This window comes from Solitalea agri, assembly GCF_023914155.1.
Taxonomy (GTDB): domain Bacteria; phylum Bacteroidota; class Bacteroidia; order Sphingobacteriales; family Sphingobacteriaceae; genus Solitalea; species Solitalea agri.
The window spans coordinates 1-115,343 of the sequence record NZ_JAMWYS010000036.1 but is presented as its reverse complement, the minus strand read 5'-3'; the positions used below and the strand labels follow the sequence as shown (position 1 = coordinate 115,343).

General features: G+C 38.0%; 96 protein-coding genes (1 of these 96 running past the window's edge). 36 read left to right on the top strand and 60 right to left on the bottom strand.

What is annotated here, in order from left to right; genetic code table 11:
- From NF867_RS11520 to uvrC, 4 genes are all read left to right on the top strand, one after another.
- Positions 1-448, top strand: partial view of a S1 family peptidase gene (locus tag NF867_RS11520; RefSeq protein ID WP_252588152.1) — the final stretch only. The gene continues 728 nt to the left of window position 1, outside the view; only the last 448 of its 1,176 coding nucleotides appear in the window; its start codon lies off the left edge, out of view; the stop codon is at positions 446-448.
- Between the two features lie 62 nt (positions 449-510).
- Positions 511-1,227, top strand: a complete 717-nt coding sequence (locus NF867_RS11515) for an SIMPL domain-containing protein (protein ID WP_252588151.1) — start codon at positions 511-513, stop codon at positions 1,225-1,227.
- Positions 1,228-1,339: 112 nt separating this feature from the next.
- Positions 1,340-2,392: a hypothetical protein gene (locus tag NF867_RS11510; RefSeq protein WP_252588150.1), complete on the top strand. Its 1,053-nt coding sequence runs from the start codon at positions 1,340-1,342 to the stop codon at positions 2,390-2,392.
- Between the two features lie 41 nt (positions 2,393-2,433).
- Positions 2,434-4,236, top strand: coding sequence for an excinuclease ABC subunit UvrC (gene uvrC, locus NF867_RS11505; protein ID WP_252588149.1), 1,803 nt, complete (start codon positions 2,434-2,436; stop codon positions 4,234-4,236).
- Positions 4,237-4,303: 67 nt separating this feature from the next.
- On the opposite strand, the gene porN is transcribed toward uvrC, so the two are convergent.
- The 6 genes from porN to NF867_RS11475 form a co-directional block, all read right to left on the bottom strand.
- Positions 4,304-5,362 carry a type IX secretion system ring subunit PorN/GldN gene (gene porN / locus NF867_RS11500; protein WP_252588148.1) on the bottom strand — a complete coding sequence of 353 codons (1,059 nt, stop codon included), beginning with the start codon at positions 5,360-5,362 and terminating at the stop codon, positions 4,304-4,306.
- 7 nt (positions 5,363-5,369) lie between these two features.
- A complete protein-coding gene (gene porM / locus NF867_RS11495; RefSeq protein ID WP_252588147.1) occupies positions 5,370-6,899 on the bottom strand; it encodes a type IX secretion system motor protein PorM/GldM in 1,530 nt (509 codons plus the stop codon).
- A gap of 61 nt (positions 6,900-6,960) precedes the next feature.
- Positions 6,961-7,752: a type IX secretion system motor protein PorL/GldL gene (gene porL / locus NF867_RS11490; protein ID WP_252588146.1), complete on the bottom strand. Its 792-nt coding sequence runs from the start codon at positions 7,750-7,752 to the stop codon at positions 6,961-6,963.
- A gap of 44 nt (positions 7,753-7,796) precedes the next feature.
- Positions 7,797-9,068: a T9SS ring complex lipoprotein PorK/GldK gene (porK, locus tag NF867_RS11485; RefSeq protein ID WP_252588145.1), complete on the bottom strand. Its 1,272-nt coding sequence runs from the start codon at positions 9,066-9,068 to the stop codon at positions 7,797-7,799.
- 230 nt (positions 9,069-9,298) lie between these two features.
- Positions 9,299-10,057: a uroporphyrinogen-III synthase gene (locus NF867_RS11480; protein ID WP_252588144.1), complete on the bottom strand. Its 759-nt coding sequence runs from the start codon at positions 10,055-10,057 to the stop codon at positions 9,299-9,301.
- A gap of 30 nt (positions 10,058-10,087) precedes the next feature.
- Entirely contained in the window at positions 10,088-11,038 is a 951-nt protein-coding gene (locus NF867_RS11475; protein WP_252588143.1) for a DUF4271 domain-containing protein, read from the bottom strand.
- 905 nt (positions 11,039-11,943) lie between these two features.
- On the opposite strand from NF867_RS11475, the gene hemW reads away from it, so the two are divergent.
- On the top strand, positions 11,944-13,071 hold the full coding sequence (hemW, locus tag NF867_RS11470) for a radical SAM family heme chaperone HemW (protein WP_252588142.1): 1,128 nt from the start codon (positions 11,944-11,946) through the stop codon (positions 13,069-13,071).
- A gap of 106 nt (positions 13,072-13,177) precedes the next feature.
- Positions 13,178-14,059 (top strand): cupin-like domain-containing protein, encoded by an 882-nt coding sequence (locus NF867_RS11465; protein WP_252588141.1) that lies wholly within the window; start codon positions 13,178-13,180, stop codon positions 14,057-14,059.
- Between the two features lie 45 nt (positions 14,060-14,104).
- Here the strand turns inward: NF867_RS11465 and NF867_RS11460 are convergent, their stop codons facing one another.
- The 3 genes from NF867_RS11460 to NF867_RS11450 all read right to left on the bottom strand — a co-directional run bounded on the left by NF867_RS11460 (position 14,105) and on the right by NF867_RS11450 (position 19,113).
- Positions 14,105-15,469, bottom strand: a complete 1,365-nt coding sequence (locus NF867_RS11460; RefSeq protein WP_252588140.1) for a RagB/SusD family nutrient uptake outer membrane protein — start codon at positions 15,467-15,469, stop codon at positions 14,105-14,107.
- Positions 15,470-15,486: 17 nt separating this feature from the next.
- Positions 15,487-18,519 carry a SusC/RagA family TonB-linked outer membrane protein gene (locus NF867_RS11455; RefSeq protein WP_252588139.1) on the bottom strand — a complete coding sequence of 1,011 codons (3,033 nt, stop codon included), beginning with the start codon at positions 18,517-18,519 and terminating at the stop codon, positions 15,487-15,489.
- 189 nt (positions 18,520-18,708) lie between these two features.
- Positions 18,709-19,113 (bottom strand): YybH family protein, encoded by a 405-nt coding sequence (locus NF867_RS11450; RefSeq protein ID WP_252588138.1) that lies wholly within the window; start codon positions 19,111-19,113, stop codon positions 18,709-18,711.
- A 180-nt stretch (positions 19,114-19,293) separates the two neighbouring features.
- Here NF867_RS11450 and NF867_RS11445 point away from each other — a divergent pair, with 180 nt between their 5' ends.
- Together NF867_RS11445 and NF867_RS11440 are read left to right on the top strand one after the other, a co-directional pair.
- Entirely contained in the window at positions 19,294-20,391 is a 1,098-nt protein-coding gene (locus tag NF867_RS11445) for a vWA domain-containing protein (RefSeq protein ID WP_252588137.1), read from the top strand.
- A gap of 275 nt (positions 20,392-20,666) precedes the next feature.
- Positions 20,667-22,178, top strand: a complete 1,512-nt coding sequence (locus NF867_RS11440) for a MoxR family ATPase (RefSeq protein WP_252588136.1) — start codon at positions 20,667-20,669, stop codon at positions 22,176-22,178.
- Between the two features lie 64 nt (positions 22,179-22,242).
- On the opposite strand, the gene NF867_RS11435 is transcribed toward NF867_RS11440, so the two are convergent.
- The gene (locus NF867_RS11435; protein WP_252588135.1) at positions 22,243-23,085 is read right to left on the bottom strand and encodes a GNAT family N-acetyltransferase; all 843 of its coding nucleotides are present in this window, start codon (positions 23,083-23,085) and stop codon (positions 22,243-22,245) included.
- 184 nt (positions 23,086-23,269) lie between these two features.
- Here NF867_RS11435 and NF867_RS11430 point away from each other — a divergent pair, with 184 nt between their 5' ends.
- Both NF867_RS11430 and NF867_RS11425 read left to right on the top strand, forming a co-directional pair.
- Positions 23,270-24,553: a metallophosphoesterase gene (locus tag NF867_RS11430; protein WP_252588134.1), complete on the top strand. Its 1,284-nt coding sequence runs from the start codon at positions 23,270-23,272 to the stop codon at positions 24,551-24,553.
- Positions 24,554-24,595: 42 nt separating this feature from the next.
- Positions 24,596-25,459, top strand: a complete 864-nt coding sequence (locus NF867_RS11425) for a UbiA family prenyltransferase (RefSeq protein WP_252588133.1) — start codon at positions 24,596-24,598, stop codon at positions 25,457-25,459.
- 58 nt (positions 25,460-25,517) lie between these two features.
- Here NF867_RS11425 and NF867_RS11420 read toward each other — a convergent pair whose 3' ends face one another.
- The 5 genes from NF867_RS11420 to NF867_RS11400 all read right to left on the bottom strand — a co-directional run bounded on the left by NF867_RS11420 (position 25,518) and on the right by NF867_RS11400 (position 33,968).
- Complete coding sequence (locus tag NF867_RS11420; RefSeq protein WP_252588132.1) at positions 25,518-27,449, bottom strand: DUF3857 domain-containing protein; 1,932 nt, start codon at positions 27,447-27,449, stop codon at positions 25,518-25,520.
- Positions 27,450-27,452: 3 nt separating this feature from the next.
- Entirely contained in the window at positions 27,453-29,492 is a 2,040-nt protein-coding gene (locus tag NF867_RS11415; protein WP_252588131.1) for a transglutaminase family protein, read from the bottom strand.
- Between the two features lie 165 nt (positions 29,493-29,657).
- The gene (locus NF867_RS11410; protein WP_252588130.1) at positions 29,658-30,353 is read right to left on the bottom strand and encodes a response regulator transcription factor; all 696 of its coding nucleotides are present in this window, start codon (positions 30,351-30,353) and stop codon (positions 29,658-29,660) included.
- A gap of 24 nt (positions 30,354-30,377) precedes the next feature.
- A complete protein-coding gene (locus tag NF867_RS11405; RefSeq protein ID WP_252588129.1) occupies positions 30,378-32,024 on the bottom strand; it encodes a sensor histidine kinase in 1,647 nt (548 codons plus the stop codon).
- 57 nt (positions 32,025-32,081) lie between these two features.
- Positions 32,082-33,968 (bottom strand): S9 family peptidase, encoded by a 1,887-nt coding sequence (locus NF867_RS11400; protein ID WP_252588128.1) that lies wholly within the window; start codon positions 33,966-33,968, stop codon positions 32,082-32,084.
- Positions 33,969-34,148: 180 nt separating this feature from the next.
- Here NF867_RS11400 and NF867_RS11395 point away from each other — a divergent pair, with 180 nt between their 5' ends.
- The gene (locus NF867_RS11395) at positions 34,149-35,048 is read left to right on the top strand and encodes a molybdopterin-binding domain-containing protein (RefSeq protein WP_252588127.1); all 900 of its coding nucleotides are present in this window, start codon (positions 34,149-34,151) and stop codon (positions 35,046-35,048) included.
- A gap of 52 nt (positions 35,049-35,100) precedes the next feature.
- On the top strand, positions 35,101-36,906 hold the full coding sequence (locus tag NF867_RS11390) for a tetratricopeptide repeat protein (protein ID WP_252588126.1): 1,806 nt from the start codon (positions 35,101-35,103) through the stop codon (positions 36,904-36,906).
- On the opposite strand, the gene NF867_RS11385 is transcribed toward NF867_RS11390, so the two are convergent.
- Positions 36,899-38,035, bottom strand: a complete 1,137-nt coding sequence (locus NF867_RS11385) for a polysaccharide deacetylase family protein (RefSeq protein WP_252588125.1) — start codon at positions 38,033-38,035, stop codon at positions 36,899-36,901. The two genes, NF867_RS11390 and NF867_RS11385, sit on opposite strands and share 8 nt — an antisense overlap.
- 170 nt (positions 38,036-38,205) lie before the next feature.
- On the opposite strand from NF867_RS11385, the gene NF867_RS11380 reads away from it, so the two are divergent.
- Together NF867_RS11380 and rfbC are read left to right on the top strand one after the other, a co-directional pair.
- Positions 38,206-38,523 carry a DUF4286 family protein gene (locus NF867_RS11380; RefSeq protein WP_252588124.1) on the top strand — a complete coding sequence of 106 codons (318 nt, stop codon included), beginning with the start codon at positions 38,206-38,208 and terminating at the stop codon, positions 38,521-38,523.
- A gap of 51 nt (positions 38,524-38,574) precedes the next feature.
- On the top strand, positions 38,575-39,117 hold the full coding sequence (rfbC, locus tag NF867_RS11375) for a dTDP-4-dehydrorhamnose 3,5-epimerase (RefSeq protein WP_252588123.1): 543 nt from the start codon (positions 38,575-38,577) through the stop codon (positions 39,115-39,117).
- Positions 39,118-39,124: 7 nt separating this feature from the next.
- Here rfbC and NF867_RS11370 read toward each other — a convergent pair whose 3' ends face one another.
- From NF867_RS11370 to NF867_RS11255, 24 genes are all read right to left on the bottom strand, one after another.
- The gene (locus NF867_RS11370; protein ID WP_252588122.1) at positions 39,125-39,628 is read right to left on the bottom strand and encodes a nuclear transport factor 2 family protein; all 504 of its coding nucleotides are present in this window, start codon (positions 39,626-39,628) and stop codon (positions 39,125-39,127) included.
- Between the two features lie 7 nt (positions 39,629-39,635).
- Positions 39,636-40,487: an OmpA/MotB family protein gene (locus tag NF867_RS11365; protein WP_252588121.1), complete on the bottom strand. Its 852-nt coding sequence runs from the start codon at positions 40,485-40,487 to the stop codon at positions 39,636-39,638.
- A 118-nt stretch (positions 40,488-40,605) separates the two neighbouring features.
- Positions 40,606-41,268 carry a DUF2461 domain-containing protein gene (locus NF867_RS11360; protein ID WP_252588120.1) on the bottom strand — a complete coding sequence of 221 codons (663 nt, stop codon included), beginning with the start codon at positions 41,266-41,268 and terminating at the stop codon, positions 40,606-40,608.
- A gap of 88 nt (positions 41,269-41,356) precedes the next feature.
- Entirely contained in the window at positions 41,357-41,743 is a 387-nt protein-coding gene (locus NF867_RS11355) for a DUF983 domain-containing protein (RefSeq protein ID WP_252588119.1), read from the bottom strand.
- 97 nt (positions 41,744-41,840) lie between these two features.
- The gene (locus tag NF867_RS11350) at positions 41,841-42,113 is read right to left on the bottom strand and encodes a hypothetical protein (RefSeq protein ID WP_252588118.1); all 273 of its coding nucleotides are present in this window, start codon (positions 42,111-42,113) and stop codon (positions 41,841-41,843) included.
- A gap of 56 nt (positions 42,114-42,169) precedes the next feature.
- Positions 42,170-42,745, bottom strand: coding sequence for a DUF420 domain-containing protein (locus tag NF867_RS11345; protein ID WP_252588117.1), 576 nt, complete (start codon positions 42,743-42,745; stop codon positions 42,170-42,172).
- Positions 42,746-42,800: 55 nt separating this feature from the next.
- Positions 42,801-43,448 (bottom strand): hypothetical protein, encoded by a 648-nt coding sequence (locus NF867_RS11340; protein ID WP_252588116.1) that lies wholly within the window; start codon positions 43,446-43,448, stop codon positions 42,801-42,803.
- Positions 43,449-43,450: 2 nt separating this feature from the next.
- Positions 43,451-43,798: a cytochrome C oxidase subunit IV family protein gene (locus NF867_RS11335; protein ID WP_252588115.1), complete on the bottom strand. Its 348-nt coding sequence runs from the start codon at positions 43,796-43,798 to the stop codon at positions 43,451-43,453.
- Between the two features lie 27 nt (positions 43,799-43,825).
- Positions 43,826-44,512, bottom strand: coding sequence for a cytochrome c oxidase subunit 3 (locus NF867_RS11330; RefSeq protein ID WP_252588114.1), 687 nt, complete (start codon positions 44,510-44,512; stop codon positions 43,826-43,828).
- A 10-nt stretch (positions 44,513-44,522) separates the two neighbouring features.
- Positions 44,523-45,098, bottom strand: a complete 576-nt coding sequence (locus NF867_RS11325) for a cytochrome c oxidase subunit 3 (protein ID WP_252588113.1) — start codon at positions 45,096-45,098, stop codon at positions 44,523-44,525.
- A gap of 2 nt (positions 45,099-45,100) precedes the next feature.
- Positions 45,101-46,006 carry a heme o synthase gene (gene cyoE, locus NF867_RS11320; RefSeq protein WP_252588112.1) on the bottom strand — a complete coding sequence of 302 codons (906 nt, stop codon included), beginning with the start codon at positions 46,004-46,006 and terminating at the stop codon, positions 45,101-45,103.
- A 5-nt stretch (positions 46,007-46,011) separates the two neighbouring features.
- A complete protein-coding gene (locus tag NF867_RS11315) occupies positions 46,012-47,091 on the bottom strand; it encodes a COX15/CtaA family protein (RefSeq protein ID WP_252588111.1) in 1,080 nt (359 codons plus the stop codon).
- 57 nt (positions 47,092-47,148) lie between these two features.
- Positions 47,149-49,065 (bottom strand): cytochrome c oxidase subunit I, encoded by a 1,917-nt coding sequence (locus NF867_RS11310; protein ID WP_252588110.1) that lies wholly within the window; start codon positions 49,063-49,065, stop codon positions 47,149-47,151.
- A 23-nt stretch (positions 49,066-49,088) separates the two neighbouring features.
- Positions 49,089-50,300: a cytochrome c oxidase subunit II gene (locus NF867_RS11305; protein ID WP_252588109.1), complete on the bottom strand. Its 1,212-nt coding sequence runs from the start codon at positions 50,298-50,300 to the stop codon at positions 49,089-49,091.
- Positions 50,301-50,316: 16 nt separating this feature from the next.
- The gene (locus NF867_RS11300; RefSeq protein ID WP_252588108.1) at positions 50,317-51,531 is read right to left on the bottom strand and encodes a quinol:cytochrome C oxidoreductase; all 1,215 of its coding nucleotides are present in this window, start codon (positions 51,529-51,531) and stop codon (positions 50,317-50,319) included.
- Positions 51,532-51,556: 25 nt separating this feature from the next.
- Positions 51,557-52,126 (bottom strand): c-type cytochrome, encoded by a 570-nt coding sequence (locus tag NF867_RS11295; RefSeq protein WP_341870046.1) that lies wholly within the window; start codon positions 52,124-52,126, stop codon positions 51,557-51,559.
- Between the two features lie 6 nt (positions 52,127-52,132).
- Positions 52,133-52,648 (bottom strand): DUF3341 domain-containing protein, encoded by a 516-nt coding sequence (locus tag NF867_RS11290; RefSeq protein ID WP_252588107.1) that lies wholly within the window; start codon positions 52,646-52,648, stop codon positions 52,133-52,135.
- Positions 52,638-54,095 (bottom strand): NrfD/PsrC family molybdoenzyme membrane anchor subunit, encoded by a 1,458-nt coding sequence (nrfD, locus tag NF867_RS11285; RefSeq protein WP_252588106.1) that lies wholly within the window; start codon positions 54,093-54,095, stop codon positions 52,638-52,640. Before nrfD ends, NF867_RS11290 begins: the two co-directional genes overlap by 11 nt.
- A 24-nt stretch (positions 54,096-54,119) precedes the next feature.
- Positions 54,120-57,263 carry a TAT-variant-translocated molybdopterin oxidoreductase gene (locus NF867_RS11280; RefSeq protein WP_252588105.1) on the bottom strand — a complete coding sequence of 1,048 codons (3,144 nt, stop codon included), beginning with the start codon at positions 57,261-57,263 and terminating at the stop codon, positions 54,120-54,122.
- Between the two features lie 25 nt (positions 57,264-57,288).
- Positions 57,289-58,650, bottom strand: a complete 1,362-nt coding sequence (locus tag NF867_RS11275) for a c-type cytochrome (RefSeq protein WP_252588104.1) — start codon at positions 58,648-58,650, stop codon at positions 57,289-57,291.
- Positions 58,651-58,898: 248 nt separating this feature from the next.
- Positions 58,899-59,879, bottom strand: a complete 981-nt coding sequence (locus NF867_RS11270; protein WP_252588103.1) for a deoxyhypusine synthase family protein — start codon at positions 59,877-59,879, stop codon at positions 58,899-58,901.
- Positions 59,880-60,043: 164 nt separating this feature from the next.
- Positions 60,044-60,949, bottom strand: a complete 906-nt coding sequence (locus NF867_RS11265) for a DUF1735 domain-containing protein (RefSeq protein WP_252588102.1) — start codon at positions 60,947-60,949, stop codon at positions 60,044-60,046.
- Positions 60,950-60,975: 26 nt separating this feature from the next.
- The gene (locus NF867_RS11260; RefSeq protein ID WP_252588101.1) at positions 60,976-62,454 is read right to left on the bottom strand and encodes a SusD/RagB family nutrient-binding outer membrane lipoprotein; all 1,479 of its coding nucleotides are present in this window, start codon (positions 62,452-62,454) and stop codon (positions 60,976-60,978) included.
- A 20-nt stretch (positions 62,455-62,474) separates the two neighbouring features.
- Positions 62,475-65,636, bottom strand: coding sequence for a SusC/RagA family TonB-linked outer membrane protein (locus NF867_RS11255; protein ID WP_252588100.1), 3,162 nt, complete (start codon positions 65,634-65,636; stop codon positions 62,475-62,477).
- A 408-nt stretch (positions 65,637-66,044) separates the two neighbouring features.
- Here NF867_RS11255 and NF867_RS11250 point away from each other — a divergent pair, with 408 nt between their 5' ends.
- On the top strand, positions 66,045-67,211 hold the full coding sequence (locus tag NF867_RS11250; RefSeq protein WP_252588099.1) for a BamA/TamA family outer membrane protein: 1,167 nt from the start codon (positions 66,045-66,047) through the stop codon (positions 67,209-67,211).
- Positions 67,212-67,275: 64 nt separating this feature from the next.
- Positions 67,276-68,595: a threonine/serine exporter family protein gene (locus tag NF867_RS11245; RefSeq protein ID WP_252588098.1), complete on the top strand. Its 1,320-nt coding sequence runs from the start codon at positions 67,276-67,278 to the stop codon at positions 68,593-68,595.
- Between the two features lie 7 nt (positions 68,596-68,602).
- Here the strand turns inward: NF867_RS11245 and NF867_RS11240 are convergent, their stop codons facing one another.
- A complete protein-coding gene (locus NF867_RS11240; protein WP_252588097.1) occupies positions 68,603-69,388 on the bottom strand; it encodes an O-methyltransferase in 786 nt (261 codons plus the stop codon).
- A gap of 104 nt (positions 69,389-69,492) precedes the next feature.
- On the opposite strand from NF867_RS11240, the gene NF867_RS11235 reads away from it, so the two are divergent.
- Positions 69,493-70,368 (top strand): transglutaminase-like domain-containing protein, encoded by an 876-nt coding sequence (locus NF867_RS11235; protein WP_252588096.1) that lies wholly within the window; start codon positions 69,493-69,495, stop codon positions 70,366-70,368.
- Between the two features lie 83 nt (positions 70,369-70,451).
- On the opposite strand, the gene prfB is transcribed toward NF867_RS11235, so the two are convergent.
- The 4 genes from prfB to NF867_RS11215 all read right to left on the bottom strand — a co-directional run bounded on the left by prfB (position 70,452) and on the right by NF867_RS11215 (position 75,031).
- Positions 70,452-71,529, bottom strand: a protein-coding gene (prfB, locus tag NF867_RS11230; RefSeq protein ID WP_252588095.1) for a peptide chain release factor 2 whose coding sequence is annotated in 2 segments (ribosomal slippage) — positions 70,452-71,468 and positions 71,470-71,529 — 1,077 coding nt in all. Because the reading frame shifts where the segments join, the coding sequence is not laid out codon by codon here.
- Positions 71,530-71,554: 25 nt separating this feature from the next.
- Positions 71,555-73,030: a tetratricopeptide repeat protein gene (locus NF867_RS11225; protein ID WP_252588094.1), complete on the bottom strand. Its 1,476-nt coding sequence runs from the start codon at positions 73,028-73,030 to the stop codon at positions 71,555-71,557.
- A gap of 137 nt (positions 73,031-73,167) precedes the next feature.
- Entirely contained in the window at positions 73,168-73,911 is a 744-nt protein-coding gene (locus tag NF867_RS11220; protein ID WP_252588093.1) for a zinc ribbon domain-containing protein, read from the bottom strand.
- Between the two features lie 25 nt (positions 73,912-73,936).
- Positions 73,937-75,031 carry a Nif3-like dinuclear metal center hexameric protein gene (locus NF867_RS11215; RefSeq protein WP_252588092.1) on the bottom strand — a complete coding sequence of 365 codons (1,095 nt, stop codon included), beginning with the start codon at positions 75,029-75,031 and terminating at the stop codon, positions 73,937-73,939.
- A 778-nt stretch (positions 75,032-75,809) separates the two neighbouring features.
- Here NF867_RS11215 and NF867_RS11210 point away from each other — a divergent pair.
- The 7 genes from NF867_RS11210 to NF867_RS11180 all read left to right on the top strand — a co-directional run bounded on the left by NF867_RS11210 (position 75,810) and on the right by NF867_RS11180 (position 85,799).
- Positions 75,810-76,157, top strand: a complete 348-nt coding sequence (locus NF867_RS11210) for a hypothetical protein (protein WP_252588091.1) — start codon at positions 75,810-75,812, stop codon at positions 76,155-76,157.
- 133 nt (positions 76,158-76,290) lie between these two features.
- The gene (locus NF867_RS11205) at positions 76,291-77,712 is read left to right on the top strand and encodes an L-serine ammonia-lyase (RefSeq protein WP_252588090.1); all 1,422 of its coding nucleotides are present in this window, start codon (positions 76,291-76,293) and stop codon (positions 77,710-77,712) included.
- Between the two features lie 582 nt (positions 77,713-78,294).
- Positions 78,295-79,050, top strand: coding sequence for a ParA family protein (locus NF867_RS11200; RefSeq protein WP_252588087.1), 756 nt, complete (start codon positions 78,295-78,297; stop codon positions 79,048-79,050).
- 326 nt (positions 79,051-79,376) lie between these two features.
- Entirely contained in the window at positions 79,377-82,757 is a 3,381-nt protein-coding gene (mfd, locus tag NF867_RS11195; RefSeq protein ID WP_252588085.1) for a transcription-repair coupling factor, read from the top strand.
- Positions 82,758-82,999: 242 nt separating this feature from the next.
- Entirely contained in the window at positions 83,000-84,619 is a 1,620-nt protein-coding gene (locus NF867_RS11190; RefSeq protein WP_252588084.1) for a S8 family peptidase, read from the top strand.
- Positions 84,620-84,743: 124 nt separating this feature from the next.
- The gene (locus NF867_RS11185) at positions 84,744-85,217 is read left to right on the top strand and encodes a hypothetical protein (protein ID WP_252588082.1); all 474 of its coding nucleotides are present in this window, start codon (positions 84,744-84,746) and stop codon (positions 85,215-85,217) included.
- Positions 85,218-85,358: 141 nt separating this feature from the next.
- On the top strand, positions 85,359-85,799 hold the full coding sequence (locus NF867_RS11180; RefSeq protein WP_252588080.1) for a hypothetical protein: 441 nt from the start codon (positions 85,359-85,361) through the stop codon (positions 85,797-85,799).
- Between the two features lie 71 nt (positions 85,800-85,870).
- Here NF867_RS11180 and hpt read toward each other — a convergent pair whose 3' ends face one another.
- On the bottom strand, positions 85,871-86,416 hold the full coding sequence (gene hpt, locus NF867_RS11175; protein WP_252588079.1) for a hypoxanthine phosphoribosyltransferase: 546 nt from the start codon (positions 86,414-86,416) through the stop codon (positions 85,871-85,873).
- A gap of 125 nt (positions 86,417-86,541) precedes the next feature.
- Here hpt and NF867_RS11170 point away from each other — a divergent pair, with 125 nt between their 5' ends.
- From NF867_RS11170 to NF867_RS11145, 5 genes are all read left to right on the top strand, one after another.
- Positions 86,542-87,774, top strand: coding sequence for a M16 family metallopeptidase (locus NF867_RS11170; RefSeq protein WP_252588073.1), 1,233 nt, complete (start codon positions 86,542-86,544; stop codon positions 87,772-87,774).
- A 93-nt stretch (positions 87,775-87,867) separates the two neighbouring features.
- Entirely contained in the window at positions 87,868-88,503 is a 636-nt protein-coding gene (locus NF867_RS11165; RefSeq protein ID WP_252588072.1) for an O-methyltransferase, read from the top strand.
- 159 nt (positions 88,504-88,662) lie between these two features.
- On the top strand, positions 88,663-89,385 hold the full coding sequence (locus NF867_RS18390) for a glucosaminidase domain-containing protein (RefSeq protein ID WP_279640075.1): 723 nt from the start codon (positions 88,663-88,665) through the stop codon (positions 89,383-89,385).
- Positions 89,386-90,252, top strand: coding sequence for a glucosaminidase domain-containing protein (locus NF867_RS11150; RefSeq protein ID WP_252588070.1), 867 nt, complete (start codon positions 89,386-89,388; stop codon positions 90,250-90,252).
- 42 nt (positions 90,253-90,294) lie between these two features.
- Positions 90,295-91,113, top strand: a complete 819-nt coding sequence (locus NF867_RS11145; RefSeq protein WP_252588069.1) for a DUF1835 domain-containing protein — start codon at positions 90,295-90,297, stop codon at positions 91,111-91,113.
- Positions 91,114-91,119: 6 nt separating this feature from the next.
- On the opposite strand, the gene nadD is transcribed toward NF867_RS11145, so the two are convergent.
- From nadD to NF867_RS11105, 8 genes are all read right to left on the bottom strand, one after another.
- Positions 91,120-91,710 carry a nicotinate (nicotinamide) nucleotide adenylyltransferase gene (nadD, locus tag NF867_RS11140; protein ID WP_252588067.1) on the bottom strand — a complete coding sequence of 197 codons (591 nt, stop codon included), beginning with the start codon at positions 91,708-91,710 and terminating at the stop codon, positions 91,120-91,122.
- Positions 91,711-91,751: 41 nt separating this feature from the next.
- Complete coding sequence (gene gmk / locus NF867_RS11135; RefSeq protein ID WP_252588066.1) at positions 91,752-92,348, bottom strand: guanylate kinase; 597 nt, start codon at positions 92,346-92,348, stop codon at positions 91,752-91,754.
- 86 nt (positions 92,349-92,434) lie between these two features.
- Positions 92,435-93,313 carry a YicC/YloC family endoribonuclease gene (locus tag NF867_RS11130; RefSeq protein ID WP_252588064.1) on the bottom strand — a complete coding sequence of 293 codons (879 nt, stop codon included), beginning with the start codon at positions 93,311-93,313 and terminating at the stop codon, positions 92,435-92,437.
- A 76-nt stretch (positions 93,314-93,389) separates the two neighbouring features.
- Positions 93,390-94,286, bottom strand: a complete 897-nt coding sequence (locus NF867_RS11125) for a DMT family transporter (RefSeq protein ID WP_252588062.1) — start codon at positions 94,284-94,286, stop codon at positions 93,390-93,392.
- Between the two features lie 70 nt (positions 94,287-94,356).
- A complete protein-coding gene (locus NF867_RS11120; protein WP_252588060.1) occupies positions 94,357-95,115 on the bottom strand; it encodes a lysophospholipid acyltransferase family protein in 759 nt (252 codons plus the stop codon).
- 102 nt (positions 95,116-95,217) lie between these two features.
- Positions 95,218-95,946, bottom strand: a complete 729-nt coding sequence (gene rnc / locus NF867_RS11115) for a ribonuclease III (protein WP_252588059.1) — start codon at positions 95,944-95,946, stop codon at positions 95,218-95,220.
- A gap of 97 nt (positions 95,947-96,043) precedes the next feature.
- The gene (gene fabF / locus NF867_RS11110; RefSeq protein ID WP_252588057.1) at positions 96,044-97,297 is read right to left on the bottom strand and encodes a beta-ketoacyl-ACP synthase II; all 1,254 of its coding nucleotides are present in this window, start codon (positions 97,295-97,297) and stop codon (positions 96,044-96,046) included.
- 24 nt (positions 97,298-97,321) lie between these two features.
- A complete protein-coding gene (locus tag NF867_RS11105) occupies positions 97,322-97,558 on the bottom strand; it encodes an acyl carrier protein (RefSeq protein WP_014681634.1) in 237 nt (78 codons plus the stop codon).
- 137 nt (positions 97,559-97,695) lie between these two features.
- On the opposite strand from NF867_RS11105, the gene NF867_RS11100 reads away from it, so the two are divergent.
- The 3 genes from NF867_RS11100 (at position 97,696) to NF867_RS11090 (ending at position 103,349) form a co-directional block, all read left to right on the top strand.
- Positions 97,696-98,112 (top strand): IPExxxVDY family protein, encoded by a 417-nt coding sequence (locus tag NF867_RS11100; RefSeq protein WP_252588055.1) that lies wholly within the window; start codon positions 97,696-97,698, stop codon positions 98,110-98,112.
- A gap of 108 nt (positions 98,113-98,220) precedes the next feature.
- On the top strand, positions 98,221-99,648 hold the full coding sequence (gene pyk, locus NF867_RS11095) for a pyruvate kinase (protein ID WP_252588053.1): 1,428 nt from the start codon (positions 98,221-98,223) through the stop codon (positions 99,646-99,648).
- 401 nt (positions 99,649-100,049) lie between these two features.
- Positions 100,050-103,349 carry a vitamin B12-dependent ribonucleotide reductase gene (locus tag NF867_RS11090; protein ID WP_252588052.1) on the top strand — a complete coding sequence of 1,100 codons (3,300 nt, stop codon included), beginning with the start codon at positions 100,050-100,052 and terminating at the stop codon, positions 103,347-103,349.
- Positions 103,350-103,459: 110 nt separating this feature from the next.
- Here the strand turns inward: NF867_RS11090 and NF867_RS11085 are convergent, their stop codons facing one another.
- Positions 103,460-104,056 (bottom strand): porin family protein, encoded by a 597-nt coding sequence (locus tag NF867_RS11085; RefSeq protein WP_252588050.1) that lies wholly within the window; start codon positions 104,054-104,056, stop codon positions 103,460-103,462.
- 238 nt (positions 104,057-104,294) lie between these two features.
- Here NF867_RS11085 and NF867_RS11080 point away from each other — a divergent pair, with 238 nt between their 5' ends.
- Complete coding sequence (locus tag NF867_RS11080; protein WP_252588048.1) at positions 104,295-104,918, top strand: hypothetical protein; 624 nt, start codon at positions 104,295-104,297, stop codon at positions 104,916-104,918.
- Positions 104,919-104,965: 47 nt separating this feature from the next.
- Here the strand turns inward: NF867_RS11080 and NF867_RS11075 are convergent, their stop codons facing one another.
- The gene (locus NF867_RS11075) at positions 104,966-105,571 is read right to left on the bottom strand and encodes a porin family protein (protein ID WP_252588047.1); all 606 of its coding nucleotides are present in this window, start codon (positions 105,569-105,571) and stop codon (positions 104,966-104,968) included.
- 268 nt (positions 105,572-105,839) lie between these two features.
- Here NF867_RS11075 and NF867_RS11070 point away from each other — a divergent pair, with 268 nt between their 5' ends.
- Both NF867_RS11070 and NF867_RS11065 read left to right on the top strand, forming a co-directional pair.
- Positions 105,840-107,570 carry a glycoside hydrolase family 3 protein gene (locus NF867_RS11070; RefSeq protein WP_252588045.1) on the top strand — a complete coding sequence of 577 codons (1,731 nt, stop codon included), beginning with the start codon at positions 105,840-105,842 and terminating at the stop codon, positions 107,568-107,570.
- 224 nt (positions 107,571-107,794) lie between these two features.
- Positions 107,795-109,006, top strand: coding sequence for a hypothetical protein (locus tag NF867_RS11065; protein ID WP_252588043.1), 1,212 nt, complete (start codon positions 107,795-107,797; stop codon positions 109,004-109,006).
- A gap of 102 nt (positions 109,007-109,108) precedes the next feature.
- On the opposite strand, the gene NF867_RS11060 is transcribed toward NF867_RS11065, so the two are convergent.
- From NF867_RS11060 to NF867_RS11045, 4 genes are all read right to left on the bottom strand, one after another.
- Positions 109,109-109,795 (bottom strand): hypothetical protein, encoded by a 687-nt coding sequence (locus NF867_RS11060; RefSeq protein WP_252588041.1) that lies wholly within the window; start codon positions 109,793-109,795, stop codon positions 109,109-109,111.
- Between the two features lie 118 nt (positions 109,796-109,913).
- The gene (locus NF867_RS11055) at positions 109,914-110,429 is read right to left on the bottom strand and encodes a hypothetical protein (RefSeq protein WP_252588039.1); all 516 of its coding nucleotides are present in this window, start codon (positions 110,427-110,429) and stop codon (positions 109,914-109,916) included.
- 75 nt (positions 110,430-110,504) lie between these two features.
- On the bottom strand, positions 110,505-111,005 hold the full coding sequence (locus NF867_RS11050; protein ID WP_252588038.1) for a thioredoxin family protein: 501 nt from the start codon (positions 111,003-111,005) through the stop codon (positions 110,505-110,507).
- A gap of 370 nt (positions 111,006-111,375) precedes the next feature.
- Positions 111,376-111,849 (bottom strand): hypothetical protein, encoded by a 474-nt coding sequence (locus tag NF867_RS11045; protein ID WP_252588036.1) that lies wholly within the window; start codon positions 111,847-111,849, stop codon positions 111,376-111,378.
- A gap of 193 nt (positions 111,850-112,042) precedes the next feature.
- Between NF867_RS11045 and NF867_RS11040 the strand changes: the two genes are divergently transcribed.
- Positions 112,043-115,204 (top strand): ATP-dependent DNA helicase, encoded by a 3,162-nt coding sequence (locus NF867_RS11040; RefSeq protein ID WP_252588034.1) that lies wholly within the window; start codon positions 112,043-112,045, stop codon positions 115,202-115,204.
- The last annotated feature ends 139 nt before the right edge of the window (positions 115,205-115,343 follow it).

Below are 115,343 nucleotides of genomic sequence, written 5' to 3'. Positions count from 1 at the left end.
CAAAGCAAAAAACGTAGAAGACTTTATCCCTTGTGAATTTATTTCCCAATCGGAAGATCCGAATGTAGATGTGGCCATTTTGCAGACTCTTAGTCATAATCTGCCCTCAAAAGTTAAAAACATAATTGACCTGTCATTGGCTGCTAACGACGACACTGAAATAAAACCTGGAGCAAAGGCTGTTATGATTGGTTATCCGATGGGCATGCAACTAGCTGGCACAATTAAGGGCATTAAGGTGCAGGTTTATGAAGGAGAGGTTAATAAAGAATCCGATGGTTTTGCCGTTCAGTATAACATTACTTCTACCCACGGAGCAAGCGGTTCGCCTGTATTTGATGACTGTGGAAGATTGATCGCGGTAAACTTTGCAGGATATGATCAGGCACAAGGGTTCAATTTTGGGGTGGTAGCAAAATATGCGCTCGCCTTATATGAAAATGAATAATTCTTTAAATTAATTTGTGGAATCAATAAACCCAATGCATCTAAATTAAAAAGTAAACGATTATGAAGAGATTAATTGCAAGTATCGCCCTCATTTTGGCTGGCTTTAGCGCCATGGCTCAAACAGCAGTTGTAAATCCAGTTAAAAAGATTGAAGTGACCGGCAACGCCGAAATGGAAATTGTTCCGGATATTATTTACCTCAATATTTCATTAAAAGAATATTACAAAGACAATAACAATAAGAACAAAGTATCAATTGAGACTGTTGAAAAACAGTTACAGCAAGCAGTAATTGATGCGGGTATTTCTAAAGAAAATTTTATGCTTGATAACGTTTATGGCTATAATTATGATTGGAATATCCGTGATAAAAAGCGTGACCCTAACTTTTTAGCTCGTAAACAATATCGCCTGAAGCTCACCAAACTTGATAAGGTAAATGATATTCTATCAGCTGTTGATCCAAAAGGAATTGAAAGTGTTAACGTTGCCGAATACGTACATAGCAAAATTGATGACTACAAAAAAGAGTTGAAAATTAAAGCGATGAAAGATGCCAAAGAGAAGGCTAGCTATCTTGTAGCGGCTATCGGTGAGCAGTTGGGCGGTGTACTGGAGATTTATGATAATGAATCACAACCGATTTACTACCCTCGCCCAACCATGGCCATGTACAAATCGGCCGATGCCATGGGAGCAGCTGAAGCAATGCCAGAGATTGATTTCAAGTCAATCAAACTGAAATCAGATGTTCGATTGATCTTCACCATTAAGTAATTTTTGCTTATCATTATATTAAGGATTTAGACCGAAGAATTATTTTTCGGTTTAGATCCTTTTCTGTTTATTAAAAACTCTTTTAAAGAGACTAAAGAGCTAAATTAGAGCTATGAGTTTTAAAAATGAATTCAGGCACAATGTCCCTTCTAAAAAGAAGCTATTCTACCCAATTCAGACCGGACTACGTGAGTATCTGATAAAACATGGCCGTGAGATCAAACTGCCAATCCAATATTCAGATATGCTCCGGTTTAATCTGGAGGTTCCGCTTATTGATAAAAGCGGAAAGGATACGCTTTGGAAAACTGTTTATTATGATGAAAGCAATATGCGGGAACTTTTTCCGGCCCTAACTTATATTTATGCTTTACTTACTACTGATGGTGATAAGACCTTAATGAATAACCTATCAGTTGCTCGTATTGATTTTTGTGCTTTTGGAAACTCCCAACCTTTCAGGGTACGAATCATTAACCGTTTAAATGATAACTACGACCACTTTTACGTTAAAAAAGCCGATGCCTCACGCGTTTACGGACTAGAGCTGGAACACATTCTTTCCCCCAACCGTATCACCTACGTAACAGACAAGGATACATTAATTGAGGAGCACATCATTGGCTTGCCTGGAGATGTTTTTATAGAAAAACATTTGGATGATGTTCCTTTTAATCAGATTCGTATATGTAAGGAATTTGTGAAGTTTAACGAGCGGTGTTTTGTGCGTCTTTTAGGCGATATGAGATCCTATAACTTTGTTATGGACATCACCCCTGATATTGAAGGATTACAGTACCGTATCCGCGCTATTGACTTCGATCAGCAATCATACGAGGGACGTAAGAGCTTCTATCTCCCCCATTATTTTAAAGAGAACAATAAGCTGGTATTTATGGGCATGAAGCACATGAATCATAAAACAATGAGCCAGTATCAGGAGGAAGAGCGTACCCTTATGTCGAACCGTATTAAATCCTCTCCCCGTAGGATAAATGAGCTTTTTTCGGTATTAGAAAACGACGAAATATCACCTGCTTCAAAAACCAAAATGTTAAAAAAAGAACTGGCTGAACATCATAATAAAGACATTTTTTTGCATTGCAATACCATGGGACAAGTGGTAATTGAACATATTACATGCTGCTTGACCAAAAAGCTTTAAACTTAACTTGCTTAGTGTAGTATAGCTAGTTAATTTCGTTTATGATTCAAGGTGAGTTTGATTATAGAAAACACTTGGTGAAAATACCTCATAAGCCGGGTGTTTATCAGTATTTCGATCAGGAAGAGAAACTAATTTATGTTGGTAAGGCCAAGGACCTTCGTAATCGGGTGTCTTCCTATTTTGTGAATGACAGAATGGTTAATGCCAAAACACGTGTTTTGGTAAGCAAGATCAGGGATATTAAATTCACCATTGTAGACACTGAAATTGAGGCTTTACTGCTCGAGAATAATCTCATTAAAGAGCATAAACCTCGTTACAATGTTTTGTTGAAAGATGACAAAACTTATCCTTCCATCGTTATTAAAAACGAGCCCTTTCCGCGAGTTTTCGGCACTCGTAAAATTATTAGAGATGGTTCGAAATATTATGGACCCTACGCTTCTATTGGAATGATGCGGACAATGCTCGAAATGATCAAAAGTCTCTACCCGCTTCGTAACTGCAACCTGGCTCTTACTGATTCAAATATAAAGGGAGGAAAATTCAGGGTTTGTCTGGAATACCAAATCGGCAATTGCAAAGGACCTTGCGAAGCATTGCAGAGTTCTACAGATTACAACCACAATATTGACGACATTAAAGATATTCTAAAAGGTAATATTTCAACTGTAGTAAAGCATTTAAACGAACAGATAGCCGATGCCGCTTCTAATCTGAATTTTGAGCTTGCTCAAAACCTAAAAGATAAGCTGGACACTTTGGAGAACTATCAAAGTAAGTCGACCGTTGTAAGCACTTTATTGCACGATATTGATGTGGTTTCAATCGCATCTGATAATAAATATGCCTTTGTCAACTACCTTAAAATATTAAATGGCAGTATTGTTCAAACGCAAACTATTGAGCTGAAAAAAAAGCTTGATGAAACCGATGCAGAACTTCTGGAACTTGCCATTGCAGAATTTAGAAACCGCTTTGAAAGCACTTCTAAGGAAATTGTTGTTCCTTTTGATATCAATATTGACGATCCTACTATAAAGTTTACGGTTCCGAAGTTAGGTGATAAAAAAAAGCTGCTTGAGTTATCGCAAAAAAACGTGCTTTTCTTCAAGAAATCAAAACTCGAACAATATGAGAAGCTGAACCCAGAATTAAGAACTGAAAGAGTGTTGACACAGATGATGAATGATTTACATCTGACAAGTCTTCCCCGTCATATTGAGTGTTTTGACAACTCTAACTTTCAGGGAAAATATCCAGTTTCAGCAATGGTTGTTTTCAAAGACGGCAAACCCTCTAAAAAAGATTACCGGCATTATAACGTTAGAACGGTGGAAGGCCCTAATGACTTTGCAACTATGAAAGAAGTAATTGGCCGAAGATATAGCAGGGTGATCGAAGAACAACAGCAATTACCTGATTTAATTATTGTGGATGGCGGGAAAGGACAGCTTTCGTCGGCAGTTGAGGTACTTAAAGAACTTAACCTCTATCATAAAGTTCCAATTATTGGTATTGCAAAACGGCTGGAAGAAATTTATTATCCTAATGACTCGATTCCTTTATACATCGATAAAAAATCAGAAAGCTTAAAGATTATACAACATCTAAGAGACGAAGCGCATCGTTTCGGAATTACCCATCACCGCAAACGAAGAGATAAGGGAACGCTAAATACAGAGTTGGAACTAATAGACGGAATTGGAAATAAAACAGCGGAGAACTTATTAAAACATTTTAAATCGGTAAAGAAAATACGGGAAGCCAATCAGGAAGAGTTATTAGAAGTACTGAATTTGAAGCAAGCTCAAGCATTGCTAAATTACTTCGGAAAATAAAAGAGATACACTTTTAGTTATAAACAGAAAAGGGACCATTTAGGTCCCAATCTGTTTATTAAGATTCTTAATATTCCCACAGATCTTGTTCGTAATCCATGAGCTTTTTCTTGATACGTTCTGATTCATATAAGCGATCGATACCGCTTGCATAATCCTGAATACGTAAATCATCCGCATTAGATTCTTTAATGATATAGCTAGTAAACAAACGCTTGATGAAGAAATCATCGAAGTTTAGGTTTGAAGCATCATTAAAGCGGTTGAACAATTCAGAGTTGGCCAAAATAGGGCGAGCTTCAGGGTAATAAACCCAGAATATTGGAGTAACACCAATAGTATCGCCTGAGGTTTTACTGATGTTCAGTTTACAAGGTGCAATTGCAATAATACGAGGCTCGAAAATTGAACGTTGTTTATCAAAAACCCAATCCTCTTTTACTCTGTATTTAACAATTTGATCAGGATTAAAATTCTCACGAACAACCGTATCGCGCATAATGCTCGGATCATTGATATCAGGAACCTGAATAGTATCTACACGGCCTCCGGCCAATTTAGTTACTTGTTCTACAGACATAATATCACGAAATGTACTATCGCTTCCATCATCAGGATTACGATAAGCCGTTAATTCACCAGCATTAATCGCTTTCATCATCACTGTGATCAAACGCGAATTAGGATGGTTCAACGGACGGTTCATTTTCTCACGAACATCGATCTCTCTCCAAATACGTTTAGCAAACATTACATCTGCCTGACGGATATACGGATAAGGAATCGCCTTCACATTTTGGTTGTTCTCCTTCTTGTAAACACCGTCTATTACGTCGCCAAACAGAGACCCTGTTGCTGATGGACGCCTTTTAGTGGTGTCAACCGGTTTAGGGGCTGGAGCAGGCGGCGGAACCGCAGCTAAAGTGGTCTTTGTTGCAGCAGTTTTAGTTTTTGCGTTGGCAACAGGTTTCTTTTTGCCCTTTGAAGCTGCTACAGTTTTTTTACTGCCTGTTGTTGTTGTTGTTTTAGCTTTAGGTTTTGCTCCGGTAGATTTTTTCTTTACCTGGCCTAAGGCTACAGAGCAACATACAAGCATTGCTAAGGCGACTAAATAAAATCTCTTCATCTTCTAATTATTGAACAGTGAGCGATACACCAGTAGATAATCTGCGAGTATTACCTTTAGGATCTTTAACAGTGATATCTTCAATCATGATCTTATCTCCTGTAGAAACAGTTGATAAGGCCGTACGTAAACGAGCTGATAAAGCCGGACCGTTAACCGATTCGAAAATTGGGTCAGTACGTTTTTTCATTACATACATCGTGTAACCACTTACAGTAAACTTCATATCAAAATCGAAGTTTTCAAGCATTGCAAAAACACCTGGCTGCGCTTTAACTGCTGATGAACTTACACGACCTGATGACAAGCCTGCAAATTTAGGAGTTGGAGGAGGCACTTGTTTTACACGATACACTTTAGAACCCATGTTAGTAACTTTACCGTTAATATCGGCAGTTACGTTAATAGTAACCTGACCAGCAGTAGTTACATCAGCAATGTAATTACCGTTCGAACCTCTTAATGAACCTGCACCAATTAAACTTGCACGTACTTTACTATTTGGAACACCAGCAGCAGAAACAGATACCGGGTTTTCAACACCAATGTACAGAACATTCATTTTATCAGCACTAACGTTTGCTGATGGAGCTGCCACTTCATACTTACCTGTTTTAGTGTAAGTTTCTGTAGAGCCATCTGGTTTTTTAACAGTAACTTTTGCTTCGAATGATTTCTCTCCAACACCAGATGCGGTAATGGTATATTTGGCTTTACCGGCTGCATCAACTGGTAATTTTGAACCGCCTACATATACATCAGGTACGATTGAGGTGCTTGAAGCCGTTACAAATACATCAGCGGTATACTGCTGACCAGCAAGAACATAGCTTGAAGGAGCAACGATTACTGCGTCTAATTTGTCAATTTTAAAGTCAGCAGCATAAATTTTACTTTGAAGATATTTCAAGATCTCTACTTCTGAGTTCTTTACATCACCTTCTAATTTCGATAAAATAGTTACTGCAGCTGTTACAGGTACACTTTGAAACTGAGCTTCTTCCCATTTTCTACCTTTAGGATCTTCTGCTTTAAGATTAATAGTTACTCTCTCTTTATCTGCAGGATCAACTAAGGCAAGCAATTTCTCACGAGCATCAGTAATTTTAGCTTTTAATTCAGGGCCTTTAGCTTCCGATGGTTTTTGTTCGTTCAACATAATATGGCTTGGAATATCCAAATCATCGTTACGTTTAATATCACCGGTTTCAGGATTAACACCTTCGGCCTCTGTTACCATTTGTTCTTTAACACCTTTGATATAGGTACCCAATTCATTGCTGATTTTCACAGCTTCCTGGGCTTTTTTAAACCATGGTTCTGTTTTAACAGGATCGCTGCTCATTCCATTTTGGAAAGCATCCATGGTTTTATTTATAGTAAGATCCAAGTTAGATGACGACTCGTCTAAACCATCTCTTACTGTCTTGAATGCGTTCAATACTTCCGCACTTACGTTCAACGCCAACATCGCAGTGAGCACCAGATACATCAGGTTAATCATCTGCTGACGTGCCGTTTGTTTACCACCGGCCATAGTCTAGTCTTAAGGTTTTGATTTAATAAATAAAACAGTTAATCAAAAAAGCACATTAAAATTATGCTCTTTGAACATTCATTGCTGATAGCATATTACCGTACACTGAGTTAAGTGATGTAAGGTTTTTAGCCAATTTAGCAACTTCTTCTTTATATACCTTAGAGTAGTTAAGCGTTTCGTTGAAACCTTGCATAGTTTCGTTAATGTTCGCGTAGTATTTACCCATAGATTTAAGGTGGTTGTTAGACTCCTGTAATTCCATTTCGTATACCGCGTTTAACGCTGCAAGATTTTTAACCATTAAATTGATTTGCTCATTGTAAGCTTTTGAATCCGTATTTGCTCCAGCCATTTCAGTCAATGATTGAGAAGCTTTTTGGTAAGAAACCACCAATTGATTTACTGACTCTGTACCACGTTTTAAGCTGTCTGATAATGAAGTAGTATCGATTGACACATTTGCAATGTTTGAAATTGCAGTTACTTTATCTCCAAACGTTCTTAAACCTGTACCTAAGTTATTTACCATTTCTGGAGTAATGTTAGCTTCAGCAAGCATTTTATCTAAAGCGTTAGTACTTCCGCCACTTACCGCGCCACGTGAGTATGAATTAGCAGGAGCCGGCTCATTCTCAGGCAATAATTCAGGGTAAACTCTTGACCAATCTGGTTCATCATACTGCTTTTGGAAAGCCATAGCAACGAAGATGATGGCCTCACAACCCATACCTACCATCAGCATTTCTCTTGCTCCTGGCCAGTGAAGAATCTTAAATAAAGCACCTAAAATTACTGGTGCAGCGAATAGCGACGCGAAGAAGTTTAGATTAAACTTAAATTTACCTTTCATAATAATGCGATCAGTTTAGTTGTAATTGTTAATTTATCTTTTGGTTAGTTTTTAGTTCCTAGCTGTTTACCCATGTGCTCACCTACGCAACGGAAGCCAATGTATGATTTTGCACTGTCTAGGTACTCATAAGAACGGGTACCGTTTTGAAGAAAGAATCCGATATCTTTCCATGATCCACCTCTAACTACTTTACGACGCTGAGATAATGATGACGCATCATTTTCCTGAGTGGTATAAGTAGGGTTCATATCGTGAACAAAAGTATATGCTGACTCATCATAAGTAGAAGCTGTCCACTCTGCAACGTTACCTGCCATATTGTATAAACCATAATCATTAGGGAAATATGATTTTACATTAACAGTATAGAAACCGCCATCATCAACATAATTACCGCGTCCAGGTTTAAAGTTAGCCAACAAGCAACCTTTACTGTTACGGATATAAGGACCACCCCATGGATAATCAGAACCAATTCTTCCACCTCTTGCAGCATACTCAAACTGAGCTTCTGTTGGAAGACTCATTGCTCCACGACGAGGCTTTTTGTTTTTATCACGATAGGTATTATTAAACTCTGTTCTCCATGCACTAAAAGCGTTGGCCTGTTTCCAGTTTACCCCTACCACAGGATACTCGTCAAACGCAGGGTGTGAGAAATATTGCTCAACCATAGGCTCATTCTGAGCATAGCTAAAGTCAGCTAACCATACTAAAGTATCTGGATAGATCGCTACTTTTTCACGTTTGATGAAAGATGAACGAGGTTTTTTACGGTTTTGCGCTAAAGCTGCCGCTCTTAGATCGAACCAGGTATACTGATAGATAAACTTGGTTACGTCGAATTCGTTTCTACCGGTAATCTTGTCATCACCTTGATAGAACATTCCTTTTAATTGCTCAGCGTTAGGGTTGTTCTTTGCAGAATAATTAACTTTTTGTTTAGGATTAATATACTCGGTTCCGTCTTCACCCTTAACAACAAAGTTTCCACCCATTGTTTTGGCAGCGATAGAATCTCTTACCCAAAGAACAAATTGACGGTATTCATTGTTGGTAATCTCCGTTTCATCCATGTAAAAAGGAGCGATTGTCACCTGACGATTTTGAGCAGTACGTGATGCAGTTACATCTTGATCAGCCTGACCCATGATAAAAGTTCCTGCAGGTATGTAAACCATTCCGTATGGAACATCTTGTTTGTAGGGTTTTCGGCCTTGAACACCTACCAACTCACCTTTAGCCCCAGATGATCCACATCCGCTGAGGGAGAACAGAAGAGCCGAAGTACAAAGCAGCCAGAAATATTTCATAAAATTTAAGTTGTAAAGGTTTGGCAAATAGTAATAGTAAATTTAGTTATAATGATTTTCCTATGAAAAAATTATTCCTTAATCAATTTAAACGACATAAAATTTTAATTGTTACGCAACATACGAAAATTCTTGACAAAAAAAATCGTTAAAACATATAGAAAGAAACTTTCTTTTAGTTTTAACGACCTTGTAAAAATAGTATAAATTTAACTTATAATTAATTTTGTTTATTTGTTCGCGGATTTAATGTATTCTTCAATAGCCATTGTCATTGATGGAGATTGAGGCGTAGGCGCCTGAACATCAAGGAATAGACCGGCCTCCAAAACTGCTTTATGCGTGGTTGAACCAAAAGCCGCAATTCGGGTATTATTCTGCTCGAAATCGGGGAAATTTTGATATAATGATTTAATACCAGAAGGACTAAAAAATGCAATCATATCATATTTTACCTCTGCAAGATCAGAAAGATCACTACAAACAGTACGATACATCACCGCCTCAGTAATATTATAACCCGCATCACGCATCTTTGAAGGAATTTCCTCCTTACTCACATCTGAACATGGGAATAAGAATTTCTCAGCATTGTGCTTTTTGAACTGCTCCATTAAATCGGCAGTTGTTTGTTTGCCAAAAAAGATTTTACGCTTACGATACTGAATGTACTTTTGTAAGTACAGTGCTGTAGACTCTGTATTACAAAAATATTTCATTTCTGCCGGCACTTCGTATCTCATCTCTTCACATAAACGAAAATACTGATCTATCCCGTGACGGCTGGTAAAAATAATTGCAGTGTAATCAGGTAAGTTAATTTTACCTTTTCTGAATTCTTTAGCAGGAATACCTTCCACATGAATAAACGGTCTGAAATCTAGCTTTAAATTATATTTCTTGGCTAGTTCAGTGTACGGATTCTTGTCGCTCTCTGGCTTAGGCTGTGTGATTAAAATACTTTTAACCTTAATTTTCCTCTCTGTCATGATTTTAAACCCCTTACTTCAGCTGAAACTTTATTTCAAAAGTACTTTATATAATATAACTAACGGACAAATTTCAAAGGCACAAAGATAAACAATAAAATAAAATTTCGAAAATTGAAAATTTGACGAAATGAAGATTGCTCCCCGAATATATTGATATGCAAAACTAAGTATTAATATAGTACTAAACACTATCAGAAGGCTATTTCCGAATTGAGTGGGACCTAAGGCATGCAAAATTAGCAAGGGTATTAACACCAGGGTACACGATCCAAAGGCTATGTAAATAATTGAAATGTAATTATTTACCATGTTTTTAATCGAAAAAAGAGCTCCGGCAATCCTTAATAAAATGGTTTTTATTAAGAAGAACAATATTACCATTAATGAAATCAGGAAAAAGCTACCAATGCCAGTAACTCCCATAATTTCATCGATATGAAATACAACTTTTAGTAAATAACCGAAGGTAAACCCGATCAGTAAGGAAATAAATATAAAAGACTCTGAGTTGAGCAGGTTATTATCCCGCACCAATTGATTTAATATTCGATTATTAATAAAGCCCTGAGCCATAACACTAATATCGCGGGCAAAAAAATAACTAATCAACACAAACAACAAGAACAGACAAAAAAGGATATAGATGTTTTGCGGATTTTTAAACTTTCGTTCAACCGGATCAGCATACTGAAGTGAAGAAACCTTTGGCATTTTAACCTTCAACCCTATTGCGTCCTTAAATCCTTTATTGAAAGCTACCGTAAAAGAATCAAGTGATTTATTCTGCTTGCTTTTATCAAGCAAAACTGGCACTCGGCGCATATTCACTAAGGCCATGCTGTCTTTGAAAGCCGTTGAATCAACTCTATGATAATAATGATGCTGAGTTACGACTTTAAGTGAATCTTGCGCTTTTAACACATACACACTCATTATAAGCCCTACAAATACGCCTATGAACCTAAGGATTGCTCTCAAAACTTCTTAATTCTTTTGGGACAAAGCTACCGGATTTCAATCTATTTTTAAAACACCTTCTTTCTTTCAATGTCTTGACTTTAGAGCCTTGGTTTCTGAAGTATAGAACGCCACCGCCTTAACTCTTGACATGACATCAACGCCTAGACCCACCGTAAAACTTTGAGTTGAATACCCACCAGGAAACACCTGTTCATTCGGCCCAAACTTTAGTTGATTTTATTTTAAAATCCCGAAGTAGCAAATAGGTAACAAAAGCTAATATATAACGCATACTTGACGTATACTCGACGTATACTCGACGCATACTTGACGTATACTCGGCGTATACTCGACGCATACTCGACGTATACTTGAAATATAAATAGTACTGAAATAATAAATTTAAAGCAAGCAGCAAATTATATCACCCGATGAATATAACAGAGCCTGAGTTATTTCGATCAGAAGATCTGGGCCAATTGAATACCTTTCATTTGAAACGTTTAGAATGATTCAAACGAATCGACAATGGCTTTAAAGGAATCACACTGGTTTAATAAAGTCTCTTGATAAACTGCATTGGGATGCACATAAATATCAGTCGTTTCACCACTAATTGAATGCAATGCTTTTCCTTTCGCCGGTAAAGTCGTTACTGTTAAAATGCATCAACCAATTAAGTTCTATGCATTTATTTAAATCATGCAATAGTTGGTTTTTGTCAAAGTGGAAAGGCAACCGAAAGAAATCGTTGGACATCGATCTGAAGTTAAATTCTGAATCCCGAAACTAACAATTCTCTTAACAGTTACTTCGCTCAAAAAAATAAACTTTCCTGTAATGTTACCTACCACCGGTAATAAATCTAGAGTTATCGCTTTTTACATATCCCTGTTCTAAGGTTCTTTACCTACTTTTGCCCCATGGCCGGCATTTACATTCATATTCCTTTCTGCAAAAAAGCTTGTTACTACTGCGATTTTCATTTTTCCACCAATTGGAAAGTTAAGGACGAGTTGATGGATTCTTTGGAGAAGGAACTCGAATTACAAAAAAGCTACCTGAATGGCGAGACCATTGAAACCATTTACTTCGGCGGAGGTACTCCATCGGTTTTAAAAGGAGAAGAAATTAACCGACTGCTGGATAAAATCAACAAACTGCATCATGTCACTAAAGATGCTGAAATAACCCTGGAAGCCAATCCTGATGATTTGGATGCAGTAAAAATTAAAGAAATCCGGCAAACAGCTATCAACAGGTTTAGTATTGGCATTCAATCATTTTTTGATGAAGATCTGCAATGGATGAACAGGGCGCACAATGCCGGTGAAGCCAAATCAAGTATCATGCGGGCGCAGGATGCAGGGTTTGAAAACATCACTTGTGATTTAATTTACGGTTACCCGTTCCTTACCAATAAAAAGTGGAAAGAGAACATTCAAACGTTGATTGATCTTCAAATTCCTCATATCTCTTCTTATTCAATGACTGTAGAGCCACAAACGGCTTTGGCTACTTTTATCCAAAAAAAACAACAGCCAGCGATGAATGAAGAACAAAGTGCCGAGCAATTTCAAATGCTGATGACTGAATTGGAGAAAAACGGATTTCTGCATTACGAGATCTCGAACTTTGGGAAAGAAGGTTGGCTTTCTAAACACAACTCAAACTATTGGTTTGGCAAAAAATACCTGGGTATAGGCCCATCGGCACACTCTTTTAATGGTGAGTCGCGACAATGGAACATTGCAAACAATTATAAATACATTGATACGCTTGCCAATGGCAAGATCCCTTTTGAACAAGAGCTTTTAAGTCCAATTCAACGGCTGAATGAATACGTAATGACCTCCTTACGGACTATGTGGGGCTTGGATTTAGAAAAAGTGAAAACCAATTTCGGAGAAGAATATTCAGAAGAACTCCTGCATACGGCCACTCAATTTATCGAAAAGCAGTGGGTAAAACATGATAAACAAACGCTATTTTTAAGTGACACTGGAAAGCTTTACGCCGATCATGTTGCTTCCGAATTATTTATTGGATAATTTTATTCCTATCAGCAAAGCATCTTCTGTTATGTTTCTATTATTAATATCGCCTTAATACCTATTGAACTTTATATTTATATTTATATAATTGATTCTTAACCACATGGGCTTTTTATTAGAACCTATTGAGCGGGTATCAAACATCACCAAAGAAGAATTCAAACAAAAATACCTAAGCACCCGTCAACCTGTTATAATTACCGACATGGCCAAAAATTGGCCTGCATATGAAAAGTGGACATTTGATTATATAAAGGAAACCGTTGGAAATAAAATTGTTCCTCTGTACGATAACACTAAAGCCGACCCTTCGAGACCGATAAATGCCGCCGCCACTGAAATGGCTTTTACTAATTATATCGATCTTATTCAATCACAGCCCACCGAACTACGTATTTTCTTATTCGATATTTTTAAACATGCCCCTAAACTTTTAGATGATTATGAAAGTCCCAAAGAACTAATGGGAGGCTTTTTAGATCGATATCCGAATATGTTCTTTGGAGGAAAAGGATCCATTACATTCCTTCATTATGATATTGATCTTGCACACATTTTTCATACTCACTTTCATGGGCGTAAACACATTATTTTATTCGACTATAAATGGAAAGAACGTTTATACCGAATTCCATTTGCCACTTACGCATTGGAAGATTATGATGTATTAAACCCTGATACCAATAAGTTTCCGGCCTTGGATGGAGTTCAGGGTGTTGAAGCATTTTTAGAACATGGAGAAACCTTATTTATGCCTACCGGGTGGTGGCATTGGATGAAATATTTGAATGGATGCTTTTCAATCAGCTTGCGGGCCTGGGACAAATCGCCAATTATTAAAGCAAAAAGCCTTTATAACCTAACTGTACAACGCAAATTCGATGATTTTATGAAAACCCAATTCAAAGATAAATACATGGATTGGAAAGAAGAGCTTGCAATTAAGCGGGCTGAAAAAGCATTAGAATACGGATTGCCACGATAAAAACAGACCATAGACCATGGTCTATGGTCTATGGTCTATGAAAAGTTATTGTCCTACGTTTTCAGCAAACGGTATTGGAAATGCCGGCCAAACATCATCACCTGTGCGATCAATCGGAAGTTCACCCAGTTTATCATATCTACGCATATCTACCCAACGATGACCTTCACAAAACAACGAATATCGTCGCTGATTCAGCATTTCAGTAGTAAGTGCCGCCTGACTAACTGCTCCGGCATAAGGGGTTAAATTATTACCAGACCTTATTCTATTAATAGCTGTTACAGCTTCTGGTAGCGCATTAGTTCCAATTTTTGCCTCTGCATAAATCAGTATTAGTTCTTCATTTCTAATTATAGGAACAGCTGATGTATTACTTTTATAAACAGCTACATCATAATCACTTGACAAACCACCTTGTGAGGCGGTGGCATTTCTCTTTGATATTTTTAACAACCTTGTATCGGCATTCTGACCCGCTGCAATAGCGTCATCGCGAAAGTCAGGTTGAGCCACCCTAACTTCTCCAGTTGCATTTGGAGCTAAAAAGAATCGGTTCAACTGATCCCCTGAAGCTGTTGAAAACACATGAAAAACACCTTTCTGAAAGTCGCCGTTGATATCAAAAAATGATTCGTTTAGATAATTTAACGCCCCTGCAAAATCCTTCCGATAAACTGCTACCCGAGCTGCCAAAGCTTTATTGAATTTCTTAAAATCGGCTGGAGTTAACGGAGCAGTTGGACTTGGTTTAATACTAATGAATCCATTAGAAAGCGAAAATGCAAAAGAATCTCCCGCATTATCCAGCTGTGTTGATGCATCGTTTAAAAGCGCTGCAATTGCCGTAAGTGCATCATCATAGCTTACAATTGGACCAAGGTTATCAGGATCGGCAACATCAATTCTAATACCATTTGCTCCTGTTAAATTTAACGCAATCAAGAATTCATACGCTTTAATAGTATTTGCAAATGCTCTGTACCCCTCTTTCTGTGCCGCTGTAGGCACTTGAGTATTATCTATTGAGGCCAATAAAATATTACAGTTCTTAATTACCCTATAGGATGCATTCCACTGACGAGTAGTATAAAAAGCATTATTATCTAAAGTTGCATTTTCCTGACCCAGTAAATCTTGGGTATATCGTGGTTCCGAACCTGCAAACCGGTACATTTCGCGACCTACCACGCCAACATCGTCTAGATAATACTCAATTGCATCACGCATACCTGATTCACTTCCGGTAACAATATTATTTAACTCTGAGATGGATGCATCTGTGAGTACTCCATCCAAACTTGGGTTATTCGGGTCGACACTGTCTTCCAGTTTACACCCTGAAGGGAATAATGCTATTAATCCAATAATCAGGGTGAATAATATTTTATTATTTATATACTGTTTCATAACTCTTTTGCTTAAGATTAAAAATCAACTGTTAAATGGAAGAACATACGTTTGGCAGAAGGATATGGAGTAACCTCAACATTTGATGAGAATCCGGCTGAACCAAAGTTAGACACCTCGGGATCATAACTATCATAATGAGTTATAGTAAATAAATTGGTAGCAGAAACTCCCAATTTAATACCCGATACCACCCCTTTAAATGTTTTGTTAAGAAGATCAGTGTTAAACGAGTAATACAAGCCGATATCACGCAAACGAACGAAACTAGCATCTTGAACAAAGATCCGTGATGAAACACCCACAGTACTAATACGATCTATTGCATCAGCTACACCATTATTATTTTTATCAGCGTCATAGTCATGACTGGTTCCTCCCAAATCATTCAAGAATTGCGAAAGATTAATATTATCGCCTTTATTTTTCCAGTGAAGAGTAAAGCTCAATGATAAGTTTTTATAAATAGTAAAATCATTGACAAAATTCATTTGAAATTTTGGCTCCGAATTACCCAAAACAAAAACACCATCGCTATTTCCATCGCCATCAATATCATCCAAGCCCACAATTTGCGTTGGCGATTTCCCTTCTTCAATTTTAAAGCTACCTAGGGTGTTACTAAATCCACCAACGTTAAATGATGGGATGTCCAGTTTTAACATCTTAGCTCTGTTCATCCAATAGTTAGTGCGGAAATTCCACCTGAAGTTTGGCGAACTAAAAGGAATGAAGCCTAGGCTCAACTCAACTCCTTCATTTTGCAGTGTACCTCCGTTAATTACTTTTTGAACAAAGCCCGAAGAAGGTTGAACATTTTGCGTAAATATCAGATCGTAAGCTTTTTTGTTATAATAAGTTGCTTCGAAAGTAACCTTGTTGTCAAGAAAACTAATATCAAACCCGGCTTCAAATTCTTTTTGCCGTTCTTGCTTTATATCTTTATTTCCTTGCTGAACAAAGCCCTGATTATTAATAACGCCAATGAGCGTTCCTCCAAAACCTCCAATATTTGAAGCGGAGAATGAGGTGTATTTAGATCCGAAAGGAGGGAAATTACCTGATTCGCCATAAGCCGCTCTAAGCTTTAACTGATTTATCGATTTAACCTTCCAAAAATCAAAGTTTTGTAGGTTAACGGCTGCCGATGCCTTAGGGAACATTTCAAATTTATTGACATCAGCATTATCGGTTGATTTATCAAACCTCAAACCTCCAGTCACAATAACACGATCAGCAAAATTTATTTCTTCCTGAATAAATAATCCCCTATTCTTTCTTGGAGCCCTATATTGCACCACAGTTACTGCCGAGGCTTGATTGACGTTTGTTTGCGTACCGATTAATTTGGTAGCTACATCTAGCAATTGATTCTGGTCGAAGTTTTCAGCTGTGGCACCGGCCGAAGTAGTAAAATTCCAGGCCTCTTTTCCCCCAGAAGTGTAGGTATTTACCAATAATGCAGAGTAATTGGTATTTAAATTATTGGTACTGCCTTGAACTGATGCACCATCAGTACCGTTCCCATTTGATTCAAACTGTAATGAGTTAGGAAAAATACCTTTGGTGTATAGATTGTAATAATCAAGTCCGCCCCGAACAATTGCTTTAGTAACCGACTTGCTATTTTGTTGTATAAAGGCTGTAAGTGATAAGCCTCCAAGAAAACGATTTACCTTTTCATTATTCGTAATCAAATCTCTTGTTTCAAGAGGATTAGAGGCTGAATAAGGGTTTGCTGGATAGTTTCCAGCGGCATCAGGGTGAAGATTGGCATAGGTTGGGGTTGATGAAAGAGCAACACCGTACGAAACGCTGTTATTATCATTATTGGTTAATCCACGGTCGGCTGATGAATTAATATAATTGGTAGTTAATGCCACATTAAATCTATTAGAAATCTTATGATCAACGTTAGCACGTATTGAATACTTTTTATATCCGCTATTTTTAATGATCCCGTCCTCATCCTGTATTAAGCCTGATAAGAAGAAGTTCGTTTTTTCGCCTCCTCCTCTAACACTTAACGAACTATTTGTAAGAAATCCTGTTTCTCCATACATTTCTTTTTCGTAATCGTATAATGCATTGTTAGCTACCGCATCTCTGTAAAGTTGTTTTTGTGCATCAGCATTTGCCTGGTTACTTTCGTAAAACGCCTGAATCTTGTCTTCATCCCATTGGCGAACTCCTAATAATTTGATAGCCTTGGCTGTTCCAAGATCCTGAGAGAAAGAGACCTTGGTTTTACCCTGTGATCCCTTTTTTGTAGTAATAATGATTACCCCTGATGATGCTAAAGCACCATAAATTGCTGCAGCGGAAGCTCCTTTTAATACCTCCACATTCTCAATGTCTTCAGGGTTAATATCGGCAATACGATTGGAAGGATTATCCTGGTTTGAAGTGGCGCTACCATTTCTTGATGCGGCGGTAACTACGTTTAAACCTCCGGAGATGGACGAGTTATCCATAATCACTCCATCCACTACATATAAAGGTTGTGTTCCACTGTTAATAGATGTTAACCCTCTTAAGCGGACTGACATACCACCACCAGGAGCTCCCGATGCGGCAATAATGTTTGCTCCCACCAACTTACCGTTTAGTGCTCCATCCAACGTTTGTGGAGTAGAGGTTCCGGTAAGTTCTTTCGATGAAATAGTGGCTACCGCATTCGCCAAATTGCTCCTTTTTACATTGGTCGCCAAACCGGTTATAACTACCTCGTCAAGTTTAGCAACGTCTTCTGCCAGTTTAATGTTAATGGTAGAAGAGGAGGCGGCAACTGTTTGTGCCTGATAACCTAAAAGAAAAAATTGGATTTGAGATGTTGCGGAAGGAACTGTTATGGAATAGTTTCCATTCACATCAGTGGAAGCTCCGGTAGTAGAGCCTTTTAATGTAACATTAACACCGGGCAGTGGTTCATTGCTTACGGCATCAGTTACTTTGCCTTTCACATTCACCTGGGCAAATGTTACCAGGGGTGCTATCAACACCATACTAAAAAGCGTAAATAGCATTTTACGTAAATGTCTTATCCTCATATGATTAATTGGTTAATGAATATATTAAGTTAACAAAAATTAACTCAACATATAAAACATAAAACACTAGTAATCAAATATTTTACAGAGACATTCTTTTTAGTGATTTAATTCATTGTATTCAAATAGTGTAATTATCGATTATTTATAAACACCAATTTGTTTTTTGAATTGGTTTAACCACCTTTTTTAACTGCTGTGGTCAGCTACAATCTTCCATTTACCCTTTATCTTTTTTAATAGTAAAGTATAATAACCAGAAGGCTTATCTTTTTCACGTTCAAGCTCCCATCGTCCAATTACAAAAGCACTTGTTGGGCTAAGAACTTCCACTTTTATAATGTTGAAGTTTAATTGGCCCATAGCGCTTTTATCGGGATAACTCTTTTTATAATTGTCCAGGGTGGTTTGCCAACCATATTTAGGGCCGTTTTTCCCAATAAACATCAATGAATCAGATTTCCAATATCCATCCATAAATTCTTCCAAATTACCAGCCGACCAAGCTTTAGCCTGAGTATTTAGTAGATTTTTAATCACGGCCACATCCTTTGATTGGGTAAAACCAACAATTGGAATGAAGAGCAGTATCAAAACGAATATTTTTTTTATAAGGTTATGATTACAAATTATTAAGGCTAATAAACTTTAACTGTTCCAAAATAACGAATTTGTCGAATTCCAATTGGTTCTAAAGGCGTGAATTCGTGTTTAAAACATTAAATTAGTAAAAGCGTTATTCAATCATCCAAATGCTCATAAATTATTAAGAATATGCGCGGTTACGCTTTCACTCAATATATTCCTCAAGATATACCCAAAGGTAGTTTTGAGGATCTGCTCAAGCTTTTTATTCAGTTGCTCAATTATACCGCTGGCGATGCCAATGAGGCCTTATCGTGGATGAATGAATTAGATAAGCAATACGGCCTTACCAATGATGAATATGGCATGGGTGATTTTATTGAAGATCTTAAAAAACGAGGCTACCTAACTGACGATAATGAAAGCGGTGGCTATATTATTACCGCTAAATCTGAACAAACCATACGACGGTCGGCATTGGAAGAGATTTTTGGAAAGCTAAAAAAATCAGGGAAGGGTACTCATCAAACTAATTACTCCGGTCAAGGCGATGAGCCCAACGCCGAAAGAAGAGAGTATCAGTTTGGCGATAACCTGGAACAGATTGATATGACTCAATCGATCCACAATGCACAAATTAACCACGGCTTGGGCGATTTTCACCTAACAGAACGCGATTTGGAGGTGGAAGAAATGGATTATAAGACCTTAACTTCTACTGTATTGATGATCGATATATCGCACTCTATGATTTTATACGGTGAAGACCGGATCACTCCTGCTAAAAAAGTTGCCATGGCGTTGGCTGAGCTTATCTCTACTAAATACCCAAAAGACACACTGGATATAGTTGTATTTGGCAATGACGCCTGGCCCATTTCTATAAAGGACCTTGCTTATCTTCAAGTGGGACCATACCACACCAATACCTATGCTGGCCTGGAATTAGCAGTAGATATTTTGAGAAGACGAAAAACCCATAACAAACAAATTTTCATGATTACCGACGGTAAGCCCACCTGTTTGAAAGAAGGTTTGAAGTATTATAAAAATAGTTTTGGTTTAGATAGAAAAGTGGTGAACAAAACCCTTACAATGGCAGCCGAATGTAAAAAGCTAAAGATCCCGATTACAACCTTTATGATCGCACGCGATCCGTATTTACAATCATTTGTGCGACAATTTACACAGGTAAACGGAGGCAAGGCTTTTTACAGCACACTATCCGGACTTGGGGAATACATTTTTGAAGATTATATCCGGAACAGAAGGAAAACGGTACGATAACCCCTAAATCCCCTAAAGGGGACTTTAAGGGTGCTAAACGACTGCTTTAATCTCAACCACTCTATTTTAATAAAATAAAAATAAGTAGAACTAGAAATAAACATTTCCGACATTCCCCTAGATCCCCTAAAGGGGACTTTAAGGGTGCTAAATGACTGCTTTGTTCGCAGCTACTCTGTTTTAATAAAATAAAAATAAGTAGAACTAGAAATAAACATTTCCGACATACTCAAAAGTCCCCTTTAGGGGATTTAGGGGTCTAATCAACGTAATCAATGACAAACAACATAACAACATTAGGAGCCTTAAAAGCCTCAGGATATAAACCAAAAAGCATAAAAGACGAGTTAAGAGATAATCTTATTAAGCGTTTAAAAGCCGGAGAAAAAACAGTTGAAGGAATTATCGGCTATGACGAAACGGTCATTCCTGATTTATTTACAGCTATTCTTTCGCGACACAATATTTTACTATTGGGATTGCGTGGCCAGGCAAAAACCCGAATTGCCCGCCAAATGGTCGATTTATTGGACGAGTGGGTTCCTTATATTTCAGGGTCCGAATTATATGACGACCCTTTAAACCCTATAAGCTGGTTTGCCCGAAATGAGATCAACGAGAAAGGCGATGATACCCTTATCGCATGGTTGCATAGAAGTGAGCGCTATACTGAAAAGCTGGCAACTCCGGATGTTACCGTTGCCGACCTTATCGGAGATGTTGATCCGATAAAAGCTGCGGCGTTAAAACTCCCCTACTCCGATGAGCGGGTAATTCACTATGGATTAATACCTCGGACCCATCGCCAGATTTTTGTGATCAACGAACTTCCTGATTTACAAGCACGGATTCAGGTTGCTTTATTTAATATTCTTGAAGAAAAGGATATACAAATCAGGGGATTTAAATTGAGATTGCCTTTAGACATTCAGTTTGTGTTTACTGCAAATCCGGAAGATTATACCAATCGCGGTTCAATTGTAACCCCATTAAAAGACCGTATCGAAAGCCAGATTTTAACGCATTATCCAAAAACTCCTGACCTTTCAAAACAAATAACCCATCAGGAAGCCAGACTTCACGAAGATCAGCTGGAAAAGATCAATGTTCCTGAATTGATAAAGGATTTAGTAGAACAAATAGCGTTTGAAGCAAGGGCCAGTGAATACGTTGACAAAAAGAGTGGTGTGTCGGCTCGTTTAACTATTTCGGCATTTGAAAACTTAATGAGTACTGCCGAGCGTCGTTTATTACTGAATAATGAAGGCAGTACTACAATCCGATTGGCCGATTTTATTGGCGTTATTCCCGCTATTACCGGCAAAATTGAACTGGTTTATGAAGGCGAACAGGAAGGCCCGGCTAAGGTCACCCATATTTTAATCGGAAAGGCTATTAAAACTCTTACAGCCAACTATCTCCCCGACCCAGAGAAAGCGAAAAAGAGTAAAACCAATAATCAATACGCCGATATTATTGACTGGTTTGGCAAGGGAAATAGCATTACCATCGCCGATGGCTTAAGTAACAGTGAATATTCCACTGCCTTAAAAAAGGTTCCTGGCTTGGAGGACCTGATCAGGGCACTCCACCCACGGACGGATGAAACCAACCGGCTGCTGTTAATGGAACTTGCCCTGCATGCTCTTTCAGAATATTCATTATTGAGCAAACATTACCTAACGAATGGATTTGAATTCAAAGATATGTTCAGCAGCTTATTCAATGCCTCCATCGACGATGAAGATGAGGATGAGCGAGGATATGGCAGAGACGACAGATATTAATTCTGCTTAAACAAGCAGAAATAACAATCCCTCTCCCACACGAAGAGGGATTGTTATTTAATAATTAAACGTCCATCAGCATTTCAACCTGAGGTGCTACAGACTTAAGTCCGCGTTTGGTAAAAAATACATAAACGGCTTGATTAGATTTATCGAGATTAAACACTGAAAGTTCACCATCAAAATTGTTCTGAAGATAAGCCAATAACAAAGTCCCATAACCCTTATTCCTCTCTTCTTCATTAATGAAAAACAATCCAATCCTTCCATTTTCTGGATTGAAACTTGTAAAACCCATCAACTCATTTGCGTGAAAAAGTCCTATTGTTTTACGTTTAGATCCGGCTCTCTTAATAGAATTAATGCTATTTTGCCACGACGGCTGAACGGAAAATTTTGAAGAAAGACATTCCCATTCAGGCTGTTCAATTTCTTTAAATAAGCAATTATCATCGGCCGAAACTTTTGTATTTATCTTGCCTTTTAAACAATCCAATTCTCGGTTTGGCTTAAAACCTACTTGTTCATAAATGCGTTTTGCAAATGTGTTTCCTTCAACATATTCCAACAAATGCTGATTGATCCCTTTCTCTTTCAGTTTAGGAATAATGTACTGATACATTTTCTGCGTTATTGCCTTACCCCTGTATGTTGGAATAACTCCGGTACCGGCATTATAAACTGTTGGCTTACCTAACCAGTTGCCCGGGGCATGAAGAATAAATCCTACCATGTTGTCTCCATCAAACATTCCTACCGAATAGTTCAGCTCAATTCCTTCTGATTCCATTTTATTCATTAGTTGTTGCTTCGAAAGTTGAAGTTTTACCAGGTAATCGGAAAAAGCGTAATTAAAAGTTTCGAGAATGGTAGCAAGAGGGATGCTTTCTAATGTTTTTAACTCCATAAATAATCGGTAATTGATACACTGAAAATAAGGCTTCTCTTATTGTTTCGATGTAACAATGTAGCGAAGTACTCTCCTTTCACCGTCATAATTAAGCATTGATAAAACATTTTACCATATGCTTTGTACTTTTGAGATACATGAACCCTTTGGATAAGACATCCATTGTGGTTTACTTTATTATATGAATTCAGGACGGATCATTTTTCTTATTTCTATAACAGTTATTGTTCTTTGTGTCGACATTTATGTTTATCAGGCATTCAGGTCGGCAATAAAAGTATCTTCACCCCGAAAACGTAAGATCTTACTTTACGGTTATATCGCGGTTTCAATAGTAACTTATTTAGCCAAACTACTGACTCTCTTTTTTTTCTTCGGAAAGTTCACTCAAAATCTGATTACTGTATGGTTGTTTATGCTCACCATCTGTAAAATGGTTGCTGTTCCATTTTTAGCAATCGACGATCTTCGTCGCTTGATTATTTGGCTCATCCGAAAATTTAAAAAGAAAAAGATCACCGAACTCCAACAAACAGAAACGATAGCAGCTACACAGGAATCGGATCTGAATAAAATATCCCGCTCCGAATTTTTAAGCAAAGCCGGTATTATCGCAGCAGCGATTCCGTTTGCCTCGCTGGGCTATGGGGTAATTAAAGGTGTCTATGACTATAAAGTCAACCATGTTAAGCTGAAGCTTCCTAATCTTCCAAAGTCATTTGAGGGCTTAAAAATTGCCCAGATCTCTGATATACATTCTGGCAGTTTCTATAACAAAAGGGCTGTTCAGGGAGGTGTAGACATGTTACTCGCTGAAAAGCCCGATATGGTGTTTTTTACCGGCGACCTTGTAAATGATGAAACACCAGAGGTGAAGGACTATGTTGACATTTTCAATAAAGTAAAAGCTCCCCTTGGTGTTTATTCAACTCTTGGGAACCACGATTATGGCGATTATAAATTATGGCCTTCAGCAAAAGCTAAAAAGCAAAACCTTGAGGATTTAAAAACAGTTCATCGCAAATCATTAGGTTGGGACCTCCTGATGAATGAAAACCGGATAATTGAGCAAGGTGGTGATAAGATCGCTATAGTTGGTATTGAAAATTGGGGCAAAGGCCGATTCCCCAAATATGGCCGTATGGACTTAGCTGCTAAAGGAACCGATGAAGCAGCTGTTAAACTGTTGTTATCGCATGATCCCAGCCATTGGCGATTACAGGTATTACCAGAATACAAAGACATTGACGCCATGTTTTCGGGGCATACTCATGGAATGCAGTTTGGTATTAAGCTGGGGGATTTTCAATGGAGCCCAATTCAGTACATGTACCCGGAGTGGTCGGGGTTATACCAAGAACAGCATCAGCAACTTTATGTTAACGTGGGATACGGTTTCTTAGGTTACCCCGGACGAGTGGGCATCGCGCCGGAGATCACTATTTTTGAGTTAACCAGGGGATAAGTTTTTAACTTTGAAACACCTTATCCTACTTATTAATTACTCTTGAAAAAAGCCTTTGATTTTTTTGTTTTCGGAAATTTTTGGGTTGCTCTTTGTGCCGCGGCGCAAGGAATGCTAACGTATCTGCTTGTTGAACAGCAACCCTCTAAATACATCATCTCAGTCCTATTTCTTGCCACCTTTTTCATTTACAACATTCGGATTGTGTTAAATTATTCGACAATCCTAAAAAACAAAGATCGATACACCTCTAACCGAATGAGGTGTGTTAGCAAGCATGTTAAGCTCATTCGTTTTTTGACCTACGGATCTGTTCTACTGCTTTTGCCTTTGATCCCACTCATCCATATTAATTCATTACTCTCACTTGCTGTCACCGCATTCCTTGCATTTGCCTATTCATTGCCAATTTTAAAAACCAAAGGTGGTGGCTTACGACAAATACCTGCCGCCAAAACATTTTTGATAAGCTTAATCTGGGCTTCATGCACAGTGCTAGTGCCTATATTAGATTCCGGAGCTCAACTCTCTTATCTTGACATCGTTCTGCTATTTACCAAGCGATTTATCCTGGTATTTTGTTTGGCTGTAATTTTTGACATAAGAGACATTGAAGCCGATTTGAGCAATGGATTAAAAACAATTGCAAATGTATTAGGCCCGGCAAAAGCGAAGATGCTTTGCTATGTTTTAATTATTGCACACTCATTGCTGATAACCTTGTACGACCTTCCTTTGCATCCTTCGATCTATTTAGCCTTGGTTATTTTCTTACTAATAGTGGCCTGGTTTATTTATCGATCATTCCCCAAGAAAAGCGATTACTTCTATTTGTTTTGGGTTGATGGGATGTTTGTTCTTCAATACCTTCTTATACTATCATCCAGTTATTTCGAAAGGTTATAAAACACAAAAAGGCAGTTGGTTATAAACTGCCTTTTTGTGTTTTTATGTGTTGCTTTCTTTAATTAGTAACCACCGGATTGCCAGTTGTCACCAACACCACTTTTGCTTTATCTGATTTAGCAATAGCTGTTAAGAAGTCTAATAAAGCATTGTATTTTTCAGGAGCAAAACGGCCCTCATTTCTAATTAGCTTACGTGAATAGATCAATTGATTGTTCTCCAATTTTACAGAAGCAGTAAACTCGCCAAACTCTGATTTTAGCGATACGTCGTTTGGTTTACTTTCTAAGCTATATCCTACCGGAACTTCATAAACAATATTGTCTTCGTCGGTGGTAGCTGAATAAAAAAGGATTTCAGAGCGACGTTTCTCCAGTTTCTCCGGCAGCGAAGTCATTCTGTTGAATAAATTAGGCTGAAGGAAAATGCGTTTCCCCGAAATATTAAAGTAATTAGAGAATTCCAGCTCTAAATGTTCAGTCAATGTAGGTTTACTTTCTTTATCTACCTGATAACTAAAACCTTTTAACTGCATGCTCGGAATATCGATCGTTTTATAAAGATATTTTTCGATCTCTCCTTTGCTGTTTGTTGCATTCATGTAACTTAAATCATCCTGGCGAACACATTTATATTTTACATCAACTATTGCCGAAGCTTGTCCTGATAAATCAAATTTAATTTTAGCATTACGAGACAAGGTATTATCTGAAGCAGAGTAAGACGGTGTTTTAACCAATTGACCGCCTTCAGGAGAAAAAATTAAAGCATAACGATTGCCGGTGAAGCTCCCCATATAATTTAAAGGATCATTCTGACTGGTACATTCTACCCAATAGGTTTCCTTTTCAGTCGGGATTGACAATACCACATGGTTAAAAGGATCTGTAACGAAATCCGGATCTATTTTACTTGGTTGTCTTCCACCGTAAATCAAAGCTCCATTGGCATTTACGCCTGCTTCTTTCAACAGCGATTTTAAATAGTTTGTAAGCGCTTTACAATCTCCATAGCCCCTGGTTGCCACGTATTTGGCATCAAAAGTTTGAAATCCACCTATTCCTAACTGAATACCGATGTAACGAGTATTTTTCTGAAGATAATCATATAGCACCTTTGCTTTTTCGATTTGATCTTTTAGCCCATCGGTTAGCTCATGTACTTTTGTTTTTACTGGTTCTGGCAGCTGATCCCTATCCTTATTTAAATTATAATACCACGCGCCAAAAGCATTCCATGTATCCATTTTACCTTCATAACCTTCGTACGAGATATCAACAGCGCCACAAGTTACCAATGGGCCCTGTTCTCTGAACGACGGTGAATAGGGTTCTTGCTTAAGGGCAGGTAAATTCACCGCCTGCCATGTATAACTATTTTTGCCATCAATCACCTCTTTTTTCAAGGGAATAGTAAGTCCTGATTCTTTATATCTAACTTCCATCGAAACCGGCAATGTTAACTGATACTTGCTGCTTTGAGTACTGGCTCTGTAGCCAGAGTAACCACTCCATCCCGGGTAAGTTAATAGACCTACATACTGTACTTCATATTCAAAATCAACTGTATATGGATATACATTATAGGCCAACTTTGCAACTTTAACACGATTATCATCATATAACGCTACACCATCGTTCGCTTTATAATCCCTTATCTCGCTATTTTTTAGTTTCCTGATCACATTCCCCAACGAATCATACAGGGTTCCTTTAATACTTCCTGTAGGGTGTAGTTTATCATATCCCAATTCAAGTTCGGCCCTATCATCGCCATTGGGATTCAAAATAGTTATGGCAACATGATACTTGTACTTTGCTGAAGCCTTATTGGCAATATCAAAAATGACATCATCAACCCGAAATACCACATCGGCATCCTTTCTTAATTCAGTCGGAATATCTTTTACCGGATATTTCCTTTCATCTCCGGCATAAGCAAATGCGGCCTTTAATGAACAAAGCAACAATAGAAACAATGTTTTTTTCATAACTTATTGACTTACCTTTTTCAACACAATTTGTTCTGCCAGTTTAGCAGCAAGAGCTGCGTAAAAGTTTTTTAGCCCTTCGTATTCATCAGCTAAAAATGTGGTTTTATTAAAACTGATCACTGACCGCACTTGAATCTTATCATCTACCTGGCCAATTAAATAAGAAAACTTGGCTCCATCCTCAGAAAGGGTATACTTAGTTGACTTTGGCAACTCCTCCACGGTATAACCCGGAGGTATAGTAACCGTTGAAAGCATTACAATATCATATAAAGTAGGATAGTTAACCGGATAGGTACGTTGCTTGGCCTTAAAGGCATTACCCTCAAAAGTGCTAAACAGAATCGGATTGAGGTAAAGTATACCATTCGATACTTCCTCTTCAAACTCAAATGACAATTTAGTAACCATAGCGGTATCGACTCTATCGGTATTCTCTAAACTAAAATTGGTGATTGACAGCCCTGCTGACTTATATTTCTCTTTTATATATTCATCTTTTGAGGTGGCTTCAGCCAGTTGAGACCGAGTATTTGCTGCAGCATAATCCTTATCGTATACCAATGCAGTACCATTTAACTTACCTTCTTTAATAGAGATATTTACGGTAATTGCCTTTTTCGCCCTAACCTGATCGTCTTCCAGAGCAAGCCATCTACCAACACCCTTTTCGTCTATTAATCGGCCTTTGCCATTTAAGCAGCGCTCAGGCAATAAATAGGCAGGCCTAAAAGGATCAGTAGCATCCAAAAGTAAATCAGTGCTGTCTAACCTAACCGAAGCAATAACATAATTGAAATTATCAATCATTGGATAATACTCATTTACGCGGCCGTGTTTACGGGTACTTACCAATACCGGATTGGCTGCAAGTCCGGCCTCTCTTAGCATGCCCACCAATAATAAATTAATATCTGCCGAGTTCCCGCTTTTCTTCTCAAAAACAGTTTTAGGAGTTTGTGCTGCCCACATACTGTTATCGCCATTCCATTTTACATTTTTCTTTAAAAATGAAGTAATAGCAAATGATTTACTTACCGGATCGGTATATCTATCTGATAGCTGCTTTATCTGATCTTTTAGAAAACCAGTACGGTTCATGGAGCTTGCAAAGCCATCCGAAGCATAAATAGCTTCCGTTACTTTCTCCCAGGTATTCAGCACACCTCTATAAGCAGACTGCGGATATTGAACTCCCTGTAATTGAAATTTAATTTTTGAGATATAATCATTGGCAGTTGTAATGTACTTATCATCTTCAAACGCCGGTACATCTTTCATTGCCCAATGATAAATGGTTGACTTAGCACTTACGGCTTCAGAACCACCCTGACTACGAACATTTGTATAGTTGTTCCCATTGTATTCCCCTTTCCATGTAATTACAAACTGATCCATTGCTTCTTTCTTTTCGTTTATAAAAAAAGAATTGTAGCCTTGGGTTTCTAACTTGTAGTAAAAGTACTCAGGGATTTTACCCGTATACTCACTCCAAATTACCGGATAGTCGGTCTGAAATTCCCACTCCTTGAAAAATGTATAGGAATCGGAACGAATAGTATAAACGAACTCAATAACAGCACCTTCTTTCACATTTGGTAATGTAAGTTTACGCTGACGGTAGTTCCCGGTAACGAGCTCATCAAAAATGGCTTTGCTATCGAGCTTATATTCCGATATTTTACCATTTTCCAATAGATAAGTAGCTCCTTTAAGTTGAGTGATTTTCTCTTTAGTATTTACGCCACTATAGTACGGAATTATGATTTCGGCCGCATCCAATGCCGCTTTATTAAAAATTTTAATGCGGCAATGACGCTCGTGCACCACCTCAAACTCATTATTGGTAAATGAGAAATAGGTGTTTCCAATATCTGCTAACACAACGGCATTTGCGCTTGAGTCTTTTGAATACACTGGCATGGTTAATTCCTCCATGCTAACTTTACCGTATTTAATTGTTGGTTTTTGAGCTAAAATAGCAAGGGGGAACAATAAGAATGTTAGGAACATTCCTAAATGAGTTCTTGAACAGTTCATTAATAGAGTAGTTTTAGAGTAATCCGGGATTATTTTTAAAAAATTGCATTCAAACGTATATAGAGCGATGTTCGATAGGGCCGCAAGATACTGATAAAGAATTAATGTAAAAAACGTAGATCTACTACTCAAAACAAAAAACCCGGCTATTAAACCGGGTTTTGCTTAATCAATATTAAACTTATATCCTATGCCACGTACTGTTTGCAGCAGTTGAGGATTTTCAGGATTGTCTTCTATCTTTTTCCGTAAGCGAACGATATGCATGTCGAGCGTGCGTGTATTCACGTCGGAATTATAACCCCAAACTACTTGCATCAGTTCATCACGATTGATTACCTTATTCGGGTTTTTCAAGAAATAGAGCAGAATCCGGTTCTCCAAAATTGTAAGCTCAATTTTCTTACCATCGGCGGTAACAAGCGAGTGAATACTTGGGTGATGCTCCATATTATGAAATTTATGCACTTCGCTTTTATCATGCGTTAAAATAAATTTCACTTTATTATCAAGAAGGGCCACCAATACGTCCATATTGAATGGTTTAGTGATGTAATCAGAAACCCCAAAATTGTATGCATCAATCTTATCAACATCCTGTGCTTTGGCCGTCATCATGATGATCAGGTTTTCAAAATTTTGATGACGCAATGATGAACAAACTGCCGAACCTTGCTTACCAGGCAACATCCAATCGAGTAATACTACTTCTGGCTCTTCTCTTAATATTAATGTTTCGCCATCGGGACCATTAGCCGCTTCAAAAACTGTATATCCTTCTTTCTCTAACCTGCTGGCGACCAAAAAACGAAGATTTTCGTCATCTTCAACAACAGCTACTTTTATTTTTTTCTTTTCCATAGACTTAACTGTATTGTATTATGTTCAGTTCTTTTTAAAAGGTAAAATAATTTTAAACTCCGATCCTTTACCGGGTTTGCTCTTCACACTAATCTCTCCATTCATGAAGTTAACTATTTCTTTGCAAAACGCCAGACCTATGCCTACACTTCCATGACGGTTAAACTCGTTCTCTACTTTGTAAAACTTTTTAAATATGTTTTCAAGTTCCTGCTTCTCAATTCCAATACCCTGATCAGTAAATCTTAAGATCAAGTGCTTACGCTGCCTTTTAATATTAATATTTAGGTATTTATTACCCGGATAAGAATATTTATAGGCATTGTCCATCATATTGGTAAACACACTATTGAGTAAAACTGCATCAGTTTCAAATACTTCAGTATCTTCAATTCTGTATTCAATGTTAAAATCGGGGTATTTAATATGATAAGCATCAACTAAGTTTTGACAAAAAACTCCAAGGTTTACATTAGAGTACTTTAACTTAATAGATTTGTTTTCAAGCTGTGTAAATGAAAGCAACTTAGTCATTAAATCATTTAGCTTATCAGCCTCTTCGTTTAATATCCGCCCATAGTTTAATCGTTCGCGCTGTGTTAAATCATCACTGCTCCTAATATTATCTCCCGCTATTTTTATCACACTTACGGGAGTTTTAAACTCATGCGTAAGGTTATTAATAAAATCGTACTGTAACTTAAAGAGCTTCTGATTAATGTTCAGGTTACGAAAAATCAGATAGGCAATGAACAATACCAAAAGGTAAACGATAATAAAACCTATTGCAAGCGGAGTAAATATCCGATAGATCTCTTTACTTAAATGATCCTTAGTAGAAATAAAATAAAGTTGGTAATCTGAAAACGCTCCCGGCAACGAAATTCCAGTAGTATAATAATGCCGTTGATCAGTACTTAATGAGTCGAACATAAACGACTTGATCATTATATGCTGATAAAGCTGTGGGTTTACGTTTTCGATCTTAAGCCTGGTAGGGTCGAGATGAAATACCACCAGATCTTGTTCATAAAGAGCCGAGGGAGCCTGAGCCTGTTCTGTGGTATTAAAAAACTCTTTGTAGATCCTGATTTCTTGCCTTCTGGGCACATTAAGGAAACTTACCTTGTTATCGCTAATGGTATAAAAGTTATTAAAGATCTGACTATTATCCGGAATACGGTTGGTATCAACCTGTTCAACGTAAGAAACAAATTTTAATAGCGCGCTGCTAAAGTCGGTTTCAACAATGGTTGGATAATTAAACACCCCGTCTTTTCTGCTATAAAGCAACTCGGGTTTTTTATTGCGTTCAAACTGATAGATTGATTTAAACTCCGCCGAAAAATGATCTTTGGTTAATCCAGTGGTGATACGATGATTACTAATTTCCAGATCGTAAAAAACCATCGTCTGCATGAAAGGGTAATTTCGCAATAGATTTCGGGAAATTTTATAAACGGAGGCTGAATCCAAAAAGCCTTGATACAATGAAAACTTAGGAACTTCATTATTTAAGAAATCATTATAAGGTTCAATGGTTTTATCGAGCACTTTCGCCTTATCGCTATCAAATTGCCCTTCAACAAACTTTTGGGTGAATTTATACGATAAAAATAGAGCCAGTATAAAAGAAAGAGAAATAAGAATAAAAAAACTGGTAATTAGCACCAGATTTTGACGATATGTACTTTTGTGTTGATTTCTAGCTTCCAACGTCCGTAATTCCTATTTCTTTAAATTATCATTAAAAAACTGCTCCATCGTTTTATAAAACTCAATGCGGTTTTCTTGTTTCATAAAATATGTTCCCTCGTTCTGCTTAAGAATATATTTTACGTCTATCTCCTGCTTTTGCAATGTTTTTACCAATTGGCTGGTTTCCTGAACATTTACCCGAGGATCTTTGGCTCCCTGAGCTACCAGAAACGGAACCTTAATTTTTTCAGCATGAAAAATTGGAGACACCTCGCGTAAAATATCTGCATCAGTTTCAGGATTACCTACAAGTTCATAATACATACCCTGCATTGATTTATAGTACGGCGGGATATCTTTCAGATAAGTAAACAGGTTGATAATGCCACAATAAGAAACTCCGCATTTATATAATTCAGGGTTTTTAATGCAACCAACCAATGCCGAATATCCTCCAAAACCATTTCCATAAATGGCAATACGGTTCGAATCAGCAATACCTTTCTCTATTAACCATTTTGCTCCATCGGTAATATCGTCTTGCATTTTGCCTCCCCATTCTTTAAAAGAGGCCTGATAAAATGCTTTCCCATAACCTGTAGATCCACGATAGTTCATTTGCAAAACAGCATACCCACGGTTTGCTAAAAACTGAACCTCTGCATTATAACCCCATTTATTCCTGGTCCAGGGGCTTGAACCACCATGAGGCATAATAATTACTGGCAACATTTTTGGCTCTTTATCTCTTGGCAAAGTTAAATACCCGTGAATTGTTAAACCATCTCTTGAACGGTACGAAACAGGTTCCATCTTGGCCATTTCTTCTTCTTTAATCCATGGCGAAATATCACTCAGCTTACTTAACTTATCAGAATTGATTTCGTATAAATAATACGTACCCGGATTTTTGTCACTATAGGTTCTGACCAAAAATTTCTCCTCTTTTTTATCCATTCCGGTTATCCATAGATCTTTACCCGGTAATTTTTTGGAGATATTATTATAGAAACAAGCCGAAGGCTCATCCAAAAAATGCACCTCATATTTCCAGGTTGTATACCCAGCCCAAAGAATTTTTCTCAGCTGTTTTGAATAACCAATTTCAGCAACATCTACATCTTTGTTTTCATAAACCGTTCTGATTTCCTTACCTGTTTCAAGATCGAGTTCAACAAGGGCCATTTTATCTCGCCCAATATTTGACAGAGCGTAAATGCTTTTATTGCTATCAAATGAAAAGCATTGTGGCTCTAAACTCTCATTAAACGGTACACTTCTAACAACCCTAAACGGCTTATTTTCATCCGGACGATATAGTACCCGATCATTCACCCCATCCGTTTCTACTGCTAACAAAAGCTTTCCATCATGATCGGCCATCCAGTAATTAATATTCCCGGGGTTTTCGGCAATCATTGTCAACTCACCCGACTCCAAATTCATACGATAGGCATCAAACCGTTTCGGATCAAGTTTATTTAACAGCAACAATATATTCCCGTCATTAGTAACATCAATCAAGCGGACTGAAACATCTGGATAAGGGGTAATATCCTGATTATTGGAGCCGTCTTTACGAACTGCATATAGGTGATAACGCTCGTCACCATTGTTATCCTTCAAGTAAATAAGCTGATTATTACCGCCCCACCAATATTTTAATATCGCATTTTCACTTTCAGAAGTTACCTGGGTTATTTCATTGGTATTAAGTTTCTGCACAAACAGATTCAAGCGGTCTTTATAGGGCTGGAGAAATGCGATGTATTCACCATCAGGTGAAAGACGAAAGAAGGTTCGCTCAGGATTTTTGAAGAAATCGGCAATAGGTATCTCCCTTACTGCTGTTTTTTTATCACATGCACTCAGCGCTCCCATCAGTAAAAACAATGCGCATTTAAAAAATACCTTCATAAAGTTTATATCCCCTTTTTATTCTATTTTTGCTAAACCGTGTTAAAAATAGGTAAAATTGAAAGCCCCAAAACGGGCTGTAACAACAATTTTACCCCTAAAAATCAACATTATTACGACTTTATAGCCTCTGTAACAAGGAAACGATATAAACTCGTAAATATTTAATTTGTCCCAGTCTTGACCACAGTAGAAGAAGTTTTATTTTCTATTCAACAACAATTCTCTCCTTCTAAACGAATTGTTCGGGTTGATTTAGCCGATGCATTGAACATGTTTTTGGCCGAAGATCTTTTGTTACCTGAAAAGCAAAATATATATAACCATACAAATTTCGCTACCTACGAAACAACCCTTAAGCGCGGCACTTTATTAAGAGCCTACGAACTAGGCATTTTACATAAATTGGATATTGAGCAGCTAAATGTATACAAAGCCATTGAAGTTTGCATTCAACCTGTTTATACCCAATTATATCCTATTAAGCCAATAATTTCTCCAATAATAAAAAGTTTAATTAAAGATTTCAACGGGGTAAATACCATTATGGAACCTATGTTAATAATGGAAAACCCTGATGTTGATTTACAAATCAAAACTTTGATCGATCGGTCGGATATAATTATGTTAACCGGCTACGACCATCATCAGCTTGCCCCTAAGTTCGAGCAGTTTGGGATAAAATTCCTTGTTAACAGGATCAGTCAAACTCCGGGAGAAAAAACTCTTATTGGCTTTGATGAGCATAAAGTTGTCTTCTTTTTACCTGAAGAGCAAACCGGTGCTCTTCTTTCGGCCGAAATTTATGGCAGAGCTGCAGTATTAAAAGCTTTGGGAAAACCTTTTCAGTTAATAAAGGCTACCTCTGCCAGTAACTATGAGAATAAAACTGCTCACACTCATTTTTCTATCGGCCGTTTTTCAGTTTTTGACAAAGAGGTAATTGTTAACTTTCAACAGAAAGTTGATGAAATAATTCTGACCGATTATGCCAACGCGAACTGCTACGTTCGCATTCATCCTCATAGCAATGTTGTAAAGGGATCTCAAGTTGAAATCGTACCATTTATTGGTAATTGATAATTTGCAGAAACAGAAATTTATAGCAAGATTGTTTAATATTTTTACAGAGATGCGTCGACTTGTTATTTACCTACTGCTTAACATTTTGCCTTTTACAGCGTTTGCACAAAAGGACATGGATGAAGTGCTTGCACAGGATTTTTTGCGTAATGGCGATTACCAGAAAGCAGCCGATTTGTATGAAGACGTATATACAAAAACTGGTTCAGAAAGCAGTTATACCAATTTGATAAACTGCTTGTTAAAACTAAAGCAGTTTGATAAAGCTGAAAAAATCAGCGCTAAACAGGTAAAAAGGAACCCTGAAGTTTTGCGTTACCTAATAGATTTAGGTAACATTTATAAACAAAGCGGAAATTCATCAAAATCTAAAGAGTTTTTCAGCAAGGCCATTAATGACATTGGCCCTGACATGTTTACCATTAGCGAAGCAGGACAAAAGTTTTACTCAATTGCTGAATATGATTTTGCTATACAGGCTTTTAAGAAAGGTCGGCAGGTAATGGGCAATGAGTCATTATTTACCTATGATTTAACAAGGCTTTATAATCTGAAGCAAGATAAAACTGCTATTATTGAAGAAACTTTACTGCAACTATCAGCAAACCCAACCTTTATAAGTCAGTCAAAAAGTATTCTTTCAAGTTCTTTACAGGAAAAAAAAGATTTTGAAACATTGCAAACCATTTTGCAGAAAAGGATCAGCAAAGATAACCAGAACCCCGAATTGGCTGATTTGATGATATGGGCCTATCTACAGCAAAAAAACTTTAATTTGGCCTTAGAAAAAGCCATTGTTTTTAATAAAGCCCTGAATGAGGATGGTGAACGTATATTAACTGTTGGAGAATCAGCAGCGAATGCTGAACAGTATGACATTGCTATTAAATCCTATGGAAGCATTATTTCACTAAGCCCCAAAAGCCCACTTTACAGCGAAGCAAAAATGGCTTTCATCAGTGTAAAAAATAAAAAGATTATTGCCGGGAATTATACGCAGGAAGATCTACTTTCGCTAGAGAAGGATTATGAACAAGCAATCGTCGAATTTGGCAAAACAAATGAAACCTTGTACATGGTGCGGGAGCTGGCTCATTTAAAGGCCTATTATCTTCACAAGACTAATGAAGCCATTTCCTTACTTGAAGATGCTATTAAAACACCCCGAATTTCTTTTTCCATTCAGGCACAGTGCAAGCTTGACTTAGGGGACATCTATGTTATCTCAGGAGATGTATGGGAGGCAACTTTGCTATATGGACAAGTTGATAAATCATTTAGAGATAACCCAATGGGACAGGAAGCTCGGTTCAGGGGAGCACGTCTTTCATTCTGGAATGGTGATTTCGACTGGGCGAAAGCACAGCTGGATGTTCTTAAGGCGTCTACCTCTCAGCTCTTTGCGAATGATGCCTTAAACCTTTCATTGGTGATAAGTGATAATGCAGGCCCTGACAGCACCAACAAACCATTGAAAATGTATGCTCATGCTGATCTTGAAATTTTTAAAAATCAATTGGCAGATGCCAGAGCTACTCTCGACAGTCTAAAGGCTCAATATCCGGGACATCCGTTGGAAGATGATATTCTAATGGCCGAAACAACCATTTCGCTCAAAAAAGGATTATATAGCGAAGCAGCGAAAACACTTACCGAAATTATCGAACGATTTAATTATGATATTTGGGGAGATGATGCACTATTTATGTTGGCCGACCTAAACGAGCATCATCTTAATAATAAACCCAAAGCCCAAGAGCTTTATGAGCGTTTGTTGACACAGTTTCCGGGTAGCTTATATGTACTAGAAGCCCGTAAACGTTTTCGCGCATTAAGGGGCGATATCATTAATTAAACAATACACTCTTCAAAATATCCTGGTTTACATGTTTAAATTTTTTTGGGCCAACTTTTTGTCTTCTTTCCATTATTTCTTTCCAGGTGGTAAGAATAAAGCCTTGATCTTCTAAAAATTTTCGTAATCGCGGATCAACCATGGCCAGCATATCACCTCGTCTTTGATTTCCTGATTTCGAGATTTCCTTAAATGAATCAGTAGTTTTTGTACAATGCATAATAACCATGGTAATACCAGGTTTTATCTTACTTAAGTTTTCCTCATATTGTTGAGTAATCCATTTTTGAAGATTTTCATCCGTATTCTCAGTATCATCAGGAAACTTCCATTCAATGCTCATTCCATTCAAATCATCCAGTACCGGCAATCCCGAATTCCATACTTTTTTACCTACACTGCGAGCCAGCTTCATCATATAGTTAAGCTTTTCCGTAGCCTGATCTCCAGCCAAACTAAATTTCGAGTCATTTAATTTCGACAGATCATGCATTCTAACTTGTGCAAGTAACATTGAATTATGTCCACCAGGAAACATGATGGGTATCCCCTCTTTCCTACCAATTTTCATGTATTTCATCAAGTAGCTGGGTTTCGAAAAAACAGTACCCATATGAGAATCGAGGTGAGTTGGGTGAAAGCCCATTTTTCGGGCTTTGGCTATTTGGGCTTTTATTTCACGACCTACTTCTTTAGCCGTTGCATGTTTACGCACCAAGTCAACATCTTTCCACAAACAGCCGTCTTTATCAGTCAATCCGGGAACTCTTCGTTGCCCAGCCACAGGCCCCCATCGGTATGACTTCCATTCAGATGTAAGTGTTATATGCAAACCAGCATCCACTTCTGGGTGTTCTTTAATATACTTCACAATCGGTGGAACCCATGGACATGGCATCATTACACTCATTGAATTAGCTACACCATTTTCAATGGCTTCAATAGCTCCCTGATTTGAATCATATGACATGCCAACATCATCAACATGAAGTATAAGCACACGATCACCCTTTTTCCACCCAAGTCTTTCCGCATAGGTTTGCTGAGCGATTGAAAAATTATTCCACATGAAAACGAAAAAGAAAGACAGCCAAAAGAATTTGACAATATGGTGAAAGCGCGTAAACATAAGGCAGTAATTTGAGAGGGTGTCTTCTAAATTTACTAAATTTCATCAATACTTTTATACATATAACCTGTCTTATCCTTTACTTTTTTTAATTATTTTATGAGGAAGAAAGTCGCGGAAATTCGATACTTACACCTATTTTTTTAACCTTTGCGTTAAACTTAAAAAAGATGGTACAGTTTAACGTAACTATAAATATCGAACCCGAAATAGTTGAGGAGTTTTTAGTTTGGATGAGAGATAAGCATATCCCGGATGTAATGAATACGGGTATATTCAAGTCATATCGGATTGCTGAACTTATTGCTCCTGTGGACCCTGAACAGGTAGGCACTACTTTTTCATTTCAGTATTTCTGCGAAACCATGAATGATTACTTTAAATATGAAAAAGAGTTTGCTCCTGTACTTAGACAAGAAGTAACTGAGAAATATGGCAGCAAAATAGTTGCTTTCAGATCAGTTATGGAGATTCTTGCCGAGGGGTAAGTTTATCAAAACTCGATTTATGTCCACTCCAAAAACTGAACACCCAATTAAATGAATATTACAAAAACACCTATAGAAGGTTTATTAATTATTGAACCACGCATTTTTAACGATAACCGTGGTTACTTTTTTGAAAGTTATAACAAGAGTACATTTAATGAGGCTGGAATTACCGACGAATTTGTTCAGGACAATCAATCCAAATCACAAAAAGGAACATTGCGTGGATTACATTTCCAAGCTCCTCCATTTGCACAAGGAAAACTGGTGAGGGTAATTCAAGGAAAAGTATTAGATATCGCTGTAGATATTAGGAAGAATTCACCAACCTTTGGCCAACATTATAGCATTGAACTAAGTGCCGAAAATCAACTGCAGTTTTGGATTCCTGCAGGATTTGCTCATGGCTTTATTACATTAGAAGATGATACCATTTTCACGTATAAATGCACTAATTTCTATAATAAAGCATCAGAAGGTGGAATTATCTGGAACGACCCTGACTTAAATATAGATTGGGGAAAAATCGATGTTCTTGTTTCAGACAAGGATCAGATTCTCCCCCAATTGAAAGACTTTACGAGTCCGTTTTAAAAATATTCTAATTTACCAAATAACGCCCGGGAATAGGATTTTCGGGCGTTTCTGCATTCCAGGTAATATTTAATATCTTCCAGGTTTGACCGTCGTACATCAGCTGTAAACTATTAATCCCTCGCTGAAAGGGCTTCTCATCCTCCAAATTATGAAAAGATTGATAAGTAGAAAAAACCTGGGCAATGTTGCCATAAACATCTATCTTTCTTGATAGCTCCTTCTCAAAGAAACCCTGATCTTTCGTTAATCTACTTAACCCATTAAGATATTGATCGACGGATAGCACCCTTACCCCTATTTTTTGTTCTTTATTAGCAAAAACGGGCATTAAACGAGCATCAGCAGTAAACAGTGATCGGATCAGTGCAGTATCTCTTTGTTGTGCCGCTGGCCCTGAAATTGCCGAGTATAATTGTTTTATAACTTTATCCAATGCTTCCTCTTTCGATTGTGCATTGGTAACTGTAAAACACATCAAGGAAAAAACAAGCAAACAGAGCCTCTTCATTGGCTTACTAATTTTTGGTTTGCAGTAAATTATAAAGCTCATCTAACTTAGGCGAAAGAATAATTTCAATCCGTCTGTTTTTACTCTTTGCCTCAGGAGTATTTTCAATCATTAAAGGAATGTACTCACCTCTCCCTGCCGCTTCCACCTTTATTGGGTCTAATTTTTGAGTATCAGTAAGATATCTGACAACCGAAGTTGCTCTTAAAACACTAAGATCCCAGTTGTCTTTGATCTGCCCCAAGTTTCTCACTTTGGCATTATCTGTATGGCCTTCAACCAAAATATTAATATCGGGCTGCGTTTTTAGCACTTTAGCCAGCTCATCCAAGGCTTCCTTACCCTTTGCATCAATAACAATACTTCCTGTGTCAAACAACAGCTTATCGGTTAATGACACATACACTTTTCCGTCTTTAACAGATACTGTTAAGCCGCTTTCAGCAAAACCTAACAAAGCTTTCGACAACTTCTGCTGTAATGCTTTAGTGGCCTCATCCCTGCTTTTTAAAATGGCTTCCACTTCACGCAAATTTTTCTCGCGGGCGGCCAAATCTGCTGAAAGCTTTTTAATCTCTCCGGTACTGTTATTTCGTAGCGAAGTATAATCTTTAAACAATTGCTCATTCTGCTCTTGAGCCAATCTTAATTGATCTCCAAGATTAGAAGTATCTCCTTTCAATTTATTAGCAAGCATCATCAGGCTATCTCCCTTTGTATTACAATTAACTAAGGTGTTTTGTAATGAATCTCGCTCCGAAATTAGTTTCCGATAGTCTTTCTTACTCAAGGCAACACAAGAAGTTAAACCGATAACAGAAACAAGTACAATGGCTGGTAAAATTGTGGTTGTTCGCATAAACAGAATTAATTTGCAGCCTAAAATAAGTAAACCTTTAATTTGAATAGCGTGATTTAATAAAAAAAGCGGCAAAGACTTCCATCATTGTCGCTTTCAATAATATTTTCTACTTAAGCTATGAAGCTATTGCATTGATTAGAAACTGATTGAAAGGATAAACCTCTTTCCATACCTCCAACACTTTTCCAATAGCATTTTTACCTAAAAGTTCTTTTTGATCCAGCTGATTAGAAACGGTGAAGCTTTTCAGTTTTAAAAGTTCAATTTCAGGATGATCAGCGGGATAACCTTTGGGAGCCGTTTTTAATTTCCCTTCCTCATCGAGTTTGTTAAAAAGCTGTTTAAATGTTTTAGCTTCAATAATCGATTTAAAATCTTCGGTGTTATAATCAATTTCCTGTCTGATCGATTTTATATGTTCAGCCTCCGGCATCCAATATCCTCCAGCGGCAAAACAGGTACCAGGTTCGATATGTAAATAATAGCACGGTCCATTTACGCCCTTTCCCATCGGACTAACAACTATTCCAAAATTCTTCTTGTAAGGCGATTTATCCTTACTGAAGCGCACATCACGGTAAATACGCATGACACATTGCTTAGCGTTAATATCTGCAACTGCCACATCAATTTTGGCAAGCTCTGCTAAAACTTTATCAACAAACACTTCTACATCCTGCTTAGCGGCATCGTAACGTTTCTTATTTTCTGTAAACCATTCGCGATTATTATTATCGGCTAGTTCTTTAAGAAAGTCGAAGGTGGTTTGCTTTAGCATATTTATTTTTTCCGAAAGTTAATTTGTTTTCAATTGGTCGTCAAGAGCCTTCATTATTAACTTCTATTCTCAGATTACGAGTCAATGCTCATGAAGGTTTTGAATAAGAAGAATCGTACTTAATTGGCGAAAACCAATGCAACATTAACACCCGTCCGTACCGAAAGTTTATTGGCATAAACAAAAAAATAGCACCGATGATGATGCTCAAATAAACCCAAGGCCCTGGATCATTCAATAACACATAAGTAGCAATACCCAGGGTAACACTTTGTGCCACATTGAGCGCGTAACTTAAGTACATCCCTCCCCAGAAAAAACCAGGTTCTATTTCATAACGCAAACCACAAACCGGACAATTAGGATGCATTTTCTGATACTGAAGCAAATTATAGGCAGGATGAACGAACATATTTCCCTGACGACAACGAGGACATTTTTGCTGAACGATAGCTTGAAAACTAGAAATAGCCATTACAATGATTGGTTAATGTAAAGCCCGTATGCAAATAGATGGTTTGAGGAAAATACGGGCGATGTATAAGAAAAATCGAAGAGGCTGTGCTCTCCGATTAGTTTAAATTAAGTTTTTGCTCTGGAATGTTCACGCTTATGTTTTTACGGCGATAATTACGGTACCATAATAAACCCACTCCAGCCACAGCAATATAAGGTGCTGCCAATAAATATAAAATTCCGTTATTCAAACCGGTTCCCTTTTTTCCACCCTCTTCTATCGACGATTCAACAGATGATTTACACATAGGACATTGTGCATTAGAAATAAGCGGAAGCATACTGATTAGAGAGAAAGCGAACAAAAACGAAAGAACTAACTTCTTCATCTTACCTGATATTTTAAACACCTCAAAAATAACTAATTATACCCTTAAAATGTTTGCTATTTTAAATAATACGGCGAAATCATCAGGTACACCACAACTCCTGTAATGGTTACATATAGCCAGATAGGATAACTCCAGCGGGTAATTTTGCGGTGCTTAGCCACTTCCATTTTAAGTCCCCAGTAAAAGGAAAGTAAAACAAGCGGTAAAACCAAAGCAGCTAAAATGATATGCGATATCAGAATTATGAGATAAATGGTCCTCCCTGAACCGGCATTTACTAATTCAGTAGAATCAACTGTTCCATCGCCGTTTAAATCTCCAAACTTAGCTTCCTGAGGGGCCAACCAATGATAAGCAATGTATGACACCAAAAACAAACTGGAAAGAAAGAAGGCTGTAAGATTTAATTTTTTATGAACGGCTATATTCTTTTGTTTGATAAAATACAATGAAAGAAGCAACAGGATGCTACATGTACCGTTAATAAACGCATTTAGTTTTGGCAAGATCAAAATTGAAGAAGGATCAACTGCAGGTGCAGGTAATACTTTTCGGTTTAACAATACCACAACCACAAATACAAATACCGAAACACCGGCAACAATTCTGAATAATAATTTCTCTGACATATTTACCCCCAATCCCCCAAAGGGGAATTTCATTATAACAATAAAAAACTACTTTTTATTTCAGCTTTTTATCGTCTTCTTCCCTGATCAATTCGACCGTAATCACTTTAACCTCATCCATTAACGTATCGATATTAAAACGGTTTTCCATTTTATAAAAACCACGAATACGATGATGATTATCAAGCATAACATACCTGCGAGATGCCGTAGGTTTTCTGGTTAAGCTATCTATTTGAACCTCATTCAACAAATACTGTTGTTGAGCTATAGTGGCTAATGAATCAATTGGAGCATATACAACTTTCCAATTATCAGTTGAGCTACTATCGGCCAGCCATTGTTTATTGGCACTATAGGTTACAAATAACAGTTTAGGGTTTTTCTTGAAATAATCTACCAAGCGCCAGGTTTGCTCATTGGCGGCCTTGTTCCCATTCATCTCATCAGTTAACAGAAAGTTAGCCATGATGATCTTTCCGGTATCAGCTGCCGGGTAAAAACTGATAGTATGATAAATGGTATCCTGAATTTTTCTTCCCTTCTTTAAATGAAAAGTAGAAGCCACTTCTTTAGGCCCATAGACCGGAAGTGGCTTGTACATATTCTGACCCGATTTTAACAAGAAGTATGTTATTACCGGTAGAAGAAACACAAAAAACAGGATAACGGCTTTTTTATAAAGACTTATCCTTGTATTCATTGTTACTTAATTGAGAATAATAGATGGTTCCCCTCTATGATCATTAGCGCCACAAAGTACACCAAAAATACTATTGGTAGAACCACACCTATGATCAGTCCGATTTTCTCGAACTTTAAGTGCATAAAATAAGCAACGATATATGCAGCCTTAACAATGGTTAAAGCGATATAAACGAAGTTGGCAATTTCTTGTGAAAACCAGTGGTGAGGTAAAGCGTACAACGCTATAAAAAACTCCACAAGGGTAACACCCAATAAAATAAAGAACACTTTCCAGATCAATGATTTGGTCATTGATGCATGCTCTTCATGATGTTCGTGTGATATAGTAGTTTCGTGTGCTGACATTTTATATAAAAGTTCAGGGTTAACAGATTAAACTAGATAGAATAAGGTAAATACGAATACCCAAACAAGGTCAACAAAGTGCCAGTACAAACCAACCTTTTCAACCATTAAATAATGACCACGACGCTCATAAGTGCCAATTAACACATTGATGGTAATAATGATATTAATGATAACCCCAGTAAATACGTGGAAACCGTGGAAACCGGTAATTACGAAGAATAATTGTCCGAACTGAACAGCCCCAGTAGAACCATCAGCATTGATGAATGGATTGTGGTGTAAGCTCATTCCTTCGTGAATCAGGTGAGACCACTCCCAAGCCTGACAGCCTAAGAAGGTAAATCCACCAATGATCGTAAGGATCATCCAGTTTAATACTTCTTTTCTTGAATTGCGGTGACCGGCTTCTACGGCCAATACCATTGTTACCGAACTGGCAATCAGGATAAAGGTCATGATACCCACGAACACCAATGGATATTCGCCATGCTCCACACCTGGTACTGATTTAAAAACTACATCAGGATCAGGCCAGCTATGGCTTTTGAAGCGCATTGCGCCATAAAAAATCAATAATGCCGAAAAAGTAAAGACGTCTGACAAGAGGAAAAACCACATCATCAGCTTGCCATATTCAACCGAGAATGGAGACTTACCTCCGCTCCAAGCACTCGATTTAACTTCTTCTTCTAAGTGTGCAACAGTACTCATTAGTTAAATTTTAGTGGTTCAAAAGTAAAAAAACGTATAAATAAATCCATAAAATATCCAGAAAATGCCAAAAGATGGAAGCCAACTCCAATCTAAGCATATTCTTTACCTGGGCTATGTTACGATATATACCAATTAGCGGAGCAAGCAATACTGCTATCCCTGCGATAATGTGTACACCGTGTAAGCCTGAAATAACATATAAGAACGATCCGGAAGGATTACCTACAAAATAAACCTTCTCTGCAACTAATTGCTGCCATGAGAGCAACTGGCAAACAAGAAATGCAATTCCTAAGGCAATTGTTAACCATAAGCCTAGTTTCTGCTTTTCAAAGTTCAATTTCTTACCCGAAAGGTAAGCCCAATGCATTGTTGCGCTACTGGCTATGATCAAAACAGTTGAAAGTACAAACAAGCTAGGAAGCTCAAACTCCACCCAGTTTCCTTCAGCTCTGCGAACAATATAACTTGAGGTGAATGCTGCAAACAACATAATGCTTGCAACAATAAACAACCACATTACAAATTTCACAGGGCGGATGTTCAATTTAGTTTCCTCTGTATTCATCACTATATCTTTCATGCTTAAATCTTATCAATCAACATCATTACCTGAATAACTGTAATGTACAGGAACCCTGTAAGCATTACTTTCTTTGCCGAAGGTTTATCGCAATTTTGCACCAATTTATAAGCCGGATAAAGTCCCCAAATACCCATTACAATTGCTGCGATCAAATAAAATACGCCTACATAATGGTAGGTATAAAGCAACACACTCACTGGTATCTGAATAATTGATGAAGCCATGATCCAATAGGCGCTGGCTTTTGTTGTACCCGATAATGAAGGGAGCAAATAAAAACCTGCTTTATTGTAATCTTCATTCAATAACCAGGCAATAGCCCAAAAATGGGTAAACTGCCAAACAAATTGAACGGCAAACAGCAATCCGGGCTCCATACCAAAATGGTTAGCACTGGCAACGTAACCCAATAATGGAGGCATTGCACCTGGTATTGCACCAACGAACACTGCCAATCTCGATACTTGCTTCAATGGTGTATAAATAAACGCGTATGAAAGCAACGAGAATATGCCAAAGAACGCTGTAAGGTAATTCACTTGGTATCCTAAAATTAGAATACCTGAAATACCCATCACCAAACTAGCAATAAGCGCCTCTGCAACCGACATTCTACCCGAAGGTAAAGGACGATCCTGAGTACGGCTCATAAACTTGTCGAGGTTTCGTTCTAATAGCTGATTAAATCCGTTAGCAGAACCTGTTACCAGAAATCCACCTATAATTAATGAAATAAACTTAGACCAATCCATTACCTCTACCCCTTTGTCGGCATAGAGATAAGAAATAGCAGCCGTAAACACGACAAGAGAGCTCAAACGCATTTTTACCAGAGCCGAATAATCGGCATACTTGGTAGCGATAACGGTTGATATATCGGCTTTAACTGATTTTTCTAACAACACTTTTCTTATACTTTAACAGCAACACTACTTGTCGCTTTAATTTTTAACAAAAACAAAACAGTCCAAAACTGTAATCCAAACATTAAGCATCCAAATACAAGGTGGAGAGCTTGAAACACTGGAGGTAAGGCCATCCATGCTAACACAATCCCAGTGATGATTTGTAATACTACCAGCAGTGAATTATAATTAAACACTTGCACAAACGTATTATCCGTCACTTTTCTAATCCAAACAAAGAGCACAACTGTTAACACTAAAACAGCAATTGCCAGCTCTCTATGCGATAAGAATATAAACCCAACACGGCTTACCCATTGTTCACGGCCTGTTTGATTTAGAACGGCAGCAATCTCATCAATAATTTCTCTTACCTGGGTCCCTAAAAGCATTTGTACCATTGTAAGCGTCATTAATACAAAAGCGCCCACTTTAATTCGCTTCATATTCGCCACTTCAAAATCAGCGAGAGCAAATTTTCTTGCTCTGGCCTGTTCATAAATATATATGTACAGTGCTAATATGATCAATGCAACAAACATATGAATGGTAACCATGTATGCCTTAAGGTTACTTTCAACCACTTTAGATCCTAACCAACCCTGATAACCAATTAAAAACAGGTTAAAGAGGCTTAGCCAAAATACCTTGCGCTTGTTTGTTTTTAAATAGCGAATGGCAAAAACAACAGTTGCAATAGCGCCAAAACCTAAAAGAACTCCTGTAAGTCGATTTACATACTCGGTCCAGGTATGGTATACATTAAACTTAGCGTAACTATGTTTAGTGTATTTTTCCCAATCACTTGGCACAAACTCTTTCCCGGTAGTAAAATCTTGTTTAGCCTTGTAAAGTGCCTCATTCCAGATAACGATGTACCCTTTCTTGAAAAACTTTCCTTCAGAAAAAGTTAACTCGTTAATGGTAGTAGGCGGAATATAATGTCCGAAACATTTAGGCCAGTCGGGACAACCCATACCTGAACCTGTACTTCTTACCACCCCACCCGCAATAATCACCAAAAAGGTAAGTAGGATTGCGGTAAAACAAACTGATAAGAATTTTTTCTCGGACTTATTCTGCATTGTATGGATAAAAGTTTGGGTAGCAGAAGTATGCTCCACTACCCAAATTTTTGGATATTAATTAGCTTGCTTAGCTTTTTGCGCTTCAGCAGCTGATAAATTTTGCGGCTGATAATACTCATGCACAAATTGTGACTCGTCTCCGTGGAAACCAAAATCGTGTGGAGTATTAGAGCTTACAGTTTCAGATAATGGCACAGTTTGCGGAATGAAATCATGCTCAGCACCTGGTTTACTGTAATCGTATGGCCAACGGTACACAGCTGGAATTTCTCCAGGCCAGTTTCCGTGGAAATGCTCAACAGGAGTAGTCCACTCTAAAGTATTAGAGTTCCAAGGATTTTGAGGAGCACGTTTACCTCTGAAAATGTTTACAAAGAAGTTATATAAGAATAACACCTGAGCAACAGCACCTAAAATAGCTGCAAGTGTGATGAATTTATTCAATGGGATCCATTTGGTAAACATTTCAAACTCAGTAAAGGTATAGTAACGACGAGGAACGCCATCTAATCCCATAAAGTGCATTGGGAAAAATACCAGGTACGCTGAGATGAAAGTTAAGAAGAAGTGCAGGTAACCTAATTTGTTATCCATCATTCTACCGAACATTTTCGGATACCAATGATAAACACCCGCCAACATACCGAAGATAGCCGAACAACCCATTACAATGTGGAAGTGAGCTACTACGAAATACGTATCGTGTAAGTTGATATCAATTGAAGGGTTACCTAACCATAAACCGGTAACACCACCAGTAATAAAGAATGATACCAAACCAATAGCGAACAACATAGCAGGTGTTAACTGAAGGTTACCTCTCCAAAGTGTTGCTAAGTAGTTAAAGGTTTTTACTGCTGAAGGAACCGCAATGATTAACGTGGTAAACATGAACACCGAACCTAAGAACGGATTCATACCGGTTACGAACATGTGGTGACCCCAAACGATAAACGAAAGGAAGGAAATACCCAGGAACGAACCAATCATAGCACGGTAACCGAAGATAGGTTTACGAGCATTGGTTGAAATAACCTCTGAAGTAATACCTAAAGCAGGCATAATAATGATATATACCTCTGGGTGACCCAAGAACCAGAATAAGTGCTGGAATAAGATTGGGCTACCACCTGTGTTAGGCAATGCCTCACCACCAAGATAGATATCAGACAAGTAGAAACTTGTACCAAAGCTACGGTCGAAAATTAAAAGGATAACCGCTGCAAATAATACAGGGAATGATAATAAACCTAAGATTGCGGTTAATAAGAAACCCCAAATGGTTAATGGCATACGAGTCATTGACATACCTTTAGTACGCATGTTCAATATTGTACTGATATAGTTGATACCACCCATCAAAGATGAAGCGATAAACATTGCCATTGAAATTAACCACATGGTCATACCTGTTCCTGAACCTGGCATTGCTTTTGGCAATGCTGATAAAGGAGGGTAAATAGTCCATCCCGGACCGGCAGGACCAGTTTCAACAAAGAATGATGCAACCATTACCACGCTGGCTAAGAAGAAGAACCAGTATGATAGCATATTCATGAATGGCGAAGCCATATCACGAGCACCAACTTGATAAGGAATTAATAAGTTAGAGAAAGTACCACTTAAACCTGCTGTTAATACAAAGAATACCATGATGGTACCGTGAATGGTAACCAATGACAAGTAAAACGCAGGATTTAACCGGCCACCTTCTCCCCATTTACCTAAAATTACTTCTAGTAAAGGGAACTCTTTATCAGGCCATGCTAATTGTATACGGAAAAGAATAGACAGTATCATACCGATCACACCCATAATGATACCGGTGATCAGGAACTGCTTGGCAATCATCTTGTGGTCCATACTGAAAACGTATTTCGACAAGAATGATTCATGGTGATGCCCGTGAGCATCGTGGCCATGAACATCGTGATGATGAACTGCCTCAGGAGAAATAACTTGGGAAGCCATATTGATAGTATTTTTCGCTCTAATTACTTAATGTTAATTGCCAATGTTTTATCTGCAGCTTTAGTAGTATCAGCTTTTGTTGAATCTGCAGGAGCCGCTGGTGTTTCAGCTGGGGCTGCAGGAGCAGGTTTTTCATTTTTCTTCACCCAAAAAGGTGTTTGATTTTTTAACCATGCTCTATACTCTTTTTCGCTAACTACCTTAATCACAAACTTCATGTTAAAGTGTGATGCGCCACAAATTTTGTTACAGTACAACAAGTAGTCAAACTTAGCATCGTTTACCTTCGATCTCATTTCGTTAGTAGTAACGGTTGGAGTGAAAGTAAAGTAAGTATTCATACCTGGTACGCAGTTCATTTGCACGCGGAAGTGAGGCATATAAGCCGAGTGAATCACATCTTTAGCGCCAAATTGGAACTGAACAGTTTTATTTACCGGCAATACAATTTCTTGAGGGAAAAAGTCATCTTGAGAAGTTTTATCGTCAAATTTAACACCCAACACATTGTCTCCGCCAATTAAACGATAGTTACGAGGACCCAATAAGTTATCTTTACCAGCGTAACGAATAGTCCATTTAAATTGCTCAGCAACCGCTTCAACTTTAATCGCATCCTTTAAGTTCTCAGGATACATAATGCTTGTCCAGGTTTTCCATCCGAAGAATACCAAAATACTTAATACTACTGCAGGCACTAAGGTCCAAATCTTTTCAAGATTATCGTTGTGCGGGTAGTAATAAGCTCTTTTGTTTTTACGGCCTCTGTATAAGAAAACGTAAGTAAACAGAACAAGGTGTGTAAGTACAAATACAGTAAATGTAATGTAGAAAGTTACATGTAATAAGTTATCGGTTTCAACACCGTGCTTAGACGCAGGGTCAGGCAAAAGCCATCCTCCATGTGCATTCAATTCCCAGAAAGCACCGTAAAGGCCTAAAAATCCAATAACCAAAAACAAGGTAGCATTAATAGAGTTCCAGTTAATGCCTTTTTTCTTAGTAGCAGTGGTTGTTAATTCGTAAACTTTTAAAGCACGACCAACAACTCCTAAAATAAATCCGGCTGCTACAAACATTAAAATGTAGAAAGCAACAGTAAGCCACATTTCAGTGCGAGCGCCAGCTTTAGCTGCGTCTGCACCAGCCTCAGCTGCCTGCGCCATTGCTACATTGGTATAAAATGTAGCGATAGCGGCAGAAGCAAAAATTGATAATTTTTTAAGTATCGACATAGTTAAATTATAACGATTAGATATTCGGGATATGATGGTGATTACTTTCTTCGTAATACGGATGGTTTTTAGGAGCCAAAGGAGCTCTGCTCAAACCTTTTAACATTAAGAAGGCGAATAAACCGGCAAAGCCGATCAGGGTACCGAACTCATAATAGCTAAAACCTGGGTGCTCATGAACGGTACCAGGCATTACCATCACATAGTAATCTAACCAGTGACCAACTAAGATGATAATAGCGGCTAACTTCATACGCTTAAAGTTACGTTTGTTATCACTTGTCATCAATAATAAGAATGGTACTAAGAAACAGATAACGATATCTAACCAGAATAAGAATTTATATTCAGGTTCCCAGCGATTAACAAAGTAGGTTAATTCTTCAGGAATGTTTGCGTACCAAATTAACAGGAACTGACCAACCCAGGTATAGGTCCAGAAAATAGTGAATCCGAACATCAACTTACCTAAGTCATGCAATTGGCTAGTATTGAACCATGGCAAATGACCACTTTCCTTTAAAAGGATAGCCGTTAAGGCGATAGCCGAAAGACCAGTCACCCATAAAGCAGCCAAGTTCCACCAACCGAACATTGTTGAGAACCAATGAGCCTCAACTGACATCATGGTATCAAAAGCAAATAATGGGAAAGTAAAACCGAAGATCACACAGAAAATAGCGCTGAACTTAATGCTTTTGTTATAGCTTTCCATGCCGCCTTCAAGATCCTCTTTTAGGGTTAATTTTCTTAACATGTAAGCGAACAATCCCCAAACGATTACGTAAAGAGCGTTACGCGTTACAAAGAAAGGCACATTTAACCAAGCAGATTTACCTGCAATAAGCGGATCATAATTAGGGCTATTAGGATCAGTAAGTCCTGGAGCATTCCAGTGCTCATAAAGATTATGAGTTGATAAACCACCAAAAATTACGGCGAATAAAATAACGCCTGCGAAAGGAATTACGGTAGTAAAAGCACTAGGGATACGAAGAATGCTGGTTGCCCAACCTGCATTAGCCACATACTGAATGGCTAAGAACATCATTCCCGCAAAGCTTAAACAGGTCATGTAATAAGCACAAACCAATAGGTTAGCCCAGGTACGGTGAGGATCTCCAAAAATAAAGCCGGCAGCAATACACACCACACCAATAACAATGGCTATAAGACTATAAGTTTTGGCTTTTCCTGAAAACTCAAATTGTTTTGAAGTATCTAGTTGCATTGAATTTTAATTTAAAGTCCAAAAATTATTGTTTCTGAAGGAATTGAACGTATTGGATGATTTTCCAACGCTCCTCTTTACTTAGCTGTGAAGCATGAGAACCCATAGCTCCTTTACCATAAGTGATAGAGTAAAACATCTTACCTTCTGGTAAATCTTTCAATAGAGCACTGTTGTAGGCTGGAGGTGCAGGGAAACCTGCTTTAGCCACAACATTACCATCAGCCATACCTGTTTTACCGTGACAGTGTGAACACATATTCACAAACAAGCGTTTACCTTCTTCAAAATTCTCTTTAGTATGAGCAAGCGGACTTTTTAACTCTGCGCCTGCTGCTTCATATCCTTCAGGTGTATGAGGATAATGGAATACTTCGTAATTAGTTGGAATGGTTCCTTCCACCGGTGTCTGAGCTGTTTTGCCATCGGCAAAAACAGTGTTCTTCTGATCCGGATTGTAAGCAACCGGACGATACATCTGCGGCGCATACTCCATTCCCGGGTCGCGTTTAACCTTTGAGCAAGAAGTTAATACAACTGCAGCGGCTAAACTCATTACTAAAACGCCTCTCATTTTATTTATTAACATAATCATTGGCCCTTAAAAAGTTTTGTATTTAACCTCTACTGCACCTGATTGTCTGATTAAATCAGCTACACTCGACTCATTATTTTCGTTTACTTCTATGGCTACAACAAAACGATCGTCTGTTGCGCGCTCATCCATAATTCTTGGAGTTGAAAAAGGAATTAAGCGGTTAGCCATGAAGAAAGTGAAACCCATTCCGAAAGAAGCGAACAATACAGTCCACTCAAAGCAAACCGGAATAAAACTTACAACCGGGAAGTTTGGTTTACCACCAATATCCATTGGCCAATCATAAGTAATCATGTACCACATCATTAAGAAAGCTAATGATAAACCCAGGCAACCAAAGCAGAATGCCGCAATTGGCAGGCGTGAGCGAGGAACGAAGAATACATTCTCTAATCCGTGAACCGGATATGGAGTATACACGTCAAAGATCTCTTGTCCTTTATTTTGAATTGAAGTGATGCCTGATTTTAAAACATCCTCATCGTCATATAAACCGATGGCAAATTTCTTATTCTTCATTTGACTCTCCTTTCTTAATTGTTGCGGTGGTAGCAATTACTACATTGCCTTCTACCGGATGATGAGTAGCGTGACCGTGTTTTTTAGCTTTAGCTTTAGCCTCTTCACTTGAGTGCTTTAATAATAGTTTCACCTCGGCCATTGCCACTGATGGTAAGAAGCGGATGAACAACAAGAACAGGGTGAAGAATAAACCAATTGAACCTACGTATAAACCTACGTCAACAACAGTTGGTGTAAACATTGCCCAAGATGATGGAAGGTAATCGCGGTGTAATGAGGTAACGATAATTACGAAACGCTCGAACCACATACCGATGTTTACAACAATTGAGATAATGAATGTGAACACAAGGCTGGTACGTAATTTTTTGAACCACATTAACTGTGGAGAAATTACGTTACAAGTCATCATGATCCAGTATGCCCACCAGTAAGGACCTGACACACGATTTAAGAATGCATATTGTTCGTATTCAACACCCGAGTACCATGCAATAAATAACTCAGTTAAGTAAGCAACACCCACAATAGAACCGGTTACCAAGATGATGATGTTCATCAACTCAATATGGTACATGGTGATATAGTTTTCTAATTTCAATACTACGCGGGCAACTAACAATAATGTTTGTACCATGGCGAAACCTGAGAAGATTGCACCGGCAACGAAGTATGGAGGGAAGATGGTGGTGTGCCATCCTGGAATAACTGATGTAGCAAAGTCGAAGGATACGATGGTGTGTACCGAAAGTACCAGTGGAGTTGAAATACCAGAAAGGATTAAGGAGATAGACTCGAAACGGATCCAGCTGCGGGCTGATGAAGTCCATCCTAAACTTAATGCAGAATATACTTGTTTACGAACACCGGTAGCGCGGTCACGTACTGTTGCAATGTCAGGCAATAAACCAACAAACCAGAACAAACATGAAACCGAGAAGTACGTTGAGATCGCGAATACGTCCCAAATAAGCGGTGAGTTAAAGTTAACCCATAATGACCCAAACTGATTTGGAAGCGGGAATGCCCAATAAGCTAACCAAGGACGACCCATGTGTGCTAAGATGTACGTCGCAGCACAAATAACGGCGAAAATGGTCATCGCCTCAGCAGAACGGTTAATTGAGTTACGCCAGCTCTGACGGAATAGTAATAATACCGCCGAGATCAGAGTTCCAGCGTGACCGATACCTACCCACCATACGAAGTTGGTGATATCCCATGCCCATCCTACTGTTTTGTTTAATCCCCATGCGCCTAGTCCAACCCAGGCAGTGTAACCAAAACTTACTAACCACAGGATAAACCCTGCAAATGCAAGGGTGAATCCGATCCACCAGGCCTTGCTTGGAGCATTCTCAACCGGGCGGCAAACGTCTTCAGTAACAGTATGCATATCAGGCGTACCGGTTACTAAAGGTTTTCTAATTATTGACTCGTGCATAATATCTTGAGTTTAGAAACTTAATTATGAATGACTCTCCTCTTTAGCTTCGTGACCATGACCCCCATGTCCGTGCTCTGCTGCTGCTTTCTCTTTGTTACGAACTTGTGTCATGTAACCAATACCTGGCTGAACACCAATTGATTCTAAGACATAGTAAGTACGCTCGTTGTGAAGCAATTTCGACACTTCGCTTTCTGGATCATTGATATCACCGAATACGATTGCATTTGAAGGACATGATTGCTGACAAGCAGTTTTGATATCGCCATCTTTCAACGGACGGTTCTCCATTTTCGCTTGTAACTTACCAGCCTGAATACGTTGAACACACATTGAACATTTCTCCATCACACCACGTGAACGAACCACAACATCTGGGTTTAATACTAATTTACCCATTGGATTGTTCATGTAGTAATCAAACTTATCGTTATCAGTGTAGTTGAACCAGTTGAAACGACGAACTTTGTATGGACAGTTGTTTGCACAGTAACGAGTACCGAAACAACGGTTGTAAGCCATTTGGTTCAACCCTTCTGAAGAGTGCATTGTTGCTAATACCGGACAAACGGTTTCACAAGGTGCGTGGTCACAGTGCTGACAAAGCATTGGTTGGTGAACAACCTCGAATGATTCTTCTTTACTGTCTTTACCCATGTAACCTTCGGTACCTTCTGCAACTTCCGAATAGTAACGATCGATACGTAACCAATGCATTTCACGACGACGGCGAACCTCATCACGACCTACTACTGCTACGTTGTTTTCGATATTACAGCTGATGATACAAGAACCACAACCTGTACATGCGTTCAGGTCGATTGCCATACCCCAGTGGTGACCTTTTTTCTCTTTGTCTTCCCATAGGTTCAACAATTTAAGGTTACCGTATTTATCGCGTTTAGCACCACCTTTCTCATCTTGCTCAGAAATTTCAGCTAAGTCATGGTGACCATGGCTGCCTGATGAAGGATCTTTAGCATACGCAGAGATTGTTGTTTCTCTGATGATATCGCGACCTTCGAATGAGTGGTGAGTTTGAGTTCTTGCCAGTTCGATTGAGTCTCCGGTTTTAGAGATCGATACTCCATTGAAGTTTTGCAAGCTTCCATTAACAATACTTACAAATGGATAAGCATTTTTACCTACTTCGTTACCTGCTTTACCAGCTGCCGTACGCCCATAACCTAAAGCAATTGAAGCAGTACCATAAGCCTGACCTGGTTGTAAGATAACCGGCAATTCAATTGAATAACCATTAGCTTCAACTTTCACAACATCAAACTCAGCAATACCTTGGTCTTGACCAAATTTAGGTGAAATAGCAACGTAGTTATCCCAAGTTACTTTTGAAACAGGATCTGGACACTCTTGCAATAATGGGTTGTTTGCACCACGACCGTCACCAACATTGGTATGTTTGAATACTGTTAACTCCACTTTACCTGAAACAGATTTACTGCTATTAGTAATAGTAGAAACTACAGTTGACAAATCTTTAGCAAATGTATAAGGCTGTGCTACAGCACCTGCAGTTTTAACAAAACCTGTACGTAATAAGTTATCCCACTGATCTTGGAAAATACCAGCACCTACCTGAGGGAAGATGGTAGTATTCCAAACATTTTTAACGTAGTCTAAATATTCAACAGGATTATTTGCCCAAACTAATAAGCTTTTCTGTGCTGCGCGAGTATCGTAAATTGGGTTGATAGTTGGCTGACCAATTAAGAACACACCTTTACGAGGCTCTGCATCTGTCCAAGCTTCTAATGAGTGATGATCAGGAGCGATTACCTCAAATCCTTTAGCAGTTTCATCTTCACGCTCAGCGAAAGAAACTTTTAAAGCAACCTTTTTCAAGGCAGCAGCAAAGTCAGCAGCTTTAGGATATGAGTAAACTGGGTTTACACCATACACGATCAATGCACCAACTTCACCACGATTCATCTCATTTACCAACTCAACAACTTCGGCATCGTTGCCTTTGTATTGCTGACTAGCATTATCTAAATCGATAGTTGAACCGTAGTTACCTAATAAAGCATTGATTGCATTTACTAAGATCTGGGTAGAAACATCATTTGATCCCGCTACTACTAATGATTTGCCTTTGTTTTCCCAAAGCTCTTTAGCAGTTTTAGAGATGATGTTGCCGGCAAATTCAGGAGTTTCAACGTTGAAAGTTTGCGCTCCAGCTAATTTTGCCACACCATTATATAAGCCGATCAATGCTAACCCTGATTGCGACGGACGAACAGGAATGCGAACGTCTGCATTAGAACCAGTCAATGACATTTCAGTTTCAAACTGAATATGGCGTGACATTGACTTAGTTTCTTTAAGGTGTTTAGCGTTACGCTGAGAAACGTATTGGCGTGTAAATTCAACAGGTGAAATCCAGGTTCCCAAGAAATCAGCGCCGAAACTTACAATTACGCTTGCGTTATCAAATTTGTATGAAGGGATTACTGCTTTATCAAAGCTGTTTTTATTTGCGTTGATAATACCAGAGTAAGATACCGCATCATAAGTAACTTGTTTAGCGGTAGGATATGCTTTAACGAAGTCAGCGATTGCAGCATTTGTTGATGGGCTGTTTATCGAATCAGTAAGAATTACAATTTTCTTACCGGCAGCATTCGTTTTAGCTAATTGCTCCTTAACAAAAGCATCCACATCTTCCCACGAAGATTCGATACCTTTTAATAAAGGAGATTTTAATTTAGTAGAATCATAAAGATCAATTACTGAAGCGTGTCCGGCTGAATCAACACCACCCTGGCCAATCGGACAGTTAGTGTTACCTTCAATTTTAATAGGACGACCTTCACGGGTTTTTACTAATATACCGTATCCATCTTTCGAGATACTTGTGTAATAGTTAGGAATACCCGGAGTAATTTCCTCAGGCTTGATCAGGTAAGGAACTGCTTTGTTTACCGGTGTTTTGTTACACGCAGCTAAAGCTACAGCACCTACACCAAAACCTAAAGATTTCAAGAAATCACGGCGTGGCATTACAGAACTATCGTTTGCCTTGCCTGACAGGATCTCTTCAATTGGTAAGTCTTCAGCAAATTCTCTTTTCTGTAAAGCTTCAAACTCAGGAGTTGGATTCAACTCCTCTAAACCTTTCCAGTATGTTTTGTTATTGCTATCCATTATAATCGTAAGAGTCTTTTAAAAATTAATAATGACATTTTGCACACTCAAGGCCACCCATTTGAGCAACGGTAACCTTTTCACCCTTCTTGATTTTCTCATGAAGTTCAACCATACCATCATAGTAGTGGTTTTTAGGAGCATGTTTCATTTCGGTACTGCGGTGACAGTCGATACACCATTTCATGGTTAACTGTGACGCCTGGTATACTTCATCCATTTTAGCGACCTCGCCATGGCAAGCGTAACAAACTGGATCTTCAGCTTTCAGACCTTTAGCAGCACGAATCGACTCTTCAGCAACTTTTACGTGTTGTGAGTGATTGAAATAAGCAAAGTCCGGAAGGTTATGGATACGAACCCACTCAATAGGACGTTGGTTAGTTCCGTATTTCTGAGTAGCAGGGTCGTAATCTAAAGCCTGGTAGATTTTTTGAATTTCGGCGGTACCATCAATTTTCTCGCCATCGGCGTCAACTAATGCCTCACCTTTATACTCGTTGATCTGGTTATGGCAGTTCATACAAACATTCGCTGATGGAATGCTCGCGTTTTTACTTTTCCATGCACCAGAGTGACAGTATTGACAATTGATTTGGTTTACCCCAGCGTGAACTTTGTGTGAGAATTTAATTGGTTGAGCAGGTTGGTAATTCTGAGTTACCCCTACCTCCCACATTTCTTTCCAAGACCAAGCCGAGCCTACAACTAAAATAGCTACAATTGTTAAGGCAATTACCTTTTTGTTAGAAGCAAGTTTTTTAACTGTTTCAGCAAATTTAGATGGAGCTGCCTCAACTTCTTCTTCCTCTTCTTCTGTTATTGAACCATCTGCCTTTTTAGCAAGAACTAATTGCTCTAATGTTTTAATAACACGGTTTAATACCACAATTACTAAAAACAGTACAACAACTAAACCCAATAAGCCAAAAACTGTAAAGCTGCTTGTTCCACTTTCTGCGGCAGCAGCACCGCCTGCAGGGGCAGCAGCAGCGGCTTTGTCAAGGGCTTCACTTTCCTGCTGAACATAAGCAACAATTGACTTCACATTGTCTTCAGTTAATTGAGGGAATGAAGGCATAATCTGCTGGCTATATTCAGCAAATATTTTTGTTGCTTCGGCATCGCCCGATTTCACCAATCCTTGTGAGTCATGAACCCATTTAACTAACCAGTTGATATCCTTTGTTTTATGGATATCCTTCAACGCTGGACCAGTTACACGCTTATTAATAGCGTGACACGATGTACAGTTGGCTTTGAAGAGCGTCTCCCCTTCTTTAGGGTCTGCAGCAAAGGCTTGCGCAACGCTCAAAAAGGCGATTGTGAGAATTAATACACCTTTTTTAAGACAAGTTTTCAAAAAAACGTTCGAGTTCTTACTCATGCTCTATGTAATTCTACTAATATATTACGAACTTATAATCAATATGTTAACGATAAACCCGTTGGGGGGACTATCTTTTAACATTAAGCGCACAAAAATAGATATAAAACTGTGTCTATGACAATGATATGACACATTTTGTCAATTTATAACTATTCTAAATAAGCAAAAAAGCTATTTTCATAACTAATTACTAATCAATAAAATAGCTGCCTAAGGCAGCTATTGGGAATTATTATGAAGTATGATTACATGTCTAAAAGCCATGCAAAAATTAGCGGAGCAACAATTGTGGCATCAGACTCAATAATGAATTTAGGAGTATGAATGTCTAGTTTACCCCACGTTATTTTTTCATTAGGAACAGCACCTGAATAAGAGCCATAACTGGTAGTAGAATCAGAGATTTGGCAGAAATAACTCCAGAAAGGAATCGTTTCCATTTCCATATCCTGATACAACATCGGAACCACACAAATAGGGAAATCTCCGGCTATACCACCGCCAATTTGGAAGAAACCAACGCCCTTACCACCTGAGTTTTTAATGTACCAATCAGATAAATAAGTCATGTACTCAATACCTGATTTCATGGTAGAAGGATTTAATTCACCTTTAATACAGTAAGATGCGAAGATATTACCCATTGTCGAATCTTCCCATCCCGGACAAATGATTGGTAAATTAGCTTCAGCAGCAGCCAGCATCCAGCTGTCTTTTGGATCAATTTCATAATATTGCTCCAAATCGCCAGATAATAACATTTTATACATGAATTCATGTGGAAGATAACGTTCGCCATTATCCTGAGCGGTTTTCCACTGATAATGAATATGTTTTTGCAAGCGACGGAAAGCTTCCTCTTCGGGAATACAAGTGTCAGTCACACGGTTAAAACCATTTTCCAATAGATCCCACTCTTCCTGAGGACTCAAATCTCGGTAGTTAGGTACGCGTTTGTAGCTCTTGTGCGCTACCAGGTTCATGATATCTTCTTCAAGGTTAGCGCCTGTACACGAAATGATATCCACTTTACCTTGACGAATCATCTCTGCTAAAATTTTACCCATTTCAGCTGTACTCATCGCACCAGCCAAGGTGATCATCATTTTGCCACCTTCTTCCAGGTGCTTTTCATAAGCCTTTGCCGCATCAACCATCGCCGCAGCGTTGAAATGCAGGTAGTACTTTTCCATGAACGATGAAATAGTATTACGTTTCTTTTCCATGCTGTAAAAATTTTGCCGCAAAGGTAGGATAAATAAGGAGTTATTCGAATAGTTGCGAAAAGAGGAAAAACAAAAAAGGTTGCCACATTTGTGGCAACCTTCATAAAATTTAGTTTATGATTCATAAAGAAATTGCTCAAAACAATTTCTAATGCCCCCAGGTATTACCTGGCTTTTTTGTAAACATATTTTTCAGTAAAGAATGTTCTGTCTCCACCTTGAGTCATCACATAACTTACTTCAAAAGTTTTAGTTGCTGGATCATATTTATTAATTCCAGCCACATTAAGACGTGCTCCGCGACCATTTGCAGGATTAACGTAATAATTTACAACTTGAGTTATTGCATTGTTAGCATCAATTGTGAAATTAGGTGAAAATGTACCATACTGAGAAAGTGCTCCATCATTTGAAATAGCATGTGTATAATTTCCAATTACATTATCCCAAAGAGCTACCGAGCTTCCGCCTGTAGTAATTAAAGAAATTTCACGAGGATACATTCCTTTTAATAAACCATTTACACGATCCTCCATTGTTCCCGTCATGGTATAAACCCCATCCCATTTATTTTTAACTGCAATTGCAACAATAAGGGTATTAAAGTTACCACTTACGTTTACTCCTGTTGCAGATTTAATTCTAAATGGCAATGCATATGATTTGCTTAAGTCAATAACTCCAGCATTCACAGTAATTGGTAAGCCTACCAAACGTTCTCCCGCAGGAATATTAACTGTTAAACTTGGAATTGAATAAGCCGCCTCTGGAAGCATTGCAAAAGTAGTTTTATGTACCTTATTATAACTTATCAGTGAATCCGGTGCATATTCAAGGGTTAATGTCACTGCTTTATTTAAAGGAGCTACGGCAGCAATATTAACCATCAGATTATATTTCTGTGGCTCAGGTTTAGCTTCAAATACAGCAGTGGTTTTTTCACCTAATTGAAATTCAGCTAAAGCAGGTTGAGATGCAAAATCAACATAATGATCATCATCCTTTAAGCATGAACTCATACTCATAATCCCCAAGATGCCTAGAGTCAATAATTTTATATTTTTTTTCATTTGTCAGTTTTATTAAAGATTACAGATTAATTAACATCCCAGAATATCTTATTCCATTGAGTTGCTTTTGGAACGTTTGCTGAGTTAGTAGAAATTTCAGACAAAGGATACAATAAGCGAGTTGGGATACCACTACCAACACGTAATGGGTCTACAGAAAGAGGAACATCGGCAGGGAACCCGGTACGACGATATTCAGACAGAGCTTCATTACTTTCCAAGGAATTTAATGCCAGGTACTTTTGATAAATAATAATCTCAATTGGATTTGCAGCGGCAGCAAAATCAACTTGAGGATTACCTGCATTAGCAGTAATATAACCATTCGCATCAGCTAAAGTTAATCCCAAGTAAAGGAATGATGCCTGGATACCCTTAGTATATTTATCTTTTGCATCGCCCGTTAGATAACCGCGAGATATTGCCTCTGCTTGCAAGAAATTACTTTCAGCAGCTAACATGATCACCGATGATGCATTATAACCTTTAAATATACCCGGTCCAAATGAAGATGATGCTCCTGAAGCAGGAAGCGGATCTCCTCCTAAAACCACACCCACATAATTATTACCTGCTTTATTATAAAACTTTGCAATACGAGGATCATTGTTAAGTTCGTATTGGTCGATAGCATAACTTGTAGGACGTACATAAGTGGCCTCTGTTGAAGTTGTACCGGTTGGTGTTTGATTATAACGGTTCCAGAAGGGATTTTGTTTACTTGCAGATTGGATATAACCAGGATTAACTAACGCATCTGTAGACAAGTAAGTACCTTCTACTGAACCCATTTTTCCAATTTCAGAAGAAGCAAATGAAGCAAGTGACGGAACACCTGAAATACGCATTAACATACGTAGTTTCAATGTATTAGCGAACTTTACCCATTTTGTTAAATCACTCATTTTTAATCCGGCGTCATAAAACATAATATCTTCTGTCTTAGGAACCGTTGCACTTGGGTTATTTTTAATTAAATCAACTGCTTTTGTCAAATTAGCAATCAATGTTTTATAAACATCCTCCGCTTTATCATATTTCGGAGTTAAAACATCTGCACCTTTAAATGCATCATTATAAGGAACATCTCCATACTGATCTATTAATGCCTGAAAATTATAAGCTTCCATAATTAAGGCAATAGCCTCATGGTTGCTTAATCCAGCTTTATTTGCTGCATTTTCAACAGCCTTATAATCATTCAAATTATCATAAATATCAGCCCAAAGTCCCTGATAAAAAGATGTAGTATAATTATAGGTACGCTCAGGCGCATAACCGTTAACATCACCTGATTTACCCCAATAACCTACCGTCCAAGCACCATAACTATTTGCTGTGTTATAGATATTATTAGCAGTAGTGGATAAAGCTCCTGCTAAAATACTTTGAGGAGTTGCATTTAATGCCTGATTTGGATTATCGTTAATATCCAAGTAATCCTTACAGCTTACCATCAATGAGATAGCTGCTGCAGAAAGTATAATTGTTTTAATCTTTTTCATAAAATTCTAGCCCTAATCAATTAAAATGTTACCGATAAACTTCCACCAAAGGTTCTAGTAGGAGGAGTTTGATTAATAGTATTGATACCTTGTCCGTTTCCATCGGTAAAACTATACTCAGGATCTGTATACATATTCGATTTTGGAGTCCAGGTGAACAAGTTACGACCAATAAGGCTTAATGACATTCCCTTCACAACCTTCATTTTTGAAATTACTGATTGAGGGAAGTTATAACTTAATACCAACTCACGAACCTTCCAGTAAGCACCGCTGGTTATATAGTTTTCAGCAACTGAAGTATTTACTGCAGCATTCGCCCAAAAACCGGCGCCACCATCTGCAACTGTTATGTTCTTATTTTCAACATATTTTCCTGTAGCTGGATCTTTATAAACTGAATTAGGATAAACAAAACGTTGACGATCAAATGATGCGGAACGACCTGAAGCTCCTGTGAAATCCATGTTTGAACCAATATTGTTAGAGATTACATAACCACCGCGATATTCAAATACACCACTTAATGTAAAGTTTTTGTACTCAAATGATGTTGTAACGCCTAGTTTGTGTTTAGGACTAGATGAACCAAAAATTTTCTGGTCAGCAGCCTTTACAGGGTAACCAGTTTTTGCATCTACGATTACACGACCTTCAGGGTCACGCTCATAATAAGAACCCTTAATTACCGGGAAGCTTTGCCCTTTAATAGCATAAACCTGAGCATCACCGCCCGATGTAAGTGCTAACTCATTAATAGAATCAGAAATTGATACTACTTTATTCTCATTATAGCTATAATTGAATCCAACGTTCCAACGGAATCCATTATCCAACTTAATTGGAGTTAAACGAACATCAGCCTCAACTCCCTCATTGGTTAACTCACCTGTATTAAACAAGTATGAGCTATATCCTGTTGCATTTGATACACTTGCGCCAACTGTTTGATTAGTAGAACTTGTTTTATAATAAGTTGCGTCTATGTTTAAACGATCATTCCAAAAACCTAGCTCAGCACCTAACTCATAACCTGTTGTAAACTCAGGCTTAAGATTATTACTTACAATTCTATTAGAAATGGTATAACCTGCTAACGAACCGTAAGGGAAACCAGCTTGTGGACCATAGGTAGGGAATAATGCGTAAGCACCATATGTAGGAGTTGAAACCCCAACACCCCAATCAGAATAAGCGTTTGAAGCAAGGTTTACTTGACCAGTTTTTGACCAACCACCGCGTACTTTTGCATAAGTAAGCACGCTATTATTTTTAAGTGCATCAATACCTTGAGTTAACACATAGGATAAGTTAACTCCTGGGTAGAAGAATGATCTATTTTCAGGAGCAAGAACAGAAACCCAATCATTACGTCCTGATACTTCCAGGAATAAATAATCTTTATATCCAACGTTTAAGTTTCCAAGTAAGCCGATTGATCTTGATTTATAATTACTTTCCGAACCTGCCAATTCTCCAGTACGGTTTGAAACGTTAAACAATCCCGGATTTACTAAAGCGGAGGCACCAACAACGGAGTATTTAGCAGCGTTTTGACGAACCTGATTACCTATTTTAAGGCTGGTAGTGAAATCACCAAATTTTTTACTTAGATCTATATAGATCTCCGAAGTTACTTGATTATTAAAGCTACTGCGATCTGTTACATAACCCGCAACATCCTTTTTAGCCGTACCTGCTTTAGCAAAATCTGAATAAGTGAATTTATCACCATATTCTTTTGAACTGAAGTCGTTGCCAGATGCACTTAAACGATACATCGCTGTCATCCATGGAGTTAACTTGTAATTCAAGTCAAAACTACCGATAAAGAAATCATTACGACTGTCCGTTCTGAAATTATCTATCTTATAATAAGGGTTGAAATAATAGTCATTATAATAACCGTTTGGATTTGAAAACTTATCGTTTCTCCAATCTTTATAAGAAGTAAGAGGAACTTGAGGTGCCGCATTTATGACATTCCAATACACAGAGTTATCACGATCATTATTTGAATGTACATCAGCACGATTTTGCGCATAACTTGCATTAAAATTCAAGTTTAAATCCTTGATAACTTCTTTAGTACCGTTTAAGCGGAATGTATTGCGTTTTCCTTGATCTCCAGGAACTGTCCCGTTTGCATTAACATTTTGATAGGAAAAATAAAGCAAACTGTTTTCGTTACCGGTCGACATTGCAATATTGTTTTGCATATTCAAGCCATTATCAAAGAAATTTGTTTTTTCCTTAATACGGCTTTTATAGGTTACTTCTTGAATAGAACCATCTTCTAAAACTCTACCAAGTGGGCGTAAGGTTCCATCAAAAGCAGGTCCGTATTGCTGGTTCTCAATTGGATCGTAAGTAGCAATTCCTTCTGCAGAACCTGAACCAAAACGATCTTGCATTGATGGCAAATAGCTGATTTGCTCAATAGTACTTACATTAGAATAGGTAATGCGAGGCTTATTTTTCGTGCCTTTTTTGGTTGAAATCAACATTGCACCATTCGATGCCTCTGATCCATACAATGCAGATGCATTGGAGCCCTTCAAAATAGAAACATTCTCAATATCATCCGGATTGATGGTATTCAAAATATTAGAGGGTACAATCACACCATCCAAAACGATAAGAGCCTGATTGTTTCCAGTTAACGAACGATTACCACGCAAAACAATACGAGTAGTAGGGTTTACTCCGCTGTTTACAGTATTGATTTGCAAGCCCGAAACTTTACCATTCAAACTTTGAACAACACTAGCTGATTTTGCACGAGTTAAATCTTCAGCCTTAATCTTAGCTGTTGAATATCCTAAAGATGCAGCTTGACGATTAATACCCAACGCAGTTACAACAACTTCTCCTAGTTGACGTTCGTCTGATTCCAGAGCAATGTTAATTACAGATGTTGAACCAACCTTAACCTCTTTAAGCTGGAAACCAACATAACTAAACATTAAAGTTCCATTTTCAGGAACTGAAATTGAATACTTACCGTCTACATCAGTTTGGCTACCCAATGATGTTCCTTTAACGGTTACACTTACTGCTGGAAGTGGCAATCCATCAGCTTTGGATGTTACAGTACCCGTAATCTTTTTTTGCTGGGCATACGTGGTAAGTGTAGCCAGTGAAAAAAGGAGTACTAAAAATTTTGTAAACTTCTCTTTCATATTTTTAAATTTTATACTCTGCCAAAGTAACAGTTTTCACTACATAAGCAAACAGTTTGTATTTTTTTCGTTGCGATATATTAATAATCAGTTTATATTAGAATTATGACAAAAAAAACAGCCAAAATTTTAAAATTCTATACCATTATTTTATACTTATTAATTATTTATAAATTCAACAGCTATTTTATAATAATTATTTGCAATAAGATATCATAGAAACATTCAAAATTAAATTTTGAATAAAAGAATAAAACTCACAAAAACCACAACTAAACATCATTTTACAACATTTCAACCAGTTGATAATTATTAACAATTTCACAATTTAGCCCACTCTTAATGGTGTCTTTTTAGTTCATTTCAGATTATTTTATTCGTTTTCAGAGTATTTTCTATCTTCACCCAATGAATTTATCCGCCTTTAGAAAGATTCTTCTGCATGTTTTTGTATTGTTAACTATTAATCTTTCAACAGCATTCTCCCAGACTCCTCAACCTGTTGATACTATTTCAGCAAAACTTAAAAACAGTCTTTTACCTATTCCGGTACTTGGTTCTTCGCAAGAGCGCGGAGTTGAATTCGGCCTTGCTGGCATTTACTCATTTTATCTGAACAAATCATCTCTAAATCAGCGGAACTCTACTATTAATTTGATTGGATCCTATACCACAAAAAAACAGTCGAAATTGAGTTTAACAGGTAACCTTTGGACCAAGAATAATGATTGGCATATACTTACAGATTTTAGATACTATGATTTCCCTAGTTACTTTTATGGGGTAGGAAACGACACTAAGGAATCGGATAAAGACCTGATCAACGACAAAAAAATCAGATTAAGTGTAGATGCAGAAAAAGAAGTAACCAAATCCTTTTATGTAGGCGCTGGAGTTTGGTATACACACGAATCCATTTCCGAGAAAGACGAACTGGGAATTTATAACTCTAGCGACCTGGAAGGTAAAAGTGGAGGAAACATTACTTATTTAACATTATCAACGACATTCGATAACCGCGATGTCGTAAATTATCCTCACAAGGGTTCGTATTTAAGACTTTATGTCCAAAATTCGTTTAAAGCCCTGGCCAGCGATTTCAACTTTATCCTTACTACACTCGATGCCCGTAAATACTGGCAAATTCACCCCAACATAGTAATTGCCGCTCAGGGATATTTTCAATCATTACAAGGAAATGATAAACCATTTTTTATACTCCCCCAATTGGGCAACGACATGCTGATGCGAGGCTATTATACGGGCCGCTATCGAGATCAAAACTACCTGGCAATTCAAAGTGAGTTACGCTACAGGCCATTTGCTAAGCGTCCGGATGCCGGCTTGTTCTCATTATCTCGGGGGGTAATTGCCGCCTTTATAGGTGGAGGCGGAGTATTTAGCAATAGTAACTTTAACAACGAAACAATAAAGCCCAATTTTGGCATTGGGGGCAGATATATATTTGACCAACGTAACCGCTTAACATTACGGGTTGATTACGGCTTCGGAAGTAGAAATAAAGGAGAGCCCCAGAGTAGTGGTTTTTATCTATCATTAAATGAAGCTTTTTAGATTTTAAAAGTGCCCTTTTTAGCCGTAATTTGATAGCTCCCTAAGGCAACAAAATATAGCTGATATGCATCCTGAAACTCAACAAACAACAGCTGTTTTAGAAAAAAAACTGGACCTGTTATTAAGAACTGGACAGCTATTAATGCAAAGCGGTGCAAATAGTGATCGTATTGACCGCAACGTAAAACGCATTGCGCTGCATTTTGGCATTTCTGGCAATAAGCTTCACATGCATATTACTTTAACAACCCTAATGATGACCATTAGCGATGGCACCAATTCCATTACTAAATTCAAAAAAATATTAGAACATGGAGTTAATATGACTACCGTTGACGGTATCAGCCGACTTACCTGGAAAGCACTCGAAAAAGGATACTCACCTGATCAGTATAAAAAAGAGCTTAATCAAATTGCAGATAAAAAACACGCTTACCCACGCTGGTTAATCATCCTTTCGGTTGGTTTGGCTTGCGGAGGATTTTCTACTTTATTCGGAGGAGATTGGTCAGCAAATCTAATAGCCTCCTTTTCAGCAGCAACTGGCTTGTTTATAAGGCAGGAACTTCATAAAAAACACATCAATAATTATTTAACTATTGCTGTGGCAGCTTTAATAAGCTCACTTATCGCGGGTATCATCACTTCCTACACCAATTGGACCACTACTCCCCAAGATGCCATTGCTGGAGCGGTGTTATTCCTTGTTCCTGGTGTTTTGATGATTAATTCACTAGATGATATGATTGGCAATTTCACAATAATAGGTACCACACGGGCGATCGTTACAATATTGTGTATTACTTCTATTGCTTTCGGAATGATTGTCGCCATGCAATTGCTGGGAATAAAGCCCCCTCAACTTACTCCGCCAGCGCACAATAAAGTAGTCATTGTTTTTGCCGGCGCTTTATCAGCTGCAGGATTTGCAGTTTTATTCAATGTGCCATTCCGAACTTTATGGCTTTGTGCTTTAGGAGGCTCCATTGCCGTACTAACAAGAAATATTTTACGACTTGATTTTGCTGTTAACCTCCCAATCGCCTCCCTTGCAGGAGCATTGCTTTCAAGTACTTGGGCTACTTACTGGGTACACAAAGTACACACACCTGGGCATGTTATTTCAATTCCTCCAGTAATCCCTATGGTTCCGGGAGTACTGGCATATACATCGATGATGGGTATGTTTTCTTTTGCCAAAGCTCATGATAGCGAACAAAAACTAAGCGCACTTTTGCAAATGTTTTCACCTGGGATTGAGTTTGTTTTAACACTTCTTTGTATCGCTTTAGGGGTCACTATTCCCAATTTTATTGATCGATTTTACTCGTCTAAAGCAAAACAAAAACGAATTGAAATGGCTATGAAACAAAAACCGTTATAAGAATTGTTTAGTATTTGATCTTAAAATGTTCTTTTACCTGACCTTTTCTAAAAAAAACCAGTCCAATTGTATACAAATCAATCGTTAACGTAACAGTGGGGTGTTTCTTAATTTCTTCCCAGGCTTCTTCCATACCTTTCGACCAGTGAATATCGTCAAAGATGAATAAGCTATTCTCGTTTGCCTTTTCCAAACAAGAATGAAAATAATTCAACGTTGCCTCCTTCCGATGATTCCCATCAACGTAAACAAAATCCAGTTGATCAGCTTTTTCAACCAACTGAGGCAATAGATCATCAAAGTTACCTATCTCTACATTTACATTTTTAATCTGTAGTGATGACAGCGACTGATTAGCCACTGCAGCTGTTTGGGGGCATCCCTCTACCGAAATCACCTGGATATTCTCGTTTGATTTCGCCAGGTATGAAGTAGTAATACCAAAACAGGTACCTAATTCAAGTATCTGTTTTGGCTGTCTCCATGTTGCCAATCGATAGATCAGTTGAGCCCATTTTGGCGCTTTTAATGCCTTATCAGCAATTACTTTAACCTTTTTTTGTTTATTATTGTTGTAATGCGACCCGGCACCTAAGTCGGTAATCGTAATTATACGTTCATCGTCCAACAAATTTTTACGCTGTTTTTCTATTTCAGTGTAAACATCTTTGGGTGATTTATCGTATATAACATTGTCGATCAGGTCGTAAACAAACGGAGAATGAGTGCCGTGAAGGGTATTTGCAGTAAAAAGGTGCTTTATATATGAAGTATATGGAGTACTATTAAACATGGGCTAAAAATAAAATAATATTATCAATTAGGGTTAGCAGAATTAACTCTACTGACTCAACAGTTAACCCACGTTGCCTGATTTTTTAGAAGGAGAAGATTTTTATGATTGACAAGAATGAGCTAAAATCATTGGTAAAATTGCTGGATGACCCCGATCAGGAAGTTTTTGAACATATTAAAAATAAGCTGGTTTCTTTTGGCCCCGAAATTATTGGTTACCTCGAAGATGTTTGGCAGCAATCTTTAGATGTGCTCTTACAAGAACGCATTGAAAACATTGTTCATAAAATTCAGTTTGATGAGGTAAAAAGAGAATTAGAACTATGGATCATTGGGGGCGCATTTGATCTGCTTTCTGGCGTGTTAGCTATTAATAAATACCAATATCCCGATTTAGATGAACAACGTCTGCATAATCAGATTGAAGATATAAAACGTGATGTATGGCTTCAGTTAGGTTATGAAATGAGCCCTTTAGAGAAGGTTAAGGTGCTAAATCACGTCTTCTTTCATATACACGGATTTAGTGGCAATACCGTAAACCACCAGGATCCACAAAATTCCTATATTAATCTTGTTCTTGAAAGCAAAAAAGGGAACCAAATTTCCCTGGCCATCATTTACTCTTTGATTGCCCAGAAACTGGACATCCCTATTTACGGCGTCAATCTTCCTCAACACTTTATTTTAGCTTACGTAGATGAAAATGAAACAGTACTACCGGGCTTTGATGCAACAAATGGTGTAATATTTTATATTAATCCCTTTAATAAAGGATTTATTTTTGGGCGGAAAGATGTTGACTTTTTCTTAAAACAATTGAAAATTGAACAGCGCGATGAGTATTACCAGCCTTGCTCCAATATTGAAATTATAAAACGGATTTTACGCAACTTAATTAGTGCCTATAATAAGCTAGGGTATTTAGATAAGGTAGAAGAGTTGGAGGAATTGTTACAAGTTTTGGAAAGTCATTAAAAATAGATTTGAGATTTGAGTATTGAGATTTGATAATCTTATATCATGAATCCCCTATCTCAAATCTCACATCTCATTTCTAATTAAAACTCCATTAAATACGCTTTAATAAACTCATCCAACTCCCCATCCATTACCGCTTGAACATTGGAAGTTTCGGTTCCGGTTCGCAGATCTTTAACTAGTTTATATGGATGGAACACATAGTTACGAATTTGTGAACCCCATTCAATTTTCTTTTTGGTGCCTTCAACAGCAGCTTTTGCCGCATTCTGCTTCCGTAATTCGAGTTCATACAATTGCGATTTAAGCATTTTTAGCGCTTTTTCTTTGTTTTGCAACTGTGACCGCTCTTGCTGACATTCAATAATAATTCCCGAAGGAGCATGCTTTAAACGTACGGCAGTTTCAACCTTATTTACATTTTGGCCTCCCTTGCCTCCTGCCCTAAAAGTATCCCAGGACACATCAGCGGGATTAATTTCAATATTAATTGAATCGTCAACTAAAGGATAAACATATACCGATGCAAACGATGTATGCCTTTTCGCATTTGAGTCAAAGGGTGAAATACGCACCAAACGGTGAACGCCATTCTCACCTTTTAAATAACCATAAGTAAAATCGCCTTCGAACTCAAGGGTACATGAAGTAATCCCGGCAACATCACCAGGCTGATAGTCAATTTCTTTTACCTTGTACTTATGCTTTTCGCCCCACATAATATACATACGCATAAGCATTTCGGCCCAATCACAACTTTCAGTCCCCCCTGCTCCGGCATTAATCTTAAGCACCGCATTCATCTGATCCTCTTCTCCACTAAGCATGTTTTTGAACTCCAATTCTCCGACCACATCAAGTGTTAAATTGAATTGTTGCTGCATTTCCACCTCAGTTACATCACCTTCTTTATAAAAATCAAATAACACATAGGTGTCTTCGGCAGATGCGTTTACCTCCGCAAAAGCATCCGTCCAAACCTTTTTGCTTTTGATATCATGCAGAATCTTTTCCGCTGCCTTAGGATCATTCCAAAAACTTGGCCCCAGTGTTAGTTCTTGCTCATTAGCTATTTCCGACAGTTTATTGTCGATGTCAAAGATGCCTCCTCAGGGAAGCTATTCTATCCCTTAAATCTTTTATTTGTTCAATTGTCATAATTGATTCGGTGTACTTGATACTCTTATTTCAGTCGTTTTAAACCTGCTTTTGCTTTTGCATCAATACTATTCTTATACTCATGATCCTTCATGTCAATGCACAGCTTATAGTATTGTTTTGCTTTTACGTAATTCTTTTGATTCTCATAAATTTTGCCCAAACTCAATGCAGAGTTTGCCGCAAAATACCATTGTTTTCCACTTCCCGATTCAACCGTTAGGGTATAATAATGCATCGCTTTATCGTAATCTTTTAAAGCATCAAAAATTCTCCCCATCCGGTAACTATATTCCAATTTGTCTTTCTCTGTAGTTTGATCAGTGATCTTTTTTGATTTCAAAACATTCAACGCCCGATCATAATAACCACCATCGTATAACAAACGAGCTCCCAATAAATACAGATCGGGCACTCCTCCTTCAACTTCCTTTAAGGCATGCTTGTCTTTGTCATTGTAATCATATCCCTTAGTTTTAACCAAAGTTACACTTTGCTGATATTTCTTTAAATCTCCATCCAGCAAATTACTCCAACCAATTCGCAAATATGAATCCTTAATATTGAAAACACCTCTATAATTGGTAAGGTATTTCTGAAAAAACAAGTCTGCATCATCATCCATTCGATTAAGTTTTGCAGTTGCAAGCAAATACTCCAAATGTTTAAATGGCGCATAATTTACTCCGGAAGGACGGGAGCTAAAAATTGAAATTGCCTCGTTATTATGGGCAGTTTTCATACAGACATAGCCCTGTACAAAGCTTTTCAGCAAACAACTATCACTTACAGGCTTTAAATATTTAAGTGATTTGGCGTAAGCATTATCATCTCCAACAATATCATTTAAAACATAGCTTAGATATAGGGCCGTTTCATCATAAAAAAATGAATACTCTGATCCTGGCATTTGCATTAAAGCCTGCTCCATCATGTTGACACCAGTTTTGATATCGGCATTCACTCCGAATGTACTTAAAACCGATTTCAAACCTGAAGGAACATTTCCCATCACAATATTCAATATGCCCATATCCTTATTGTTGGGCCAAAACTGCGGAAATTTACCCCGGTTATCTTTCAAATACCCATAAGCCCTGTTGATTTCCAAAGCGGCAGTGTAATACTCCCCAAAACGAGCCCTTGTGATAGCCCATTGAATATTAATTTCGGCCTGACAAAAAAGGTAATATGGAGACCGTTCATCTTCCTTTTCAATACGGCGCAAGCGAGTTGATTTATTTGACTTTAACCGATTGAAATCAGCTTCACTTTCAGAGGTGAAAATGGTATAGAAATCGTGATAATTCTCAAGAAGAGTGACAATGGCATTATTAGGATGTTCTTTTTTTTCCTTTTCAATTAAAGTTTTAGCATAATCCAACTTCAATGCTAATACTGATTTGTATGCCTCAATACAGTTGGCATTAAAGTCAAAATTTGCTTTTGCAGGATGAATTAAACTCAGTAAAAAAAGAAAAAGGAGGAAAACTTTCTTCATAAAAGACTAGCGTATTCGACAGTCGATAAAGGTAGAGGATAAAAAAATTACAGTAAAATTTCTTATCCTGTAATCTATAACAAAACGCCCCCGGGATAAACCGGGGGCATCTCTCAATATTTAAAAAATCTAAATGTTTAGATCGATACTTCTTCTAAAGTAAAGCCTTCGTCAACAATAATACGTCCGCAGTGTTCGCAAACGATAATTTTTTTGCGCTGACGAATATCAGCCTGACGTTGAGGAGGAATTTTATTAAAACAACCCGAGCAAGAATCACGAGAAATGGTAACAACGGCTAATCCGTTTTTAGCATTTGATCTTAATTTCTTGTAGGCAGTTAAGAGACGATCCTCAATTTTAACTTCTTGTTGAGCCGCTTTCTCCATAAGAACATCTTCTTCTTTTTGAGTTTCGGCTGTAATGGTGTTTAGTTCTTCTTTCTTAAGACCTAAATCTTTTTTACGCTCTTCGTGCACAACAATAGCTCCATCCAAAGCAGTTTTCTTACCTTGAATATCTGCCTGATGCTCACGAATGCGTTTTTCGTTCACCTGAATATCAAGTGTCTGAAGTTCAATCTCTTTACTTAACGCCTCAAACTCACGGTTGTTCTTTACGTTATTCTGTTGACTCTCGTACTTTTTAATTAAAGTCTGCGACTCTTTGATATTATTTTTACGAGTTACGATGGTATCTTCTAAATCGTCTAACTCGCGTTTCAATTTATTGATACGGGTTTCTAAACCAGCCACATCATCTTCCAGGTCGTTAACTTCCATTGGAAGCTCACCACGTAGCGTACGAATTTTATCAACTTTAGAGTGAATGGTTTGTAAATCCCAAAGGGCTTGAAGTTTTTGTTCTACTGTTGCTTCCATGTATGCGAAACAAAATTTGGATTTGTTACAGATAGTTAACCGGGTTTGTTTTTACCCTGCTTAACAGAACGGCAAAGGTAGGGAATTTTTCTGACAATTTTTCAAGCAATAATTCTGATGTAAATTGCTCACTTTCAAAATGCCCGATATCGGCAATTACTACTCGTCCCTCAGCATCAAAAAATTCATGATACTTATAATCGGCAGTAACAAACACATCTGCCCCTGCTTTGATGGCATCTTTAAGCAAAAAGCCACCTGCTCCTCCACAAACGGCTATTCTCTTTACCTTTGCTTTTATTATATCCGTATACTTAACCACTCCTGCTCCCATAGTCTGCTTTAACTGGCTGAGAAAATCCAGGGTATTCATCTCTTCCTCCAACTCGGCAACCATCCCGGAGCCTACCGTAGAAAAAGCATTATTTAGGGAATACACATCATAAGCTACTTCCTCATAAGGATGAGCGTTAAGCAATGCAGCAATAACTTTCCCTTCTAAATGTGATGGAAATATGGTTTCAATTCGCAGCTCTTCTTCTAAATGAAGCTTTTCTGGTTCACCGGCAAATGGATTTGTAGAGCTATCACCTTTAAAAGTTCCAGTTCCTTCCGAATTAAAGCTGCATTCACTATAATTGCCTATATGGCCCGCGCCTGCTGAAAACAATGCTTTACGAACATCACCTGCCTGAACTATCGGACAAAAAGTAACCAGTTTCTTTAATTTACCTTGTTTGGGAGATAAAATAGACCGATTAATAAGACCAAGTTTATCACAGATCTTGGCATTAACACCATCCAGCACACTATCAAGGTTAGTATGAATTGCATACAATGCAATATCATGTTTAATAGCTTTCATCACCACTCGCTCAACATATGAATTGCCATTAAAGCGTTTCATCCCTTTAAATACAATAGGATGATGTGAAATTATAAGGTTAGCTCCGGCCGCAATAGCTTCATCTACAACAGCCTCAGTGCAGTCGAGACTGATTATGGCTTTAGTGACTTCTTGTTGAGGGTTACCTACAATAAGTCCCGCATTGTCATAGTCTTCCTGATAGGCCAAGGGGGCCAGTTGTTCTAGATATGATGTGAGTTGTTGAAGTTGCATTGTTTTAGTTTATTTTAATGAATAATATTAATACTGCATGCATATTATTTAGCAATTATAAGTATTAATTAATTTATTTAAATTAGCACCCTATTCATCTTACTAATGAACTATTTAGCATCTATAGACATGTACGGGATTTACTTAATTCCTGTCTTGTTTTGCTCTGTCTTGTATTTTAACAGGGCTGACTCAAAGCACAAAGTTATTTTATATTATATTTTTTTACTCTGCCTAAATAAAATCATCGATATCATTTTAGGGATTACACTAAGAAATAACATTCCTTCACAATGTCTCGGGAGTCTAGCTGTTTTTCTATTCATTTTATTTATGGTTTATAAATGGAAATCCGTTCCATTTGGGAGTTATGGAGCATTGATAATTGGCCTAATAGGATTAAGCTCATTTACTTTCGAATACATTGTCAGCCCTTCTATTTTCACTGAAATAATCATTGCAAAAGCACTTTGCAGCTTTTTAAATCTTGTTTTGGCGATTTCAACCATTAATCAAAGAGTTTTTACATCTGTAGGACATAAATTTTTAAATGCCCAAACCGTACTCTGTCTTACTATAGTAATTGACTCTATTTTTAGTATCTATTTATCCCTATTTGTGAACACACGTTTGAATTTTAATGTGGAGTTTATAGAAGCTATATACTTTATCTACAGATGCGCCAATATTTTTGTAATAAGCCCCCTTCTATTAGTTGCTTGCATTTTAATACCGCACAAAAGAAACCTTGTACTTAAAACAAATTAAATACTGTAACATGAAAAAGAAAATTGATCCAGAAAAAGCAAAAGAATTGATTGAGAAGTATCGTAAGAAATTTGGCCCTTCAAATCGCAAGATTGATTCATTTGAACTGCCAAATTCTGTAAGAATGAAAAAAGCAGATATTTTAAGCTTATTTGACGATGGATCAGAAGAACTGGTTTTAATATTCAGCATTGGGACAGCTGAAAAAACGGAAACCAAAGAAAAATTTGAGTTTTTAAACGTTTTAGCCACCGGCTCTAATTATGTGCAACAGGGCACCTTAAAAACTGCCGATGCAGATCCATACACTGAAGGATCTTGTCCTTGCCCACAGGTACCAAGCTGTTGTCCTAAATAAAAATTATTAGACCATTTAAAATAAAAAAGAAAAAGCAGCTCACTCGGCTGCTTTTTTTGTTTTTAATCAATACCAAAACCCCGCAATTAATCCTAAATTGCGCCCACCAATTTAAATCTAAATCAATATTCTGATGGAGTCGATAAGTGCATTCGAAATCATTAAGGTGGGTATTGGCCCTTCCAGCTCACATACTATGGGACCATGGAAAGCTGCTGAACTTTTTCTTAATGAAGCCAAACAACTGCAACCCATTTCAAACATAAGCCAGATCATTGTTCGTTTATATGGTTCATTGGCCAAAACAGGCCATGGTCATGGAACTGATGTAGCCGTTTTAATGGGCCTAGTAGGAGAAGATTATACCCAAATTAATACTGATACTATACCAGAAAAGGTAGAGGCCATAAAATCGATTAAAACCATTTTATTGGGCGGCATTCATTCAATTGCCTTTGATTATAACAAAGACCTGATTTTTGAATACAATAAAAGTCTTCCGTTTCATGCGAATGGAATAGAGTTTATTGCAGTATTCGAGAATGGACAATTGATGAGCCGTAAATATTATTCGGTGGGAGGTGGTTTTGTGGCCACTGAAAACGATAATACCATTACGCAAAATGCAGTTGTTACCCCTTATCCATGTCACCATGCAATTACTATAGCAGAAAATTGCGCAAAACTTAACCTTCGTGTTGCCGATTTAGTAATGGTTAATGAGCAGGCTTGGCGTACTGAAGAAGAAATAAAGCAACAAGCTTTGTACATCTGGAATGAGATCAAGGATTGTATTTTCAGAGGAGTGAACAAAACCGGCATTCTTCCCGGCGGATTAAATGTAAAGCGCAGAGCCTCTGAAATGAATGAGAAACTGCTAGCAGGCCGACATTGCGGTACTGTGAACGAATGGATCCGTGCTGTAAAAGCTTCGGATAAAAGCTTTACTTCTATCAATAAATGGATCAGCTGTTTTGCATTAGCTGTTAATGAAGAAAATGCATCGTTTGGCCGTATCATCACTGCGCCTACAAATGGAGCATCTGGTGTAATTCCGGCGGTGCTGATGTATGCATGGTGCTTTGTTGATGGCTTTGATGAAGAGAAAGTTGTCCGATTTATTTTAACTGCTGGAGAAATAGGAACCATTTTCAAAAAAAATGCGACCATTTCAGCAGCTATGGGTGGTTGTCAGGCCGAAATTGGCGTATCATCGGCAATGGCTGCAGCAGGATTAACCGAGTGTCTGGGAGGAAGCCCTGAGCAGGTTTTAATGGCGGCCGAAATAGCCATGGAGCATCATCTTGGTTTAACCTGTGATCCGATTGGAGGTTTAGTACAAATTCCATGTATTGAACGCAATTCGATGGGTGCAATTAAGGCAATAACGGCATCCAATATTGCTATAGAAAGCGATCCTAAATCGGCAAAAGTAAGCTTAGATGCGGTAATTAAATCAATGTGGGATACCGCTCGTGATATGAATGATAAATATAAAGAAACCGCCGAAGGAGGACTGGCCATTAATATTCCGGTGAATTTGCCTGAGTGTTAAAGACACTAATTTCACGAATTATTAAACAATTGCACGAATTATGATAACTTAAGTTCTAATTCGTGCAATTTGCTTTTATTCGTAATAATTAGTGCTTCTATATGCGATGTGGGATACCGCTCGTGATATGAACGACAAATACAAAGAAACTGCCGAAGGAGGATTGACCATAAACATACCGGTGAATTTGCCTGAGTGTTAAAGACACTAATTTCACGAATTATTAAACAATTGCACGAATTATGATAACTTAAGTTCTAATTCGTGCAATTTGCTTTTATTCGTAATAATTAGTGCTTCTATATGCGATGTGGGATACCGCTCGTGATATGAACGACAAATACAAAGAAACTGCCGAAGGAGGATTGGCCATTAATATTCCGGTGAATTTACCAGAGTGTTAAGCACTAATTTCACGAATTATACTAATTGCACAAATCATGATAAAGATTTGTGCAATTCTTGTTTATATAAGGAAGTAATTCGCTTAAAGTTGTAAATTGTAAATCAGGATTTATAATACAATTCTATTAATTAACTATGATTCGTGCTTCTTTAATTCGTAATAATTAGTGTTTCTAAATGAAAACCATTGCTATCTATAATTTAAAAGGAGGTGTTGGCAAAACAGCAACCGCGGTAAATCTCGCCTACCTTTGTTCTCTTCAAGGCTACAAAACTTTATTATGGGACCTCGACCCACAAGCTTCCACTACATTTTATTATCAAATTAAAGCCAAAGTAAAAGGTGGGATAAAAAAGCTTATGGGTAATAACTCTGAAATTGAAGAAGCCATAAAATCGTCACACTACGAAAAACTGGATATTCTGCCAGCCGATCTCACCACCCGCAACCTGGATATTATCCTCGACGATATGAAGTCGTCTAGAAAGCGATTAAAGAATACACTGCATGAATTAAATGGAGATTATGATTATGTATTCATTGATTCGCCTCCTGGCTTCTCTATCTTATCTGAAAACATCTTTACCGCCGCCGATTATATTTTATTACCGATGATCCCTACCACTCTATCAATAAGAGCTTTCGAAACGGTTTCTGAATATTTTGAAGACAGTGATCTGGATAAGAAAAAAATCATTCCCTTCTTTTCAATGGTCGATCTGCGAAAAAACATTCATAAAGACATCATTGACGAATACCAAAATAACAATCAACTGCTTAAAACAGCTATCACTTACTCTTCTGACGTAGAAAAAATGGGAGTTTTCAGAGCGCCCTTACCTGCATTTGCTCCAAGGTCAAAATCAGCAAAGGCTTACGCCGCTCTTTGGAATGAATTTAAAGCCAGAACGGAACAAAAAAAGAAACACTAATTGAAAGAATTTAACTTATTACACAAATTCGTTATCATATAGAATTCGTGTAATCCATTTAATTCGCTCTATTTCGTGATAAGACCATTCTATTAATTCGACTTATCTAAGCTACTTTACTTCAATATTCAACCTCTTCAAAAGAAACACAAATTGAAACGAATTAAACTAATCTCACTAATCATTATTACAAAGAATTCGTGCAATTAGTTTAATTGGCCCTAAATAGCGTTAAAAACCGCTCATTATTGAAAAGAATTCCTGTAATCCATTTAATTCGCTCTAATTCGTGTTAAAAACATTCTCTTATCTTTGCGTTCATTGTGATGCAAACTATCCAGGAAATTCTCGCTTTATACCAGAACGATCAACGCGTTCAGCAACTGGCCTCCAACTTACAGCTTAGCCAGCAACGGATTCATTTAAAAGGGCTAATTGGCTCTTCAGATGCAATTATTGCAAATGCTTTACGCACCCAAACTGAACAACCGTTCGTATTTATTTTACCCACCTATGAAGAGGCTGTTTATTTTTTAAATGATCTCGAAAGTTTAAGTGGAAAAAACGGCTTGGTATTTCCTGCATCCTACCGTAAACCTTTTGAGTTTATTCAACCTGATAGCGGAAATGTATTGTTGCGTGCAGAGGTTTTAAATGAAATAAAATCGAAAACCAGTGCCTCAAAAATGTTGGTTACCTACCCGGAGGCCTTGGCAGAGAAAGTGATCAGTCGTGAAACGCTGGAAAAAAACACCCTCGATATTAAAACCGGCGATAAGCTGAGCATTGAATTTATTAATGAGTTTTTACATGAATACGCTTTTGAACGCGTAGACTTTGTGTATGAAGCCGGACAATATTCAGTACGGGGAGGAATTGTTGACATTTTCTCTTTTTCACATGACTTGCCTTATCGGGTAGAGTTTTTCGGAGATGAAGTTGAATCGATAAGAACATTCGACCCTGAAGATCAGCTTTCGGTTTCAAAAATGGAGTGGATCACAATCGTTCCAAATGTTCAGTCGAAATTACTGACCGACAACAACACTTCATTTCTTGATTATATTGAAGAAAACTCTGTTCTATGGTTTAAGGATGTCACCTTTACCTACGAGATCATTGAAAAGGGTGTTAAAAAAGCTAAAGAACTTTACAAAGCATTACCGGACGATGAAAAGGCCATGCATACCGAATGGATGGACCCTAAATATCTTTTCGAGGAAAGTAAAGACACCAAACGAAATATCGATCGCTTTTCAGTTATAGAATTTGGTAAACAATTCACTTACGAGGCAACTGAAACCTTTCATTTCGACCTTCGTCCTCAACCTTCGTTCAATAAAGATTTCACGCTCCTTCAGCATAATTTAAATGAAAACATTGCTGAAGATATTCAGAACTTCATTTTTGCCGATAGCGCCAAACAGATAGAACGACTTTATGCCATCTTTGCTGATTTGCCCAAAGAAAAGTCGGCCAAGCCTACAAGTGATGAAACGCCATTCACTCCTATCCACCTTTCTATTCACGAAGGTTTTATCGACCGGGAGCTAAAGGTTGCTTGCTACACCGATCATCAGATCTTTGATCGCTACTACAAATACAAGGCACGAAAAACCTATACACAGTCACAATCAATCACCTTAAAAGAGCTCAGAGAGTTAAAACCAGGTGATTTTGTCACCCATATCGATCATGGTATTGGAAAATATGCCGGACTGCAAAAGATTGAAGTAAATGGTCAGGTACAGGAATCTATTAGATTGATCTATGCTGATAACGATTTACTGTATGTTAATATCAATTCCCTAAACCGAATTTCAAAATATACCGGTAAAGAAGGAACTCAGCCTAAACTAAATAAGCTGGGAACCGATGCCTGGGATAAACTAAAAAAAAACACTAAAAAAAAAGTTAAAGACGTAGCCCGTGATCTGATAAAGCTTTACGCACAACGTAAAACTAAAGAAGGATACGCCTTTATGCCAGACACTTATCTTCAAAATGAACTTGAAGCTTCATTCATTTATGAAGATACACCAGATCAGGAAAAAGCCACTGCTGATTTAAAAAAGGACATGGAAGCCCCTCACCCAATGGATCGTTTGATTTGTGGTGATGTAGGTTTTGGAAAAACAGAGGTGGCTATTAGAGCAGCATTCAAAGCAGTTACCGATAGCAAACAGGTGGCCGTTTTGGTACCAACCACTATTCTGGCATCGCAACATTACCGTACTTTCCGTGAGCGCTTAAAAGACTTCCCATGCACAATTGACTATGTCAATCGATTTAAATCGAGCAAACAAATAAAAGAGACACTTAAAAACCTTGAGGAAGGCAAAGTGGATATTATTATCGGAACTCATCGGCTGGTAAGTAAAGACATCAAATTCAAAGATCTTGGCTTATTAATAATTGATGAGGAACAAAAGTTTGGAGTTACCGTTAAGGAAAAGCTTAAATCTTTGAGGGTTAATGTCGACACCTTGACCTTAACAGCCACTCCTATTCCTCGTACCTTGCATTTTTCATTGATGGGCGCCCGAGATTTGTCCATTATCAGTACACCACCACCCAATCGCCAACCGGTTATTACAGAACTGCATGTATTTAACGAAAAGACCATAAAAGAAGCGGTGGAGTTTGAGGTGGAAAGAGGCGGTCAGGTTTTCTTTGTGCACAATAGAGTGAGTGATATTCATGATGTTGCCGGCTTAATCCGTAAACTTTGTCCGGGTGTAAAAGTTTGCGTGGGTCACGGACAAATGGAAGGTGATGACCTGGAAGATGTAATGACAGAATTTATTGAAGGCCGATTTGATGTTTTAGTTGCTACAACTATTATTGAAGCCGGACTAGATATTTCAAACGCTAATACTATTCTAATTAACCAGGCACATAATTTCGGCTTAAGTGATTTGCACCAAATGCGAGGTCGAGTAGGTCGCTCAAACAAAAAGGCTTTCTGCTATTTATTAAGTCCACCTTTATCTGTTTTAACTCCTGAAGCTAGAAAACGACTAAGTGCAATTGAAGAGTTTTCAGATTTAGGCAGTGGATTTAATGTGGCTATGCGAGATTTGGACATTCGGGGTGCAGGAAATTTATTAGGCTCGGAACAAAGCGGCTTTATTGCCGAAATCGGATACGAAATGTATCATAAGATTTTGGACGAAGCCATTCAAGAATTGAAAGAAGAAGAGTTCAGTGATCTGTTTAAAGATGAAAAGCCCCGTCCGTTTGTAAACTTTACCACTATCGATACTGACATGGAGTTATTAATTCCGGATGAGTATGTAAGCAGTATCCAAGAACGATATAACTTGTACAATGAACTAAGCAGAGTTGAAAATGAAACCCAGCTAAATGCTTTTGCCACCCAGTTAAATGACCGTTTTGGGCCATTACCTCGTCAGGTTAAGGAGTTATTAAATACAATGCGTCTGCAATGGCTCGCCAAAGAAATCGGTTTTGAAAAGCTTATGGTTAAGAGTAAAACCTTACGTGGCTTTTTCATTTCCAATCAACAATCACCTTATTTCGAATCGGAAAGCTTTACTAAAGTGCTTCATTACGTACAGACCCACCAACGAAACAGCAGATTAAAAGAAGGAAAAAACACACTTTCAATTACTGTTGATAATATTCAAAACATACAGCAAGCCATTGATACACTAAGTGAACTGGCAGGTATCGAAGTAGTATAAAGAAACTTTTTCTCCTAATAAAAACATGATCCCGAAAGTTGCAACTAGCCTTTGGTTGAAATGTCATTACCCTATTTCCTCTCAATTCAGTTACATTAGTACGACAGAATTGCTACAATTCAAGCTCGAAGCATTTTAAACAATTACCTATAATTGCTTTTATATTTCTTAGACAAACTAAACCAAACAATTAATACACTATTTTAAAATAATTGCTATTTTAAATAGATACTTCAGTTATCATGAATAAAAAACTTTCATTTTCCTTATTGCTATTGCTTTCCGGATCGACAGCATTTGCACAGTCGCTTACTTCTGCTCCTGACAATTGGTTTAACTTAGACCCGAAAGTTGATCACGTTCAAGGAGTAAGTACCGAAAAAACCTATAAAGAATTGCTTAAAGGTAAGAAGTACCAAACCACAATCGTAGCAGTGATTGATGGAGGGGTCGATACAACACATGAAGATCTTAAGGCCGTTTTATGGAAAAACAAAAAGGAAATTGCCGGAAACGGAATTGACGATGACAAGAATGGTTATATAGATGATGTTTATGGATGGAATTTCATTGGAGGGAAGGATGGACGAAATATAAATCATGAGTCAATGGAGCTTACCCGTTTGTATGCGCCTTTGGATGCAAAATACAAAGATGCTCCCCCTACTGCTGAGCTGGCAAAACAAACTGACTATCAGGAATACCTTAAACTGAAAAAAGCTTACGATAAAGAACTTAATGAAACCAAGGAACGCTACGAAACTTATACTGGGTTCCTTAAGCAATTGAATAAAATCAATGACGTTCTGAAAGCTCAGCTAAAAGTTAACAAACTGGATATTGCTACGCTTGAAAAGGTGAATACTGGTGATGAAAAGATCAATAAACTTGCAGCCAATATTAAAGAAATGTTACAAGCAAATGGCTGCACTGACATGGACGATCAGATCGAAAAACTGACAGAGGGCATTGATGATTTAAAGGGTAAACTTGATTACGGATTGAACACTGCATCAAATGAACGAGCAATAGTAGGCGACGATCCTTCAAACATGAATGATAACAATTATGGAAATAGTGACGTTACCGGGCCCGATGCCGGACACGGAAGTCATGTTGCCGGAATTATTGCAGCAGTAAGAAACAACAGTATTGGAATGAATGGTGTTGCCGACCATGTACAAATTATGGCAGTAAGAGCCGTACCTAACGGTGATGAACGTGATAAAGACGTAGCTAATGCTATTCGTTACGCGGTTGATAATGGAGCCAGAGTTATCAACATGAGCTTTGGCAAGTCGTACAGCTATGACAAAAAGGCCGTGGATGATGCGGTTAAGTATGCTGCTTCAAAAGATGTGCTTTTAATACATGCTGCAGGAAATGATGCCAACAACAATGACACAACGGCAAATTTTCCAAACCGAAACTTTGCCGATGGCAAAAGCGCTGCGAATTGGATTGAAGTTGGTGCTCTTTCATGGAAGAATGGAAGCCAGTCGGTTGCTAACTTTTCTAACTATGGTAAAAATTCGGTTGATGTATTTGCCCCTGGCGTTGATATATATTCAACAGTACCTTTTTCAAAATACAAGTCGAATAGTGGAACCAGTATGGCCTCACCTGTTGTAGCAGGCATTGCTGCAGTTATTCGCTCTTATTTTCCTCAATTAACTGCTTTACAAGTGAAAGAAATTATTCTTAAATCAGCTGAAAAGCTTCCTAATCTTGAAGTGGTGGAGCCTGGTTCGGAAGACAAAAAATTGATAAAGTTTACTGATCTTTCTACTACTGGCGGAGTTGTCAACCTGTATAATGCAATTAAACTGGCCGACGCTCAAACCAAACAACGCAAAAAATAATTTATTCGTAGTAAAATAACTTATCAAAGGGGTTGCTAGTTATTAGCAATCCCTTTTTACTTATAAATCACTTAAAATCATCGCTTTATTAATGTATATTTATGAGTAATCAAAACTTCAACTTATGCTCTCACTCTCTACTCCAAGTAAAAAGCTCAAAGTGGTTCTTTTACTTCTTCTCACCATTAATTTTTTAATTACACCTTCCTGCAATAACGGAGATGATAACCCAAGCCCTACCACTGTTAAAGAAAAAGTACAAGGTAAGTGGAATGTTCTTTCTGTCAATTTAAAATCATATGAAAACAATGAACTGGTTTATGAAGAAACCATGGATGATTATACTCCGGGTGATTTTACAGTTGAATTTACCAAGACCCAAATAAAAATAACCAATGAAGGATTCAGCTACAGCTATCCTGTAGATTATAGCTCTACTAATGATACATTTGAGTTTAATGATGACGAAAATGGAATTCATGCCAAAGGTTCGGTAACATTTAACGGCGATCAAATGACATGGGGGATTACCGAAGAGTGGGTAGAAGATGGGGTTAATATGAAGGACGTTACTACAATCATAATGGAAAAGATATAACTAATTAATTATCAATATATTTTAGTGAAAAAACTTAAAACAAATTGATAGAAAATTAATTTCTTATTTATTTTTTGCTTAACTTATAGTAAAGATTTTACGCTCTCTACTATGGTTATTGATTTACTCTCATCAAAATCAATGAGGTTATTGATTTTGTTATTTGTTCTTTTTCAATTTAGTTCATGTAAAAAAGAAGACAGTGACCCACCCCTTCCGGCAAGCGGCAAAGAACTTCAAACTAAATTATTAGGAAAGTGGTCGGTTGAAAATGTCGATATTAAAGAATATGAGAATGATGTATTAGATCCATCCTCAAGTGAAAATGTTGATTTTGAAGAAAATGAATTCACAGTAGAGTTTAAGAAGGATCTGGTAATTTTCACTTCGGGAGGTGAACAAGACGAACTTGTAATCAGTTATGACAGTAAAAATTCATTCAGGTATGGTCTGGGCAATGAATTATATGAGGCTGAAATTGAATTTGAGGATGGCAAACTGATTTGGAAAGAAAAAGCTACTGTTTCTTCAGTTCGAAAAGTGGAGATAACGATAACACTCCATAAAGTTGCAAACAATTAGGTTTAAAATATTTTGCCTTTTGAAGGTCCTGGACGGACGTATTAATTATGGGGAGTTCCGGCAGCCTCAGCTTAACTGCCGGAACTATTTTCTATAACGTAAATATCTCTAAGGTTTCTGCCTAATCCATCATAATCCAATCCATAGCCAACAATAAAATCATTGGGAATTTCGAACCCTACGTAATCAGCTTTTATAGGATATTTCAAAGCCCCTGGCTTTATAAGCAGCGAGGCAATTTTAACACTTCCAGGATTATGCTGGCTCAACACTTCCAAAAACACCTTCAAGGTCCCGCCAGTATCAATGATATCTTCTAACACAACAATATCCCTATCTTTCACATCAATATCCAAACCCAGACTTTGTACCACCTCTCCACTACTTTGAGTGCCATGGTAGGATTTAAATTTCACAAAGCTCACCTCAAATTCGCCAACAATGTTTCTCAACAAATCTGCTGTAAACCAAAACGCTCCATTGAGCATTGATATGAATAAAGGACGTTTCCCTTTATAATCATCACTTATCTGTTCTGCTATCGCGTTAACTCGATTTTGAATAGCCACTTCTTTTATGTAAGGCTCAAAACGTTTATCATGTAAGCTGATGTTCATAAGATTCAGTTGAAGATTATTAAGTTAAAAAATAAACAACAAAAAACACTGCTAATTAGCCAATTATTATTCAGTTATCCAGAGGAACGCTAACATCAACTAAATCAGTATCTTTGCCGGTTCAAATGGAATATAGTTTACTGACACTCAAAAACGGGATTCGAGTTTTACATAAACCCGCACAAGAATCAGGCATTATGCACATGTGCCTGATGATTAATACAGGATCTCGTGATGAAACTAACCAAACTATCGGTTTGGCTCATTTTATAGAACATCTATTATTTAAAGGCACTAAGAAACGCAATACTTACCAAATTTTAAACCGTTTGGAAGTTGTTGGCGCTGATTTAAATGCCTATACCACTAAAGAACAAACCTGTATTCATGCCTCATTTTTAAATGAGCATTTTGAGCGCGCACTTGATCTCCTAACCGACATTACCTTTCATTCAATATTTCCTTTAACGGAATTGGAAAAAGAAAAAGGAGTGGTGTTAGATGAATTAGATTCATATAAAGACACACCAGAAGAACATATTCAGGATGAATTTGATGAAATCGTTTTCCATGACCATACACTTGGCAATAATATCTTAGGAACGCCCGAATCAATTAAAGCGTTTAAACAAAGTGATATTATCCAATTTATAAGAGACAATTACAACACACATGAAATTGTGTTGGGTGTTTACGGTAACATATCGGAGAAAAAACTTCAAAGACTTACTGATAAATATTTAGGGGACATTGCTGAAAATAACTATGTTAAAACCCGTGTAGCGGCCAATGGCTACATTGCTAAAATTGATAAGAAAGAAAAAAACTGTGTTCAAACTCACTGCATTATTGGGGGCCGCTCATACAACTTAAACAGCGATAAAAAAACAGGCATGTTACTAGTCAACAATTTGCTGGGAGGACCAGGAATGAGCTCGAGACTTAATCTAGAAATTCGTGAGCGTTTTGGGGCTTGTTACACTATTGAATCGAGTTTTGTACCGATGAGTGATACCGGGATGTTTTCTATTTACTTTGGAACAGATGATGAGAAAGCTGCTCGCTGTGTTAAACTGGTACATAAAGAATTAAAAAAGCTTCGTGAAAATGGATTAAGTGCCATTCAACTTCATCAGGCACAACAACGATTTAAAGGACAAATTGCCCTGGCCGAAGAGTCGCGTATTTCAGTAATTATTGCAATGACCAAAAGTTTACTTGATTATGGGTCGGTTGATAGTTTACCAGAACTCTTTGCCAAAATTGACCGGGTATCTACCAATGACATTCTGGATATTGCCAATGAAAATTTTGCATTGGACAAGCTAAGTATGTTAACCTTTGTTCCTGCAGAATAAATTAAGAATTTCGGGTTATTGGTTGTGAATTAACGGGTACAATTAAAGAGTAAAACCCAACTTATCACTAGTAATCTGCAACTCATATTAGAAATGGATATTATTAATAAAAAAATAAATAGCTACGTTGAAACGCATACTGATATTGAACCTGCAATATTACAATTGCTAAACCGTGAGACTCACCTTAAAATATTATTACCAAGGATGCTTTCGGGCCATTTTCAGGGACGTACCTTAAGTATGCTTAGTAAAATGATAAAGCCTAAGCGAATTTTGGAGATCGGAACCTATACTGGTTATTCGGCCATTTGCCTTGCAGAAGGACTTGAAGAAGACGGACTGCTAACAACACTTGATATTAATGAAGAGTTGGAGCCTTTTGTACGTTCATTTTTTGAAAAGGCTGGGGTTCAAAACAAGATTGACTATCGGATTGGTAACGCAGTTGAGATCATTCCTACTATTGATGAGGAATTTGATATGATTTTTATCGATGCCGACAAGAAGAACAATGGCAATTACTATGACCTTGTTTTCGACAAATTAAAGCACGGAGGTTATATTTTAGCGGACAATGTTTTGTGGAGCGGCAAAGTGATTGATGAAAACCCCGATAAGGACACCAAACTAGTGATGGCCTTTAACGAAAAGGTGCAAAATGATGATCGGGTTGAAAATATTTTACTTCCTATAAGAGATGGAATTATGATCATAAGGAAGAAATAAGAATTTAAGGAAAGATTCGTTATAGTTAATTGATAAAATCAAGCGGCTTTAGTGAATATAAGAATCAGGGTGAAATTCAGTTGCATTTTAACAATAAAAAATAGTTCTTTATAGTTAAATAAACTGAATCAGAATCCAAACCAATAACCAAACTAACTAATGATTAGAATTTATTTAGCAGCCTTGTTGCTACTGATATATTCGTATGCCTCGGCCCAGAATAACCCTGAAAAGTTATACGCCGAAAAATACGGAGAGATGGCCGTTGCTGAAATGAGAAAAACCGGGATACCGGCAAGTATCACACTGGCTCAGGCAATTATGGAGTGCGGTGCAGGTAAATCTAAACTTGCGCGAATGGCCAATAATCACTTTGGTGTAAAAGCCGGTAAGTCATGGGAGGGTGAACGACAAGGGAATTTCAGAAAATATGAAAGTGTGGAAGCCGCCTACCAGGACCGATCAAACTTCTTAACAAGTCGAAAAAACTATGCATTTCTGTTTAAACTTAATCAATGTGACTATAAAGCTTGGGCTAAAGGACTGCAACGCTCGGGTTATGCGGCGAGTAAGCGTTATGCCAGCGACTTGATTAAGTGTATTCAACGGAATAAACTTTACACTTGGGATGCTGAAGTTTGTGATTCTCTTCAACAAATTATTCCAGACAGTACCACAACAATTGTTACTGCCTCAATCGTTAATGAACCAGATAATCAACCGGTAGTTTCAGAATTTAATCCTGTATACCATAAGGTTAAAAAAGGTGAATCATTATCAACTGTAGCAAAAAAATACAAAACTACAGTAAGTAAACTTAAATCATTAAATTCGTTGCATACAGCAATCATTAAACCCGGTCAACGCTTACGAGTTAAATAAATGAATATCTGGAAATTTTTTACTCTTTGCATTATAGCTTATTCTTTCACAGCCTGTTCGGCCAAAAAGAATCTATCGGCATCTGGAACTAACAGTCAGCATGTGTCGACAATCAATCCTGTTTCTGGTAAAAGCGGAAATACCACCACTTATGCAAAATCTAACAGTACACAACAATATATAAATAAGTATAAGCAGGTTGCTATTGAAGAAATGCGTCGTACCGGAGTACCGGCGAGTATTACCTTGGCGCAAGGCATATTCGAGTCGGCAAGTGGCAATAGTGATTTGGCTCTAAAAGCGAATAATCACTTTGGCATCAAATGCACCAGCGACTGGCAGGGCGAGAGTTATAATAAAGACGATGATCGGCCAAATGAATGTTTCAGAAAGTACCCACATGCAGAAGGCTCATTTCATGATCACTCGGAGTTTTTAAAACGTCCGCGTTATGCCGCATTGTTCAAACTTGACCCTACTGACTACCAAAGCTGGGCCAACGGACTTAAAACGGCGGGATATGCCACCAATCCTCAATATGCTCCTAAGCTAATTGAACTGATTGAGCGATATGAGCTTTACAAATACGATAAGACTGCAATCAAAGAGCCTATTGCTTCGGGAGAGAGTAAAGGACAATTATACTTTGAGCAGAAACCGGTTAATGAAGAAGGGAAAATAACAGCAAAAACTAACCAAACTGTTGATGAAGATGTGGTTCCTGCCGGCCATTACCGCGTTAAACCAGGCGATACACTCTATGGCATCGCAAAAAAATTTAACGCTAAAGTTGAGAATATTGTAACCTGGAATAATCTGGAATCGTATTCAATTGCAGTAGGACAATTATTAAAAGTCTCTAAATAAATTTCAATCAAATCCCTATTAGCATAGCTTACTAAAACTCAAATGGTTCTTCATGTATTAAACGGTGATGCGCTTCTTCCTAATTTTAAACGTTGCTATTTAGTTGGTGATGTCATGATATGGCGTGAATGCCTTATTGAAGGACCAGTGAGTGCCAAAAATGAAGATGAGTTCTGGGAACAACGTAAGGCGTATATCGCAAAAACGTACCAGGTTCCGGAAGATGAGTACCAGCATCAAGTAGTGGAAAAGCTTTATAAGATTGCCTCTCCGTCAAAGTATAAAGAAATAAATCTATGGTTTGAATTCGATTTGTTTTGCCAAGCCAATATGTTTTACATTTTACATAGACTCCACCAATCAGATCTTTCCAACACTAAAATCAATTGGGTACAACCTCAACAGAATTCGGTGAATGAATTTTTTAGTGGTTTTGGCAATACGAATAATCAGCAATTAAAAGATTTTTTTGAAACCAGAATATCGCTTGACCAAGCTGATCTTGAGTTTGCTTCAAAAGTATGGAATGCGTATGCGGCCAATAACAAGGCTGCTATTCGAGAACACATGCAATCGGCCCCATCAACCTTTAAATTCTTTGATAAAGTTTTTGAAGCACATTTAGAACGGTTGGAAAGTAAAGATGAAGCAAATCGTATTGAACGCCGTTTATTGGAAGTTATAAGTAATGGTGTAAGTACGGAGATTGATCTCTTACATCGATTTTGGGAAACGGAAAGCATTTATGGATTTGGCGATTTACAAGTGGTAAATTACATAAACTCGCTGCAAGAAAAGAACTGGATTTTTGGACTTTCACTAACTGATGCAGGTGCCGCAGCTTTAGAGCAAAAGACCTGATACTTTTTATTTTTTTTCCGAAGCTTTACGGTAAAGACCTTTCTTTTCAATGAAATCTAAAACCTTATCCGATACAAAATATCGTACACTCTGATTCCCAGCAACCGCATTACGTATAAAAGTGGCTGATATTTCCATTTGCGGAGTAGTTGTAACAATAATTGAAGGATGCTGAGTCCACTCAGTTAAATCGAAACCCGGCCTCGGGTAAACAAAGATCTTATAAAACTTCAACAACGTTTCGTAATTCTTCCACTTTTTAATAGATCGCAAATTATCAGCCCCCATAATAAGACAAAACTCATGCTGTGGATATTTCTCCGACAAATATGTAAGAGTATCGATAGTATAAGAAGGACGTGGGAGTTTTAATTCTACATCAGAAACCGTAATTCTTTCAGCGTCCTCAGTAGCTAACTTGGCCATTTCTAATCGATCATGAACATGAATAAGGCCTGTGGCTTCTTTAAGTGGGTTATGAGGAGAAACGACCAGCCAAACCTTATCCAACTCTGTATAATTAGCCATATAACTGGCTATAATTAAATGGCCGGTATGAATGGGATTAAACGACCCGAAAAACAATCCGATCTTCATGATTTATAAGACAATGGCCTACTGACCACAAACTAAGGGATTTACTTTACTTCGCGTTTACCGAACTTCATCTTATCTTTCAGGAAATACTTAACGAATACTTCCGATTCATCGCACGCCGTTTCCAACTCATAGTTTTCTAAGATAACATCAAACTGGGGAGCAAAGGCCAATTCCTTTTCAGCTTTTGCATAACGTTCAGCGAGCTTCTCTGCACTATCAGTGCCACGTCCTGCCAAACGCTCCTTTAATACATCCACAGATGGGGGTTGTACAAAAATAGCAATCGCCTGTTCTGGATATTTACGTTTTAAACGCAGACCTCCCACCACATCCACATCAAATATTACATGGTTACCATCGGCCCAAATCCGTTCAATTTCAGAACGAAGGGTTCCATAAATAGTTCCATTATAAACTTCCTCAAACTCTACAAATTCATGGTTGGCAACGCGGTGCAAAAACTCATCCTTACCAATAAAATAATAATCTTTCCCATTCTGCTCCTCTCCTCTTGGATCACGGGTAGTCGCCGAAATTGAGAATTGAAGTTCAGGAAATTTGGTAAGCAAATGTTTTACTATGGTAGTTTTACCTGCACCTGATGGGGCCGAAAATATGATGAGTTTACCTGACATTTTGATTAATTACGAATTACGAGTTAAGCATTATGAATTATTGGTTTTCAAAAACCCGCAATGAGCAGCTCCTAATATTCAATATTTTATAATACGTTTAACAATTGTTCTTTTATTTTTTCCAGTTCGTCCTTCATTTCAACAACCATCTTCTGGATATTAGCATCGTTAGCTTTGGAGCCCATGGTATTGATCTCACGACCTATTTCCTGGCTAATAAACCCAAGCTTTTTACCTCCGGCGTCTTTATCCTTAAGGGTTGAAATAAAGTAATCGCAATGGCTTTTTAATCGAACTTTTTCTTCAGTGATATCAAACTTCTCAATATAATACACTAATTCCTGCTCCAATCTATTCTGATCGATGTTCTCAACACCAACAGCGTCTTCCAGGTATTTATTAATCCGGTCTCTTACTACTGGCATTCGATTAGGCTCTGCTGTTTCAACACGTACTAATAAGCTCAAAATATTCTTAATGCGCTGTATAAGATCTTTCTCCAGTTCGGCTCCCTCAGTAGCCCTAAAACTGTTAAATGCGGTAATAGAAGCTTCAAAAGTTGAATAAACTGCTTTCCACTCATCTTCATCAACCGTTTGCTCTTCCGGCTTAATTACTTCGGGCATTTGCAAAGCTAACGCAAACAAATCATTCGTTTTAGCATTTAAGGTCTGCGCTCCCAACTCTAATTGTTCATAATAAGCTCTTAATAATTGCTGATTGATAGTGACCGGTTTACGTTCGGCACCTGCATTATATTCAACAGCAATAGTAAGATTTACCTTGCCACGCTCAATTAGTTTATTACAATCATTACGAATCAATAATTCCTTATCGGAATGTGATTTAGGTAGCTTTAAGGTAAGTTCGAGAAATTTACTGTTTAATGATTTTATCTCAACGGTAATTTTGGCTTTGTCAGTTTCTGTGCTGGCAATTCCAAACCCGGTCATGGATTTCAACATATATAAATGATGTTTATTGACGAAATCATTCGCCTTAAAATTGAATTTACGAAAATGCAGCGTAAAGATAGAAAATCTAAGCAATTGCTGCCTTGGGCTTGACACTTACAAGGTAAACTCCTGAAAATATCATAGCGGCAAAAATAAGTTTTTGTATTGTTAATTCATCCTTCCCTAAACCAATAGCGATAATTGATGCCAAAACTGGCTGTAAATAAATATATGCCCCTACAACTGATGAATTTACATATTTCAACGCCCATCCGTTTAGCAAATAGGTTAAAAAAGTGGTGCATACCACTACAAAAGCTATAGAGAGCCAGATACTGAAAGGAATATGCGCCCAGTCAACCTTTAGTAAGTCACCTATGCCGAATGGAAATACCAAAAATGCCCCAATAATAAATGTCCATTTGACAACCGATACCGCCTGATATTTAAGAATGAGAGGCTTAGCAATAATCAGATAGTAAGCATAAATTATAGCGTTAATAATAACACATACATCGCCAAAAACAGTCCCACCCTTTAATGAAAAGTTGGGCCATAGAATCATCAGCACAGCTCCTGAAAGCCCTAAAATCAGGCCACCTATCTTTACACTGGTGACCTTTTCTTTCAAAACCCAAAACGCTAGTAATGCCACAAATAGTGGTGTACAAACCATTTCTACAGCGGCTTTTATCGGCGTTGTGAGCGACAATCCCTGGAAGAACAATAACATATTGGCTCCAACACCTGTAAGTGCTGATAGAAACATTCCTTTATAATCTTTACGCTCGATTTTGACAGCTGGCAAATTTGAAAACCACCCCATTAAAATAAATAGCAAAGATGCACCCCACACCCTTATAACAATTAGCCCATAGGGAGCTATGTAAGTAGGCATAATTTCCTTGGCAATAGTAAAGGTGGCGCCATAAATTAATGCAACAAGAAACAAGGCCGCGTGAACTTGTACAGTTTTCTTCATATCAACCGGATTGTGAATCGCAGCCCGAATATCAGTATTTGAAAATTATTAACCCAGTTAAGTGGAAAGATCAGACAAGTTTTATGACAGAGGACTGATGATCGATCAGTATTTGTTCCATTTCCTTGAAAACCTGCTCTTTCAATTGAGGCAGATCATCTAAACATAATCCTTTTGTTTCAACTACATCAGCATAAACAATCTTTACCAGCCCGGGTCTAATGACCAGCGGATTTGTTCTTGGCAACAACTTTTTTGAATTCACCAAAACAATGGGAGCAATAGGAGTTTGTGTTTCAATTGCAATTCTAAAAGCCCCATCGTAAAATTCAGCTAAAGGAGCTTCTGTTTTATTCATTGTTCCTTCAGGAAAGATCAATATTGACATTCCCCCCGATAGTTCACCTTTCAGCTCATCAACACATTTTTGACGGCTTTCTTTACTACTACGATCAATTAAAACAACCAGACGTTTATAAATAACCCCAAAGATTGGAATCTTGGTCATTTCAATCTTGCCTAAAGGTTTAAACGACTGATGAATCCCCAAAACTACCGCCAATGAATCGAGGTACGAGCCATGGTTAACAACATACACATAGGCTCTATCTGTTGGGGCTTTTGAGCTATTGTAGGATTTAAAAAATATTAATGTAAAAAAAGAGGTTACAGCTGCCCAAAAACGAAGGAAGAAAAAGGAAAGATCACTGCCGGTTTTTCCTGGAAAGATTAAGTAGGCTACTATGATAAACGGCAACACGACCAGCATAGCTGCAACAAACGCCAACAAGCCCACAACCAATTGCAGAGAAGCTAATAACTTACGCATATCTAATAAACAATAGAACACGCAAGAACATGATTTGATTTTAGATTTGCAAGAATGAAATGGAATTTTTGATAAGAGGATCTTCGAGATTTGCAGTAGCACTTAAATATTAAGTAACTCACAAGCTCTTTCTGCAGCAATTTTCTCGGCATTTTTCTTAGTAAAGTCTTGTCCTGTACCGCATTCTTCATTGTCAACAAACACCTTTACAGTAAACAATTTAGACTTACTTCCTTCTTCATTGGGCATTAACTCAAACAGCACTTCTTTACCATGACGCTGACACCATTCAATAAGTTTGCTCTTAAAATTAGTTTCTGTTTGTTCCAGAGCATCGATATCAACATGAGCCTTGATAATTCTGTTTAGGATAAACTTCTTGGTGAAAGCATAGCCTTTGTCAAGATAAATAGCACCGATCAAGGCCTCAAAAGCATCTCCCATTAAAGAACCTTGCTTAGCGGGGTTATTGATCATTCGGGTATCATAATCCATCATATCACCAATACCAATTTTTCGCGCAAGCTGGTTAAGGTGCATTCGGTTTACAATCTTCGACCGCATTTCTGTTAAAAAACCTTCGTCTCTGAAGGGATATTTCTTGAAAAGCAATTCCCCTACAACCGCACCCAAAACAGCGTCACCTAAAAACTCCAGTCGTTCGTTGCTGTTCTTTAAACCTTCTTTAAGTTGTGGAGCTACTGATTTATGGCGAAACGCCAATTTATACAAGGTTAAATTATTTGGGATAAAGCCCAGCATATTATTCAAAGCTCTAACGTAATTTCTTTCACGGGAAAGATACAGCCTGTATAAACGCAATGCGGGCATTCCTTGTATTGTTTAATAAATATGAGGGGAACAAAAACAAGTTACAGGTTTAAGCAATACAGAAGCATGCATATAAACCTGTAACATATTTTGGGTATTATTCTTCAAATTTCTTGAAAATTACCGAGGTATTGTGACCACCAAAGCCAAAAGTATTTGATAAGGCAGCACGGATAACACGTTTCTGCGGCTTATTAAATGTAAGATTTAACTTCGGATCGATATCCGGATCGTCGGTAAAGTGATTAATTGTTGGAGGAACAATATCGTTAACCACCGCCATTATTGATGCAATAGCTTCAACAGCTCCTGCAGCACCTAATAAGTGACCGGTCATTGATTTTGTTGAACTGATGTTCAACTTATAGGCATTCTCTCCAAACAAGTTTACAATAGCAGTAGTTTCGCTGATATCGCCTAATGGGGTTGAAGTACCATGAACGTTAATGTAATCAATATCATTAACAGTCATACCTGCATCTTCAAGGGCAGCAACCATCACATTACGAGCTCCTAATCCCTCAGGATGCGGTGCTGTAATATGGTTTGCGTCTGCGCTCATTCCACCACCTACGATCTCGGCATAAATTTTTGCTCCGCGTTTCTTAGCATGTTCAAGGTCTTCCAGAATAATGGCTCCAGCACCTTCACCTGCAACAAATCCATCACGATCAAGATCGAACGGACGAGAAGCAGTTTCAGGAGAGTCGTTACGGGTTGAAAGAGCATGCATTGCATTAAATCCACCGATACCGGCTTCGTTAATAATCGCTTCAGAACCACCGGTTATAAACATATCAGCTTTGCCTAAACGAATGTAGTTAAAGGCATCGATGATAGCATTGTTAGAAGAAGCACAAGCCGAAACAGTTGCAAAGTTAGGACCTCTTAAGCCGTATTTAATAGAAATATGGCCAGCTGCAATATCAATAATCATCTTAGGGATGAAAAATGGATTGTAGCGTGGGGTTCCGTCGCCTTTAGCGAATGATGAAATTTCGTCTAGAAAAGTTTTCAAGCCACCGATACCTGCACCCCAAATTACCCCAATACGGTCAGTATTGAGTTCTTCAAAGTTGGCACCCGAGTCAACAACAGCTTCGTGTGTAGCAGCAATGGCATACTGAACAAAAGGATCCACCTTGCGGGCCTCCTTCTTGTCCATAAAATCTTCCGGATTGAAATTCTTTACCTCGCAGGCGAACTTCGTCTTAAACTTTTCGGTATCGAATTTGGTAATCATGGCTGCGCCACTCACACCATTGATCAAACCGTTCCAGTATTCTGGAACTGTATTGCCCAATGGTGTAAGTGCACCTAGCCCTGTTACAACAACACGTTTAAGTTGCATTAAATACTTTTAAGATGAATTTTCTTATTTAACGTTTTTTTCAAGGTAAGCAATTGCCTGACCTACTGTAGCAATTTGCTCAGCTTGTTCGTCAGGAATAGCCACGTTAAATTCTTTCTCGAATTCCATGATAAGCTCAACTGTATCAAGCGAATCGGCACCTAAATCATTTGTAAAGCTTGCTTCAGGTGTCACTTCGTTTTCGTCAACACCCAATTTCTCAACGATAATCGCTTTTACTCTTGATGCAATATCTGACATAATTTTTTGTGTTTAAAAGGTTATTTTTTTAAAATTTTCTGCAAATAAAAGTAAATTACAGGAACTATTCAAAACTTTTTTTCGATGCAGTATCTATTCGCGCATTTGAATAACTTTGTGTTAAGTATATTAACGTATTGAATAAAAAAGTATTAAAAGTTTCCTTTGATTTTGATTTTACCTTAATCGGAATCTCTGCCCCTACCAGAGACTATCGGCTTTGCTGGTTTCTCAATAAAGAACTGTCGCTCAATTTAGTAAAAACTGAAGACATTATCTTAACGAATAAAACGAACGAAGAAATTTACTTTTCCAAGTACCACCAATACTTTGAAGAAAGTGAACAAGATTACTTTTTACTTACTAATAAAGGCACCGAAGGTTTTCTAGTCCCTGAGCACAAGGAAATCGACTTTTTCCTCTTAATACATAATCTTAATTATCAGACCGAAAGAGATACCCTACTTAGCAAAATCAACAAAATCAGTATTACACAAACTGCTTTTTTTATTGATGCAAATAAGTTGAAATCAAAGGAAAACCTGCTCCTCTGAGGCCTAAACTTAATTTTATGAAAAACAATACTTTATGTATAGTTAACACTAACGCATAGAGTATCGGAAACAAATTGTATTTTTGCCACCGCAAACTCGAAAACTTATATGAAAGAATTACATAACAGAACCAAGATTGTGGCTACACTTGGGCCTGCTTCCGCTAAGAAGGAAGTACTGCTGGAAATGATAAAGGCAGGCCTTAATGTTTGTCGCATTAACTTCTCCCACGGCAAACACGAAGAACATCAATTCACCATCAACCTAATCCGCGAAATCAATAAAGAGTTTAATTTTAATGTAGGTATCCTGGCAGATTTGCAAGGCCCAAAAATCCGTATCGGCGATATGGAGAATAACGGTGTAGCATTTGAAACCGGCGATATCGTTAATATTGTTACCACTCCAAAAATTGGTGATAAAAACTCGATCTACATTACTTATACACCATTCCCTAAAGATGTTAACCCAGGTGAAGTGTTTTTATTGGATGACGGAAAAATGCAAATGCGCGTCTTAGAAACCAATAAAGCAGATTCTGTTAAAGCAGAAGTCCTTTACAGTGGAGTGCTTTCATCAAAAAAAGGAGTTAACCTGCCTTTTACTAAAACCAGTACACCAAGTTTAACCGAGAAAGATCGTGAAGATCTTGACTTTGCGTTGAAAAATAACATTGAGTGGATCGGACTATCATTTGTTCGTGAAGCACAAGATATCATCGATTTAAAAAAGATTATTGCCCAAAACGGCAGTATCGCTAAAGTAATTGCTAAAATAGAGAAACCGGAAGCCATTGAGAACATTGACTCAATCATTGATGTTACCGATGGTGTAATGGTTGCCCGTGGCGACTTGGGTGTTGAAATGCCAATGGAAGAAGTTCCTTTGTTACAAAAGCAAATCGTTAAAAAGTGTACAGCATTAGCCAAACCGGTAATTATTGCAACACAGATGATGGACTCAATGGTAACCAACCCTCGTCCGACCCGTGCTGAGGCGAATGACGTTGCAAACTCTGTCTTAGACGGTGCAGATGCAGTAATGTTAAGTAATGAAACCTCGGTAGGTGCTTATCCGGTAATTGTTATTGAGTCGATGAGTAAGATCATCCGTAACATTGAAGAAGGCATGTACCCATACTATAACGACTCTCAAATCGAAGAACATCCGGAAACTTTCTTAGCTGACTCAGTATGCAATTCGGCGGTTTACTTAGCGGAAAAAACAGGAGCCAAGGCAATCATTTCCATGTCATGGTCGGGATATTCTGCTTATCAAATTGCCAGCCAACGCCCTAAGGCCCGTACTTTTGTATTTACTGCCAACCGCGATCTGATGAACAGCATTGGCTTAATTTGGGGTGTAAAAGCGTTCTATTACGATAAATTCGAAACCACTGATAAAACCATTAAAGAGGTTAATGATATTTTAAAAGAACAGGGATATGTTGCAGAAGGTGATGTTATCATCAACACTGCCTCTACTCCTATTGCTGAAAAAGGCAGAACGAACACCATTAAGGTGAGTCTCGCTTAAACTATGTATGCTATAGCTTTTGCTATCAATCAGAAACGCGGTCAAAAAATGATCGCGTTTTTTGTTTATTAAGTTTTCCACATTAAACATTTTCATTTTAAAGCCCAGCTATAAAGATTAGCAGCGCCTGCAGCTTAATTTTATTGAAGCCTGTGGAAAACTGTACAGCTTATTTTTTTTGTTGGCTTATTAAATTTAAAGTATCGCTCTCCGGTATTTAATAAGTTATAACAGACAGTTTAAGTTGATTACAGCAAGGTAGTTATCCGTTTTAGTTAAAGGTTAGTCAGGATCAATACAAACTACATTATTAGTACCCTTTACTTCATGCTTACGCAGCCCTGAGAAATATCATTTTTAAGGCGAACATTGCAACCTATTTTTGACACAAAATAATTACTATGAAAAAGAACACAGCTCCCGTAAAAGGGTTAAAAGTTGAAAGACATTTTACCCAGTCAAACACCAACCCGTTCGACCTGTTTAAGTATGAGCAGCGTTCGTCGGTAATTAGAAACCCTGCCGGTGATGCTGTTTTTGAAATGCATAATGTTGAAGTTCCTGAATCATGGTCGCAAGTAGCTACTGATATTTTAGCACAAAAATATTTCAGAAGAACAGGTGTACCTCAAGCCGACGGAACACTTGGTGCCGAAAACTCTATTAAACAAGTAGCACATCGGATGGCTAATTGCTGGAAAGAATGGGGCGTTAAGTATGGGTACTTTGCAAGTGAAAATGACGCTCAGGTTTTTTATGATGAATTGGCGTATACCATTACAGCACAAATGGCTGCACCCAACTCTCCACAATGGTTTAACACCGGACTGCACTCTTCCTACGGTATCACAGGGTCGCCTCAGGGACATTTCTATGTTGATCCTGAAACAGAAGAGCTAAAAAAATCAACATCCGCTTACGAACGTCCTCAGCCTCACGCCTGCTTTATTCTATCAGTTGACGATGATCTGGTAAACGAAGGAGGAATTATGGACCTTTGGGTCCGTGAAGCACGTATCTTCAAATACGGATCAGGAGTAGGCACGAACTACTCAAGGTTAAGAGGTGAGTATGAGAAATTATCGGGAGGGGGCAGTTCTTCAGGTTTAATGTCATTTTTAAAAATTGGTGACCGCGCTGCCGGCGCCATAAAATCAGGCGGCACCACTCGTAGGGCTGCAAAGATGGTATGCCTCGACTTGGATCACCCGGAAATTGTCCGGTTTATCGACTGGAAAGTTGAAGAAGAAAAGAAAGTAGCAGCATTGATTGCGGCTGGTTATTCTTCTGATTACGAAGGCGAAGCCTATGGAACTGTATCTGGACAGAACTCTAACAACTCAGTACGTATACCAAACGCTTTTTTCAAAGCTTTAAAAGAAGGCAAAAACTGGGAGTTAAAAGCGCGAACAACCGGCAAAACTGTTGGCAGCATTGAAGCCGAAAAACTATGGGATAAGATTGCCTATGCGGCTTGGGGTTGCGCTGATCCTGGAGTACAATTCGATACCACCATAAATGAATGGCATACATGCCCCGAAGGCGGTAGAATTAACGCGTCTAATCCTTGCTCTGAATACATGTTTTTAGATAATACCGCATGTAACCTTGCGTCTATCAATCTTCAACATTTCTTCAATCCTGATACGTTAACATTTGACGTAAAAGGGTTTGAACATATTTGCCGTTTGTGGACCATTGTGCTGGAAATTTCGGTATTAATGGCACAATTCCCTTCACAAGAGGTTGCAAAGCTTTCATACGACTACCGGACGTTGGGCCTTGGTTATGCAAATCTGGGCTCAATGTTAATGGTGGCTGGTATTCCTTATGATAGTGAGAAGGCCCGTGCAATTGGAGGAGCTATTACAGCAATAATGACAGGTACGGCCTACTCTACTTCGGCAGAAATGGCCCAACACCTCGGACCATTTAAAGAATTTAAAAAGAATAAAAATCACATGATGCGGGTTATGCGCAACCATCGATATGCTGCCTACAATACGGTGGAAGCTTACGAAGACCTGCAAATTACCCCTCCTGGAATCGACCCTAAATTTTGCCCTGATTATTTATTATCAGCTGCTTGCAATGCTTGGGATAAAGCGGTAGAACTAGGTGAAAAATATGGATATCGAAATGCTCAAACTACCGTAATTGCTCCTACCGGAACAATTGGCTTGGTAATGGATTGCGACACGACCGGCATTGAACCTGATTTTGCACTGGTAAAATTCAAAAAGCTTTCAGGTGGTGGTTACTTCAAAATAATTAACCAGGCAATTCCTGCTGCTCTTAAAAATCTGGGTTATAATACCCACGAAATAGAAAATATTGTTAATTATGCTAAGGGTACAGGTTCTATTAAATACGCACCACATATTAACTTTGAGTCATTAGCGGCCAAAGGTTTTACTCCGTCTGATCTTGAGCGATTGGATAAAGAAATTCTCTCGGCTTTTGAGATAAGCTTCGCCTTTAACATTTGGACATTGGGAGAAGAATGCTTGCAACGCCTTGGATTTAAACCTGAACAATATGCTGATCCTTCTTTTAACCTCTTAAAATCTCTTGGTTTCACTAACAATCAGATTGTCCAGGCTAATGACTATGTATGTGGAACTATGACTATTGAAGGTGCTCCTTATCTAAAACAAGAGCATTACCCAATATTTGATTGTGCCAACAGATGCGGAAATATTGGCAAACGATATATCCATGCACATGGCCATATAAGAATGATGTCGGCAGCTCAGCCATTTTTATCAGGAGCAATATCCAAAACCATTAATTTACCTAATGAAGCTACCGAAGAGCAAATAAAGGATTGTTATCGTTTAAGCTGGGAACTAGGACTGAAAGCCAATGCCCTGTATCGCGATGGTTGTAAATTATCACAACCATTATCTACAAAATCCGATACTAAAGAAGATTCTAAAATTGATATAGTAGAGGAAGCTTTAGGGAAAGCCGCGGAGCTTAAAATACAGGAATTATCTCCTGAGCAAGTATTGGAGGCAGCTATTCATATTATCAATAAATCAGAAGATACTATCTTCAAACGTCAACTATCAAGTATAGTTGAGCGCAAACGTTTACCTCATAAACGTAGAGGTTTTACCCAAAAAGCGCAAGTTGGCGGTCAAACAGTCTTTGTGCGAACAGGAGAATATCAGGATGGAACAGTTGGCGAAATCTTTGTTGATATGCACAAAGAGGGAGCATCCTTCCGATCACTGATGAACTGCTTTGCCATTGCCGTTTCGATTGGTTTACAATACGGCGTTCCATTAGAAGAATTTGTCGACAAATTTACCTTCACCCGCTTCGAGCCTTCGGGTATGGTTGGAGGGCATGAAAATATTAAAAGTGCTACTTCAATAATAGACTACATTTTCCGATTGCTAGGGTATGAATACCTCAATCGCGCCGATTTAGTGCATGTTATTACCCAGCAAAATGTACATTTAAGCAATCCGGAGATGCATGATGACGACCATAATACGGATGCTAGCAATCAAGTTACACCTGAACTGGTAAGTCAGCAAAAGGCTGAAACTACAGTAAAATATAAGAGTTTCGATATAAGTGGAGGTGTTCAATCAGATGCACCGGCATGCAATGTATGCGGCCATATTACCGTAAGATCAGGCACTTGCTATAAATGTCTTAACTGCGGAAACTCATTAGGTTGCAGTTAAACTAAACAGAACCTCTGAGCGTAAACATAGGTTAAAATGAAAACATCCGGGAGGTGAGAGACCCGGATGTTTCTGTTTTATTGAAATTTTAAAAATATAGATCGTTCTTATTAAAACAATTTATACGCCAGTGAGATCTGGAACATTTGGTTCTTAAATTCTAAATTATCGCTTGTCACCTTGCTCAAACCCCATACGTAACGGGCATCAATCTGAAAATTTGAAAGTGAAACTCCAGCTCCTAAAATTGCCCCCCAATCGCCATTCTTAAAACTTTCTTGATTTAATGCATCTGTAAAATCACTGGGTCCGGTTATTTTATCCGCCAGTTTAATTGAAACTTGAGGACCTGCAACTATGTGAAGCATAGGCAATGGTTTAATCTTGGCCAATAATGGAATATCAAGATAGTTTAATTGAACATTTGATTCTTGACCAATTTCGTCGGTTGCTTTAAAGCCTTTACGCGAGTATAATAACTCCGGTTGAAAGGAAATAGATGAAGACCCTATTTCGGCCCAAACGCCAAAATGATATCCTGTAACTCCATCCGCAGTTTGCTTGTACGATTCGTTTAAGCCTCCTGTAAATTTAATATCACTTGCATTGGCAAAGTTTACTCCTCCTTTAATCCCAAAATCGAGTTTTTGCGCATTTGCCGAGAAGGCGATAAAGGCAGTAACTACTGCCATTAATAATTTTTTCATTGGGTTCATTTTTAGTTTACGGAAGTAAAACTAACAAAACACATTCCATCAGACGCAAAGCAATTGTAACCTATTGTTGACAAAACCATACTGTGCTGCTGATTATTTAACACATAAAATAGTAAAATAACTAATAAATCATTGATTTAATTGGCATTAAAACAACTGTCATTTAATTTGATATAGCTGAACGGTTATTAATTAATTCATTTATATCAATCTAATTTTTTTACGCTCTATGAAAGTGAGAATTTTAGTAGCCTTAATGGCTATTGGCGGACTATTAACCGCTGGGATTTACAGTTGTACAAAAACAACTGAGGATATTAAGCAGAAGCCTAAGTCGATCAGTTGCTCCAATTACAACGACGTTGCAGGAGAGGGTACCATCTTTCCTTGTTCTGAGCCTAAAGAGTTTCCTCTTTACGCTGGTAATCCAAAAAACAATCCTGAAGACAAATTAATCGGCACCGTAAGAGTTTTCAGGGATGCGAATTATTTGTATGTACAGTATTCCGTTTCGAAAGAAGGATGGAGCTTGGGAACCACCCACACTTATGTGGGCCCTTGCGACAAAGTTCCTAGTACTCGCGGAGGTGCCATTCCTGGTCAGTTCGACAAAACCGAATGGGGAGTGAAAAGCGAGCACCCTGATTGTGGTGTAAGATGCTGGGTAGAGAAATTCCCGATCGAAAAATTCGCAAACTGTAACTGCATCTGTATCCTAACTCATGCTGAAGCGCTGAAAGATTGTGAACCAAAAGAAACAGCTTGGGGTGGTGACAAAGCATATCCTGGAAATAACTGGGGCTTGTACATTGATTGTTACAAAATCCCAACTTGTGAACAAGAGAAGAACTAAACAAAAAAAACCGGGTTTTTACCCGGTTTTTTTATTTGTATCAATATTTATAGCTCATACCTAAATGATAGCATTAAACTTTGACATTGAGCCTTTTTCTCAAATAAGTTAGCTGAAGTATTATAAACCTGGGCCAAGCCAAACTTATAATTAAACCCTACTCGGAAATAAGAAAATTTATAATCCAATCCTCCGGTCACCCCGTAACTAAAGGAGTTGAAATTATCTTTTGAATATCGATCGCTATTAGTTCTGAACAAATAATTTATTTCAGGACCAGCACCCACGGTAAATTTATCAACCACATATTGTACAGTAACAGGAATATTCAGGAAAGAGTTTTTTACTTCATATCCCACCTTTGCTCCTGCTGTACCAATGACAAAGTTTTCAGTCCATCCATTAGCCATATACCCCAAACCTGGTTCAACAGCTATATTTTTAGAGAAGTAATAACGATAGTATGCGACGATATTTAGGGCGAGTCCTGCATCATACGTATTACTAAAACTATTACCTTGCTCCTCTGGAAATAAAGTCCCTGCCCCACAGGCAAGCAATACACCCACTTTGCTATCCGGTTTTACTTGAGCCGAACAAATATTTGAGGCCATTAATAACATTCCGGCCAAAAGCCAATGCTTCTTCTTCATAGTTGTTTCATACAATTTAACGAGCCTCTTACAAAATATATACCCATCATTGCCTCGAACTATTATTGCTCTTTTAACTGTTTAAACACGCTTTTTGAAACTATTAAAAACGTCACCAACATTAAACGCTGTATACTACACAGCACAAAGCATAAATAACCGCTTCATGTTTGGCTTCAATAAAATAACTGTTACCGGCATTTCAAAGGCCAACTGCTACCATTCAAGCCTTATATTTGTTCCTAATAAATATCCATTCCAATAAAAAATGATTTATAGTAAACGATTTTGCATTAGCCTGATTCTGGCCTTATTTTTTTCTTTTACAGCCGTAGAAGCTCAAACCGTTTCCTCCGCAGAAAAAAAAAGTATAATTGATGCTATTGAAAATAAGCCACACTGGGCTGATTCGGTTTTTAAGAAAATGAGCCGCAAGAAGCGAATCGCTCAACTATTTATAGTCCCCGTCTACTCAAATCAAACTAAAGAAAAGCAAGATTCGATAACGGCCCTTATTCAAAAATACCAAGCCGGGGGAATCATTACTTTTCAAGGTGGCCCTGTAAGAAATGCTTTGCTTTTGAACAGGATACAGAAAGGTTTAAAAGTGCCTGCATTGGTAACAACCGATGGAGAATGGGGCTTGGCTATGCGACTCGACAGCACTGTCTCGTACCCATTTCAAATGACCTTAGGCGCCATCCAAAACAATGAACTGATTTATGAAATGGGCAAACAAATGGCAGCCCAATTTAAACGAGCGGGAATACAGATGAATTTTGCTCCGGTAGTTGATGTGAACAATAACATTAAAAACCCTGTAATTAATTTCCGGTCGTTTGGCGAGAACAAATACAATGTTGCTGAAAAAGGCATTGCTTTTATGAAAGGCATGCAAGACGGTGGATTATTGGCAACAGCCAAACATTTCCCTGGACATGGTGATACCGAAACCGATTCGCATTACGACTTACCACAATTAAACTTCAGCAAAGAGCGTTTAGATTCGCTGGAAATGTATCCATTTAAGCAACTGATTGCCGCCGGAATTGGTGGCGTAATGGTTGCTCATATGAACATACCCAGTTTAGATTCTACCAAAAATCTACCTTCCACCCTTTCAAAACCTATAGTTACCACACTATTAAAAGATAATATTGGCTTTAAGGGATTGGTATTTACCGATGCAATGGGAATGAAAGGCGTTGTAAAATATCATCCTAAAGGCGAAGCTGCAGTAATGGCCACTATTGCCGGAAACGACATGCTGGAAATGGTGGAGAATCTGCCCGAATCAATTAAAGCTGTTCGAAAAGCGATAAGAAGAGGTGAAATTAGCAGAAAGGACATTAATGAGCGATGCAAGAAAGTGCTTGCCGCCAAATATTGGTTGGGTTTAAACAATTATCAACCGGTTTATCTACCTAATTTAACACAAGACCTGAATCCCGAATCGGCGAATGTTTTAAACACTCAATTAGCTGAAGCAGCAGCCACTACGTTAATTAAACCTACCGACAGTGTAGTAAAGAATGGCGAAAAGGTACTTATTCTTTCTATCGGAACAATCGAAAGCACTATTTTTCAGAAAACATTAAGTGCTACGTTTCCTTCAGCAGCAACAATTTCGGTAGCCAAAGATGCCAATCAGAAAACCATCGATAATATTAGAGCTCAATTAAAAAATTTTGATAAAGTAATCATCGGAATTCATGACAACCGTCCACGACCACGCAGCGTTCTTGACTTTAATTCACCGGTAATTAATCTGATATCAGATCTTGCCCAAAGCGGAAAAGCTTATGTAGCGGTGATGGCAAATGCATATACCCTTGCCGGCATACCTGCAATTGAAAAAAGCAACGCACTGTGGGTATTCTACGAAGAATCGAAATATACCGAACAGGCTGCTGCAAAAGTTGTTTTAGGCCAACTAACTACCACTGGAAAACTGCCGGTAACGATTAATTCAGTCTTTAAATCGGGACAAGGATTGTAGCAGTCCTCAGTCGGCAGTAAGCAGTCTGCAGTAGGCAATCTGAAAACAAATAACAGGATTATGCTAAAACCTGTATGCTTTTTTTAAGATGACACAATACAGTATGGCATTACGCTGACCGGAGACTGAGGACTGCATACTGGCGACTGTAGACCGCTGACTGGAAACTTTATTGTATTTTAGATGAACTAAATCCTATTGTCTGACAAAAAACCTATCAAAACATGTTTGGTTCTGTAGTTTTAAACGTGGTCATCGGCCTTGTTTTCATCTATCTGCTTTATAGTTTATTAGCTACCATTTTACAAGAGATTATTTCGACTTGGCTGGGCTTTAGAGCCAAGATCCTGGAACGCGCAATCATTCGAATGCTGAGCGATACTACCCAGCGTGATAAATCGTTTTGGGCACGCTATATCGATCGTTTGAGAAGCTTCCTGGCTTTACTCCTGCCTCCTGCTTTAGCACCAAAAGACAAAATCATTGAAGGCTATAAGCATAAACTATCCAATGCTTTCTATAAGCATCCACTGATCAAATATTTGGCTGAAGACACCTGGCATGATAAACCAGGTTATATCACTCCTCAAAATTTCTCGAAAGTCATTATCGATATGCTTAAGGAGAATGAAAATGGAGAAAACGCTATTGACCGGATCAGGAAGGTATTAGAGAGTGGTAGAATCCGATTTAAAATAAAAAATGAGACTTATGTTGAAGTAGATATTGACCCTGAAACGCTTTCATTCTTTAAAGGTTTGCTGGATGATTCGGAATATAAGCTGGATAAGTTCAGAACGAACCTGGAAACCTGGTTCAACGATACCATGGAGCGGGCTTCGGGCTGGTACAAACGCCATGTTCAATTGGTACTGATGATCATTGGTTTATTGATAGCGGTTACTTTTAATGTAGATAGCATACGTATCACCCAAAAATTATCGAGAGACAAAGATGCTCGTGATAAAATGGTGGAGCTGGCAAGTAATTTCCATCAACAATCGCAACAAAGCAGTTTTCAGGTTTACAGACGTGTTACCAGCGATTCGATCGTTCTGGACACTTCATTAACCGAAAAAGCCGATTCCATAATCAATGCCCGATCAACTGCCTTGGTTAACGAGGCTAACAACTTGCTAAAAACAGATTTGGACTCTACGAACAATGTTTTAAGTATTGGCAAAGGTTCGTTTATATGTAATTGTGAAAACGCTCACTCAAAGTTTGGCCAATTCTTTTGCAAGGTTGGGTGTGCATTAAGAGCCATTACAGGTTATTTAATTACTGCGCTGGCACTTTCATTGGGAGCACCGTTTTGGTACGATCTACTTAACAAATTAATGATGCTTCGTGGGGCGGTGAGAAAGTCGGATGATAACACTGGTAATGATGCAGGTGCTTCATCCAATCAAGGACAAACAATAAAAGCACAATAGAAGGATAAAATTCAAAAAGCCGCTTTGTGACTAAGGAATCAAGTTGCAAAGCGGCTTCTTTTATTTAGTTCTTTTCGGAGTTTCAAATCCCGAACAGTTTGATTAAAATCCATATGCGACTAATCTATCTTTATACACTCCTTTTTCAATTCGCCAAAGTACTAGATAGCCCCCTGCCCCATCACTATTCATTGTCTGAATATAAAATGTGTCGTTCGTTTTGTCATAATTTACCTCTGCACTATAGATGCTTGGTTCGAAAAGTCCCTCCAATGCAGATTTAGGTAATGAAATAGTTTTTTGTCCAACCTTAATTTCAATTTTGTCGAACTGTGTTTTTGGCAAAGCTTGGTCTGTACCCCAATATTTTTTATTGTCAATCAATTCAATTTGATCAGGATATCCGTTAACATATTTAAATGTGTGTCTTTTCTTGTCAAACAAGCATTGTGTTATTGTAATTCGCATGCTATCCTTTTTTAGAACGACTTTATTTTCAGTCTTTGTCATAATAGGAATTGATGAAAAATTGGAAATCAATTTATATCTGTCTTTGTACACATAACCATTCAACTCTTTGTTTTTACTTGTGAAGTCAATATTTGTCCAATTGCCTTTATTCTCAAAACAATAAATTAAATGCCCGTTTTTTAACTGGCCAAGTACTTTACTGTTCGACAGTCCATCTGCTCTAACATTCAAAAAACCATCATTGTCATTGACAATAGCAAATTGTCCAAATGATTTTAAGAAACAAGTTAATAGTAAAATTGTCAAGAAATGTTTCATTGCGTAGTATCTGCTAAACTATTTAGGAGTTGAAATTCGAATTTATTTAGTTCGGGACTACAAATCCCGAACAGGGAGGCAAGAAGCCTCGTTTAAGCGCTGTTATACAATGTTTTTTCTATGGTAAGTCATCCCAGTTTATTTCTGAATTGTCGAGTAGTGATTGTAAATATTCTTTACTCGAGCTAATTAATGTCCCATAGTCTGTCGCTGATGGAATGTCAACCTCAAATAAGTAATCACAATCTTTCTCTAATAATTCATATCGCTTGTTCCCTTTAACTTTATTTAAGTCAAGATAATATGGTGGAATATTATTCATTTGAATAAGTTCAATTCCTCCTTTCCAGTCAGTCATGATATTTTTAAACTCGTCCGTAGTTAAGATAAAGTCAAACGTCAATGACCTTGCTAAGGTCTTTATGTTTGCTGAATTGTCACTGATGGGCAGCTTAAATTCTTCCCAGTCAAAACCCTTGCCTGTTGTATGGTTATGAACCCAGATGTAATTGTAGTTATCATTTATTAGAAAAGGTAAAATATTAGTCGTGGCAAAATCCAAAATAATACGATACCGTCCAGGAGCAGTTTCTCTTATGCAATTTATGTTGTCACGAAAGTCTATTGTCTTCATGTAGTTGTCGTCATAAAGTTGCCCCTAACAAGCCACTTTGTGAGCCATAAACAGCACCACAAAGCGGCTTTTTATTTAGTTCTTTACTGCTGAATACGTTTTAGGATCAACCGCCGCAGGTCCCCATTGCTTAAAGAACTCCAGCACGTTTGCTTTACTGTAACCTTTATCCTGTTCTAAATACGCACTGTTTTGGGTGTTCAACCGGTTGCCTTTTCCATCGAGAATCACAAAAACCGGAAAGCCAAATCGTTGCGGATAACCTAAAGTAGCCAACACATCTTCATTTTTATTTTCTTTACTGTAATTCAAATGATAAACCACATAATTGGCATTTAAAGCCGAATCGAGCTGTTTATCCTCGGTAACCATTTTATTAAAGCGTATGCACCAACTACACCAGTTACCTCCAATTTGCAACAGCACATGCTTGCCTTCCTTATTTGCTTTGGCAATTGCCGCTTTCATATCGGCCTTGGCATCGGCATTAGGATTATAAATTTTAGGAGCTTCCTGGGCTTTGGTATTTATAGTTGTTAATACCGTTAAACAAAAAATGAATAAGATCTTCTTCATAATGATTTATAGCTTGTCTCTCAAAATTAGGATTAAATGATCGGGTTTATTTATATTTTTTGTGTGACAATGAGTCTATGTTCCTTTCCATTATAGCAATGTTCCCTTCAACGATTGCAAATTTGCCTTTGCTAAACAAAGAAATCGATTTCAACAACGAAACGTTCCATTGAGCAAAGGGAAAATTGCTTAGCGCGGAAGCAATTTTGCATTTGTGGAAAGCAATTTTGCTTAGTGTGAAAGCAATTTTGCCTTAGCGAAAAGCAAATTTGCATTGGAACAATGAAATGCGGGCCAATAAAAATGAAAATGGCTGCCTTTAACAGGCAACCATTTCTTTTATCCAGTTAAATGAGCAGTTACGAGCTGTTTATTGGTCTTTTTTAGCCTCCTTCGCTTTTGTCCGGCCAGGAAATCGCAAGCTTAAATCATCATAAATTATTTTTGAATTAGGCACATTACGTTTGTTTCCTTCTTTAACTGAGCCGTAATAGGTTAATGCCGCCGTATAAGCTTCACTGCCTGCCAGCAACATGGTGTCTTCCAATTTTTGGTGAAGTTGCGCCAGCGGAGTTAATAATTCTCTAAGTGCTTGTACTGCCACTGTGTCTTTTTCAAACTCGGTTACATCTAAAAAGTGAGCAAATTCAGGATGTTGTTTAGCATACTCGTAAGCCTTGGTTACAAAAGCCAAGGACTTATCTCCCATTTTAGGTAACTCACGGGCTTCGTTGTTTTTTAGTTCGAGCAAATGCGGACCAAGTTTTTCAGTTAATACTTGCATGGCGCTTTTAATGGCTGTTAAATCAGCCGGGGCGATGTTTAATGAAACTTTGTTTTCCATATTATGTGTAATAAAAAGTGTGTTATAGGTAACGTTGAATAGGTAATTGTAATAAAGATGTATTCAATAATACGAAACAATGAAATAAGTTGAAAGAGGATTGAACTAAAAAAGCAAGCAAAGACCAATTAAATCATTCAACTCTTTCAACAGAATTATTAATATTTTCGGGCATTAAATTTCAGCCATTCAAATGACATCCAATTATACCGCTCAATTTTCCGAAGCACTCACCAAATTAAACGCTAAGCAACGCGAAGCGGTTGAAACCATCGACGGACCTGTTTTAGTAGTGGCTGGACCGGGAACAGGTAAAACACAAATTTTAGCTGCGCGTATTGGCAAAATACTGACAGACACCGATACCGATGCCCGTAACATTTTGTGCTTAACGTTTACCGAAGCGGGTGCTATCAATATGCGTAAACGCTTGGTCGATTTTATTGGGCCGGATGCTTACCGCGTTAATATTTATACTTTCCACTCTTTTTGTAATGAGGTGATTCAGGAAAACCTGGAGTACTTTGGAAAAATTAACCTCGACCCTATTTCAGATCTCGAGCAAGCTGAACTCCTGAAAGAACTAATTGATGAGATTGGGAACGACAATCCTTTAAAACGATTTACCGGTGAGGTTTACTTTGAGCGCGATCGTTTAAAGAATCTTTTCAGTTTGATCAAAAAGGAAGACTGGAAACCTGAAACGATTAATAAGGCTATAGATGATTATATTGAAGACTTGCCTAACCGGGAAGACTTTGTCTATAAACGCAAATACAAACAGTTTAATGCTGGCGATATAAAAGAAGAAAAAATTGCCGATGAAGTAAAGAAAATGGAAACCTTCCGGGCGGCACTGGCAGAATACCCAAAATACCAGGCTAAAATGCGGGCGCGAAACCGCTACGATTTCGACGATATGATTATCTGGGTACTCAATGCCTTTAAATTCGACAGCAACCTTTTAGCGCGTTACCAGGAACAGTTTCAATACCTGTTGGTTGATGAGTATCAGGATACCAGCGGTGCCCAAAATGATCTGATTCAATTGTTAATTGGCGATCGGCAAAAGCCGGACATCTTTGTGGTGGGCGATGATGACCAATCGATTTTCCGTTTCCAGGGAGCCAACATGAGCAATATTCTGGATTTTGCTTTTGCCTATAAAAATGATTTAAAGACAATTGTTTTAACCGAGAATTATCGCTCAACGCAGGCCATCCTTGATGCTTCTCGCGAGCTGATCAACAACAATAGTGAACGGTTAACAAATGCGTTAAATCTCGACAAACACCTGATAGCCTCGAACGCATCACTTAAACAATTAAACACTTTACCCGAGATCATTGAATATGCCAATACCGATCATGAGATTGTAGGCATTGCCAATCAAATAGTGAACTTAATCGAATCGGGAGTTGCGGCCGAAGAGATTGCCGTTATTTATCGTAACCACAGCCAGGTTGAAGAGCTGATCAAATACCTTTCGGCAAAAAATATAGCGGTTAATACCAAACGTAAGATCGACCTTTTAACACTGCCATTTGTTGAGAATATCATCAATATTTTGCGATACCTGGCAATGGAAATCGATACACCTTATAGTGGAGATGAGCTCCTGTTTGAGATCATGCATTATGACTTCTTCAATATCCCACCAATTGAAACGGCTAAGATCAGCGTTGAGGTGTTCAGGAAAAACGTTTCGATAAACAACAAGGATTCAGAGGTCGTGTTTGGGAAAACTTCAATCCGCAAATGGATATCGGAATTGGCCAATCCAAAACGATTAACACTTTTTGACGCTCAAACTTCCACCGAAATAAAACAACTCAGCCAGGACCTCGAATTTTGGGTCAAAGAATCTCAAAACCTGACGTTGCAGGAATTATTTGAAAAGATCATTCTTAGAGCCGGGATTCTGAAATACATCATGCATTCGAAAGAACGTAATTGGTATATGGAAGTGCTTACCAGTTTGTTCGACTTTTTGAAAGAAGAGAATCGGAAGAAAACAGATTTAAGCTTACAGCAGTTTGTTGATCTGATTGACCTGATGAAGTTGAATGGAATTTCCATCGATTTAAATAAAACGCTGTTTGCCGAACGCGGAGTTAACTTTATGACTTCGCATGGCTCCAAAGGCTTAGAGTTTGAATATGTTTTTGTGATGGGAGCTACCAAAAAGATTTGGGACATTACCAAAAAAAGCGGTGGAACCCGGAACTATAAATACCCCGATACAATAACCACTAAAATTTCCGATGGGAATGAGCTGGAAGAATCCCGCCGGTTGTTTTATGTGGCCCTTACTCGCGCTAAGCATTCATTATACGTATCGTATGCTGCCGAAGATAAAAAGGGGAAAGAGCAGGAGCATTCGCAGTTTATATTTGAGATGCGACAAGAGTCCAACATCAATATCCAGCGTAAACAGCTCTCGGATGATGTGATGTTCGAGTTTATTATCACCCAGTTTAGTGAGGAGGATAAACCTAAGATCGAATTAATTGATAAAAATTACCTTGATCTACTGCTTCAAAAATATACGCTTAGTGTTACCCATTTGAGTAGTTACCTCGATTGCCCGCTTCGGTTTTATTTCCAAAACCTTATTCGTGTGCCTGCCGGTAAAAGTCCGAGTGCCACCTTTGGTTTGGCAATTCACTGGGCGCTGAACAAACTGTACATACGCATGCGTGAAAACGATGAGTTCCCAGATGAAAACTATCTATTTGATCAGTTCTCCTGGTTCATGTATCGCAACCGAGAGTCGTTTACAAAGGACCAGTTTAAGTTGAGAATGGAATATGGGAAGAAGATCATTCCACCGTATTACCTTAAATACGTAAACACCTGGAATAAAGTGGCTGTTACCGAACGAAGCATTAAAAATGTAACCGTTGGGCATGTGCCGATTAAAGGTAATTTGGATAAGATCGAGTTTAACGGAAAGCAGGCGAATGTTGTCGATTATAAAACCGGTAAGTACAAAAACGCAAAAGACAAATTTAAACGACCCGATGAAAAACACCCTAATGGTGGTGACTATTGGCGTCAGGCGGTTTTCTATAAAATATTAGTCGACAGTGATAAAAGTAACGACTGGGAGGTGGTGAGCACTGAGTTTGATTTTGTTGAACCTATAAGTGATAATCATTATCATAAAGAGAAAGTAGTGATCACTCCTGATGATATTGAAATTGTACGTCAGCAAATAACATCCACCTATGCTAAAATCTTGAATCATGAGTTTACTCAGGGTTGTGGTAAAGAAGATTGTCACTGGTGTAATTTCGTTCGCAGCAATTTTGAGCAACAGGATATCTTGATTGAAGAAGAGGAAAAAGAATAGGCCTTTGACTACAGTCCTATTGTCTCGCTGAGCGCAGTCGAAGCGTTTTAACAACTAGCCTTCGACTACGCTCCTTTAGATTTGTTATTGTTAGATTTAAAATGAGAAAGGAAGCAAAAGTACACTAAGACAATCGCTC

What these genes read in the sequence shown, in the direction of transcription:
- NF867_RS11370 (WP_252588122.1), bottom strand. Translation starts at nt 39,628, where the DNA reads ATGAAGAGGCTCTGTTTGCTTGTTTTTTCCTTGATGTGTTTTACAGTT.
- NF867_RS11315 (WP_252588111.1), bottom strand. Translation starts at nt 47,091, where the DNA reads ATGCAGAATAAGTCCGAGAAAAAATTCTTATCAGTTTGTTTTACCGCA.
- NF867_RS11240 (WP_252588097.1), bottom strand. Translation starts at nt 69,388, where the DNA reads ATGTTTAATAGTACTCCATATACTTCATATATAAAGCACCTTTTTACT.
- NF867_RS11420 (WP_252588132.1), bottom strand. Translation starts at nt 27,449, where the DNA reads ATGAAAAAAACATTGTTTCTATTGTTGCTTTGTTCATTAAAGGCCGCA.
- porK (WP_252588145.1), bottom strand. Translation starts at nt 9,068, where the DNA reads ATGAAATATTTCTGGCTGCTTTGTACTTCGGCTCTTCTGTTCTCCCTC.
- rnc (WP_252588059.1), bottom strand. Translation starts at nt 95,946, where the DNA reads ATGCCCGCATTGCGTTTATACAGGCTGTATCTTTCCCGTGAAAGAAAT.
- fabF (WP_252588057.1), bottom strand. Translation starts at nt 97,297, where the DNA reads ATGCAACTTAAACGTGTTGTTGTAACAGGGCTAGGTGCACTTACACCA.
- NF867_RS11290 (WP_252588107.1), bottom strand. Translation starts at nt 52,648, where the DNA reads ATGAAGAATAAGAAATTTGCCATCGGTTTATATGACGATGAGGATGTT.
- porN (WP_252588148.1), bottom strand. Translation starts at nt 5,362, where the DNA reads ATGAAGAGATTTTATTTAGTCGCCTTAGCAATGCTTGTATGTTGCTCT.
- NF867_RS11080 (WP_252588048.1), top strand. Translation starts at nt 104,295, where the DNA reads ATGAAAGTGAGAATTTTAGTAGCCTTAATGGCTATTGGCGGACTATTA.
- NF867_RS11050 (WP_252588038.1), bottom strand. Translation starts at nt 111,005, where the DNA reads ATGAAGAAGATCTTATTCATTTTTTGTTTAACGGTATTAACAACTATA.
- NF867_RS11460 (WP_252588140.1), bottom strand. Translation starts at nt 15,469, where the DNA reads ATGAAACAGTATATAAATAATAAAATATTATTCACCCTGATTATTGGA.
- NF867_RS11465 (WP_252588141.1), top strand. Translation starts at nt 13,178, where the DNA reads ATGGGCTTTTTATTAGAACCTATTGAGCGGGTATCAAACATCACCAAA.
- NF867_RS11265 (WP_252588102.1), bottom strand. Translation starts at nt 60,949, where the DNA reads ATGAAAAAAAATATAAAATTATTGACTCTAGGCATCTTGGGGATTATG.
- NF867_RS11365 (WP_252588121.1), bottom strand. Translation starts at nt 40,487, where the DNA reads ATGCGAACAACCACAATTTTACCAGCCATTGTACTTGTTTCTGTTATC.
- hemW (WP_252588142.1), top strand. Translation starts at nt 11,944, where the DNA reads ATGGCCGGCATTTACATTCATATTCCTTTCTGCAAAAAAGCTTGTTAC.
- NF867_RS11120 (WP_252588060.1), bottom strand. Translation starts at nt 95,115, where the DNA reads ATGCGTAAGTTATTAGCTTCTCTGCAATTGGTTGTGGGCTTGTTGGCG.
- gmk (WP_252588066.1), bottom strand. Translation starts at nt 92,348, where the DNA reads ATGTCAGGTAAACTCATCATATTTTCGGCCCCATCAGGTGCAGGTAAA.
- NF867_RS11510 (WP_252588150.1), top strand. Translation starts at nt 1,340, where the DNA reads ATGAGTTTTAAAAATGAATTCAGGCACAATGTCCCTTCTAAAAAGAAG.
- NF867_RS11330 (WP_252588114.1), bottom strand. Translation starts at nt 44,512, where the DNA reads ATGAGTACTGTTGCACACTTAGAAGAAGAAGTTAAATCGAGTGCTTGG.
- NF867_RS11280 (WP_252588105.1), bottom strand. Translation starts at nt 57,263, where the DNA reads ATGGATAGCAATAACAAAACATACTGGAAAGGTTTAGAGGAGTTGAAT.
- nrfD (WP_252588106.1), bottom strand. Translation starts at nt 54,095, where the DNA reads ATGCACGAGTCAATAATTAGAAAACCTTTAGTAACCGGTACGCCTGAT.
- mfd (WP_252588085.1), top strand. Translation starts at nt 79,377, where the DNA reads ATGCAAACTATCCAGGAAATTCTCGCTTTATACCAGAACGATCAACGC.
- NF867_RS11180 (WP_252588080.1), top strand. Translation starts at nt 85,359, where the DNA reads ATGAGGTTATTGATTTTGTTATTTGTTCTTTTTCAATTTAGTTCATGT.
- NF867_RS11060 (WP_252588041.1), bottom strand. Translation starts at nt 109,795, where the DNA reads ATGAAACATTTCTTGACAATTTTACTATTAACTTGTTTCTTAAAATCA.
- rfbC (WP_252588123.1), top strand. Translation starts at nt 38,575, where the DNA reads ATGAATATTACAAAAACACCTATAGAAGGTTTATTAATTATTGAACCA.
- NF867_RS11220 (WP_252588093.1), bottom strand. Translation starts at nt 73,911, where the DNA reads ATGGAAGCAACAGTAGAACAAAAACTTCAAGCCCTTTGGGATTTACAA.
- NF867_RS11040 (WP_252588034.1), top strand. Translation starts at nt 112,043, where the DNA reads ATGACATCCAATTATACCGCTCAATTTTCCGAAGCACTCACCAAATTA.
- NF867_RS11205 (WP_252588090.1), top strand. Translation starts at nt 76,291, where the DNA reads ATGGAGTCGATAAGTGCATTCGAAATCATTAAGGTGGGTATTGGCCCT.
- NF867_RS11350 (WP_252588118.1), bottom strand. Translation starts at nt 42,113, where the DNA reads ATGAAGAAGTTAGTTCTTTCGTTTTTGTTCGCTTTCTCTCTAATCAGT.
- NF867_RS11125 (WP_252588062.1), bottom strand. Translation starts at nt 94,286, where the DNA reads ATGAAGAAAACTGTACAAGTTCACGCGGCCTTGTTTCTTGTTGCATTA.
- NF867_RS11440 (WP_252588136.1), top strand. Translation starts at nt 20,667, where the DNA reads ATGACAAACAACATAACAACATTAGGAGCCTTAAAAGCCTCAGGATAT.
- nadD (WP_252588067.1), bottom strand. Translation starts at nt 91,710, where the DNA reads ATGAAGATCGGATTGTTTTTCGGGTCGTTTAATCCCATTCATACCGGC.
- NF867_RS11480 (WP_252588144.1), bottom strand. Translation starts at nt 10,057, where the DNA reads ATGACAGAGAGGAAAATTAAGGTTAAAAGTATTTTAATCACACAGCCT.
- NF867_RS11190 (WP_252588084.1), top strand. Translation starts at nt 83,000, where the DNA reads ATGAATAAAAAACTTTCATTTTCCTTATTGCTATTGCTTTCCGGATCG.
- NF867_RS11225 (WP_252588094.1), bottom strand. Translation starts at nt 73,030, where the DNA reads ATGAAGAAAGTTTTCCTCCTTTTTCTTTTTTTACTGAGTTTAATTCAT.
- NF867_RS18390 (WP_279640075.1), top strand. Translation starts at nt 88,663, where the DNA reads ATGATTAGAATTTATTTAGCAGCCTTGTTGCTACTGATATATTCGTAT.
- NF867_RS11445 (WP_252588137.1), top strand. Translation starts at nt 19,294, where the DNA reads ATGCGCGGTTACGCTTTCACTCAATATATTCCTCAAGATATACCCAAA.
- NF867_RS11435 (WP_252588135.1), bottom strand. Translation starts at nt 23,085, where the DNA reads ATGGAGTTAAAAACATTAGAAAGCATCCCTCTTGCTACCATTCTCGAA.
- NF867_RS11165 (WP_252588072.1), top strand. Translation starts at nt 87,868, where the DNA reads ATGGATATTATTAATAAAAAAATAAATAGCTACGTTGAAACGCATACT.
- NF867_RS11345 (WP_252588117.1), bottom strand. Translation starts at nt 42,745, where the DNA reads ATGTCAGAGAAATTATTATTCAGAATTGTTGCCGGTGTTTCGGTATTT.
- NF867_RS11255 (WP_252588100.1), bottom strand. Translation starts at nt 65,636, where the DNA reads ATGAAAGAGAAGTTTACAAAATTTTTAGTACTCCTTTTTTCACTGGCT.
- NF867_RS11275 (WP_252588104.1), bottom strand. Translation starts at nt 58,650, where the DNA reads ATGAGTAAGAACTCGAACGTTTTTTTGAAAACTTGTCTTAAAAAAGGT.
- hpt (WP_252588079.1), bottom strand. Translation starts at nt 86,416, where the DNA reads ATGAACATCAGCTTACATGATAAACGTTTTGAGCCTTACATAAAAGAA.
- NF867_RS11340 (WP_252588116.1), bottom strand. Translation starts at nt 43,448, where the DNA reads ATGAATACAAGGATAAGTCTTTATAAAAAAGCCGTTATCCTGTTTTTT.
- NF867_RS11455 (WP_252588139.1), bottom strand. Translation starts at nt 18,519, where the DNA reads ATGAGGATAAGACATTTACGTAAAATGCTATTTACGCTTTTTAGTATG.
- pyk (WP_252588053.1), top strand. Translation starts at nt 98,221, where the DNA reads ATGAAAGAATTACATAACAGAACCAAGATTGTGGCTACACTTGGGCCT.
- NF867_RS11105 (WP_014681634.1), bottom strand. Translation starts at nt 97,558, where the DNA reads ATGTCAGATATTGCATCAAGAGTAAAAGCGATTATCGTTGAGAAATTG.
- NF867_RS11400 (WP_252588128.1), bottom strand. Translation starts at nt 33,968, where the DNA reads ATGAAGGTATTTTTTAAATGCGCATTGTTTTTACTGATGGGAGCGCTG.
- NF867_RS11300 (WP_252588108.1), bottom strand. Translation starts at nt 51,531, where the DNA reads ATGCAACTAGATACTTCAAAACAATTTGAGTTTTCAGGAAAAGCCAAA.
- NF867_RS11215 (WP_252588092.1), bottom strand. Translation starts at nt 75,031, where the DNA reads ATGCAACTTCAACAACTCACATCATATCTAGAACAACTGGCCCCCTTG.
- uvrC (WP_252588149.1), top strand. Translation starts at nt 2,434, where the DNA reads ATGATTCAAGGTGAGTTTGATTATAGAAAACACTTGGTGAAAATACCT.
- NF867_RS11185 (WP_252588082.1), top strand. Translation starts at nt 84,744, where the DNA reads ATGCTCTCACTCTCTACTCCAAGTAAAAAGCTCAAAGTGGTTCTTTTA.
- NF867_RS11270 (WP_252588103.1), bottom strand. Translation starts at nt 59,879, where the DNA reads ATGGAAAAGAAACGTAATACTATTTCATCGTTCATGGAAAAGTACTAC.
- NF867_RS11210 (WP_252588091.1), top strand. Translation starts at nt 75,810, where the DNA reads ATGAAAAAGAAAATTGATCCAGAAAAAGCAAAAGAATTGATTGAGAAG.
- NF867_RS11355 (WP_252588119.1), bottom strand. Translation starts at nt 41,743, where the DNA reads ATGGCTATTTCTAGTTTTCAAGCTATCGTTCAGCAAAAATGTCCTCGT.
- NF867_RS11295 (WP_341870046.1), bottom strand. Translation starts at nt 52,126, where the DNA reads ATGATTATGTTAATAAATAAAATGAGAGGCGTTTTAGTAATGAGTTTA.
- NF867_RS11070 (WP_252588045.1), top strand. Translation starts at nt 105,840, where the DNA reads ATGATTTATAGTAAACGATTTTGCATTAGCCTGATTCTGGCCTTATTT.
- NF867_RS11145 (WP_252588069.1), top strand. Translation starts at nt 90,295, where the DNA reads ATGGTTCTTCATGTATTAAACGGTGATGCGCTTCTTCCTAATTTTAAA.
- NF867_RS11200 (WP_252588087.1), top strand. Translation starts at nt 78,295, where the DNA reads ATGAAAACCATTGCTATCTATAATTTAAAAGGAGGTGTTGGCAAAACA.
- porM (WP_252588147.1), bottom strand. Translation starts at nt 6,899, where the DNA reads ATGGCCGGTGGTAAACAAACGGCACGTCAGCAGATGATTAACCTGATG.
- NF867_RS11065 (WP_252588043.1), top strand. Translation starts at nt 107,795, where the DNA reads ATGTTTGGTTCTGTAGTTTTAAACGTGGTCATCGGCCTTGTTTTCATC.
- NF867_RS11335 (WP_252588115.1), bottom strand. Translation starts at nt 43,798, where the DNA reads ATGTCAGCACACGAAACTACTATATCACACGAACATCATGAAGAGCAT.
- NF867_RS11260 (WP_252588101.1), bottom strand. Translation starts at nt 62,454, where the DNA reads ATGAAAAAGATTAAAACAATTATACTTTCTGCAGCAGCTATCTCATTG.
- NF867_RS11380 (WP_252588124.1), top strand. Translation starts at nt 38,206, where the DNA reads ATGGTACAGTTTAACGTAACTATAAATATCGAACCCGAAATAGTTGAG.
- NF867_RS11410 (WP_252588130.1), bottom strand. Translation starts at nt 30,353, where the DNA reads ATGGAAAAGAAAAAAATAAAAGTAGCTGTTGTTGAAGATGACGAAAAT.
- NF867_RS11310 (WP_252588110.1), bottom strand. Translation starts at nt 49,065, where the DNA reads ATGGCTTCCCAAGTTATTTCTCCTGAGGCAGTTCATCATCACGATGTT.
- NF867_RS11090 (WP_252588052.1), top strand. Translation starts at nt 100,050, where the DNA reads ATGAAAAAGAACACAGCTCCCGTAAAAGGGTTAAAAGTTGAAAGACAT.
- porL (WP_252588146.1), bottom strand. Translation starts at nt 7,752, where the DNA reads ATGAAAGGTAAATTTAAGTTTAATCTAAACTTCTTCGCGTCGCTATTC.
- NF867_RS11150 (WP_252588070.1), top strand. Translation starts at nt 89,386, where the DNA reads ATGAATATCTGGAAATTTTTTACTCTTTGCATTATAGCTTATTCTTTC.
- NF867_RS11385 (WP_252588125.1), bottom strand. Translation starts at nt 38,035, where the DNA reads ATGTTTACGCGCTTTCACCATATTGTCAAATTCTTTTGGCTGTCTTTC.
- NF867_RS11390 (WP_252588126.1), top strand. Translation starts at nt 35,101, where the DNA reads ATGCGTCGACTTGTTATTTACCTACTGCTTAACATTTTGCCTTTTACA.
- NF867_RS11360 (WP_252588120.1), bottom strand. Translation starts at nt 41,268, where the DNA reads ATGCTAAAGCAAACCACCTTCGACTTTCTTAAAGAACTAGCCGATAAT.
- NF867_RS11170 (WP_252588073.1), top strand. Translation starts at nt 86,542, where the DNA reads ATGGAATATAGTTTACTGACACTCAAAAACGGGATTCGAGTTTTACAT.
- NF867_RS11305 (WP_252588109.1), bottom strand. Translation starts at nt 50,300, where the DNA reads ATGTCGATACTTAAAAAATTATCAATTTTTGCTTCTGCCGCTATCGCT.
- NF867_RS11085 (WP_252588050.1), bottom strand. Translation starts at nt 104,056, where the DNA reads ATGAAAAAATTATTAATGGCAGTAGTTACTGCCTTTATCGCCTTCTCG.
- NF867_RS11415 (WP_252588131.1), bottom strand. Translation starts at nt 29,492, where the DNA reads ATGAACTGTTCAAGAACTCATTTAGGAATGTTCCTAACATTCTTATTG.
- NF867_RS11325 (WP_252588113.1), bottom strand. Translation starts at nt 45,098, where the DNA reads ATGAAAGATATAGTGATGAATACAGAGGAAACTAAATTGAACATCCGC.
- NF867_RS11130 (WP_252588064.1), bottom strand. Translation starts at nt 93,313, where the DNA reads ATGTTGAAATCCATGACCGGGTTTGGAATTGCCAGCACAGAAACTGAC.
- NF867_RS11515 (WP_252588151.1), top strand. Translation starts at nt 511, where the DNA reads ATGAAGAGATTAATTGCAAGTATCGCCCTCATTTTGGCTGGCTTTAGC.
- NF867_RS11245 (WP_252588098.1), top strand. Translation starts at nt 67,276, where the DNA reads ATGCATCCTGAAACTCAACAAACAACAGCTGTTTTAGAAAAAAAACTG.
- NF867_RS11235 (WP_252588096.1), top strand. Translation starts at nt 69,493, where the DNA reads ATGATTGACAAGAATGAGCTAAAATCATTGGTAAAATTGCTGGATGAC.
- NF867_RS11055 (WP_252588039.1), bottom strand. Translation starts at nt 110,429, where the DNA reads ATGAAGACAATAGACTTTCGTGACAACATAAATTGCATAAGAGAAACT.
- NF867_RS11045 (WP_252588036.1), bottom strand. Translation starts at nt 111,849, where the DNA reads ATGGAAAACAAAGTTTCATTAAACATCGCCCCGGCTGATTTAACAGCC.
- NF867_RS11075 (WP_252588047.1), bottom strand. Translation starts at nt 105,571, where the DNA reads ATGAAGAAGAAGCATTGGCTTTTGGCCGGAATGTTATTAATGGCCTCA.
- NF867_RS11430 (WP_252588134.1), top strand. Translation starts at nt 23,270, where the DNA reads ATGAATTCAGGACGGATCATTTTTCTTATTTCTATAACAGTTATTGTT.
- NF867_RS11250 (WP_252588099.1), top strand. Translation starts at nt 66,045, where the DNA reads ATGAATTTATCCGCCTTTAGAAAGATTCTTCTGCATGTTTTTGTATTG.